Origin of the sequence: Pseudomonas fluorescens (assembly GCF_902498195.1) — a bacterium.
GTDB lineage: Bacteria > Pseudomonadota > Gammaproteobacteria > Pseudomonadales > Pseudomonadaceae > Aquipseudomonas > Aquipseudomonas fluorescens_BU.
Genome location: NZ_CABVIY010000008.1, coordinates 225,404 through 340,746 on the forward strand (window position 1 = coordinate 225,404; position 115,343 = coordinate 340,746).

Sequence of the window (115,343 nt, forward strand, 5' to 3'; positions counted from 1 at the left end):
GCCCGGTGTGGCGCCGCCCCCTAGAATGCCCCGATGCGCGATGATCTCTCCCTTCTGCTGAACTCCCTCAACGATGCCCAACGGCAGGCCGTAGCGGCCCCCGTCGGTCGTCAGTTGGTCCTGGCCGGTGCTGGTTCCGGTAAAACCCGAGTGCTGGTGCACCGTATCGCCTGGTTGATCCAGGTCGAAAACGCCTCGCCCCACTCCGTCCTGTCGGTGACATTCACCAATAAGGCTGCTGCCGAGATGCGCCATCGCATCGAGCAGTTGATGGGCATCAACCCGGCCGGTATGTGGGTCGGCACCTTTCACGGCCTGGCGCACCGCCTGTTGCGGGCGCACTGGCAGGAAGCCGGCCTGAGCCAGACGTTCCAGATCCTCGACAGCGATGACCAGCAGCGGCTGGTCAAGCGAGTCATCCGCGAGCTCGGGCTGGATGAGCAACGCTGGCCGGCCCGTCAGGCCCAATGGTTCATCAACGGGCAGAAAGACGAAGGCCTGCGCCCGCAACACATTCAAGCCAATGGCGACCTGTTCCTGGCCACCATGCGCGGCATCTATGAAGCCTATGAGGCGGCGTGCCTGCGGGCTGGCGTCATCGATTTCTCGGAATTGCTGCTGCGCGCACTTGACCTGTGGCGCGACCACCCGGGGCTGCTGGCGCATTATCAGAAGCGTTTCCGGCACATCCTGGTGGACGAGTTCCAGGACACCAACGCCGTGCAATACGCCTGGCTGCGCCTGCTGGCGAAGGGCGGCGACAGCCTGATGGTGGTGGGCGATGACGATCAGTCGATTTACGGCTGGCGTGGCGCGAAAATCGAGAACATCTACCAGTATTCCGACGATTTTCCGGATGCCGAGATCATTCGCCTGGAGCAGAACTACCGATCGACCGCAGGCATCCTGAAAGCTGCTAACGCCTTGATCGCCAACAACACCGGGCGCATGGGCAAGGAACTGTGGACCGATGGCGGCGACGGCGAAGCGATCAACCTGTATGCCGCGTTCAACGAACACGACGAAGCGCGCTACGTTGTCGAAACCATCGAAAGCGCGCTGAAAACCGGCCTGGCCCGTAGCGATATCGCGATTTTGTATCGCTCCAACGCCCAATCGCGGGTTTTGGAAGAAGCCTTGCTGCGTGAGCGTATCCCGTACCGTATCTACGGCGGCCAGCGCTTTTTCGAACGGGCGGAAATCAAGAACGCCATGGCCTACCTGCGCCTGCTCGAAGGCCGTGGCAACGATGCCGCGCTGGAACGGGTGATCAACGTACCGGCCCGTGGCATCGGCGAAAAAACCGTCGAGGCGATTCGCGACCACGCGCGGCACAGCGATGTGTCGATGTGGGAAGCGATGCGCCTGCTGGTCGCTAACAAGGGGCTCACCGGTCGCGCAGCCGGCGCACTCGGTGCTTTCATCGAACTGATCGAGAACCTCGCCGCCAAGTGCATGGAAATGCCGCTGCACCTGATGACCCAAACCGTCATTGAGCAATCGGGGCTGATTGCCTACCACGAAGCGGAAAAAGGCGAGAAAGGCCAGGCCCGGGTAGAAAACCTTGAGGAACTGGTCAGCGCCGCGCGCAACTTCGAAAACAGCGAGGAAGACGAGGACCTGACGCCGCTGGCGGCGTTCCTCGGTCACGCCTCGCTGGAGGCCGGGGACACCCAGGCCGACGAACACGAAGACAGCATTCAGTTGATGACCCTGCACAGCGCCAAGGGACTGGAATTCCCGTATGTGTTCCTGGTGGGAATGGAAGAAGGCCTGTTCCCGCACAAGATGAGCCTGGAAGAGCCGGGTCGTCTTGAGGAAGAGCGGCGACTGGCCTATGTCGGCATTACCCGGGCCATGCAGAACCTGGTGATGACCTATGCTGAAACCCGACGCCTGTACGGCAGCGAGACCTACAACAAGGTGTCGCGCTTCGTACGCGAAGTTCCGAAAGGCCTGATCCAGGAAGTACGCCTTTCCAACAGCGTCAGCCGTCCGTTCGGTGGCAGCCAGTCGATGAGTGGCAGTAGCCTGTTCAGCGGAAGCGAGATTCCCCAGACCGGCTTCAGCCTTGGCCAAGCCGTACGCCACTCGGTGTTCGGCGACGGCGTGATCCTCAACTTCGAAGGCGCCGGCGCGCAGGCGCGGGTCCAGGTGAACTTCAGCGAAGGCAGCAAGTGGTTGATGCTGGGGTACGCCAAGCTGGAGGCGATCTGACTGCTGAAAAGATCGCAGGCTTCGCCAGCCCCTACAGGGGAACGCGTATATCTGTAGGAGCTGCCGAAGGCTGTGATCTTTTACACGTACGCGCGATCACAAGGAGGAAAATCCCATGGGCTCAAGCTTCTTTTCTTCCTGGACATTCTGGGCCCTGTTATCCGCCACATTCGCGGCGTTGACTGCTATTTTCGCGAAGATCGGCGTCGAGAACGTCAACCCTGACTTCGCCACGCTCCTGCGAACGGTGGTGATCCTGGTCAGCCTGGCCTTGATTTTGTACGCGACGGGCCAATATCAGGCATTAGGATCGATTTCTTCCCGCAGCTACCTGTTCCTGTTGCTGTCTGGCCTGGCCACCGGTGCCTCGTGGATCTGCTACTTCCGCGCACTTAAAGTCGGCCCGGCGTCACTGGTTGCTCCGGTGGATAAACTCAGCGTGGTGCTGGTTGCCGTGCTCGGTGTGGTTCTGCTGGGCGAAAAGCTCGACCTGCGCCAATGGGGTGGAATCGGCCTGATCACGGCCGGTGTCGTGATGTTGGTGCTGCGACGCTAGGTAGCCTTCCTACAGAACTTATCTACTCATCCTACAGACCAAAGTTAACAAGCCTTATTGCACTGATAGAAGCTGAACCCGACCTGTCAGGCAAAAGCCCGAAACACTCTGCCGCTAGCCAGTAACACTTCAGCTGTGCAACATGGCGCGCGTGCCTTCCACAAATGGGAATTCCCTTTATGAAACGTTTTCTTAGCATCGCCATGGCGTTGTGCATCGGCCTGACGATGAGTCTCGACGTCAATGCCGCCAAGCGCTTCGGTGGTGGCAAAAGCGCAGGTGCCGCGCCAACGCACCAAACCAGCCAGATGGCTCCTTCTTCTCCAGGCATGGGCGGCGCTGCGGCGACCGCTGGTGCTGCCGGTGCCGCTGGCGCTGCAGCCAAGGCCGGCGGCGCTTCGCGCTGGCTGGGTCCTCTGGCCGGTATCGCTGCCGGTGGCCTGCTGGCGTCCATGTTCATGGGCGGCGGCTTCGAAGGCATGCAGATCTTCGACATCCTGATCATGGCGGTCATCGCGTTCCTGGTCTTCCGCTTCATTGCCGCCCGTCGTCGCAAGCAGCAGGAGCAATATGCTCCGGCCGGCCACGCGCCGATGCAGCGTGAAGCGTTCGAACAGAAGCCTGCTGGCGGTTCGATCTTCGGTGGCTCGGCTGCACCCGTTGCCGCGCGTCCGGTGATCAATGCGCCCGCCTGGTTCAATGAAAAGAGCTTCGTCGAAGCGGCCCGCAACCACTTCCAGTCCCTGCAACAGCACTGGGACGCCAACGAAATGGACAAGATCGCCGAGTTCGTGACCCCGCAGATGCTGGAGTTCCTCAAGCGCGAACGCGCCGATCTGGGCGATGCCTTCCAGTCCACCTACATTGATAACCTCAATGTGCAACTGGACGGTGTGGATGATCGCGCCGACAAGACCATCGCCACCCTGACCTTCAGCGGCGTGTCGAAAACCTCGCGTTTCGACCAGGGCGAAGTGTTCAGCGAAAGCTGGAACATGGAACGTGCCCAGGGCGAAAACCAGCCTTGGCTGGTGGCAGGTATCCGCCAGAACGGCTGATTACTCTCCGCGCTTATCACGCTGTAATAAAAACCCCGGCTTGCCGGGGTTTTCTATTTCGCGGTTGCATCTATAGCGAGCTACTGTATAAACCGCCCCATATAAACCGCGCCATACAAGCAAGAGGATCCCGGACGTGGAAGAAATCATCGAACAATTGCGTGAAGCCAACGAACCGGTACCGGTCCCCTTGGAGTTGCCTGACGAAGACCTGCTGGTCGAAATCGAAGAACAACTGTTCATCGACATCCCCTTTGTCTTCCGCGAGTTCCTGCTTACCGTCAGTGACGTGGTCTACGGCAGCCTGGAGCCCGTGACTGTCACTGACCCGCAGTCCCACACCTACCTGCCTGACGTTGCCGCCAACGCCTGGGATGCCGGTGTCGACCGCAGCCTGATCCCGATCTGCCAGGACGGTGATGACTACTACTGCGTCGAAGAAGACGGCACCGTGGTGCTGTGGTCTGCCGAAGAAGAACTGGTGACCGAAGAAACCTGGGAGTCGGTCTGGCACTGGGCGCGGGACGTCTGGCTGGAAAGCTGAGTCAGCTGAGGCCCCACCGGGTCAGTGCCCTGGCGAATCCTTGTGGTTGTCCAGGGTATCGAGCAAAGCCACCTGCATGCGCGTGTGTACGCGGATAAACCAGCGCCACAGCACCGCCGCCACGGCGGCCGCTACCACGGCGATCAGCACCAGCAACTTGTTGGTCGGCAGGATACTGGCCGACAAGGCTGCCAATAGCAGGAAAATCACCAGCAGCGAAAGGATCGGGATCACTTCGGAGATCACCCGGCGCACTCGCTGCGTGTGGCGCCCGGCCATTTCCGGCTTGACCCCCATCTCCGCCAGCAGCATCGACAGCGCCTTGAGCTTGCGATAGGCGGCGATCAAAAACGGCAGCGACACCAGCAGCGCGCCTCCCCAGATCAACGCTTTCTGCCAGCTCGGGTCGCTGATCCAGTCTTGCAGGTGAGTGGAAATGCGCTCGGCGAAGTAAGCGCCCGCAAAGAAGATCGCGATCACCAGCGCCAGATTGACTCCCACCTGCAGCAAGATCCGCCGAATCATCGACGCCAGCAACGCACCCTCGCCCTGGGGCTGGATGCTGCGCAGCCATTCGCCATACATCGCCAACACCCGCCCCAGGCGTTGCGGCATCGCTGCGGACAGCTTGATCGACAACGGATCGGCCGCGCGGATCAGGTACGGCGTCATCAGGGTGGTGAGCACCGAAACCGCAACGGCCACCGGGTAGAGGAAGTTGCTGGTGACCTGCAAGGTCATGCCCAGGGAGGCAATGATGAAAGAGAATTCGCCGATCTGCGAAAGCCCCATCCCGACCCGCAGCGAGGTGCGCCCGTCATTACCGGCGATGAACGCACCCAGGCCACAGGACAGCATCTTGCCGAGCACCACCGCCACGGTGATCACCGCGATCGGCCAGGCGTATTGCAGCAGGATCATCGGGTCGAGCATCAGGCCGATGGCGACAAAGAAAATGGCACTGAACAAGTCGCGAACCGGCTCGATCAGGCGCTCGATTTTCAGCAACTGCCGTGATTCGGCCATGATGGCGCCAATCAGGAACGCACCGAGCACCATGCTGTACTCAAGCTTGACCACCAGCAGGCAAAAGCCGAAACACAGGCCCAGCACAGTGATCAGCAGCATTTCGTTGCTTTCGAATTTAGCGACGTAGGCCAGCAGTCGCGGCACCAGCAGAATGCCGATCACCAGCGCGACGATCATGAACAGCGAGAGCTTGCCGACAGTGGAAAACACTTCGCCCGAACTGACCGTGCCGCTGACCGCGATGCTCGACAACAAGGCAATGATGCCGATGCCCAGGATGTCTTCAACGATCAGTACACCGAAAATCAGCTGCGCGAAGCGCTGGTTCTTCATTTTAAGATCATTGAGTGCCTTGACGATGATGGTGGTCGAGGAAATGGCCAGGATCGCGCCGAGGAACAGCGAGTCCATGGTGTTCCAGTCGAACCAGCGGCCGATCTCATAGCCGATCCAGATCATCAGCACGATTTCCAGGAATGCCGCGATGAACGCGGTGGCGCCGACCTTGAACAACTTGCGCAGACTGAACTCCAGGCCCAGGCAGAACATCAGGAAAATCACCCCGAGTTCGGCCAGGGTCTTGATGGTTTCTTCATCGTGAATCAGGCCGAACGGTGGGGTGTGCGGGCCAATGATGAAGCCGGCCACGATGTAGCCCAGAACCACCGGCTGTTTGAAGCGATGGAAAAGCACGGTCACCACCCCTGCGACCAACATGATCACTGCCAGATCCTGAATAAAACTGATGGCATGCATGGTGTGGGGCTCCTTGGGTGACATAGCTCAAGCGACGGACGTGGGAAACGTCCGCTTGGGCAGAGTAAAAAATCCGCTTACCGCGTAGGAATTGCCCACTTGAGCGGGCTTTTGCAGGTTAACACCGCGACTTCCAGCAGAAAGGCGGTGCAATATATGGAAACAGATCGATCCGGCGTGACGGCGGCTTCCCGCCCGGCGTCCCGATAACTGTTGGTTTGAAAAAACCACGCAGGCGCCCGCAGAGGTGCACCCCTCAAACCTTGCCTTGATCCGTGAGAACGCTATGGAACCCGGAAACGCCCAGCTGTCGATGACGGTATTGATGACCCCCGACATGGCCAATTTCTCTGGCAATGTTCACGGCGGTACCCTGCTCAAATACCTCGACGAAGTCGCCTACGCCTGCGCCAGCCGTTATGCCGGCCGCTACGTGGTGACCCTGTCGGTGGACCAGGTAATTTTCCGTGAGCCGATCCATGTCGGCGAGCTCGTGACCTTTCTTGCCTCGGTCAACTACACCGGGAACACCTCGATGGAGGTGGGCATCAAGGTGGTGACCGAGAACATCCGTGAGCGCTCGGTGCGCCACACCAATAGCTGCTTCTTCACCATGGTCGCCGTGGATGACCAGCGCAAACCTGCGCCAGTACCGCCACTGCAACCGGAGAACAGCGAAGACAAGCGTCGCTACATCCAGGCCCAGCAACGTCGCCAGATTCGTCAGGAGCTGGAAAAGCGCTATCAGGAAATCAAGGGCGACGCCTGAGGTAGCCAGGCAATTTGATGGCGCGCCTTAGGTAGCTTTCGCGAGCAAGCCCGCTCCCACACTGGATCTTTTTCGCACACAAAATCTGTATGTGGGAGCGGGCTTGCTCGCGAACGGGGTCAACGCGAAATCAGAGGCTGATCGGCATCGCTTCGAACCGCACCCGAGGATGGGCGATCCGGTCCTGTGCCCGCACCAGTTCCAGCTCATAGCTGGCGCAGGCCTGGGTTTCCAGCAACACCTCATGCACCGCCGACGCGGCGAATTCGAACGCGGCCACCAGGCTGTCCCCCAGCAGCACACGCGCCAGGAACAAGCCGGAAGTCAGGTCGCCTACGCCCACCGGCTGGCGCGGAAAGGCCAGCATCGGCCGTTGCAGATGCCAACTGCCCTCGGTCGTCACCAGCAACATCTCGAAGACGTCCGGGGCTTTGCCGGGATAGTCCAGGTGCTTGACCAGCACTGCTTTGGGCCCACGCGCCAGCAGCGCCCGCGCCATCGACAGGCAATCGAACAGCGACTGCGGCTTGCGCCCCGAGAAACTGTCGAGCTCCAGCTGATTCGGGCACATGAAGTCGGCCACGGCGGCGGCTTCCTCCAGCAGGAAGTCGCTGACTTCCGCGGGCACGCTGCACCCCTTCTCGGGATGACCCATCACCGGATCACACAGATAGAGCGCCTTGGGGTTCATCGACTTGATCCGCGCCACACCCGTGAGGATGGCCCGGCCCTGGGCCGCGCTGCCGAGGTAACCCGACAACACTGCGTCGCAATTACCCAGCTCGCCAATCGCCGCGATACCTTCCACCAGATCGGGGATTTGATGGGGCGCCAGCACATCACCGGCCCACTGGCCATATTGGGTGTGGTTGGAGAACTGCACGGTATTGAGCGGCCAGACATTCACCCCGACCCGCTGCATCGGGAAAACCGCGGCACTGTTGCCGGCGTGACCGAACACCACGTGGGACTGGATAGCGAGCAGATGGGGCGTACGTTTCATGCGGTGAGTTTCCGTAAAACGATTGAAATTCGAGCGGCGCAGTATGCGACTAAACGCAGCCTGTACGACAGACCGGCGACGCAGTTAAGCTGACACTATCTTGTTGGAGCGCCCTGTTGATGCTGACCCTAGGAAATATTTTCGTGCTGATGATGCTCGCCACCGCGGGTGCCTGGCTGTGGCACAACCACGGTTTGCGCGAACGCGCGCTGGAGCGGGTCAAGCAGCATTGCAGCAACCTCGGGATCGAGTTGCTGGATGGTAACGTGGCGCTGAAAAAAATGGCGTTCATCAAGGATGCCCGTGGTCGGCGGCGCCTGGCCCGTGTGTATAACTTTGAATTCACCGTGACCGGCGAAACCCGCCACAACGGCACCATCACTCAGTTCGGCGCCCACAGTGCGCAGATAGAACTGGCGCCCTACCCGATGCCCTTCGACGAGACCCCTCCCGTCGTCGATATCGTCAAGCCCACCGCCCAGGTGATTGAACTGAGCCATTGGCGGCAGGAACACAGCAAGTGGCGGCCTTGAGGCGACCCGACCTGTAGGCGCCGGCGAAGGCTGCGATCGCTTGATGTTTAGCTGACCCGGCAGCCAGCCAAGCCACTCTGCAGCCAATCAACCTCCTGCGGCTCAGCGAAAATCAGTTCAATCCGCGAATCCTTTCGCCACTCACTCGGCTGCCATTGAAGCACCGAGTTATCCAGCGCATTCACCGACACCCACCCTCCGGCACTGTGGATAACCAGCTTCGCCCGTCGCCATTCAAGCTTTCCAAGCCACAGCCCCACAAGCCCGGCATCGAATATCTGCCCCGGATGCCAGCGCCAGCCGATGCTCCAACCACCCTCCTGCTCCTGGCTCAAGCAAATCGGCTGGGACAGATCAGTCCAGATCGCCGGCACCTGCGCCAGTCCCTTGGGCACTACAAGGTTATCCACAGTGGCCACGCCCCTGGCCGCCAGACCAGGCAACTCGCTCAACGGCATCACTGCCTGTTGCGTCCAGTACAACGGACGAAGCGGCAATTGCGCGGCGACTCGCTGGCGATCGGCTTCATCCAGGTTTTCCGATTTGTTCATCAACAACAGGCCGGCACTGTCCAGCGCATCCTGTTGTGAAGGCGGCAGTGCCTTGCCGGTGGCGAGTGCCTGGGCGTCCAGCACCAGTACACTTGGCTGTACACTCAGTACACCTTGCCAGGGTGCTTCACCCAGTTGCCTGAGCAGCTGCGCCGGGTGTCCCAGTCCGGATGGCTCGATGAACAGGCGATCCGGTCGCGCCTTGCGCAGCAATCGGCCGAGCCCGATCTGAAAGGGCGCACCATTGACGCAACATAAACAGCCCCCGGCCACTTCACCCAGTGCGATACCATCAGTATCGCGGGTCAGCAACGCGGCATCGAGGCCGATCTGGCCGAACTCGTTGATCAACACCGCCCAACGCTCACCGTCCGGGCGTTGCGCCAGCAGGTGCTTGATCAGGCTGGTCTTGCCGGCTCCGAGCGGTCCGGCGATGACGTGGGTGGGAATGTTCTGCAACATGGTCAAAGGTTTCTGAGGGGGTAAGGATGCGGTGGAGTGGATGGTGGTTACTGCTGACGCTTGCCGGGGGCGAGGCGATGGCCCAGGCCTGCGTGGTGCACAGCCAGGCGGAACGGCTCGACGTGAAAGTCTGTCAGCAGAACCGCAACATCCCGGAAGAACTCTTCGCCGACGGTTTCTGCCAGCCAACCCTGGCGGGTCAGAAAGTCGAGGTGCAGTACGTCGACCAATGCCCCAGCGGTGCGTTCGGCGTGTGCAGCAACGCGCAAGTCGCCAATATGCCCTACCGGCAGGATATTCACTATTACGGCGTTGCCACGGATGCGGCGTATTTGAGGCCGTTTTGCGAATCCCGGAGCCAGGGTACCTGGCTCAAGCCTTGAGTGGCCACTGATCAGGCCGCCTCATCAAACCACGGACCGAATGGATCCGGCAGCAGGCGCCAGGTTTCAGCCCCCAGCGCCATTTCTTCATCGCTGAGCAAGCACTCGTCGAGTTCGGCGGTGAGTTGCGCAAAATCAATGTTCTGCCCAATGAACACCAGTTCCTGGCGGCAATCCCCAGTGGACGCGCTCCAGTTTTCCATGATCGAGGCGATGCTCTCTTCATCCTGTGGCCACTGGTCTTTCGGCACAAAACGCCACCAGCGCCCGGCAAACCCGTGACGCATCAAGCCGCCGGCCTGGGACCAGCTGCCGGCGTCCATGTGCTTGCTCGCCAACCAGAAAAAGCCCTTGGAGCGCAGCAGCGCGCCATTGAGCCACGGTCGGTCGATGAAGTTGAAGAACCGCTGCGGATGGAAGGGCCGACGTGCGCGATAGGCGCGGGAGGCGATGCCGTATTCGTCGGTTTCCGGCACATGTTCGCCGCGCAGCTCCTTTAACCAGCCCGGAGCTTGCGCTGCCTTTTCGAAGTCGAAGCGCCCCGTATTGAGAATCTTCTCCAGCGGCACTTCGCCCATGACCATCGGGATGATTTCAGCCTGAGCGTTGAGTCGTTTCAGGATTGCCATCAGCTCCTGGCGTTCGCGGCTGCCGATCAGGTCGATCTTGCTGATCAAGAGGACATCAGCGAATTCGATCTGCTCGATCAACAGATCGGTGATCGCCCGTTCATCCTCTTCGCCCAGTGTTTCGCCACGGGACGCCAGGCTTTCGGCCGCCTGGTAGTCGAGCAGGAAATTGATGCCGTCGACCACCGTCACCATGGTGTCGAGCCGGGCAATATCGGTGAGGCTCTGACCCGCTTCATCGCGGAACGTGAATGTCTCCGCCACAGGCAGCGGTTCGGAGATGCCTGTGGATTCGATCAGCAGATAATCGAATCGACCGTCACGGGCGAGCTTGCCCACCTCCTCCAGCAAGTCTTCACGCAAGGTGCAACAGATGCAGCCGTTGCTCATTTCCACGAGCTTTTCTTCGGCTCGATTGAGGCTGACATCGCGCTGGACTTCACTGCCGTCAATGTTGATTTCACTCATGTCGTTGACGATAACCGCGACGCGCAGTCCATCTCTATTACGTAATATGTAATTAAGCAGCGTACTTTTACCGGCACCAAGAAAGCCCGACAGGACCGTGACAGGTAGACGATTGGGCATGATGAAAAATCCCTCATGGAAAAGGCATCGTTGATTTGATTGTTATACTATAACATGTCATTTCAACTCTCACGATGGACCTGCTCATGAATGCGCTGACTCTGCCGGATATCGCCACGCAGGCCTCACGCCAAGCCTTGCCACTGGAGTGGGTGGGCATGTGCGGAATTGCCCTTCCCATCTTGCTGGAGGGCGACCGACTGACTGCAACGGCTGATGCCGGTGTCAGCCTCGACAACGGTGAGGCACGCGGGATTCATATGTCGCGGCTCTACCTGGCATTGCAGATGTTGGAACAAGAAACGCTTTCGCCTGCCCTGCTTCGGCGGCTCTTGCAGTGTTTCCTCGATAGCCATTCAGGTTTGTCCAACAGCGCTTACCTGAAGATCCGCACTGACCTGCTGCTGAAACGGCCGGCGTTAGTCAGCGCTTTGGCCGGCTGGAAAACCTATCCCGTCAGCATCGAAGCGCGTCTGAAAAACGCAATGTTCCACGTGGAACTAAAAATCGACGTGCCTTATTCCTCGACGTGTCCATGTTCAGCCGCCCTTTCTCGGCAGTTGATTCAGCAGCAGTTCATCGATGACTTTGCCAATCGCGCACTGCAACACGCCGACGTATTGGCGTGGCTCGGTTCCCCCAAGGGCATCGTTGCCACACCGCACAGTCAGCGCAGCGTTGCCCAACTGAGCCTGCACCTGGATGACCATCTGGAACACTTGCCGCTGATCGCGCTGATCGATGACGCCGAAGCCGTCCTCGGTACCGCTGTGCAAACCGCAGTGAAGCGCGCTGACGAACAAGCCTTCGCGTTGGCCAACGGTCAAAACCTGATGTTCTGCGAAGACGCTGCCCGGCGGTTGAATCTGGCACTCAGGCAATCAACCGGCATCAGCGGGTTCCACGTGCGGGTGGTACACGCAGAAAGCCTCCACGCCCACGATGCCGTCGCCGAAAGTTACTGGAACCGGGAGGCCGCATGATCCGTTGCCAGGCATTGCGTTGGGGCGCTCCAGGCCAACCGCTGACACCATCCCTCGATCTTGAGTTGACCACTGGCAGTCTGACGGCCGTGATCGGCGCCAACGGCTGCGGAAAAAGCAGCTTGCTCAAAGTCATCGCCGGATTGCAAAAACCCCTCGCGGGAAAGATTGCCCTCAAGGTTCCACGCAAGGGCTCGCTGTCATTCCTGCCTCAGCAGCAACACCTGGATCGGCAATTTCCCATCAGCCTTCAGGAACTGGTGGCCGCCGGATTCTGGGGCAGCAGGCAATCGCCTGAGCGTCGTCGACAACGCCTTGAGTCCGTACTGGACGATTGGTGCCTGACGGGCCTCGAACAGCGTCCGTTGATGGCCCTGTCCGGCGGTGAATTGCAACGTGCGCTGCTCGCTCGAATGGGCCTCTCGGATGCGCCACTCCTGTTGCTCGACGAACCCCATGCCGCGCTGGATGAACTCGGTCAGACGCTGTTGTGGAAGCATATCCACGGCTGGCATGCCGCCGGCCGAACCCTGCTGGTCGTGTGCCATGACCTGGCCGCCGTTCGCCAACACCTGCCTGACAGCCTGTTGATCAAAAGCAGCGGTTGCGTGTTTGGCTCAAGCATCGAGCTGATTCATCAGCAACCCCGAACGCAGGTGGCCTGATGCTCACCGTCGCTCATCTATGGCAACCCTTCCACGAATTCGTCTTCATGCGCCGGGCGCTGCTCGGCGGCTTGGTGCTGGCGTGCAGCACGGCCCCACTGGGTGTGTTTCTGATCCTGCGACGGATGAGCCTGATCGGTGACGCCGTGGCCCACGGCATCCTGCCCGGCGCCGCCCTGGGTTTCTGGTTCGCCGGCTTGAGCCTCCCCGCGCTGACCCTCGGCGGCCTCGGCGCCGGCCTGGGCATGGCCGGGCTGGCTGCCTGGATTACCCGTCGTACCGGATTGCGCGAGGACGCCAGCCTCGCGGCGATCTACCCGATTTCACTGGCCAGCGGTGTACTGATCCTGGGCCTCGCCGGCAAGCGCCTGGACTTGCTGCATCTGCTGTTCGGCTCGGCATTAGCGGTCGACGGCCCGACGCTGACCGGCATGCTCTGGGTCTCGGGCTTTAGCCTGATCGCCATGCTGTTGATCTATCGCCCCCTGCTGCTGGACACCCTCGACCCACTCTTCCTGCAAACCGTCAGCCGCCTCGGTCCCTTGGCGCATGGCGTTTTCCTCACGCTGGTGGTGTTGAACCTGGTGATCGGCTTCCAGGCCATCGGTGCCCTGATGGTGGTCGGCCTGATGATGCTGCCCGCCGCCGCGTCGCGTTTCTGGAGTCGCCGATTACCGGTGTTGATCGCCGTGGCTGCGGTGCTTGGAAGCCTCTCGGTGTGGCTTGGCTTGTTGCTCTCGTTTCATTTTTCGTTACCCAGCGGGCCGGCCATCGTACTGGTCGCGGGTGCTTTGTATCTGCTGTCCGTGGTGTTCGGACCGGTGCACGGTTTGCTGCGCCGCCCGCCTTTGCTCACATCCCAATGAGGAGTTACCCGATGCGCGCTTTACTTGTGCTGTTCAGTTTGATGCTGTCGATGTCGCTGTCCGCAGCGGAAAAACTTCAGGTAGTGACCAGCTTCAGCATCCTCGCTGACATGACGCATCAAGTCGGCGCAGAGCATATCCAGATCACCAACATGGTCGGCCCCGATGCGGATGCCCACACCTATGAGCCCACCCCTGACGACGGCAAGGCATTGTTGAAGGCCAATCTCATCATCAAGAACGGCCTGGGTTTCGAGCCTTGGCTGGATCGCCTGGTGACCAGCACCGAAACAAGGGCGCCGATGATCAGCGCGAGCCAAGGGGTGATTCCGCGCACCCTGGATGAAGACGGCGAAACCATCCCCGACCCGCATGCCTGGCACAACCTGGCGAACACCGAGCTGTACATTGCCAATATCACCAAGGCGCTGATTGCCGCCGACCCGGCGAACAAGGCCGACTATCAACGCAACAGCCAGGCCTACCTGAAGCAAATCCATGCCCTGCTCGCCGACGCCAGGGCCAGGCTCGGCTCGTTGCCGCCCGGCAACCGCAAGATCGTGACGTCCCATGACGCCTTTGGTTATCTCGGCCAGGCCTACGGCATCGACTTCATGGCACCGCAGGGGCTGTCCACCGAACGCGAACCGTCAGCCGCCGAAGTCGCTGCGCTGATCACGCAGATTCGTCAGGCCAGGGTCAAGGCGGTGTTCATGGAAAACATCAAGGATGCGCGCCTGCTCAAGCAGATCGCCGACGAAAGCGGTGCCCGGATTGGCGGCACCCTGTACTCCGATGCGCTGGCGGCCAGCGGTCCGGCCAGTACGTTTATCGGGCTGTTCGAATACAACCTCAACACCCTGTACGACGCGTTGAACACGCCGTGATGGTGTTCGGCGAACGGGGGGCACGACAAACGTCTACATGACAGCGGCCCGTGTTTGCCTCTAATGTTGAGGCGCAAGCGCGTGTGATCGAAGCATCCGAGAACAATAACCATGATCCAGATCACCCTGCCCGATGGTTCATTGCGTGAATACGATCAACCCCTGTCCGTGCATGAAGTTGCCGCGAGTATTGGCCCCGGGCTGGCCAACGCAGCGGTGGCGGGACGGGTGAACGGTGTGTTGGTGGACTGCGAATTCATGATCACGAGCAACGCTCGGGTCAGCATCGTGACTTCACAGGAACCTGACGGGCTGGAGATCCTGCGCCATTCCTGTTCTCTGATGCTGTCGATCGCGGTCAGGCAGCTCCATGCCCACGCGCAATGGCGAACGGGCTCGGCGCTGGGTGACGGCTTCTATTGCGAATTTGCAGTCGAACGCCCTCTGACCGCAACGGACCTGCCGCGGATCGAAGCCCGGATGCGGTCACTGGCCGTCACCAACCACTCAATCCGCCGCCACTCAAACCCCTCTCCCTCGGCGCCTTTTGACCATCGCTCGCTCTACCGACTGGGGGATACCGAGCATTTGACGACGGGTCCCCATGTCCCCACCACCCGCGTGCTGCAAGCCTTTGCCCTCGATCACATCAGCGGGACCCAGCAGCAACGCATCTACGGGACCTGCTGGTCTACTCACCAGGAGCTTGAGCAGTGGCGCTTGCCGCCTCATGTGGTGGTGGTCAGCATGGATGACCGCCAGACCACGTTCGCACACGCGGTCACCGAGCGCCTGCGCCGCAGTGGTGTTCGTGCCCGGGCGGATCTGCGCAACGAAAAAGTCGGGCACAAGATTCGCCAGCACAGTCAAACGGTGCCGTATGTGGTGGTGATCGGAGAGAAGGAAAAGGTCGGCGGATTTGTCAGTGTCCGCGGGCGCAGCGGTGAGGACTTCGGCAGGATGGAGGTTGAGGCGGTGTGTGAGTGGCTGGGTCAGCCTGGAGTGTGATGTTGGCCCTGCCGACGCCATCGCGGGCAAGCCTTGCTCCTGCAGAGCGAGGCTTGCCCAAAGCTTTTAAGCTCGTGGCTTAACAGTTCCGCAATCCTGCCCCAACCACACCGCGCGACTTTCAAGGCTGCCCTTCTGCTGAATGCCGGTGGCGTTGAACGTACCGTTGACCTTGGTGGTGAACTCTCGGTCACTGAGGAACGTGGCGACACCCGCGCCCTGGGCTTTCGGACAACTGAAACGGAATTTCCACTGGTTACCGGTGCGATCGGTGATCTCCTGCTTGCAGCCCGATTGCGGGTCGGTCAGCGGGATATCGTCACTCTTGACCTGCTCCGGCGTCAGGCACGCGCGAATGCCTTTGCCGCCCATGGTGATGCCTTGTTTTTCCAGCTGTGCACGCTGCTCCGGCGTGATCTGGCTTTGAATCTGCCCGAGGATCAGTTGCAGGTCCGGCAGGTTCTGGTCATCGACCTTCATGTTACTGGTGGTCAATTCCCACAAACCCGGTTGAAGCATCTGCGCCTGAGCAGCCACAGGAAGTGCCAAACCCAGCGTAATGGCCAAACCCAGCAGACGAACGTTCATCTTGTAACTCCTGATCGATAGTGGCCGTTAGACGTCAGCCGCGGGCTTCGGTTCATGGGCCAATTAAATAGCGACATTCTGCCCGGAACATGGTCTGTTAAGCATTGAATCTTCAGGAGCAAGGCTGCGCCCATGGATTACTTTGGACCCCATATTTTTGGCTACACCATCGCGTTACTGCACTCGCTGGGCACGATCGCAGCGATCCATGCGGTGTTGACCGTTCGAACCGCCCAAGGCTCGATTGCCTGGGCCTTGTCACTGATCTTCATGCCCTACCTGACACTCATTCCCTACCTGGTTTTCGGCCGCAGTACCTTCGACGGCTACATCAAGGCCCGGCGCCAGGCCAACGAAGAAATGCGCAAGGCCATCTCCGAGCTCAACTGGCGGCCGTGGGTGGAAGAAGCCCTCACCGCTCGCGCCTCCACTGCTTACGATTCGCTCCGGGCGATGCCAAAGCTCGGACGCATGCCCTGCCTGGCCAACAACGAAGTGAAATTGCTGATCAATGGACGGGCTACGTTCGATGCGATTTTCCATGCCATCGGCCAGGCAAAAGAAGCGGTGTTGATCCAGTTCTTCATCATCCATGACGACCGACTCGGCCAGCGCCTGCAAAAGCTGCTGCTGGAGAAAGCCGCCGAAGGCGTGGCGATTCATGTGCTCTACGACCGGATAGGCAGTCATTCCCTGCCCCACCGTTACGTGCAGGCGCTGCGTGATGGCGGCGTCGAGGTCAAAGCCTTCGCGACCCGCAGCGGCTGGCTCAATCGCTTCCAGGTCAACTTCCGCAATCACCGCAAGATCGTGGTGGTCGACGGCATCCTCGGCTTTGTAGGCGGGCATAACGTTGGCGACGAATACATGGGTGAAAAACCGCCCCTGGCGCCCTGGCGCGATACCCATGTGCAAGTGCGTGGACCGGTGGTGGCCTGCATGCAGGAGTCCTTCGCCGAAGACTGGTTCTGGGCGGCCCGTACGCTGCCGCCGCTGATCCTGCCTGAGGTGTACCCGGATGGCGGCGTTCTCTGCCAGATGCTCGCCAGCGGGCCGGCAGATTCCTACGAGACCTGTTCCCTGTTCTTCGTAGAAGCCATCCATGCCGCGACGGAACGCGTCTGGATCACCAGCCCGTATTTCATCCCCGACGAAGCCGTGTTCGCGGCCTTGCGCCTGGCTGTGCTGCGCGGAGTCGATGTGCGGATCCTGCTGCCGTCTCGGCCCGACCACCGGGTCGTCTACGCGGCCTCCAGCCTGTATGCCTTCGAAGCCGTGCGCGCGGGCGTGCGGGTGTTCCGCTACGAACCCGGTTTCCTGCATCAGAAAGTGGTGTTGATCGACAGCGAAATCAGCGCCATTGGCAGTGCGAACATGGACAACCGTTCGTTCCGGCTGAATTTCGAAGTGATGTTGCTGACCGTCGACAGCGTGTTTGCCGCCAAGGTCGAGCAGATGCTTAACGATGACTTCGCCCAGGCCCACGAAATCGCCAAAGAAGAAAGCCGGGAGACCCACCGCCTGCAACAGGTCGGCATGCGGATCGCCCGGCTTATTTCCCCGATTCTTTAAGGCGTGTAAATGTCGTCCCGGGTCCATGGCAGTTCATGACTGCCATCCGGGTGCGCCTTGACCGCAAGGATCTGGTGCAAATTGATCCAGCCCTTGGCAAACGCATAGGCGCAGCCAGCCAGATACAAACGCCAAATCCGCAACGCTTGTTCCGGCACCAGTTTCCCGGCAGCCTCCAGGTTGTCTTCCAGGCGTTCGCTCCAGTGATCCAGGGTTCGTGCATAGTGCAGGCGCAGGCTCTCGACATCGACAATCTCAAGCCCGGCTTCGCTGATCTCGGCGGAGATCATCGACAGGTGCGGCAGCTCACCGTTGGGGAATACGTACTTCTCGATGAAGTCACCGGCACCGCGCCCCACCGGGCGGCCATCGGTGTGTTTGGCCGTGATCCCGTGGTTCATCACCAGGCCGCCCTCTTTCACCGCACCAAACAGGGTTTTGCAATATTCGGCGAGGTTCGCGTGGCCGACGTGTTCGAACATGCCGACGCTGACCACTTTGTCGAAGCGCCCGTCCTGTGGCAGATCGCGGTAGTCGAGCAATTGCAGCTCGACCAGGTCCTCCAGCCCCTCTTCTTTCACCCGTTCCCGGGCGAGCGCCAGTTGCTCTTTACTCAAGGTAATGCCGAACACCTTGGCACCGAACTCACGGGCCGCATAACGCGCCAGCCCCCCCCAACCGCAGCCGACATCCAGCAAATACTCGCCGGGCTGCAGGCGCAGCTTGCGGCACAAATGGCGGAACTTGGCTTGCTGGGCTTGCTCCAGGGTCTCACTGCCGGTTTCGAAATACGCGCAGGAATAGGCCATGTCGCTGTCGAGCCACAACTGATAAAAGGCGTTGGAAAGGTCATAGTGATAGGAAATGGCCTTGGCGTCGGTCTCTTTGTCGTGAACCGTCCGCACAGGCTGATTATCGTCGTCCTCATCCAGCAGCGCCTGGGTCCATTCATCGCAGACGCGAATCACGTCGCTGATGGAACCTTCCAGCTCCAGTTTGCCTTCGACAAACGCCGCTCCAAGCGCGTCGAGGCTGGGGTGCGTGAACTGGGTAACCATTTGTGGGTCCTTGACCACAATCGTGACGCTGGGCGTCGGCCCCAGATTGAACTCATGGCCGTCCCAGAGTCGCAGGCGTAGCGGAAGCTGCAGATTCTGTAAGGCCGGTGGAAGTTGCGCGAGCATGGAAAATCCCCCTTGTTTCAGACGTCTGCTGAGAGGTTAGACCATCCTTGAAAAATAGCTGGCTATCGAATTGATAGCCATTTCCTATGAGCCCACAAATGCAAAAAATCCACGGAAATGACTGCTATATCCCAAATGACTGCGAATTCGGCGCGCAGTTCTGTAAAGCTACAGTTTCAGGAGCGGCTCCTGGAACCGCAGCAAGCGCCCGGCGTTACCCAACACCAACAGCGTGCTGAGGTTATGCAACAGCGCCGCAATCATCGCCCCCGCCGCGCCCAGCCAGCCGAACGCGGCGAAGGCCACGATAGCCAGGGTCCAGCCCAGGCCGATGATCACATTGACCTGCAAGGTTTGCCGGCACTGGCGACTCAAGCGCACGCAGGTACCCAGGCGACGCAAGTCGCTGCCGATCAACACGATGTCGGCTGACGCCAGAGCGATATCCGCACCGCCCGCGCCCATGGCCACCCCGACCACGCCGGCCTTCAAGGCCAACGAGTCGTTGATGCCGTCCCCCACCACCATAGGCCGGAAACCGTTACCGATTTCTTTCAATACTCGATTGAGCTTGTCTTCGGGCAGCGCCTGCGCCTCGACATCATGAATACCGACATCCCGCGCCAGCGTCTGCGCGACACTCTGCCGGTCACCGGTGAGCAACAGTTGCCGACCCAATCCAAGGTCACGCAGCTCATTCAGGGCAAACCGGGCTTCGGGTTTAACACTGTCGGCCAACAGCAGCCAAGCGAGAAACTCACCCTTGAGCGCCAGCCCGGCAATCGGGCCGTCGTGATCGGGAACGGCTGAGGTGGGAATGTTCAGCTGGGCAAACAACTCCGGACGCCCGAGGGCAGCCTCTCCCTGCTCGGTCATGGCCACGACGCCCAACCCCTGGCGTTCATGAATATCGGTGAGCACTGGAAAATGCTCCTGTGCCACCAGACTCGCCAACGCCCGGCTGACCGGGTGGCTGCTGGCGGAGCCGAGGCTGGCGGCCAGCTGCAAGACGGCGGTGCGATCTTCCAGCGGGCTGTCGATGGCATGCAGGCGCAAGGTGCCGAAGGTCAGGGTCCCCGTCTTGTCCACCACCAGCGAAGTCAGGTCCGCCAGCTCTTCGAGAAACGCCGAGCTGCGGATCAGAATCCCATGGCGTGCGGCCACGGCCACCCCGGCGATCGCCGTCGCGGGCGCCGACAACACCAATGCACAAGGACAGGCCGCCACCAGCACTGCGAGCATGGCCTGGGCATCGTTGGTGATGAACCAGGTCACCGCGGCCAGCAGCAACACCAGCACCATGTAGCTGCCAGCGTAACGCTCCAGCAACCGCGTGATCGGCGGCTTGGAGCGCTCGGCGTTTTGCATCAGTGCGATGACTTTGCCCAGGGTCGATTCGTGGCCGGTACGGGTCACTTCGATGCGCAGCAGTCCGTCGAGGTTGATCGCCCCACCGAACACCAGCATGCCGACGCCCGCCTCGATGGGCACCGATTCACCGGTAATGGAGGCCGTGTCCAGGCTCGCCTGGCCGGACAGCACCCGGCCATCCGCCGGCACCCGATCGCCGGCGCGCACTTCCACCCGGTCACCGGTCTTGAGCGTGCCGTTGTCGACTTCGACGATGGAACCGTCGGCCTGCACTTTGCGTGCATGGCTACGCGTCAGTTGGCCGAGGGCGTGAATGGCTTCCTGCGAGCCGATCACACTGCGCTCTTCCAGCACGTGACCGAAGATCATGATGATCGGCAACAATGCCGCCGTCAGCAGATCGCCGGTCGCCCAGGCACCAAGCATGGCCAGGGCGATCAACTGATCGGTGATGCCATGCAGGCTTGGATAACGCAGGCTGTACCACGCCGAGCGCATGACCGGCACGGCTACCAGGAGGGAAGCAAACCCCAGCAGCAATTGGCTGACCCCGGTCTGCTCCGGCGACATCCAGCGCCACACCAGACCCAGTGTGAGCAAGCCGAGAGCGAGCATGGCCAGGGTCAACTGGCGGGCGGCGCTACGTTGTTCGGCCGAGGACAACAGGCTCGGTGCAGCGGCGGTTGATGCGGTCATTGTGCAGCTCCCTGGATGATCAGGCGGGAATCGTCTCTCGGATCAACTGTTGTCACCGAACCGGCCTGGCCAAGGATTTTCGGCATTCGCTCGCGGTAGATTCGCAGCAGCATTTGAGGGTCGGTGCCCTGTTGCTGTGCTTTCGCCAAACTCAACACAGTCGCGGTGTCGGCCGAGGCCTTGGCCAAGCGTTCACTCGCCTGGGCGTGGGCAACTTGCAACGTCCGGTCGGCTTGTTCGTTGGCGGCCTGGGTCAGTTTCTCGGCTTCCGTGCGGGCGTTGGCCACGGCTTTGTCGGCCTGCTGGCTGGCCGTCAGCACCGCATTGAAGGCGTTTACCGCAGGGCCAGGCAAACTCGATTGCACATCGACTCGCGCCACTTCAATGCCCAGTCCCTGCCCGGTCGCAGACAACTCGGCCAGGCGTTGATTAATGCTGCGCACCAAATCGCCCCGCAAGCGTTCACGTCGTTCAGCAGCCTGATTATCGGCGCCGATCAACTCCGGTCGTGCAACCAGGATGGTGTCCAGGTCCCGCGCCGCCGTCAGTGCCACGGTGCTACGGGTGACGAGCCGGTCCAAGGCAGGCAACACGTGTTCACCTTGCAGCACGAAGGCATAGGGCTCGGTGACTTTATAAAAAACCCGCACATCCAGTTGCACCACACCGGCATCACCGGTCAGCAGATAACCGGACCCCGCCAGCGCATCGCTGATCGGTGTGGCGAAACTGGCCATGCGATCGGCTTGAAGCGCCGCATCACTGCGCAGCAAATTGTCCACCCGACGCTCAATCACGCGATCCGCCGCGGGCAGCAAAATGACCTGTTCGAACGGTCGCGGCCAAGCCAGGAGCAAGCCGGCATTCTGGATACGATCCAGCGCGCCAAAATGCAAAACCACCGCACGATTCTGCGGATCGATCTGGCGGACATTGGAAAATACCCAGGCCAAAGCCGCCAATACCGTCACCGCGTACAGCGCAATAAAAGCCAGGCGCCCGGCCTGAATCCATGGGCTGCTCAGTTCATGTGTTCCACGTGGAACCAGACTCATGGCTGCGATCCGGATTTGTTTTCGAGGCTCGGCGGGCCGTCCACCAACACACGAAAGGGGGCGGCGTCGGTGCGCAAAATCAGCTTCGTGCCCGGGGTGACCACCGTGCCCAAGGTATCGAGCGAGCGCAGCAAGTTGTACAGCTGCGGCGAACCGGCGTAGGCGCGTCCGTAAATCTGAGCGGCTTCGACCCGCGATTGAGCTTCGATGTCAGCCGCTTTCACCGTGGCATCGGCCTGCACGATGCGCGCATCACGTTCGGCGGCCGAGCGAATTTGCGCTGCTTCGCGCTTGCCGATCGCGGTGCGTTCAGTGGCGATGGTTTCACGCTCGGCACGCATGCGATCGACCGTTGCGGTGAGCGTGACGGATGGCAAAGTCAAACGCTCGATGCCCACTTGCAACACGCGTACGCCATACGTGGTCAGCAACTGCTGATCGATTTGCTGGCGCAGTTGCGCTTCAAAATCGCCGATGCGCACCTGACTGGCATCGGTGTTCACCAGGTTGGCCAAATCGAAACTGCTGGCCGTGGTTTCCAGCGCCGAACCGATAAAGGTGCGAATCTGCCGGGCCGCTTCGTCCGGCTGATTTTGCACGGCACGCATGAAGCGCTGCACATTCTCCGGATCACCCTGCACCTGCCAGGCCACATAGGCTTGAACGATGATGCGCAGTCCGTCCCGCGTGCCCACGTCCTGCAAGCCGCTGGAGGTTGTGCGCAGCCGCAGGTCGACCGGGATCGCCGCTTCGAACGGCGCAGGCCAGCGCCAGCCGAGCCCCGGTTGCAGCAACACCCGCGACGGATTGCCGAAACGCGTGATGACCGTGGCCTCCCCGGACCTCACCTGCACCAGGCTCGCGGCGGCAACGGCGAACGCCACCAGCAACGCCGCCCACCCCATGCGCCGCCAGGGAAACGGACCGGCTTCTTGTGGGTCGCCATGATGGTGATGGTGGTGACCGTGGTGGTGATGCCCGCCATGCCCATGATCATGGCCGGCATGATCATCGTGATTGTGTGTGTGCGACTGGCTCAATGGGTAGCTCCTGGCTGAGCGGTTTGACGCGACGGCGCGGGATCAGCCGGCAACGTGAACGTACGCAGGTCAATGGTCGGCGCATTGCTGCTGCCGCCCAGACGATGATCGAGCACCAGCAACCTGGCATTGGCCAGGCCCTGGGAAAGTTGACTGAGGTACTGTTCCAGCACGAAAGCCTGGCCGGCACTGGCGTACGCTTTTTGCTCGGCGCTGAATTTGAGGTCGGCCACTTGCGCGCCTGCGTTGATTTCCCGAGCGCTGGCCGTGGCCTGGTCGCGGGCCATGCTGGCCTGCAACTGCGCCTGGTGGGTGGCTTCGGCGGCTGCGCCTCGTTCCCGGGCGATCAGCGCCTGCGCACCGATCTGCGCCGCTTGCACGCCGTGATAGGCATTGGCGGCCCCGGCAGGTGGGTGAATCGCTTCGACCACCGTGGCGAGAATTTCTACGCCACTGTCGAGTTTCTGCAGGTCCGCCTGCACTGCACAGCCGATCTCTTCGGCAAGCCCTACCCGGTCCTCGCCCAGCAAACCGTCGAGGGTGCGCGACGCAAAGTCGTGAACCAGAATGCGGCTGGCCGTGCTGCGGATCAGGGTCGACACATCCGCGCTGTTGTACGTCGCCGCCAGTGCCGCCTGATCGCTCAGGCCGATGCGATAGACGAAGCGAACATCCATGTTCACGATCTGGAATCCTTGCTTGTCGGCTCGGCTGCTGGCGATCACTTGGGACTTGTCGTTCACATGGCTGGCGTCCCACAAGCGGTTGGCCGTGATCGGCGCCGGACCTTCGGCGGGGTCGGCCTGGCTCGGTGCCGACGTTTCGCCGACACTGGTGGCCAGTTCGTGAACCACGCCATTCTCGACACTCAGCACCCGGCCCAGTGGCCACGGCAAACCCGCGTGCAAACCGGGACCAAACACTGCCACCGGTTTGCCGAAACGCTCGTAAATGCCGCGCCCTTGCAGCGGTATTTCGTGGATACCCGTGAGTGACCAGCCAACGATAGCGATCACCGCCAGCACCGGCAGAAACGCACGGCGCATATAGGTGAACGCCCAGATTTGCCGCAAATCGATGCCGAAGCGGTTGTGCAACTCGTGTTGCAGCGCCAGCAACGGCTGGGGTGGCCAGCGCAACAGGTCAGCCACAAAACTGCGCGCCAGCAACGCCGGTTCCAGTTGATCGCGTCGGGGGCTGAACAATGACAACACGGCGCGTAACAGCAACTCCACGGCGACGAGCCCTGGCAGTAAACCGATCAGCACCGCCAGACGCACGGGCCAGACCGACGTTTCATTGCCGAGCAACAGACACAACGCACCCAGCACCAGGCTGATGATCGCGACCCGCGTCAGCTGCGCCAACGACCCGGCTTCAGGCCACTGGGCGGCGTTTTCCTGCGCCAGCTGGCGCTCAAGCACCAGCAAGCTGAACGCCAGCAACAACGCCAGCGCCCCGCCGACAGTGGCCGACAAACCCAGCGCCGTGGGCGGCAAGCCAAGGTTCCACACCTGTTTGACGCACAGCAGCGCCAGCAATGCCCAACCGCCGAGCCACAGCGTCGGCGCACCGATCTGTTTGAGCAGGTCAAGCCAGCGTTGGCCAAGGCGATCCAGCAGTCGTTCGTACCAGCCCACCGGGCCTTCGATGACGGGTGCAACGATTGCTGGCTCTGCGGGATTCATCACCCGCAACCGCCATTGCGTCACCCACCAGGCCGATTGCAAACCCGCCACCAACACCAGCAGTGCGGCGCTTTGATTGAACAACAAGGCAGGCCAAAGGGATTGCGGCGCAAACAACCCGGCAAAGAAACCCAGCACCAGCCCCGCGCCCGCCAGCACGCCAAGGCCAATGGCGAACTGGCGCAATCGCCGCCCCTGAAAAACCGCCTGCTGAAAGCGCGGCAGCTCCGCTACCTGCGCTCCCTCCACCTCGAGATCGACTTGCATACCACCCCAGTGCTCAGCTTTGCTCAGATCGCAATTCGTTACGATATAACGAATACGGTGAAATTTTTGTACTCAATTGCATTATCTAAAGATGCTCAACCTGTCGCTTGCCTGAAGCCTTGACCGAAATGCGCAATAACGCACATATTACGCTCGTAATTTTATTTGAAGACTAGGTTTACCCCTCCCGATCCATATTCAATCCAGGAGTCGATCCATGAGCACCTATGACGTCGTGATACTCGGCGGTGGCCCCGGCGGGTACAACGCAGCGATCCGCGCGGGCCAACTGGGCTTGAAGGCGGCCTGCGTGGAAGGCCGCGCCACCCTCGGCGGTACCTGCCTGAACGTGGGCTGCATGCCGTCCAAGGCATTGCTGCATGCCTCCGAACTCTACGACGCGGCCATGGGGGCGGAATTCGCCAACCTGGGCATCGAGGTCAAGCCCACGCTCAACCTCGCGCAAATGATGAAACAGAAAGATGAAAGCGTGACCGGGCTGACCAAAGGCATCGAGTTTCTCTTTCGCAAAAACAAGGTCGACTGGATCAAGGGCTGGGGCCACATCGACGGGCCAGGCAAAGTCACGGTGACAGACAGCGCGGGCGGCAAGACCGGACTGAGCGCCAGGGACATCATCATCGCCACGGGCTCCGAGCCCACTCCCCTGCCCGGTGTAGAGATCGACAACAAGCGCATCCTCGACTCCACCGGCGCGCTGTCACTGGCGCAAGTGCCGAAACACCTGGTGGTGATCGGTGCCGGTGTGATCGGCCTGGAACTGGGCTCGGTGTGGCGGCGTTTGGGCGCGCAGGTGACGGTGGTCGAATTCCTTGACCGCATCTGCCCCGGCGTGGACAGCGAAGCCGGCAAAACCTTGCAACGCTCGTTGAGCAAACAAGGCATCAGCTTCAAACTGAGTTCCAAAGTGACCCGCGCGACTGCGAGCGACACGGGCGTCCAGCTCAGCGTGGAACCTGCGGCCGGTGGCACCGCCGAAACACTCGAAGCCGATTACGTGCTGGTGGCCATCGGCCGCCGACCTTATACACAGGGCCTGGGGCTGGAGAACGTCGGGCTCGCCACGGACAAACGCGGCATGCTCGCCAACAAGGGCCATCGCACCGAAGCCGCTGGCGTCTGGGTGATCGGCGACGTCACCTCCGGGCCGATGCTCGCGCACAAGGCTGAAGACGAAGCCATGGCCTGCGTCGAGCAGATCGTCGGCAAGGCCGGCGAGGTCAATTACGATTTGATTCCCAACGTGATCTACACCAGGCCGGAACTGGCCAGCGTCGGCAAGACCGAGGAACAACTGAAGGCCGAGGGTCGCGCGTACAAGGTCGGCAAATTTCCCTTCACGGCCAATAGCCGGGCGAAGATCAACCACGAGACCGAAGGCTTCGCCAAAGTCCTGGCCGATGAGCGCACCGACGAAATCCTTGGCGTGCACCTTGTCGGGCCGAGCGTCAGTGAAATGATTGGCGAGTACTGCGTGGCCATGGAATTCAGCGCCTCGGCCGAAGACATTGCCCTGACCTGTCATCCACACCCGACCCGCTCGGAGGCGTTGCGCCAGGCGGCGATGAATGTGGAGGGGATGGCGACGCAGATGTAAGGTCTGAAATGGGCGGTGGCTGCACGACCGCTTTCGCGAGCAGGCTCGCTCCCACATTGGATCTGTGGCATTCACAAAACCAGTGTGGGAGCGGGCTTGCTCGCGAATGGCGCGACTCGGTCTAAAGCGGCAAATGCCCCAACGGCAATCCACCCGGCGCCTTCACCGTGTGAATCGCAAAGTTGCTACGGATATCACTCACCCCCGGCAACTTGAGCAAACACCCGGTCAGGAAGCGGTCATAGGCACGCAGGTCCGGCACCACCACCTGCAACAGAAAATCCGATTCCCCGGAGACCAGGAACGCGGAAATCACCTCGGGCAACGCCGTCACCGCCAAGCGAAAGGCTTCGGCCTGTTCATCGTTATGGCGCTCGACCCGGACGCCGACGAACACCGTCAAACCCAGCCCCACCTCATCACGATCCAGATTGGCCTGATAGCCACGAATCACCCCCGCCTCTTCCAGCATCCGCACTCGTCGCAAGCAAGGTGACGCCGACAGGCCAATCTCTTCTGCCAGTTGCACATTGCTCAGGCGACCGTCCCGTTGCAGCGCGGCGAGAATCTTGCGGTCGTAGGCATCGAGTTTCATGGCTTGGCAGATCCTGGAGGTTTATCGGTATTTAAGTAGCAGGTTATGCCAATAGACCCCGCATTAGAAGCAAACTACGCAAGCACCTGCCCTGCCTTCGCGCCCTAGACTGGCTCTACCGAATCGACAACGAATGGGGTGCAACATGGCGGGACTCTGGCTGTTTTTCATGGCGCTGGCGGTGGTGTATCTGTTGCCGGGGCCGGACATGATCCTGCTGCTGCAAACCGGCGCCCGCCAGGGTAAAGGCGCGGCGCTGGCGACGGCCGCAGGTCTGGCCATTGCCCGGGGTTGTCATGTCGCATTGGCGGCAATGGGGCTGGCAGCGCTGTTCAAGGCAGCGCCCTGGACCTTCGACGTGGTGCGCCTGGCCGGCGCCGCGTACCTGCTGTGGATTGGCATCCAGTGCCTGCGCACCACCCTGCTGCCCAACCTGAACAGCCCAACCACAACCGGCGAACAGCCCCGCTACCGGGAAGCGATCCAGCGCGGTTTGCTGACCAACCTGCTCAACCCCAAGGCCCTGCTGTTCTGCTCCGTGCTGCTGCCGCAGTTCATTGATCCACACACAGGACCGGTGCTCGCGCAATTCGCCACCCTCGGTGTGGTACTGGTGGTTGTTGGTTTTCTGTTCGACAGCGCATACGCCCTGGTCGGCGCCGCGCTCGGCCGATGGTTGCAGCGCAGTCCATCGGCCCAGCGCCTGCAGCAATGGTTATTCGGCAGCCTGTTGATCGGCTTCGCGGTGCGGTTGACTTTTGTGCAACAGGCTTGAGCCTTACCGGGCGTTGCGGCGGCGAATGATCAGAAACAGCGCCGCCGCCGTAAACGCCAGTACGCTACCCATCTGCAGCGGCGTCTTGTAGGGTCGCAGCGCCGCACGAGCCGCGTCGGTGACCTGGGTGAGATAGCGTTTATCGGCGCTATCGAAGTCCGGATCCTGGCACTGATGGCCAAAATCACCGGCCCACACCACATAGGGTCCGTCCTCGACATAACGCCGATAAAACGCGCTTTGCTCCGCCAGACTGGTGCCCCACATCGACGCCTTGCACAACACCGAGGCAAATGCCTGGCTGCTGTGGGGCAAATGGTCCGCCGCCTTGCTCGCCAAAGCGGTGGCGACAAAACGATAATGGAAGCGCTCATCCGGCCGTGCCACTGTCGCTGCCTGACGCTGGACTTCACCTTCGGCAACCAGCGGTCCCACCTTGAGCTCGGTGCTTTCCAGACTGTAGTTGCCGCCGAAGGTCGCATAGTCCGGCGACATCTCGTAGCCCAGCAACTCCATTCCGTCGTAACGGGCCACCTGTGCGGCATGGAAATAAGCGAAGGCCCGCTTGGTCGGCCACCATTTCGACTCAGCGTCATGTCGCAACTGCGCATACCACTTGGCCTTGTGGTGCAGCTCAAAATCGTCGAAATACGCCGGTGCTTCGTCGTAACGCTCTTCACGCAATAAACGTCGCGCCAGCAAGTTGCGCAATTTGGTCGCCACCGGCAACGGCACGTATTCATCACGTTCCTGCTGAGTTTGCGCAGGCGGTGCCGGCACCTGGGTATCGACGTAATGCTTGAGCTCATCGAGCGTCAACACCCGTTCGGCCACGGTCGCCGCATCTAGCCAGTAGATGTCCTTGCTGCGATAAAGCTGATCGAACGCTTGCAGGTAATCCCCACGTTGCAGGGCCAAAATCGCGCTTTCACCCTCGACACGACACTTGGGCTGGAGCGATTCGAATGCCCAGTCCGGCGTACGCCGCTCACCCCAGGATTCCGTCTGCGGGAAGGCTTGGGCCGCTTTCGCATACGCGGCCGCCGCCGCATTTTTATCACCGTCGCGCACCGCCAGTTTGGCCCGCAACCACCAGGCCAGGCCGCCATTGCCGGCGTGTTCGAGAAAGGCCTTCGCGCTGGTGTAGTCACCCTGTTGATAATTCATCGCGGCCAGGCGATCGGCATTGTCCAGACTGCCGCGTGTGCTGCCTTGCAGGAGCTTGATCAGTTTTTGTTCATTGGGCGGCTGATCACCGAATGACCAACCCAGTCGGCTGATCAAAGAAGCCGTGACCAATTGCTGCACCGGTTTGCCCTTGAGCAATTCGGCCAGTTGAGCGTCAGGCATCGCCGCCAGATCCGCCATCAACAGCTTCAATGAGGTGTAGCCCACTGCCGAACCGTGGAGATTTTGCGTGGCATAGAGTTCGATGGCGCGGTTCCAGTCACCCGCCGTGCGCGCCACGCGTGCTTCTTCGCCGAGACTGGCGACGCCCAGTTCCAGCGGATCAATGAAACCGTCGATGCTCAATTGCCGGGTTTGCTCGAAGGCCTTGCCAGCCTGCGCCAGCAGGTCCGGCGTTGCGCCCGCTTGCGCGCTCAAGGCGAACAATGTGCGGCCCAACGAATAGGCGGCCCAGGTGCTGCGCAACGCCCGCTGATCGGCGGGCAGCGCGAGCACTTTGTGAAAATACTCTGTCGCCAAAGCCAGATCATCGGCAGCAAACGCCACGGCGCCAGCCAGATACAGCCTGAGTTCGGCAGGCAGACTCGCGCCTTGCGCTTCGACCTGACGGGCATCGCTCAGAGCACGCAGCTGCTTCACAACCGCTTGTTGCTCGGCGGTCAAACCGGCTAGCTCGGCCTGGCTACGCAGTTCTGGATAGTCGGGCGTGTCCATGGTGTAGACGGTTGAACTGACGTTCTTCAGCCCGGTGATCGCGTGCCCCAGACGACTGACTTCGAAATTGAAGTTGCCCTCCGGCAGTTCCGCCAGCGACTGGCCACGATTGTCCAGCAGCCGCATGGGAAAATCCGGCCCGCACGCCAGCGCCGAACCCAGTGGCAGACTGAGGCTCAGGCACAGCACGTGGCGCGACCAGTTACGGGTGAACATTCGACTCTCCTTGATCAATTTTTGCGCAGCGTGCCCAACCGATGGCGCGCTGTCCGCCGGCCGCTATCCGACCTTCACGCAGGCGGGTGAAGGTAAGCAGATCCGGGCTTTGTTGCAACGCATAGCCGGCCAGCGCATCGGCCCCTTCGCAATTTCGCACCGCCAGCGTCAGGCGCTCGGGCCAGCTGCTGTCGAGGTTGCCCTCGTTTCGGATGCCGATGTCGTAAAGGCCCTGCCGGGCCGACAGGTTCAGCATCAAGTTGCTGTGCAACCGCTCACCACGCGCCACCGCGCGCAAAGTCGTCAGACTCCACGCACGACGATCGTCGGCCAACGGCAGGCGAAACCAGATCAGTCCGGCCAGATGCGCCGGTGGCTCGGCACGCAGTTGCGCGCCGAGCCGGTTCAATGACCGCGGATCGGCCAACAGCTCCTGACGCTTGCCCTCACGCTCCAGGGGGACTTCACTCTCCACGATCGGCGCGCCGCTGGCGCTGGGCAACAGCGCCACGCCATAGGCCGGCAATGCCAGATAGAAGGGTTTTGTGGTGATGCGACTCCAGGCCTTCACCCACTGGCGGGCCTGATCCGGATCAAACAGACCGCGACGGGGATCGCTCACGGCATGAACCTGCAACACACTGCTGTCGACGCTGGCCAACAGCGCAGGCAGTTCGCGACTGTCGAGCCAGGCCGGTAACGCGGTGATGCTCAAGGGCAAGGTGCCTGGCAGAACCGTGCGCAAGTGAGTCAGAAATTCGCGATAAGCCGGCAGGCGTGCAATACCCGCATCGTGGTCGATTTCCACGCCGGCCAGGCTCAGGCCCAGCGCCTGCCAATCACTGATCACTTGCTGAATCCGGGTCGTGACATCGTCCTGACCCAGTGACTTGAGTTGACCATCGAGGCGGATCACCGCTATCAACGGCCGGCCATCACCCTTGAGCAGCGCCGGATCAATCAGCGTCCGACGCCAGCCCATCTTCGGGAATGCCTGCAAGGCCAGCACGCGCAAGGTCGAGAAATCGGCGCGACTGTCCCTCAATGCGGCGTCATGGGCCGGCGTCCATTGCCGTTGCCAGACGTAGAGCTGCTGATCAAGCGCGGGGGCGTCTTGTCGTTCGCAGCCGTTGAGCAGCGTAAACATCGTCAGCAACGCCAAGCGCAAGAAACAATACATAAAACTCCATAAGGTCAATCCGATCGGCTACAGATCCAGCACTAAAGGCTGCGCCCCCTGGGCCGGGATCGCACAGCAGATCAGCACCTGTCCCTCATCCGGCACTTCCGCCGGTGGCTGTGGATAATGGACCTGGCCGCTGATCAACCGTGTTTTGCAGGTCCCGCAGGATCCACCGCGGCAACTGAACTCGGGGTGCAAGCCACGGCTTTCCGCCAGCTCTAGCAGAGTACCGCCATCGGGTTGCCAGCGCGCCTCCTTGGCCGAGCGCTCAAACACCACCGGCACCGAGGTGGTCGCGGCAGGGGGTTGCTCCATCACGACCGCATCGGGGTCCAGGCGTCGGCGCAAGGTAGAGGGGCCAAAAGTCTCGCCGTGAATCCGCGCATCACGAATGTCCAGTTCCCGCAGGCTGTCGTATAGCCCCTGGGTAAAACTGCCCGGGCCGCAGAGGACAAAGTCGACCTGGTCGTAATCCTCGGCCTCGATCAGGTTTTTGAGCAGCGCCACATCGATCCGCCCGCTCACATCATAATCCTCGCCCTCCCGAGCGTGCGCTTCCGGTTGGCTGAGCAGGCGCACCACCCTGACCGCGTCACCAGCCTCCTCGAGCAACCGATTCAATTCAGGAACGAACACCTGATCGGCCAAGGTGCGCGAGCTTTGCACAAACAACGTCGGCCGGATACGACGGGTACGCAACCCTTGGTAAACCACCTCACGCAGCATCGACAACAGTGGCGTAATGCCGACCCCGGCGGCCAACAGCACCAAAGGTCGACGCTCATGGGGCGCCACGGTGAAATGCCCTTGGGGGGCACGCGCTTCCAGCAGATCTCCCACGCGAATCTGCTCATGCAGGTGCGATGACACCCTTCCGTCACGCTTTACGCTGATGCGGAAAAAATCGTCGGACGGCGCGCTCGACAGGCTGTAGGTGCGGATATGCACCTCGCCGTCGATGTTGAACCTCAAGGGTAAATGCTGCCCGGCCTGGAACAATGGCAAACCAGCACCATCGGCAGGTTCCAGGTAAATCGAACGGATGTTGTGGCTCTGCGCTTCGATGCGCGCCACCCGCAGCGGCCGCCACTGATCGCCTAAGGCTTTGGCTTGCAGCCGGGCCTTGGCTTGCGCCCAGGTGCCCGTCAGCAAACTGGTGGGTGACACGCCGTCGAAGCGCCAGCGCAAGGCAAGCGCAGCAGCACGACGGACGACATGTTCCACGTGGAACGTCCACAGGCGTTCAGCCCCTTGAAATGCTTCAACCTGTGGCCCTTCAAGAATGATCTCGGTGCGGCCGCTCAGTTGCAGCAGGTCACCCGAATTGAAATCGATGAACAACAACCCCGCCCGAGGATTGACCATCAGGTTGCCCAGGGTGTTGAAAAATAGATTGCCGGCGAAATCCGGAATGGTCAGCCGATTCCCTTCCACCTGTACGAAACCGGCTTGGCCACCGCGATGGGAAACGTCCACCGAACGTTCGCCATCGACGTCCACATAGCTGGCAACAAAGAAGGTATCAGCCTGCGCGATCACAGCTTTGGCTGAATCATCCAGCTCGTTGAGGTACTGGGGGATTCGCGTCGCCGGGTCCGCCAGGGGCACCGTACGAAACTGGCGCAATTGGATGTATTGAGGGCAGTTGCCATAGGACTGATCCACGGTCACGGCGAAGCCGCCGGGCGACAGGCCACCGACCCGCCCGTTGATCCGGTTGCGGCGTCGGGTGTGCAGTTCAATGCCCAGCAAACCGATGGCCGCGCCATCGTTCAGTTGCGCCGGATCGTCATGCGCCGGCAGGCTACTGAATTGCAACAGACCCGGCTCTGGCGAGTGCGCGAAGCCCGGTTCGCCCTCCAGCACGCTGGCCCACGGACGACCCTCTGCATCGACCGCCCCGTACAGCATGAAAGGCAATTGCTGATAGAAGGTACGGTGCTGATCCGGCATTTCGCTGCGAATCACCCTACGACCCAGCACTTCCATTCGCTCGCCAACACCCACATGATCCTGCAACTGTTTCTCGCCGACATGCCACGGTGAACGATCCATTACGGTTTCTCCCCTGCACCAAAGGTGCAACGTGAAGGGCCCGAATCAATCGGGCCCGCAGCATCAGGCAGTTTTTTGCAGACCGGCGACCGTGCGCGGCATGGCGACAAAACCTGGCAAGGCTTCGACCCGTGCCAGCCAGGCGCGGATGTTGGCGTAGTCGTCCAGCGACACATTGCCTTCCGGCGCATGGGCGATGTAACTGTAGGCGGCCACATCGGCAATGGTCGGCTCACTGCCGGCCAGGTAAGTCGAATTGGCCAGTTCCTGATCGATCACCTTGAGCACGGTGTGTGCGTAGGGGATCACTTCCTCAGGGTTATAGGGCGCACCGAATACCGTGATCAATCGTGCCCGGGCCGGACCGAAGGCGATGGGACCTGCGGCGACGGACAACCAGCGTTGTACTTTCGCCGCTCCGACCGGATCGGCGGGCAGCCAACGACCGTTACCGTATTTTTGCGCCAGGTAAACCAGGATGGCGTTGGAGTCCGCCAACACCACGCCTTGATCATCCAGCACCGGCACCTGGCCGAATGCATTGAGTGCCAGATACTCCGGTTTCTTATGCTCGCCCTTGGCCAGGTCGACCAGGATCAGCTCGGTCGGCAGTTTCAGCAGGGAGAGCATCAGTTCCACACGGTGAGCATGGCCGGAACGAGGGAAGTTGTAGAGTTTGATGGCTTGCATGGGTCGACTCCGCGGGTGAGTGGCGCTGGTCGGGAGCGATCAGCACCGATGGCAGCCATCTTCTACCACTCGCGAAAACAACAGAATAACCAGCAAACGGAATGCATTGTTTCAGCCAGCGCAATAACCATCAGCCCTGCAAGGCCGCCTGTTCCCTGAGCGACTTCACCGTGAAGTCGACAAAACTGCGAACCCGCGCCGGGGCCTTGCGCCCGCCCTGATAGACCACATGGATTGGCAGTGGCGCCACTTCGTAATCCGCCAGGACAATTTCCAGCTCCCCGGCAGCGATCCTGCTCGCCACCTGATAAGACAACACTCGGGTATACCCCAAGCCGAGGGCGGCCGCGGTGATGGCGGCCTGGTTCGCCGTCACTACCAAGCGCGGTTCGGGCCGCACACTCAGCGGCTCGTCACCCTCAACAAACGGCCAGTTTTTCAGCTGGCCAATTGAAGAGGTCGCAATGACCGGCGCCTGGGTCAGATCTTGCGGGTGTGTTGGCCGACCCTGGCGCGACAGAAAATCCGGTGACGCAACAATCACCCGGCGCACTTGCCCCACCCGAATCGCATGCTGGTTGCTATCGGGTAATTCACCGATGCGTACCGCCACATCGACGCCCTCCTCGACCACACTGACCACGCGATCCACCAGCAACGCATTGATCGTGACGTCCGGGAACTGCGTCAGAAAACTCACCATCAGCGGTGTAACAAACAACTCACCAAACAACACCGGCGCGGTAATCGTCAGTTGTCCACGGGGTTGGGCATGACTACCGGCCGCGGAATCCTCGGCTTCCTGCACTTCGGCGAGAATTCTGCGACTGTCTTCGAGAAAACGCTGGCCCGCCTCGCTCAGGTGCACACTGCGCGTGGTGCGCGTGAGCAAATGCGTACCGATGCGCTTCTCCAGCGCAGCCACCGCCCGGGTGACGCTGGCCGCGGACATGCCCAAGCGCCGCGCAGCCGCCGAAAAACCCTGGTCCTGGGCAACAGCAGCGAAGACCTGCATTTCCTGGAAGCGGTCCATGGGCAACAACATCCTCGATTCAAATAAAAAAATCGCAGCCAAGGGCTGCGATTTCTAAGGGGTTCGATCAGCTGTGGATAACTTATTCCACAGTCACCGATTTCGCCAGGTTGCGTGGCTGGTCAACGTCGGTGCCTTTAAGCACGGCCACGTAGTACGACAGCAATTGCAGCGGGATGGTGTAGAGGATCGGCGACAGGATGTCGTGGATGTGCGGCATGTGCACAACGTGCGTGCCTTCACCGTTGGTCATGCCGGCCTTCTCGTCGGCGAAGACGATCAGCTCGCCACCCCGGGCGCGGACTTCCTGGAGGTTGGATTTCAACTTCTCCAGCAGTTCGTTGTTAGGCGCCACGGTAACCACGGGCATGTCGTTATCCACAAGCGCCAGCGGGCCGTGTTTCAGTTCGCCGGCCGGGTAGGCTTCGGCGTGGATGTAGGAAATTTCCTTGAGCTTGAGGGCCCCTTCCATCGCCACCGGGAATTGCGCGCCACGGCCGAGGAACAGGGTGTGGTTTTTCTCGGCGAACAGCTCGGCGATTTTTTCCACTGTGCTGTCCATCGCCAGCGCCTCGCCCAAGCGGGTCGGCAGGCGACGCAGTTCTTCGACCAGGGTGGCTTCAACGCCTTTTGCCAAGGTGCCGCGAACCTGACCCAGGGACAGGGTCAGCAACAGCAGGCCGACCAGTTGCGTGGTGAACGCCTTGGTGGACGCCACGCCGATTTCGCGACCGGCCTGGGTCAACAGCGTCAGGTCGGATTCACGCACCAGGGAGCTGATGCCGACGTTGCAAATCGCCAGGCTGGCGAGGAAACCCAGCTCCTTGGCGTTACGCAGCGCCGCCAGGGTGTCGGCGGTTTCCCCGGACTGGGAAATGGTGACAAACAGGGTGTCAGGCTGCACCACCACCTTGCGGTAGCGGAACTCGCTGGCGACTTCGACCTGGCACGGAATACCGGCCAGTTCTTCAAGCCAGTAACGCGCGACCATGCCGGCGTGATAGCTGGTGCCGCACGCGACGATCTGCACATTACGTACTTTGGCAAACAGTTCGGCAGCCTGTGGACCGAAGGCTTGTACCAGCACCTGGTTCTGGCTCAGGCGACCTTCCAGGGTGCGTTGCACCACGGACGGTTGCTCGTGGATTTCCTTGAGCATGAAGTGACGGAACTCGCCTTTATCGGCGGCTTCCGCGCCATCGCGATATTGCACGGCTTCGCGCTCGACGGCCTGGCCTTTAACGTCCCAGATCTGCACGCTGTCGCGACGAATTTCAGCAATATCGCCTTCTTCCAGGTACATGAAACGGTCGGTGACCTGACGCAGGGCCAACTGGTCGGAAGCCAGGAAGTTTTCACCCAGGCCCAGGCCAATGACCAGAGGGCTGCCACTGCGGGCCGCCACCAGACGGTCGGGCTGCCGAGCACTGATCACCGCCAGGCCATAGGCACCGTGCAATTCTTTAACGGTCGCCTTGAGCGCTGCGGTCAGATCAGGCTGATCCTTGAGTTTGTGATTCAGCAGGTGGGCGATGACTTCGGTGTCGGTGTCCGAAGTGAACACATAACCCAAGGCTTTGAGTTGTTCGCGCAGGGCTTCGTGGTTTTCAATGATGCCGTTGTGCACCACCGCCAGGTCACCGGAAAAATGCGGGTGCGCATTGCGCTCGCACGGTGCACCGTGAGTGGCCCAGCGGGTGTGGGCGATACCCAGGCGACCGACCAGCGCTTCTTCAGCCAGGGCCTGTTCCAGCTCGCTGACTTTGCCTGGGCGACGCACGCGTTCGAGTTTTTCGTCGTTGGTATACACCGCCACACCGGCGCTGTCATACCCACGGTATTCGAGGCGCTTCAGGCCTTCGACCAGGATGGCGGTAATGTTACGTTCTGCGACTGCGCCAACAATTCCACACATGCTATTTCTCCTGACTGACTGCCGCGCAAATCAAATTGATACCGCGGGCCTGAATCTGATCCCGTGCCTCAAGTGACAGGCGATCATCCGTAATAAGGGTATGGACGCTGCTCCAGGGCAGTTCCAGGTTTGGAATCTTGCGACCGATTTTGTCGGCCTCGACCATCACCACCACTTCGCGTGCGACCTCGGCCATGACTCGGCTGAGTCCCAGCAATTCATTGAAGGTGGTGGTACCGCGAACCAGATCGATGCCATCGGCACCGATGAACAACTGATCAAAGTCGTAAGAGCGTAGTACCTGTTCGGCAACCTGCCCCTGAAAGGACTCGGAATGCGGATCCCAGGTTCCGCCGGTCATGAGTAGCACCGGTTCGTGCTCGAGTTCGCTCAAGGCATTGGCGACATGCAGCGAATTGGTCATCACCACCAGGCCCGGTTGTTGGCCGAGTTCGGGAATCATCGCGGCAGTGGTACTGCCACTGTCGATAATGATCCGCGCGTGTTCACGAATCCGCGACACGGCAGCCCGGGCGATGGCTTGCTTGTGCCGGGAGACGGGTTGGCTCAGGTCGGCCACCAGTTCCTGAGGCATGGTGATCGCGCCGCCATAACGACGCAGGAGTAGACCGTTACTTTCGAGTGCCGCCAGATCCTTGCGAATCGTAACTTCAGAGGTTTCGAAGCGCTTGGCCAGTTCATCCACACTGACTTCACCCTGCTCATTGAGCAAGGCAAGGATGTTGTGACGACGTTGAGGAGTGTTGCGCTTCGACATGAGCTGGTAAGTTTCGATTCGAAAGATAACGGAAGCAATCAAAACCTATCGACGAATCTTCGTCAAGCGCAGGGCGATAAAAAGATCTGTGGATAAATGCATCGCGGGCAAGCCTCAACCTTACAGATCAGGAATCAGGCTTGCCCGCGAATACAACGGACCGGCCTGTGAATAACTTCAGCCGATCATGGATATGTGGATAACTCAGCTCTTCTTGATCTTCTCCGGCCGCTTCCAGCCATCGATGTTCTTCTGCCGCGCTCTACCCACAGCCAATTGTGCGTTATCCACATTCTGGGTAATGGTCGAACCGGCCGCAGTGGTCGCCCCATCGGAGATATCCACAGGCGCTACCAACGAGTTGTTGGAACCGATGAACACATCCTTGCCCAGCACGGTTTTCCACTTGTTGGCGCCATCGTAGTTGCAGGTGATGGTGCCGGCGCCGATGTTGGTGCGAGCGCCAATTTCCGCATCGCCCAGGTAAGTCAAGTGCCCGGCCTTGGCGCCTTCGCCCAGGTGCGCGTTTTTCAGCTCGACGAAGTTACCCACATGCGCTTTTGCTTCGAGCACCGTGCCCGGACGCAAGCGGGCAAACGGACCGGCATCGCTGCCTTCACCCAGAATCGCGCCTTCGATATGGCTGTTCGCCTTGATCACCACGCCTTTGCGCAGGGTGCTGTCCTTGATCACGCAGTTCGGGCCGATCACCACGTCGTCTTCGATGACGACCTTGCCTTCAAGGATCACGTTGATATCGATCAGCACATCACGACCGACGGTCACTTCGCCGCGCACGTCGAAACGCGCCGGATCGCGCAGTGTCACGCCCTGGGCCATCAATCGGCGACCGGCGCGCAATTGATAGTGACGCTCAAGCTCGGACAGTTGCTTGCGGTCATTGGCACCCTGCACTTCCATGGCATCGTGAGGTTGCTCGGTCGCCACCACCAGACCGTCGCTGACTGCCATGGCGATCACATCAGTGAGGTAATACTCGCCCTGGGCATTGTTGTTGGAGAGACGGCTCATCCATCCGCCAAGACTTTCGAAAGGCAACGCGAGAATACCGGTATTGCCTTCGGTGATCGCACGCTGGGCTTCGTTGGCGTCTTTCTGCTCGACGATGGCGGTGACCTTGCCATCGGCATCCCGAACGATTCGGCCGTAGCCGGTCGGGTCTTCCAGCTCTACCGTCAGCAGGCCCAGTTGCTTGGGCGCCACTTGCTTGAGCAGGCGTTGCAGGGTTTCCACTTCGATCAAGGGTACGTCACCGTAGAGAATCAGCACGGTATCGGATTTGATGAATGGGACCGCCTGGGCCACGGCATGACCGGTGCCGAGCTGTTTGTCCTGCAGGACGAAATTCAGATCATCAGCGGCCAGGCCTTCACGAACCACATCGGCGCCGTGGCCGATCACCACGTGGATGCGTTGTGGATCGAGTTGTCGGGCGCTGTGGATAACATGGCCGAGCATCGAATTGCCGGCAATCGGGTGCAAGACTTTCGGCAAGGCGGAACGCATGCGCGTACCTTGGCCAGCAGCGAGGATTACGATTTCAAGAGACATGACTGGCTACCAATCCTGGGTGGTCAGCGGCTGCGACCAAGTGGTGAACGTCGGAAAATAAAAAAGGGTAGCCGAGGCTACCCTTTTTAATCAATCGCACAATAAGCGAGCCTTAGTGGCCGAACTTCTTGCGGATCTGCTGGACGGTGCGCAGCTGAGCTGCAGCCTCGGCCAGACGTGCGGCAGCAGAACCGTAATCGAATTCCGCGCCCCGCTCATGCAAGGCCTTCTCGGCAGCCTTAACGGCTTCCTGAGCGGAGGCTTCGTCCAGGTCGGCAGCTCGTTGCACGGTGTCGGCAAGAACCTTGACCATGTTCGGCTGAACCTCGAGGAAACCACCGGAGATGTAATACACCTCCTCTTCCCCGCCCTGCTTGACCAGGCGGATCGGACCTGGCTTCAGATTAGTGATCAGCGGCGCGTGACCCAGGGCGATACCAAGATCACCCAGTGCACCGTGCGCAATCACCATCTCGACCAGACCGGAAAAGATTTCTCCTTCCGCGCTGACGATATCGCAATGGACTGTCATAGCCATCTGATTGCCTCAACCTAAATTAGCGCCCGTTGCCGGGCGCCGGGATTACAGTTTCTTGGCTTTCTCGATCGCTTCTTCGATGCCGCCAACCATGTAGAACGCTTGTTCTGGCAGGTGGTCGTAGTCACCGTTGAGGATGCCTTTGAAGCCAGCAATGGTGTCTTTCAGGGAAACGTATTTACCCGATGCACCGGTGAAGACTTCAGCCACGAAGAACGGCTGCGACAAGAAACGCTGGATCTTACGAGCACGGTTTACCAACTGCTTGTCGGCTTCCGACAGCTCGTCCATACCCAGAATCGCAATGATGTCCTTCAGTTCTTTGTAACGCTGCAGCACGTACTGAACACCGCGAGCGGTTTCGTAGTGGTCGTTGCCGATCACGTTCGGGTCCAGCTGACGCGAAGTCGAGTCCAGTGGGTCTACCGCTGGGTAGATACCCAGGGAAGCGATGTCACGGGACAGAACGACGGTGGCGTCCAAGTGGGCGAAGGTGGTCGCTGGCGACGGGTCAGTCAAGTCGTCCGCTGGTACGTATACGGCCTGGATCGACGTAATCGAACCTTGCTTGGTCGAAGTGATGCGCTCTTGCAGCACGCCCATCTCTTCAGCCAGGGTCGGCTGGTAACCTACTGCGGAAGGCATACGGCCCAGCAATGCGGATACTTCAGTACCGGCCAGGGTGTAACGATAGATGTTGTCGACGAACAGCAGAACGTCGTTACCTTCGTCACGGAACTTCTCGGCCATGGTCAGGCCGGTCAGGGCTACGCGCAGACGGTTTCCCGGCGGCTCGTTCATCTGACCGTAAACCAGTGCCACTTTGTCCAGAACGTTGGAGTCCTTCATCTCGTGGTAGAAGTCGTTACCCTCACGAGTACGCTCACCCACACCGGCGAACACGGAATAACCGCTGTGCTCGATGGCGATGTTACGGATCAGTTCCATCATGTTTACGGTTTTGCCTACACCGGCACCACCGAACAGACCGACTTTACCGCCCTTGGCGAACGGGCAAACCAGGTCGATAACCTTGATGCCGGTTTCCAGCAGGTCGTTGCCGCCAGCTTGCTCGGCAAACGAAGGTGCTGGACGGTGAATGCCCCAGCGCTCTTCGGTGTCGATCGGGCCAGCTTCGTCAATCGGGTTACCCAGTACGTCCATGATCCGGCCCAGGGTCGCTTTACCGACCGGTACGGAGATGGCAGCGCCAGAGTCGATAACGTCCAGACCGCGCTTCAAGCCTTCGGTGGAACCCATCGCAATGGTACGAACTACGCCGTCGCCCAGCTGCTGCTGAACTTCCAGGGTAGTTTCCGCGCCTTGTACTTTCAGCGCGTTGTAGATGCTCGGTACGCTGTCGCGTGGAAATTCCACGTCGATAACGGCGCCGATGATTTGAACGATACGTCCGCTACTCATAGCTGGATCCTCTGAATATTTGAACCGTTAAACCGCGGCAGCGCCGCCAACGATTTCCGAGATCTCTTGGGTGATCGCAGCCTGACGCGCCTTGTTGTAGACCAGCTGCAAATCGCTGATCAAATCACCGGCGTTGTCGGTAGCGTTCTTCATCGCGATCATCCGCGCAGCCTGTTCAGCCGCGTTGTTCTCGACCACCGCCTGGTAAACCTGCGACTCCACGTAACGCACCATCAGGCCGTCAAGCAGCTCTTTGGCGTCCGGTTCGTAGAGATAGTCCCAGTGGTGCTTGAGTTCTTGATCCGGGGTTGCCACCAGCGGAACCAATTGCTCCACGGTAGGCTGTTGCGTCATGGTGTTGACGAACTTGTTGGATACCACGGACAGGCGGTCAATACGGCCGTCCAGGTAGGCATCCAGCATCACCTTGACGCTGCCGATCAGATCATTGATCGACGGCTCTTCACCCAGGTGGCTGATAGCTGCAACGACGTTACCGCCGAAGTTGCGGAAGAAAGCCGCACCCTTGCTACCAATCACACACAGATCAATCTCGACGCCGTTTTCGCGGTTTACCGCCATGTCCTTGACCAGGGCCTTGAACAGGTTGGTATTCAAGCCGCCGCACAGACCACGGTCACTGCTCACCACGACATAGCCGACACGCTTTACTTCGCGGTCGATCATGAACGGATGGCGGTATTCCGGGTTGGCGTTGGCCAGATGCCCAATTACCTGGCGGATACGCTCCGCATAAGGACGGCTAGCAGCCATGCGCATTTGTGCCTTGCGCATTTTGCTGACCGCCACTTTTTCCATGGCGCTGGTAATTTTTTGCGTGCTTTTGATGCTCGCAATCTTACTGCGAATCTCTTTTGCGCCTGCCATGTAACACCTATCAGGTTAGCAAGCGGGAGCCTTGCGGCTCCCGCTGCGGCTTACCAGGTTTGGGTGGCCTTGAACTTCTCGATACCGGCTTTCAGGCCGCCATCGATCTCGTCGTTGAAGTCACCCTTCACGTTGATCTTGGCCATCAAATCGGCGTGATCGCGGTTGAAGTAAGCAATCAGCGCTTGTTCGAAGCTGCCAATCTTGGCGATTTCAACGTCAGTCAGGAACCCACGCTCAGCGGCATACAGCGACAGCGACATGTCGGCGATCGACATTGGCGCGTATTGCTTCTGCTTCATCAGCTCGGTAACGCGCTGACCATGCTCAAGTTGCTTACGGGTCGCTTCGTCCAGGTCAGAAGCGAACTGGGCGAATGCCGCCAGTTCACGGTACTGAGCCAGAGCGGTACGGATACCACCGGACAGCTTCTTGATGATCTTGGTCTGAGCGGCACCACCCACACGGGATACCGAAACACCGGCGTTCACTGCAGGGCGGATGCCCGAGTTGAACATGGCCGATTCCAGGAAGATCTGACCGTCGGTGATGGAAATCACGTTGGTCGGAACGAACGCGGAAACGTCGCCAGCCTGGGTTTCGATGATCGGCAGTGCGGTCAGGGAACCGGTTTTGCCGGTCACTGCGCCGTTGGTGAACTTCTCTACGTACTCTTCCGAAACGCGGGATGCGCGCTCCAGCAGACGGGAGTGGAGATAGAACACGTCGCCTGGGTAAGCTTCACGGCCTGGTGGACGGCGCAGCAGCAGGGAGATCTGGCGGTAAGCCACTGCCTGCTTGGACAGATCGTCATAAACGATCAGCGCGTCTTCACCGCGGTCGCGGAAGAATTCACCCATGGTGCAACCGGAGTACGGTGCCAGGAATTGCAGCGCAGGAGATTCCGAAGCACTGGCAGCCACGATGATCGTGTTGGCCAGGGCGCCGTTTTCTTCCAGCTTGCGAACCACGTTGGCGATGGTCGATTGTTTCTGACCGATGGCAACGTAGACGCAGAAAATGCCGCTGTTCTTCTGGTTGATGATCGCGTCGATGGCCAGTGCGGTTTTACCGATCTGACGGTCACCGATGATCAGCTCACGCTGGCCACGGCCGACAGGGATCATGGCATCGACAGCCTTGTAGCCAGTCTGTACAGGCTGGTCTACCGACTTACGCCAGATCACGCCTGGAGCAACTTTCTCGACCGCGTCGGTCTCGGTGTTGCCCAGTGGACCTTTGCCGTCAACAGGGTTACCCAGTGCGTCGACTACGCGACCCAGCAGTTCCTTACCAACCGGAACTTCGAGGATGCGGCCGGTGCACTTGGCGCTCATGCCTTCAGCCAGAGTCTGGTATGCGCCCAAAACAACGGCACCTACAGAGTCTTGCTCCAGGTTGAGGGCCATACCGTAGACGCCGCCCGGAAACTCGATCATCTCGCCGTACATGACGTCGGCCAGACCGTGAATCCGCACGATGCCGTCAGATACGCTGACGACAGTGCCTTCGTTACGGGCTTGGGAGGTCACATCGAGCTTGTCGATGCGGCCCTTGATAATTTCACTTATTTCGGAAGGATTGAGTTGCTGCATTGCTCTGCTGCCCCTTCAAACTCAAGATTTCAATGCTTCGGCAAGTTTCGCGATTTTGCCGCGAATCGAGCCATCGATAACCAGGTCGCCGGCGCGGATGACGACACCACCAATAAGGGCAGCGTCCTCCGCAACTTGCAGGCGCACTTCCCGGTTGAGTCGTGCACTGAGAACCTTGGCGAGTTTGTCTTGCTGTTCTTGGTTCAATGCAAAAGCACTGGTCACTTCAACGTCTACCGACTTCTCTTGTTCAGCCTTGTACAGGTCGAACAGAGCGGCAATCTCCGGCAACAGCGGGAGACGGTCGTTTTCGGCAACGACGTGAATGAAGTTCTGTGCCTTGGCATCAAACTTGTCGCCGCACACGTCAATGAACGTGGCGGCCTTTTCTGCGCTCGTCAGTCGCGGGGCCTTGAGCACGCGCTGCATGGTGTCGTCTTCCGACACCGCTGCAGCCAGGCCGAGCATGGCTGACCAATTGGCCAGTTGCTGGTGGGCCTGAGCGTGCTCGAAGGCCGCCTTAGCGTAAGGTCGGGCCAACGTGGTCAGTTCTGCCATGATCGCCCTCGCTTAGATTTCAGCAGCCAGTTGGTTAACCAGCTCTGCGTGCGCGTTTTGATCGATTGACTTGCCCAGGATCTTCGAAGCACCGTCAACGGCCAGGCTACCCACTTGGGCGCGCAGCGCGTCTTTGACACTGTTCAGTTCCTGTTCGATCTCGGCCTGAGCCTGAGCCTTCACACGGTCAGCTTCGACGCGAGCCTGTTCACGGGCTTCGTCGACAATCTGGGTACCGCGCTTCTTGGCTTGCTCGATGATTTCAGCTGCCTGAGCTTTCGCTTCGCGCAGTTGGTGACCCGCTTTCTCTTGGGCCAACTCCAGGTCGCGAGCTGCTCGGCTGGCAGCGTCCAATCCATCCGCGATCTTCTTTTGACGTTCGTGCAGTGCCGCGATGACCGGAGGCCATACGAACTTCATGCAGAACAGTACAAAAATGAGGAACGCAACGGACTGGCCAATCAGGGTCGCATTAATGTTCACGCCAACACCTCGCAGTAACGTTGTCCATCACATCAAATTACTCGGAAGATCCGAGTAATTAGCCAGCGATCTGACCAACGAACGGGTTCGCAAAGGTGAAGAACAGAGCGATACCAACACCGATCATGGTTACGGCGTCGAGCAGACCGGCAACGATGAACATTTTAACTTGCAGCATTGGAACCATTTCTGGCTGACGCGCTGCGCCTTCCAGGAACTTGCCGCCCAGCAGGCCGAAACCAATTGCGGTACCCAGTGCGCCCAGGCCGATCAACAGTGCAACAGCGATAGCGGTTAGACCAACTACAGTTTCCATCTTTCCTCCCGACTTTTACGTCGTATGGTTTAGGTTTTTTAGATTAAAGCGGTAAAACAAATCGTTTCATGGTGCCCCGTGAGGAGCCCCCTCCCGTTTGACCGGGAGGGACATCAGACTAGTCGAGACTGGTCTTAATGGTTTTCTTCGTGCGCCATCGACAGGTAGACGATGGTCAGCATCATGAAGATAAATGCCTGCAGGGTGATGATCAGGATGTGGAACACTGCCCACGCCCACTGCAGGACGATGCCCAGGCCGCTGAGCCAGAGCAGACCGCTGCCGAACATCACAGCGATCAGAATGAATACCAGCTCGCCGGCATACATGTTGCCGAACAGACGCAGGGCCAGGGAGATCGGCTTGGCGATCAGGGTCACGAATTCCAGCAGGAAGTTCACCGGGATCAGCAGGGCTTGAACGAAGATGTTCTTGCTGCCGAACGGGTGCAGGGTCAGCTCGCCGATGAAACCGCCGAGGCCCTTGACCTTGATGCTATAGAAAATGATCAGTGCGAAAACCGAGAACGCCATGCCCAGGGTCGCGTTCGGGTCGGTGGTCGACACGGCGCGGAACGGGATGTGATGGTCACCGGAGATCAGGATGGCCAGCTGAGGAATCCAGTCGACCGGTACCAGGTCGACGGCGTTCATCAGGAACACCCAGACGAAGATGGTCAGTGCCAGCGGTGCAATCACCGGGCTACGGCCATGGAAGCTGTCTTTCACGCTGCCATCGACGAATTCGACCAATACTTCAACGAAGTTCTGCAAAGCACCTGGCTGACCGGAAGTCGCCTTCTTTGCCGCCATGCGGAAAAGAAGCACGAAGATCAGACCCAATGCGACCGACCAGCCGAGGGTATCGACGTGGAAAGCCCAGAAGCCCATTTCCTTGGCTTCTGCTGCGGTGTGGGCAAAGCCCCAGCCGCCGGTAGGGTGCTGACCGAAAGTCAGGTTCTGCAAGTGGTGCTGGATATAGCCCGAAGCGGTTGTTTCTGCCATGGTTGCCTCAAACGCCCTAAGGTCTCGAAAGTCTTGTTCTCATCAGCAGGGGAGCGAACCAGCTGACCGACTGAGTCAGCACGAAGGCACCGAATACTGCAATCGGCGCCAGTGGCTTCACACCTGCAAACACCAGTGCAAACAGCACTGCCGTCAAAATCAATTTGCCCGCCTCACCGGCATAAAAAGACCGGACGATGGCTTGAGCTGCTCGGGCGCCGGAAAACCGAAAAGCCCTGTGAGCGAAATAAACATTGGGCAGCAAGGCTATCAGGCCTCCGCAAAGTCCCGAGTACCCGGCAACGACTCCATACCAATGCCAGAGCGCCAAAGCGGCCATGAGCAAAATGACAAATTGAGCCATTAACACCGGAAAAACTGCCAGGCGATGGAAGGGCAAGCGGTTTGGCGTGCGGGTTTCCATCACTATTGCTCTCCAATGGTCGGCTGCCGAAATTCAATAACTTGGCATAATTTGTGCCGACAAAATGCGCGCAGAGTATAGGGGCGGTTCTGCCCCTATTCAACTGTCAGGTAGTGATTTCCGACTGCGCGCTACATGAGGAAATGTTTCAGCGGATATGAGCGAGCACGCCTTGAAGCTCATCCAGGGAATTGTAACCAATTACCAACTGGCCTTTTCCCTTCTTACCGTGGCGAATCTGCACCGCAGAGCCTAGGCGCTCGGCCAGACGCTGCTCCAACCGGGCGATATCCGGGTCCGGTTTTGCAGGTTCCACGGGCTCCGGTTTGCCGCTCAACCACTGGCGTACCAGTGCCTCGGTTTGGCGCACGGTCAGCCCACGTGCGACAACATGTCGCGCCCCTTCAACCTGTTGATTGTCCGGCAAACCGAGCAATGCACGGGCATGACCCATTTCCAGGTCGCCGTGGGACAGCATGGTCTTGATGACTTCGGGCAGCGAGATCAGGCGCAACAGGTTGGCCACGGTCACCCGGGATTTACCCACCGCCTCGGCCACTTGTTGCTGGGTCAGCTGGAATTCGTGCTGTAGACGCTGCAGCGCGACCGCTTCTTCGATCGGGTTGAGGTCTTCGCGCTGGATGTTCTCGATCAACGCCATGGCGATTGCGGTTTCATCCGGCACATCGCGAACCATCGCCGGGATGGTTTCCTGGCCGGCTTGCTGGCTGGCGCGCCAGCGGCGTTCGCCGGCGATGATTTCGAAACGACCACTGCCGATCGGACGCACCACAATGGGTTGCATGACACCCTGGGCCTTGATCGACTGCGCCAGCTCTTCCAGTGCCTGGGGATCCATGTCCCGGCGCGGCTGGTATTTGCCGCGCTGGATAAGATCCAGAGGCAAGTGTTGCAACTCGCGCTGATCGGCTTGTACCGCCTGCTCTTCCAGCGAGCTGACAGTCGGACCACTCAGCAGTGCATCCAGTCCACGTCCGAGACCTCGTTTCTTGACGGCCATGGGGATTCCTTAAGTTGCCTGAGCGGCGGCGATGCGTGAGTTTTTGCGCTGACGACGAACCATTTCGCCCGCCAGAGCCAGGTAGGCAACGGCGCCGCGCGATGCTTTGTCGTACGCCAGCGCCGGCATACCGTAGCTCGGGGCTTCGGCCAGTCTGATGTTGCGCGGAATGACGGTGTCGTAGAGCTGCTCGCCGAAGTGCTCCTTGAGCTGCGCCGACACGTCGTTCATCAGGCTCAGGCGCGGGTCGTACATCGTCCGCAACAAGCCTTCGACCTTGAGATTGGGGTTCAGCAATTCGGCGATGCGCTTGATGTTATCCACAAGGTCACTCAGACCTTCGAGCGCGAAGTACTCGCACTGCATGGGGATAATGACCCCGTCTGCGGCGACCAATGCGTTCAGCGTCAGCATCGAAAGTGACGGTGGACAGTCGATCAAAATGTAATCGTAGTTTTCACGGATGGGCGCCAACGCGCTGCGCAGGCGGCTCTCCTTCATCTGCATTTCCAGCAGCACCACTTCGGCGGCGGTCAGGTCGCGGTTGGCCGGCAACAGTTGGTAACCACCGTGCTCGGAGTAGTGCATGGCCTGGGCCAGATCGCATTCGCCGATCAGCAGGTCATAAACCGAGTTTTCCAGGCCGTGTTTATCCACACCGCTACCCATGGTGGCGTTGCCCTGTGGATCGAGATCGATCAACAACACCCGGCGCTTGGTCGCGACGAGGGATGCTGCGAGGTTGATGCAGGTGGTGGTCTTGCCCACACCACCCTTTTGGTTCGCTATCGCGAATACCTTAGCCATTCTTGCTTGTGTTCCCAATCATGCCGTGCGGCGCAGTATCAGCAGATGGCGTTGGCCTTGGCAACCGGGTACGGCCAAGGCGTGTTCGCTATCGAGGTGGAAGTCTGTCGGCAATGCTACCAGTTCGTCGGCGGGATGAACGCCCTTCATTGCCAGCCAACGCGTATCGGTATCACCGAGATGGCGGGTCCAGTTGGTGAAGTTCTCCATGCTGCTGAACGCACGGGAAATAATCCCGTTGAACGGCTGGGCAGGCTGGAACGCTTCGACGCGACTGTGGATAACTTGCAGGTTATCCAGCTTGAGTTCGAGTTTGACCTGGGTCAGGAAGCGGGTTTTCTTGCCGTTGCTGTCCAGACAGGTGACTTGCGACTCGGGAAACAGGATGGCCAGGGGAATACCTGGCATGCCGCCGCCGCTGCCGACGTCCAGCCACCGACCGTTTTCGATGAACGACATCACACTCAGACTATCGAGCAAATGCCGTGACACCATTTCGTCCGGATCCCGCACGGCGGTCAGGTTGTAAGCCTTGTTCCATTTGATCAACAGGGCCAGGTAACCCAGCAGCTGTGCGTGCTGGGTTTCCGTCAGATCGACACCGAGTTGACGAGCGCCTGTGGATAACTCTTCGGCATGTTGCGAGGTGACCAACGAACTCAAGCGCTTTGCTCCAACTGACGGCCCGCGCCGCGTTTTTTCAAATGAATCATCAACAGCGAAATGGCTGCCGGGGTGACGCCCGGGATACGCGACGCCTGGCCCAGGGTTTCTGGACGGGTCGCTCCGAGCTTGCTCTGGATCTCTTTGGAGAGACCGGAAATGTTCGTGTAATCGATATCCACAGGCAGTTTCGTGTCTTCGCTGGCGCGCAGCCGAGCGATTTCATCCTGTTGACGATCAATGTAACCCGCGTACTTGGTCTTGATCTCGACCTGCTCGGCGACCTGTGGATCTTCTGCGCCTTCACCTGTTACGGCGATCAGACCAGCGTAGTCGATTTCCGGACGGCTCAAGAGGTTGAGCAGATTGTATTCGTGGGTCAGCGGCGTGCCGAACTTCTCGGCAATCGCATCGCCCTGCACCGTGCCTGGACGAACCCAGGTGCTTTTCAGGCGCTGTTCTTCCAGCGCGATACTTTCGCGTTTTTTACTGAACGCAGCCCAACGCTCGTCATCGACCAGACCCAGTTCACGACCTTTTTCGGTCAGACGAAGGTCGGCGTTGTCTTCGCGCAGAATCAGGCGGTACTCGGCGCGGGAAGTGAACATGCGGTACGGCTCTTGGGTACCAAGGGTAATCAGGTCGTCAACCAACACCCCGATATACGCCTCGTCGCGACGCGGGCACCAGGCGTCTTTGCCTTGTGCACGCAGCGCGGCATTGGTTCCGGCCAGCAAACCCTGGGCGCCGGCTTCTTCGTAACCGGTGGTGCCGTTGATCTGGCCGGCGAAGAACAGGCCGCCGATCACTTTGGTTTCCAGGCTGTACTTCAGATCCCGAGGATCGAAATAATCGTATTCGATGGCGTAACCCGGACGAACGATGTGCGCGTTTTCCATGCCGCGGATCGATTGCACGATCTGCAATTGCACATCGAACGGCAGCGATGTGGATATCCCGTTCGGGTACAGCTCGTTGGTCGTCAGGCCTTCCGGTTCGATGAAGACCTGATGACTTTCCTTGTCGGCAAAGCGATGGATCTTGTCTTCGATCGAAGGACAGTAGCGGGGGCCAATGCCTTCGATCACACCGGAATACATCGGCGAACGATCAAGGTTGGCCGCGATGATTTCATGCGTCCGGGCGTTGGTATGCGTAATCCAGCAACTGATCTGCCGTGGATGCTGCTCTTTGGAGCCCATGAACGACATCACCGGAATCGGCGTATCGCCTGCCTGCTCGGTCATCACCGAGAAATCCACAGACCGGGCATCAATACGCGGCGGCGTACCGGTTTTAAGTCGACCGACACGAAGTGGCAACTCACGTAAACGCTGTGCCAGGGCAATCGAAGGTGGATCACCGGCACGACCGCCGGAAAAATTCTGCATGCCGATGTGGATAAGTCCACCAAGGAAGGTGCCTGTGGTCAACACCACCGAATCGGCAAGAAAACGCAGACCCATTTGGGTGACCACACCCCGTACCTGATCCTGTTCAACGATCAGATCATCGGCGGCCTGTTGAAATATCCACAGGTTCGGCTGGTTTTCGAGAATTTCGCGGACAGCCGCCTTGTACAGAACCCGGTCTGCCTGAGCGCGGGTTGCACGTACGGCTGGGCCTTTGCGGCTGTTCAATACGCGAAATTGAATACCACCTTTATCGGTAGCCATGGCCATCGCGCCGCCAAGGGCATCGATTTCTTTCACCAGATGGCTCTTACCGATCCCGCCGATCGCGGGGTTGCAACTCATCGCACCGAGGGTTTCCACGTTATGCGTCAGCAACAGGGTTTTCACCCCCATACGTGCTGAGGCCAGTGCTGCCTCGGTACCGGCATGACCGCCGCCGATGACGATCACTTCAAAACGGGAAGGGAAATCCACCACGCACCTCGTGCCTGCTTAAGTAGGTAATTCAGGAATAGTTTGGGCTCAGGTTTTTGGACCTGGTCGACAAGTATAGGGACTTCGCCCTTCCTAAAGAACCCTTTGCACAAAATTTAACCAGCTGTGGAGAAGTCATGGTTATAGAAATTAAAAAGAGAGAAATTTATTAAATCTTTGTTTTTATGTTTATTTCTACTGACCGACCTTTCTGTGGATAGATTGATACAGCCCTTTATATTCAACATGTACAGCGATTCAAAACCCTGTGATCATGTGCCAATGAGGCCCTTGGATAACCGGTCTAAGCCTGTGGATGAATGAGGTGGTTATCCACAGAGCCGATTATCTTCAGTTTTGACGCCCTGTTATCAACTGACCTCAGTGGTAGTTATTCACAGGGCTTAATCAACAGAAAAGTGCTGACTGAACGATAATCCAGGCACGACAAATCCGCTCAAGCAGAAGAAAACCGCTCGGCACTGAAGGTTTGTTTCGCAAATGGAGAGAACAGACAGGCGCGAATGGCCTGTCTGTGGACAGCGAAGGGACTATTTACCGATACAAAAGCTGGAGAAAATCCGTCCTAGCAGGTCATCGGAGCTGAATGCACCGGTGATTTCCCCCAGGGACTGCTGAGCCTGGCGTAAATCCTCGGCCAGCAACTCGCCGGCGCCGGCCAGTGTCAGTTGAGCGCGACCGTGTTCGAGGGAGGCACTGGCATGTCGTAGCGCCTCGAGGTGGCGCCTGCGAGCACTGAAGCTGCTTTCCGAGGTTTGTTCGTAACCCATGCAGGCCTTGAGATGATCGCGCAGTAACTCCAGGCCGACACCACCGGATTTTGCGCTGAGGCTGATGGTGACATGCCCATCGTCGCTGACTTCCAAGGTGATGGCTTCGCCCGTCAGATCGGCCTTGTTGCGGATCAGCGTGACTTTCGCCGGATCGGGGCGGGTTTCGAGAAATTCCGGCCACAAGGCAAAGGGATCCAGGGCTTCAGGGGCCGTCGCATCAACGACCAACAGCACCCGATCCGCTTCCCCGATGGCCTTCAAGGCGCGCTCGACACCGATTTTTTCCACATGATCATCGGTATCGCGCAAACCGGCGGTGTCGACCACATGCAGTGGCATCCCGTCGATGTGGATATGTTCGCGCAAAACATCGCGGGTTGTGCCCGCAATCTCAGTGACAATGGCGGCTTCCCGACCGGCCAGTGCATTGAGCAAGCTCGATTTACCGGCATTTGGGCGGCCGGCGATAACCACCGTCATGCCATCACGCAGCAAAGCGCCCTGCCCGGCTTCACGCAATACGGTGGATAACTCGTCGCGCACTTTGTCGAGCATGCTCAAAACGTGACCATCGGCAAGAAAATCGATTTCCTCCTCCGGGAAATCGATTGCCGCTTCGACGTAGATGCGCAGGCCGATCAGTTGTTCGGTCAGGTTATGCACCCGCTCTGAAAAGGCGCCTTGCAAGGAACGCAATGCATTGCGGGCAGCCTGTGCAGAACTGGCTTCGATCAGGTCGGCGATGGCTTCGGCCTGGGCGAGGTCAAGTTTATCGTTCAGGAAGGCGCGTTCACTGAACTCCCCCGGCCGGGCGAGGCGGCAACCCAGTTCAAGGCAGCGCTTGAGCAGCATATCCAGAACGATGGGGCCGCCATGACCTTGCAGCTCCAGAACGTCTTCGCCGGTAAACGAGTTCGGTCCGGGGAAATACAGGGCGATGCCCTGGTCCAGTACTTCGTCGTTTTCACCGAAGAACGGACCGTAGTGGGCGAACCGTGGCTTGAGTTCACGACCGCTGAAGGCCTCGGCCGCAACGCTGGCCAATGGCCCGGAAATACGGACGATGCCTACGCCGCCGCGACCCTGTGCGGTGGCGACAGCGGCGATGGTTTCACGAGGAGCGCTCATAAACCGGTATCCAGACAAAAGTGACAGATAGCAAAACGCCCCACTAGGGGGCGTTTTGAGTGGTTATCCACAGTGTAAATCAGGCAGTCGCTTTGGCGGCAGCTTCGATCTTACGAGTGATGTACCACTGTTGGGCGATCGACAGGCAGTTGTTCACTACCCAGTACAGCACCAGGCCAGCCGGGAACCACAGGAAGAAGAAGGTAAAGATGATTGGCATCAGCTTCATCACCTTGGCTTGCATCGGATCCGGTGGCGTCGGGTTCAACTGCTGCTGGATGAACATGGTTGCACCCATGATGATCGGCAGGATGAAGAACGGATCCTTGATCGAAAGGTCAGTAATCCACAGCATGAACGGCGCTTGGCGCATTTCAACGCTTTCCAGCAGAACCCAGTACAACGAGAGGAAAACCGGCATCTGCACGAGGATTGGCAAGCAACCACCCAGCGGATTGATCTTCTCCTTTTTGTACAGCTCCATCATGGCTTGCGACATTTTCTGCCGGTCGTCGCCATGTTGTTCTTTCAGTGCAGCCAGTTTCGGAGCCACTGCACGCATGCGCGCCATGGATTTGTAGCTGGCAGCCGACAGCGGGAAGAAGATCCCTTTGATCAGCATGGTCAGGAAGATAATCGACCAGCCCCAGTTACCCACAATGGCGTGGATATGTTGCAGCAACCAGAAGATCGGTTGGGCAATGAACCACAGGATGCCGTAGTCGACGGTCAGCTCCAGGCCTGGGGACAACTCTTTCAGCACAGCCTGGCTTTTCGGACCGGCGTAGAGAGTTGCGCTGGTTTCAGCCTTGGCACCCGGCGCGACAGTCAGAGACGGGCCGGTGTAACCGATGATGTAGTTGCCTTTGCTGTCTTTACGAGTCTGGACGATGTTGTTTTCGCCCTTCGTCGGAATCCATGCGGTCACGAAGTAGTGTTGCAACCAGGCTACCCAACCACCGGTGACGGTTTCTTTCAGCGCAGCCTTGTCCATGTCCTTCATGGACACTTTCTTGTAAGGCTCGGAACTTGTCCACAGGGCAGCGCCCAGGTAAGTCGCAGTGCCGGTGGCGGTGCTGGAAGAAGGATCGGAGCTGGCGTCACGCTTCAATTGCGCGAACATTGCACCGGACCACGGCTTGGCGCTTTCGTTGTCGATCAAGTAGGAAACGGTTACGTCGTACAGTCCACGTTTCAGGGTGAAACGCTTGATGTAGTTGACGCCGTCCTTGCTGAACTTCAGGTCCACGACCAATTGGTCCTGACCGTCAGCCAGTTGATAGATCTTCTTCTCCGAAGAGTAAACCGGACGACCGGCAGGACTTGCGTCCGGGCCATCGGTGCCGATCAAGCCGCTCTGAGCCAGATAAGTCCGCTCGTTGCCGTTATCGAACAGCTGGAACGGAATTTCCGGATGGTCCTGGCGACGTGGATACAGCGGCAGTTTCAGCTGGGCAACATCACCACCTTGTGGATCGATCGCCAGGTCGAGCACATCCGTTTTGATCTGGATGAGGTCGGTGCTTGCCGCTACCGGAGTTTCGGCGGGGGCGCTGGTATCGTTTGCGGCGCGTGGGATGTCGTCACTGACGGACGCTTTATTGCCAGTTGCCGTATCCGGGAGGCCCGGTGCGGTCGTACTGGAAGCAACATTCTGAGTCGGCAAGGCAGCCTGACCATAGTCCTGGTTCCATTTAAGAACCATTACGTAGGACACGATTGCCAGGGCGACGATCAGGATCGTGCGTTTGATATCCATGATTACTCGGCCATCGAAGAAGAACGGGAGGTAGGGATAGGTGGAACCGGGTCATAACCACCGGGATTCCACGGATGACAGCGACCTAAACGACGAAAGGTCAGCCAGCCACCGCGTAGAAGGCCATAATTTTCGATGGCTTCCAACGCGTAGCAGGAACAACTGGGGTAGAAACGACAGTGACTGGCCATCAGGGGACTAATGGCATAGCGATAAAACTGGATCGGAACGAGTGCCAGTTTACGCATCTGGACTGTCTACCCCTACAGTTTCGGTGTTGACCGCTGGGACCGGCGAGCTACGTGCCAGACGCTTCCAGAGTTTGCCGAAATGCTGAATCAATTCGGGGTTTTCTACGTCACCCAAACCTTTGCGCGCGACGATAACGATGTCCCAGCCCACCAGTAAATCCTGGTTAAGGCGAAACGATTCGCGCATCAGACGTTTGAGGCGATTGCGCTCGACGGAGAGCTTTACGCTCTTTTTCCCGATAACCAGCCCTAGACGGGGGTGATCAAGATCGTTGTTGCGCGCAAGGAGCAGGAGATTTTTCCCCGGAACCTTGCCGGTAGGGGAGTCAAAGACCGCCTTGAAATGCCGGGGAGTAAGCAGACGCTTTTCCCGACTGAAGTCCTGACTCACCTCCAGTGCCGGATTATCAAACTGCCAGACGCGCACGACCTTTGGCGCGACGACGCGACAGGACGGCACGACCGTTCTTGGTAGCCATGCGAGCACGGAAACCGTGGGTACGAGCGCGTTTGATAGTGCTTGGTTGGAAAGTACGTTTCATTGTCGTGTTACCTGGTTCGTCCACAACGGGCCGGAATGGCCCCCGTTTTAAGAGACCGGGGATTCTAGAGAAAGCAAGCCTCTAGGTCAATTTCCAACCAGCGTTTCCTTATAAATAGATCCCGGTCGTTTTTCCGGGTGACGATCATTCGCTAAACATAAGATTAAAGAAGGAAAGTATTTAAAGCTTTTCTGTAAAGCTTATAAAAGCTAGGAGCACCATCATCTGTGGATAACTGCCTTTAGCCCTTATTTCACAAGCTGTACAGAGAATGACAACTACAGTGGAAAACCGTGTTCAGCCTGTGCTGCGCTGTCGGAAAACCTGTGTGTGAAAGCGTGTGTTATCCACAGGCTGGTTATCCACCGAGTTTCACCCCCAGTTGTGCAACGAGCTCAGACCCGGTTATCCACAGAGCTTATGCACAGACCGCTGGTCGTCTTTTTTGCGTATAAACCTTTGATTCTTGTTGGCCGTTGACCCACCTACGTGTGGATAAGTCGGCCTGCGGTCGCTACAATGGCCGCTTGTTTTTGCCTCACCGGCTTTCAACTTAGGGGATATCCGTGTCAGTGGAACTTTGGCAGCAGTGCGTGGAGCTTTTGCGCGATGAGCTGCCTGCCCAACAATTCAACACTTGGATCCGTCCACTACAGGTCGAAGCCGAAGGCGACGAGTTGCGTGTCTACGCACCCAATCGTTTTGTCCTGGACTGGGTCAACGAAAAGTATCTGGGTCGTGTCCTGGAATTGCTGGACGAGCATGGCAACGGGTCGGCGCCTGCGCTTTCCTTATTAATAGGCAGCAAACGCAGTTCGGCTCCGCGTGCCGCGCCGAATGCTCCGCTGGCCGCCGCGGCTGCCGCGTCCCAGGCTCAAGTGACTTCGGCCCCGGTCAGTTCAGCGCCAGCCGCCACACCGAACAAGCGAGCAACGCAGAAAGTGGCTGAAGTCATTGAGGAAGAGCCGTCTCGCGACAGCTTTGACCCGATGGCTGGCGCCAGCTCACAACAGGCTCCGGTTCGGGCAGAGCAACGTACCGTGCAGGTTGAGGGTGCGCTCAAGCACACCAGCTACCTGAACCGTACCTTCACCTTCGAAAACTTCGTCGAGGGCAAGTCCAACCAGCTGGCCCGTGCCGCGGCCTGGCAGGTGGCGGACAATCCCAAGCATGGTTACAACCCGCTCTTCCTTTATGGTGGCGTGGGCCTGGGTAAAACTCACTTGATGCACGCTGTGGGTAACCACCTGTTAAAGAAGAACCCGAATGCCAAGGTCGTTTACCTGCATTCCGAGCGTTTCGTGGCGGACATGGTCAAGGCCTTGCAGCTGAACGCGATCAACGAGTTCAAGCGTTTCTACCGATCGGTGGACGCTTTGCTGATTGACGATATTCAGTTCTTCGCCCGCAAGGAACGTTCCCAGGAAGAGTTTTTCCACACCTTCAACGCCCTGCTTGAGGGTGGCCAGCAGGTCATTCTCACCAGTGACCGCTACCCGAAAGAAATCGAGGGTCTCGAAGAACGGTTGAAGTCGCGCTTCGGTTGGGGCCTGACGGTCGCCGTCGAACCGCCGGAGCTGGAAACGCGGGTTGCGATCCTGATGAAGAAGGCCGACCAGGCCAAGGTCGAATTGCCCCACGACGCAGCGTTCTTCATTGCCCAGCGCATTCGCTCCAACGTTCGCGAACTGGAAGGCGCGCTCAAGCGCGTGATCGCGCACTCCCACTTCATGGGCCGCGATATCACCATCGAGTTGATTCGCGAATCCTTGAAGGATCTGTTGGCGTTACAAGACAAACTGGTCTCTGTGGATAATATTCAGCGCACCGTCGCCGAGTACTACAAGATCAAGATCTCCGACTTGCTGTCCAAACGCCGCTCGCGTTCGGTCGCCCGTCCACGACAGGTCGCCATGGCGCTGTCCAAGGAATTGACCAACCACAGTCTGCCGGAAATCGGCGATGTGTTCGGTGGACGCGACCACACCACGGTGTTGCACGCCTGTCGCAAGATCAACGAACTTAAGGAATCCGACGCGGACATCCGCGAGGACTACAAGAACCTGCTGCGTACACTGACCACTTGATGAACACCAGCGCAGCTTATTAAGGCAAGGGACTAGACCATGCATTTCACCATTCAACGCGAAGCCCTGTTGAAACCCCTGCAACTGGTCGCAGGCGTCGTCGAGCGCCGACAGACCTTGCCGGTGCTCTCCAACGTGCTGCTGGTTGTCGAAGGCCAGCAACTGTCGCTGACCGGTACCGACCTGGAAGTCGAGCTGGTCGGTCGTGTTCAACTTGAAGAGCCAGCAGAACCAGGCTCCATCACTGTGCCTGCACGCAAGTTGATGGACATCTGCAAAAGCTTGCCGAACGATGCCCTGATCGACATCAAGGTCGACGAACAGAAGCTGGTCGTGAAGGCTGGCCGCAGCCGCTTCACCCTGTCGACCCTGCCGGCCAATGACTTCCCAACGGTGGAAGAAGGCCCGGGCTCGCTGACCTGCAGCCTCGAGCAAAGCAAACTGCGTCGGTTGATTGAGCGCACCAGCTTCGCCATGGCCCAGCAGGACGTGCGTTACTACCTCAACGGCATGCTGCTGGAAGTCTCGGCCGGCGTGATTCGCGCCGTTGCTACCGATGGCCACCGTCTGGCGATGTGCTCGATGCAGGCCGATATCGGTCAGCCGGATCGCCACCAGGTCATCGTGCCGCGCAAAGGTATCCTTGAGCTGGCTCGCTTGCTGACCGAACCGGACGGCATCGTTAGCATCGTCCTGGGCCAGCACCACATCCGCGCGACGACCGGCGAGTTCACCTTCACCTCGAAATTGGTCGACGGCAAATTCCCCGATTACGAGCGTGTGCTGCCCAAGGGTGGTGACAAGTTGGTCCTGGGGGATCGCCAGGCCCTGCGCGAAGCCTTCAGCCGTACCGCGATTCTGTCCAACGAAAAGTACCGTGGCATCCGTCTGCAACTGGCCAATGGTCAGCTGAAGATCCAGGCGAACAACCCGGAGCAAGAGGAAGCGGAAGAAGAAGTGGGCGTTGAGTACAACGGTGGCTCCCTGGAAATCGGCTTCAACGTGAGCTATCTGCTCGACGTGCTGGGCGTGATGACCACCGAGCAGATTCGCCTGATCCTGTCCGATTCCAACAGCAGCGCGCTGGTGCAGGAATCCGACAATGACGACTCGGCCTACGTCGTTATGCCGATGCGCCTGTAACAATGCCCAGCAGAAGCTAGATGTCCCTAAGTCGCGTCTCGGTCACCGCGGTGCGCAATCTGCACCCGGTGACCCTCTCCCCCTCTCCCCGAATCAATATTCTTTACGGCGCCAACGGCAGCGGAAAGACCAGTGTTCTGGAAGCCATCCACTTGCTGGGGCTTGCCCGTTCGTTTCGCAGTACCCGACTGTTGCCGGTGATTCAGTACGAACAATTGGCATGCACGGTGTTTGGCCAGGTCGAACTGGCCCAGGGTGGACACAGTGCGCTCGGTGTTTCTCGAGACCGTCAGGGCGAGTTCCAGATCCGTATCGATGGGCAAAACGCCCGCAGTGCCGCGCAGCTGGCCGAAATCCTCCCGCTGCAGCTGATCAATCCGGACAGCTTTCGCTTACTGGAAGGCGCTCCAAAGATCCGACGGCAGTTTCTAGACTGGGGTGTGTTCCACGTGGAACCCCGCTTCATGTCCACCTGGCAGCGTTTGCAGAAGGCCCTGCGCCAGAGAAACTCTTGGCTGCGGCATGGTACACTTGACGCCGTTTCGCAAGCGGTTTGGGACAGGGAACTGTGCCAGGCCAGCGCTGAAATCGATGAATACCGCCGCGCTTATATCAAAGCCTTGAAGCCAGTCTTTGAACAAACCTTGAGCGAACTGGTTGAGCTCGAAGGTTTAACGCTCAGCTATTACCGAGGTTGGGACAAAGACCGGGAGCTGAGTGCCGTGCTCGCCGGGTCCCTTCAGAGGGATCAGCAAATGGGTCATACCCAGGCTGGACCACAACGCGCTGATTTGCGTCTCAGACTGGGCGCACACAATGCCGCGGATATCTTGTCCCGCGGACAGCAGAAGTTGGTGGTATGTGCTTTGCGGATTGCCCAGGGGCATCTGGTCAGCCAGGCACGACGCGGTCAGTGTATTTATCTGGTGGATGACCTGCCGTCCGAACTGGACGAGCACCACCGTCGCGCGCTTTGCCGCTTGCTGGAAGACTTACGCTGCCAGGTGTTTATTACCTGTGTAGATCACGAATTATTGAGGGAAGGCTGGCAGACGGAAACGCCAGTCGCTCTGTTCCACGTGGAACAGGGCCGTATCACCCAGACCCACGACCATCGGGAGTGAAGGCATTGAGCGAAGAAAATACGTACGACTCAACGAGCATTAAAGTGCTGAAAGGCCTGGATGCCGTACGCAAACGTCCCGGTATGTACATTGGTGACACCGACGATGGTAGCGGTCTACACCACATGGTCTTCGAGGTGGTCGACAACTCGATCGACGAAGCGCTGGCTGGCCACTGCGACGACATCAGCATCATCATTCACCCGGATGAATCCATCACCGTTCGCGACAACGGCCGTGGTATCCCGGTAGACGTGCACAAAGAAGAAGGCGTTTCGGCAGCCGAGGTCATCATGACCGTGCTGCACGCCGGCGGTAAGTTCGACGACAACTCCTACAAAGTTTCCGGCGGTCTGCACGGCGTAGGTGTGTCGGTGGTAAACGCCCTGTCTGAAGAGCTTGTTCTCACAGTGCGCCGTAGCGGCAAGATCTGGGAACAAACCTACGTTCACGGTGTTCCTCAAGAACCGATGAAAATCGTCGGTGACAGCGAGTCCACGGGTACGCAGATTCACTTCAAGCCTTCGGCTGAAACCTTCAAGAACATCCACTTCAGCTGGGACATCCTGGCCAAGCGGATTCGTGAACTGTCCTTCCTCAACTCCGGTGTCGGTATCGTCCTCAAGGATGAACGCAGCGGCAAGGAAGAGCTGTTCAAGTACGAAGGCGGCCTGCGCGCATTCGTTGAGTACCTGAACACCAACAAGACCGCGGTCAACCAGGTGTTCCACTTCAACATCCAGCGCGAAGACGGCATCGGCGTGGAAATCGCTCTGCAGTGGAACGACAGCTTCAACGAGAACCTGTTGTGCTTCACCAACAACATTCCCCAGCGCGATGGCGGGACTCACCTGGTGGGTTTCCGTTCAGCACTGACGCGTAACCTGAACACCTACATCGAAGCCGAAGGCCTGGCGAAGAAACACAAGGTTGCCACCACCGGTGACGATGCTCGTGAAGGCCTGACCGCAATCATCTCGGTGAAAGTGCCGGATCCGAAGTTCAGTTCCCAGACCAAAGACAAGCTGGTGTCTTCCGAAGTGAAGACCGCTGTCGAGCAGGAAATGGGCAAGTACTTCTCCGACTTCCTCCTGGAAAACCCGAACGAAGCCAAGCTGGTTGTCGGCAAGATGATCGACGCCGCGCGTGCCCGTGAAGCGGCCCGCAAGGCCCGTGAGATGACACGCCGCAAAGGCGCCCTGGACATCGCCGGCCTGCCGGGCAAACTGGCTGACTGCCAGGAAAAGGACCCTGCCCTGTCCGAACTGTACCTCGTGGAAGGTGACTCTGCTGGCGGCTCCGCCAAGCAGGGGCGTAACCGCAAGACGCAAGCGATCCTGCCGCTCAAGGGTAAGATCCTGAACGTCGAGAAGGCGCGTTTCGACAAGATGATCTCTTCCCAGGAAGTGGGCACCTTGATCACCGCGCTGGGCTGTGGCATTGGCCGCGACGAGTACAACATCGACAAGCTGCGCTATCACAACATCATCATCATGACCGATGCTGACGTTGACGGTTCGCACATCCGTACCCTGCTGCTGACCTTCTTCTTCCGTCAGCTGCCCGAGCTGATCGAGCGCGGCTACATCTACATCGCCCAGCCACCGCTGTACAAGGTCAAGAAAGGCAAGCAAGAGCAATACATCAAAGACGACGACGCCATGGAAGAGTACATGACGCAGTCGGCCCTGGAAGACGCGAGCCTGCACCTGAACGAAGAAGCACCGGGTATCTCCGGTGAAGCCCTTGAGCGCCTGGTGAATGATTTCCGCCTGGTGATGAAGACCCTCAAGCGTCTGTCGCGCCTGTACCCACAGGAACTGACCGAGCACTTCATCTACCTGCCGGCCGTCAGCCTGGAGCAACTGTCCGATCACGCAGCGATGCAGGATTGGCTGGCCCAGTATGAAGTCCGTCTGCGCACCGTCGAGAAGTCTGGCCTGGTGTACAAGGCCAGCTTGCGCGAAGACCGCGAACGTAACGTCTGGCTGCCAGAGGTCGAACTGATCTCCCACGGCCTGTCGAACTACGTCACGTTCAACCGCGATTTCTTTGGCAGCAACGACTACAAGACCGTCGTTTCCCTGGGCGCGCAGCTGAGCACCCTGCTGGACGAAGGCGCCTACATCCAGCGCGGCGAGCGTAAGAAAGCAGTCACCGAGTTCAAGGAAGCCCTGGAATGGCTGATGACTGAAAGCACCAAGCGTCACACCATCCAGCGATACAAAGGTCTGGGCGAGATGAACCCGGATCAGCTGTGGGAAACCACCATGGACCCAAGCGTACGCCGGATGCTCAAAGTGACCATCGAAGACGCCATTGGCGCAGACCAGATCTTCAACACCTTGATGGGTGATGCGGTCGAACCTCGCCGTGATTTCATCGAAAGCAACGCCCTGGCGGTGTCCAACCTGGATTTCTGATTCAGGTTACCCACCAAACGAAAAAGGCCAACGCTCATGCGTTGGCCTTTTTTATTGCCTGCAAACGCCCACGATCTCTACTCGGTCGCCGTCGGCACACTCTCCAACCGATACCCATACCCGTAGATCGTCAGCAGCTGCCAGCCACGATCAGCCGTCAGCCCAAGCTTGTTGCGCAGGCGATAGATGTGCGTATCCAACGGCCGTGAAGACTCTACTTCTTCATGGGGCCATAACCGTTGGTAAAGGTACTCACGTGATAGCGGTCGGCCCAGATTGGTGAATAGGCATTTCGCCAGGCGATACTCCCGTTCGGTCATGACGATGGGGCGGCCCGAGCGGTTGACGGTCAGTTCGGCATCGTCGAACACCAGGTCTGTGAAGCTCAGCACTTCGGCGGAGGCGCTTCGCTGATGGCCGTGTCGGCGCAAAACCGCCGCTACGCGTGCCTTCAATTCATTGGGGCGGAACGGCTTGCTCACGTAGTCGTCGGCTCCGGCATCCAGGGCCTGGACGATGTCGCTTTCGGTATCGCGGCTGGTGAGCATGATGGCTGAAGGCGGCGCGTCCATGTGTTCGCGGGTCCAGCGTAAGAGTGCCAGGCCACTGAGATCAGGCAGTTGCCAGTCGAGGATGAGCAGGTCGTAGGTTTCCCGGCGCAGTTGACGCAACAGGTCCTCTCCCCTCTCAAAGCTGTGCAAGGACCAGGCATCCTCTACCGGTTCTGTCATCTGAAGCAGGGTCTGTTCCACCCGGCGCAGTTCAGCAGGTTCGTCGTCCAGTATCGCGACACGCATGGGCGATCATTCCTTGGGCTCTGGGGGTAATACGCTGTTACTAAGACAATAGCCACTGGTGAGCAGGAGTGAAAGAAAGCGGCCTGCCGTTGGTCCGCTATGATTTCAGTCATCCATTGCGACCGGGGTGATCCATGAACCACATTCGCCGTTCCATCAGTGTTGCCTGCGATGGATGAGCACAACCACGAAAGCCGCGAGCCGACCCAAGTCCAATGGCTGTTCAGGAAGTTGGTGCGTGAATGGCTTTGGATAAGTCTGGTGTTGTTGCCGGTGACGGCGCTGCTGTCTTACCTCATTCAACTCAAGCTGCTCGATCCAACACCCGACTTGGGCGCCTTGCTCTCGGTGGTACTGCTGATGTGCGTTCTAGGCTTGCTGCTGTGGTTGCCGCGCCTGGCGCTGTGGCTAACCCTCGCGGGCATGGGCTGTGCGTTGTTGACCAGCGTCGGGATGGCGGAGCTACAGCGATGGTGGTCACCGATCCCCAGCATGCTCGGCATGCTGCTCGGTTATCTGGTGTGGAACTGGCGGCGACTCAGCGGTGTGTTGACCTATTTCGGGTGGGAGCTGGCGCGTCTTGATAGCGAGCCGAAAATCCTGCCTGAGCGTCGGCGTCCGCGCTTTCCCACGGGAGATCGCCTGCAGGGCCAGATCATGGCGCTTGAGCAGGCCATGAGCCGCACCCGCGATACCCATCGCTTCATTGCCGATGGGCTGGAGTACCTGCCGGTTGCAACCTTGATCAGCGACCCCGCGGGCCGTGTTCTGTTGGGTAACCTCAGGGCGCGCGAGCTGTTCAGTCATGAATTGGTTGGTCATGACGTTCTTGAGCAATTGGCGCGATTGGGGTATCCGCCATTGACGCCAGGCGTGCCGGCGCTGCTGTCCGAGCTGCCGCTGATGGAGTTCCGCGACATTAAGGAGCGCAGCCTGCGTCTGGAACGCGCGCCCTTGCTGCCCGTGGATGGCGACATACCGGTGGGCTGGTTATTGAGCCTGACCGACCTGAGCGTCGAGCGCGAGGCGCAGGAACAACGCAGTGTGATGCTGCGGTTTCTGTCACACGACCTGCGAGCGCCCCACTCCGCGATTCTTGCCTTGCTTGATGTGCATCGCCATCAAGTCGGCGGCGATTCACGACTGTTCGTGCAGATCGAATTGCAGGTACGCCGGGCGCTGCAACTGACTGATGGCTTCGTCCAGTTAGCAAAGGCCGAGTCCGACGCTTATCAGTTTCAACCCAGCCTGTTTGCGATGCTGGTGCTGGATGTATTTGATCAGGCGTTGCCGATCGCCCAGCAGAAGCAGATCGAGTTGCTGCAGCAGATTGACGAGCAGGCGCAGGAAAGTCTGATCATGGCGGATCAGGCGCTGCTGACCCGGGCGCTGTTCAATCTCTTGGAGAACGCCATCAAATACAGCGCCAACGGCACCTCTGTGAATGTGCAGGTCAGTTGCAGCGAGGGATGGTTGACCTGTGAGTTGATGGATCAAGGCAAGGGAATCGCCGCGCAGGAGCTGCCCGAGCTGTTCAGCCAATATCGGCGCTTTTCCTCGGCTCAGGGCATCGACGGCGTCGGTTTGGGACTGTCGATGGTCAAGGCTGTGGTGGACCGACACGGGGGACGGATAGAGTGCCGAAGTGTGATCGGAGAAGGCACCTGTTTCACGCTGTATCTACCTCTGTACGACGAATGAAACAGTCGAATGACAGGTATAAAAAAACCGGCTATATCAGCCGGTTTTTTTACGCCCGAAAAAAACTTATGCACGTTTTTCGGGGTTTTATCTGTTTGAGAAATATGTATATAAATCATCTATTTAGAATCAATTTACAGCGATTTTCTCATAAACGGTACACAGGTTATCCACAGAAACTCAAACGGCCATCTGGTCGTTGGAAGCCGGTGCTTGCGGGGTCGGTGGCAGCGAGCCCATTTCCCGTTGCATCTGTTCGTTCCAGGCCTGGACGCGGTCGTTCAAATCGGCGATGGCGCGTGGGCCGCTGCCTTCGGCGTACATCGGTGCGCCGATGATGACGGTGATGACCCCCTGCTTCTTGGCCCACCCCAACTTTGGCCAGAACTTGCCAGCGTTATGCGCAATGGGCAGCACCGGCAGGTCTGCGTTGACTGCCAGCGCGGATCCGCTGCGGGAGAACTTGCCAACGGTGCCGAAAGGTACGCGGGTGCCTTCAGGGAAAATCAGTACCCAGACGTTGTCCTTGAGCAGCTCATCGCCTTTCGACGCGACCTGCTTGAGTGCGGCTTTCGGGTTGTCACGATCGATGGCGATCGGTCGCAGCATCGCCATGGCCCAGCCGAAGAACGGTACATACAACAGCTCACGCTTGAGCACCTGGCTCAATGGCGAGAAGTAGGCCGAAAGAAAGAACGTCTCCCAGGTGCTCTGGTGATTCGACACAATCACACAGGGCCGATCAGGCACATGCTCTTCGCCCCTCACTTCGTAGCGAATACCCAGGAACACCTTGCTCAACCACAAGGCGCAGCGGCACCAATACACGTTAATGAAGCGATAACGCGCCTTGAACGGCAGGAAGGGCGCGATAAAAAAGCTCAGGCTGCACCACAGCAGGGAACTGGTGCCCAGCAGCAGGTAAAAGAGGAAGGTTCTGATGGCCTGCAGTATCGACATGGCGACGTTTACCGTTACGGGCACTGCCCGACTGTTCAAGCGCACTCCCGAACTGTCGAAAGCGCTCTAATTGTGGATAAGTTCTGCGGCAATCGCCGCCAGATCGTCGAAAATCAAAGTGCCTGCCGGTAGGGTCTTGCCCAAAGTCTTTTCGCCTTTCCCGGTCTTAACTAAAACAGGCTGAGAATCGACGGCTTTGGCGGCTTCCAGGTCACCGAGACTATCGCCGACGAACCAAAGATGGGTCAGCGATACGTTGTAATGGGCGGCGATGTTTTTCAACATCCCGGGTTTTGGCTTGCGGCAATCGCAACCTTCGTCAGGCCCATGGGGGCAGTAGACGATCAGCCCGACTTCACCACCCTGCTCAGCCACCAGCGAACGCAAGCGTTCGTGCATGGCATCGAGGGTGGCGATGTCGTAATAGCCGCGAGCGATGCCCGACTGGTTGGTAGCCACTGCTACCGTCCAGCCGGCTTTGCTCAACTGCGCGATGGCCTCGATCGAACCGGGAAGCGGTATCCACTCCTCCACCGACTTGATGTAAGCGTCGGAGTCGTAATTGATCACTCCGTCCCGATCGAGAATCAGCAGTTTCAAACAGTCTTACCCCAGCAACGAAATGTCGGCAACGCCGAGGAACAAGCCACGCAGGCGCGCCAGCAAGGCATAACGGTTAGCGCGGACCTTGGCGTCTTCGGCATTGACCATGACGGCTTCGAAGAACGCATCGACCGGTTCACGCAGGGCCGCCAGGCGTGCCAGGGACTCGCTGTACTGACGCGCCGCCGCCATCGGCTGAACAGCCTGGTCTGCCTGCTGGATCGCCGAGTACAAGGAGAACTCGTTGGCATTGTCGAAGTACTTGGCTTCCACCACGGTCGGCACGGAACCTTCGACCTTGCTCAGCAAGTTCGACACACGCTTGTTCACGGCCGCCAGGGCTGCGGCTTCCGGCAATTGGCGGAAAGCCTGTACCGCCTGCACGCGCTGGTCGAAGTCCAGGGCAGAGCCCGGCTTCAGGGCGCGGACCGACAAGTAGGTCGCCACATCGACACCTTCGTCTTCGTAACGCGCGCGCAGGCGGTCGAAGATGAATTCCAGCACCGCGTCGTTCAGACCTGCTGCTTTCACCTTGGCACCGAACGCATTCACGGCGAAAGCCACCGCGTCGTTCAGGTCCAGGTCCAGTTGCTTCTCGATCAGGATACGCAGCACGCCGAGCGCGGCACGGCGCAGGGCGTACGGGTCTTTGCTGCCGGTTGGCAGCATGCCGATGCCGAAAATGCCGACCAGGGTGTCGAGCTTGTCGGCGATGGCCACGGCCGCGCCGGTCAGGGTGGACGGCAGTTCAGCGCCAGCACCGCGCGGCATGTACTGCTCGTTCAGCGCCAGTGCAACATCTTGCGGCTCGCCATCGTTGAGGGCGTAGTAGTAACCGGCGACACCTTGCATCTCCGGGAACTCGCCGACCATTTCGGTCGCCAGGTCGCACTTGGACAGCAGGCCAGCGCGAGCAGCCCAGGCCGCGTTGCCGCCGATGCGTTGAGCGATGTAAGCGGCGAGTTTGGACACGCGCTCGGCCTTGTCGTAGACGCTGCCGAGTTTTTCCTGGAACACCACGTTTTGCAGGCGCTGGTTGAAGTCTTCGAGTTTCTGCTTCTTGTCTTGCTTGAAGAAGAACTCGGCGTCGGTCAGGCGTGGGCGAACCACTTTCTCGTTACCGGCGATGATCTGCTGCGGGTCTTTGCTCTCGATGTTGGCCACGGTAATGAAACGTGGCAGCAACTTGCCGTCGACATCCAGCAGGCAGAAGTACTTCTGGTTGTCCTGCATGGTGGTGATCAGGGCTTCTTGCGGTACATCGAGGAAGCGCTCTTCGAACGAGCACACCAGCGGCACCGGCCACTCGACCAGTGCGGTCACTTCGTCGAGCAGGTCCGGTGGCACGATGGCAGTGCCTTCCTGGCGAGTCGCCAGCTCTTCGGTGCGCTTGCTGATGATCTCGCGACGCTCCTTGGCGTCAGCCAGCACGTAGGCGGCGCGCAGGTCGGCCAGGTAGCTGGACGGCGAACTGATACGCACGTTTTCCGGGTGGTGGAAGCGGTGACCACGGGAATCGCGACCGGCCTTCTGGGCGAGGATGGTGCAGTCGATGACCTGGTCACCGAGCAGCATCACCAGCCATTGGGTCGGACGAACGAATTCTTCCTTGCGCGCGCCCCAGCGCATGCGCTTTGGAATCGGCAGGTCGTTCAGGGAATCTTCGACGATGGTCGGCAGCAGGCTCGACGTCGGCTTGCCGGCGATGCTCTGGCTGTAGCGCAGTTTTGGGCCGCTCTGATCGATTTCGCTCAGGTCGACGCCGCACTTCTTGGCAAAGCCCAGTGCCGCTTGGGTCGGGTTGCCTTCGGCGTCGAAGGCGGCCTGGCGTGGCGGACCGTCGAGGTTGATGCTGCGATCCGGCTGCTGGGTGGCCAGCGAGGTGATCAGCACGGCCAGGCGGCGTGGCGCGGCGTAGACGGTTTTGGTCTCGTAATTGAGGCCGGCAGCTTGCAGGCCCTTGTCGATACCAGCGAGGAACGCCTCGGCCAGAGTGTTCAGGGCCTTGGGTGGCAGTTCTTCAGTGCCCAGTTCAACCAGAAAATCCAGAGCACTCATTGTGCAGCCTCCAGCTTGGCCAGTACTTCGTCACGCAGGTCCGGGGTCGCCATCGGGAAGCCCAGCTTGGCGCGAGCCAGCAGGTAGGCTTGCGCAACGGAACGCGCCAGGGTGCGAACGCGCAGGATGTATTGCTGACGCGCGGTCACGGAAATCGCCCGGCGCGCATCCAGCAGGTTGAAGGTATGGGAAGCCTTCAACACCATTTCGTAGCTCGGCAACGGCAGCGGCTGGTCGAGCTCGATCAGGCGCTTGGCTTCGCTTTCATAGAAATCGAACAGTTCGAACAGTTTTTCGACGTTGGCGTGTTCGAAGTTATAGGTCGACTGCTCCACTTCGTTCTGGTGGAACACATCGCCGTAGGTCACCTTGCCGAACGGACCGTCAGCCCAGACCAGGTCGTAGACCGAATCCACGCCTTGCAGGTACATGGCCAGGCGTTCCAGGCCGTAAGTGATCTCGCCGGTCACCGGGTAGCATTCGATGCCGCCCGCCTGCTGGAAGTAAGTGAACTGCGTCACTTCCATGCCGTTGAGCCAGACTTCCCAGCCCAGGCCCCAGGCGCCAAGGGTCGGCGATTCCCAGTTGTCTTCGACGAAGCGGATGTCATGCACCAATGGGTCCAGGCCCACGTGCTTGAGGGAGCCCAGGTACAGTTCCTGGAAATTGTCCGGGTTCGGCTTCAGGACGACCTGGAACTGATAGTAGTGCTGCAGACGGTTCGGGTTTTCGCCGTAACGGCCGTCAGTCGGGCGACGGCTAGGCTGCACGTAGGCGGCGTTCCAGGTTTCCGGGCCAATGGCGCGCAGGAATGTAGCAGTGTGGAAAGTGCCGGCGCCTACTTCCATATCGTAGGGCTGAAGTACCACACAACCTTGCTCGGCCCAGTATTGCTGGAGGGCGAGGATCAAGTCTTGGAAGGTACGCACGGCTGGCGTAGGCTGGCTCACGAAATTCACCTGTTTCTTGGGCTGCGATTTAAAGAGCGGGAGTATACCCGATTCATTGCTGCGCACGCCCCCTGGAGCCTTATGCCACGCTGCTTTTGGTGTTCCGAAGATCCGCTGTACATGGCTTATCACGATCAGGAGTGGGGCACGCCGCTACGCGATGCGCAGGGTTTGTTCGAGTTGCTTTTGCTCGAAGGGTTCCAGGCCGGCCTGTCCTGGATCACCGTGTTGCGCAAGCGCGAGCGTTATCGCCAGGTCATGTTCGGCTTCGATGTACAGCGCGTGGCACAGATGAGCGACGCGGAAATCGATGAACTGATGCTCGATCCGGGCATCATCCGCAATCGTCTCAAGCTCAATGCCGCCCGGCGCAACGCCCAGGCCTGGCTGGCGCTGGAGGACCCGGTGGGGTTTCTCTGGTCCTTCGTCGGCGGTGTCCCGAAGATCAATCATTTCAAGGATCGCACCGAAGTCCCCGCCATCACGCCCGAGGCGCTGAACATGAGCAAAGGCTTGAAAAAAGCCGGCTTCACCTTCGTCGGCCCGACCATTTGCTACGCGTTGATGCAGGCCTCGGGCATGGTCATGGACCACACGCGCGATTGCGATCGCTACGCGATGCTGGCGAACGGCGGTTAGAATAGCCGGTTCGCGCACAGCACAAGATCAGGAGTGACCTGTGGATAAGTTTAAAGGCGCCTTGCTGGTAGGCGCTCTGCGGCTGTTTGCCCTGCTCCCGTGGCGGGCCGTGCAGGCCGTCGGCTCGGCGATTGGCTGGGTGATGTGGAAAACCCCCAACCGTTCCCGCGACGTGGTGCGGATCAATCTCTCCAAATGCTTCCCGGACATGGACCCCGCCGAACGCGAGCGTCTGGTCGGCCAAAGCCTCAAAGACATCGGCAAATCCCTGACCGAAAGCGCCTGCGCCTGGATCTGGCCGGCCCAGCGTTCCATCGACCTGGTGCGCGAGGTCGAGGGTCTCGACGTGTTGAAGGACGCCCTCGCCTCTGGCAAAGGTGTGGTCGGTATCACCAGCCACCTGGGCAACTGGGAAGTGCTCAACCATTTCTATTGCAGCCAGTGCAAACCGATCATTTTCTACCGGCCGCCAAAATTGAAGGCGGTGGATGAATTGCTGCAAAAACAGCGGGTTCAATTGGGCAATAAAGTGGCCGCGTCGACCAAGGAAGGCATCCTCAGCGTCATCAAGGAAGTGCGCAGAGGTGGTGCAGTGGGCATTCCCGCTGACCCGGAACCGGCCGAGTCCGCCGGGATTTTCGTGCCGTTCTTCGCCACTCAGGCCCTGACCAGCAAGTTCGTGCCGAACATGCTCGCCGGCGGCAAGGCGGTCGGGGTGTTCCTGCATGCCCTGCGCCTGCCGGACGGTTCAGGCTACAAAGTCATCCTGGAAGCCGCGCCCGAGGCCATGTACAGCACCGATACCGCAACGTCCTGCGCGGCCATGAGCAAGGTGGTCGAGCGTTATGTAGCGGCGTATCCCAGCCAGTACATGTGGAGCATGAAGCGCTTCAAGAAACGTCCTCCGGGTGAGGAACGCTGGTATTGAGTCAGTTGGCATGATCTGTGGATAACCTTGGTCTCGGGGTTATCCACAACCGTTCATTCAAGGGCGCAGAAGATGTCCGAACACCGCAAGTCATTTCGCATCAAGATCAGTCACGAAAGCTTTGGCGAATGCCTGGGCCAGACGCGCCATCTGTCGACCACGGGGGTCTACGTCAAGCATCCGGCCCTGTCGACGCTGCCCAGGGGCGCGGTGGTGTACGGGCAGGTTCAGGATTTACCCACAGGTGCGCCGCGGGTGCGCATGGAAGTGGTGCAGGTGGACGCCGAAGGCATCGGTTTGCGTTATCTCTTATCCTGACGATCGAGCTTCTTCAAAAACACCGTCATTTCCTTCTCGGCCTGCTTGTCGCCATGGTTTCGCGCGGCTTCCAGTCCCTGCTCCCAGGCCAGGCGCGCAGCCGCGAAGTCCGCCAGCGCCAGATGGGCCTTGCCCAACAGTTTCCAGGCGGCCGAATACTTCGGATCGATCTCGACACAGCGCTGGAAATGCTCGACAGCCTTGGCGTTCTCGCCCAGATCCAGATAGCCCTTTCCCAGGCCGAAGCGCAGCAATGAGTTATCCACACCCTTGGCGAGCATTTTTTCCAGGGATTCGATCATGGGTGGATTCCTTTTTGAAGTTGTTCAGGAACAGCTATGTGTTCTTGAGATTGCTTTCGCGGGCAAGCCCGCTCCCACAAGGAAGCGGAGACTCTGTGGGAGCGGGCTTGCCCGCGAAGGGGTCATCACAGGTAGCAAAAAATAAGGATCAGAAAAAGCTCAATCCCACATGGAACAGCTTTTCCACATCGCGAATATGCTTTTTATCCACAAGAAACAGGATCACATGGTCCCCGGTCTGGATCACCGTGTCGTCGTGGGCGATGATCACTTCTTCATCGCGGATGATCGCGCCGATGGTGGTCCCCGGTGGAAGGCCGATATTCTCGATGGCCTTGCCGATGACCTTGCTCGATTTGGCATCGCCATGGGCAATCGCCTCGATGGCTTCCGCCGCGCCCCGGCGCAGTGAGTGCACGCTGACGATATCGCCGCGCCGCACGTGGGCCAGCAAGGTGCCGATAGTCGCCAGTTGCGGACTGATGGCAATGTCGATGTCACCGCCCTGGATCAGGTCGACATAGGCCGGGTTGTTGATGATGGTCATCACCTTCTTCGCCCCCAGGCGCTTGGCCAAAAGCGACGACATGATGTTGGCCTCGTCGTCGTTGGTCAGGGCCAGGAAGATGTCCGCATCGGCAATGTTCTCTTCCAGCAGCAGGTCGCGGTCCGAGGCACTGCCCTGCAACACCACGGTGCTGTCGAGGGTGTCCGAGAGATGGCGGCAGCGCGCCGGGTTCATCTCGATGATCTTCACCTGGTAGCGGCTTTCGATGGCCTCGGCCAGGCGCTCGCCGATCTGCCCGCCGCCGGCGATGACGATGCGCTTGTAGGTCTCGTCGAGACGGCGCATTTCACTCATGACCGCACGAATATTCGCCTTGGCGGCGATGAAAAACACTTCGTCGTCGGCCTCGATCACGGTATCGCCCTGGGGCAGGATCGGCCGGTCCCGACGGAAAATCGCCGCGACGCGGGTTTCCACGTTCGGCATGTGCTCACGCAACTGCCGCAATTGCTGACCCACCAGCGGCCCGCCGTAGTAGGCCCGCACGGCGACGAGCTGGGCCTTGCCCTCGGCGAAGTCGATCACCTGCAGAGCGCCCGGATGCTGGATCAGGCGCTTGATGTAGTTGGTGACCACTTGCTCCGGACTGATCAGCACGTCCACCGGGATCGCTTCGTTGTCGAACAGTTCGGCGCGTGTCAGGTATCCGGCTTCGCGGACCCGGGCGATTTTCGTCGGGGTGTGGAACAGCGTGTGGGCGACCTGGCAGGCCACCATGTTGGTTTCGTCACTGTTGGTCACGGCGACCAGCATGTCGGCATCGTCCGCGCCGGCCTGGCGCAATACGCTCGGTATCGAACCGCGGCCCTGTACCGTGCGAATGTCCAGCCGATCACCGAGGTCGCGCAGGCGTTCGCCGTCGGTGTCGACCACCGTGATGTCATTGGCCTCGCTGGCCAGGTGTTCCGCCAGCGAACCGCCGACCTGCCCCGCACCAAGGATGATGATTTTCATCCAGTCACTCCGTTGAATCCGTTTAACCGCGCGCGGCGGCGATCTTGATCAGCTTGGCGTAATAGAACCCGTCATGGCCGCCTTCCCGGGCCAGCAACTGGCGCCCATGAGGCTGCTTGATGCCGGCCGCGGTGGCGAGGTCCAGCTCACGAGCACCCGGCGTGCGGGCGAGGAACGCTTCGATGACTTCGGTGTTCTCGGTTGGCAAGGTCGAGCACGTGGCGTAGAGCAGGATGCCGCCGACTTCCAGGGTTTTCCACAGGGCGTCGAGCAACTCGCCTTGCAGCAGCGCCAGCGCGGCAATGTCATCGGGTTGGCGGGTGAGCTTGATGTCCGGGTGACGACGAATCACCCCGGTGGCCGAGCACGGTGCGTCCAGCAGGATGCGCTGGAACGGCTTGCCGTCCCACCAGGCCTGCGTGTCGCGGCCGTCGGCGGCGATCAGCTCGGCGCTCAGGCCCAGGCGTGCTAGGTTTTCCCGCACCCGCACCAGTCGCTTGGCTTCCAGGTCCACCGCCACCACGCCGGCCAGGGCCGGTTGGGCTTCGAGGATATGGCAGGTCTTGCCGCCCGGTGCGCAGCAGGCGTCCAGCACCCGCTGGCCCGGCGCCAGGTCGAGCAGGTCGGCCGCCAGTTGTGCGGCCTCATCCTGCACGCTGATCCAGCCTTCGGCGAAGCCTGGCAGGCTGCGCACGTCGGCGGCGGCGTCGAGGATGATGCCGTCGCGGCTATAAACGCACGGATTGGCACCGATCCCGGCCTGGCTCAGCAACGCCAGATAGGCATCACGCGTTTGGTGACGACGGTTGACCCGTAGAATCATCGGCGGGTGCGCATTGTTCGCGGCACAAATGGCTTCCCACTGCTCGGGCCAGAAGGCTTTCAGGGATTTTTGCAGCCAGCGCGGATGGGCGGTGCGCACCACCGGGTCGTGCTCCAGCTCGGCCAGCAGCGCTTCACTTTCCCGTTGCGCGCGGCGCAGCACGGCATTGATCAAGGCTTTGGCCCAAGGCTTTTTCAGCTTGTCGGCGCAACCGACCGTTTCACCGATGGCGGCGTGGGCCGGGACGCGGGTGTAAAGCAACTGGTAGAGGCCGACCAGCAGCAGCGCTTCAACATCGGCATCAGCCGCCTTGAATGGCTTCTGCAGCAGCTTGGCCGCCAGCGCCGACAAGCGTGGTTGCCAGCGCGCGGTACCGAAGGCCAAGTCCTGGGTGAAGCCGCGATCACGGTCTTCAACCTTGTCCATCTGCGTCGGCAGGGAACTGTTGAGCGAGGCTTTACCGTTGAGTACAGCAGCCAGTGCCTTGGCGGCGGCCAGACGTGGATTCATTGAACGTCCGCCGCTTGGCCCAGCACGGTGCCGGTGGCGAATTTCTCACGACGGCTGTTGAACAGGTCGCTGAAGTTCAGCGCCTTGCCGCCGGGCAATTGCAGACGGGTCAGGCATAGCGCCTGCTCACCGCAGGCGACAATCAGGCCGTCCTTGCTGGCGCCGAGGATTTCCCCCGGTGCGCCCTTGCCTTCAGCCAGATTCGCGGCCAGGACTTTAAGGGCCTCGCCGTTCAGCGTGCTGTGGGTGATCGGCCACGGGTTGAAGGCGCGCACCAGACGCTCCAGCTCGACCGCCGGGCGGTTCCAGTCGATGCGGGCTTCGTCCTTGTTCAGTTTGTGCGCGTAGGTGGCGAGGCTGTCGTCCTGCACTTCACCCTCCAGGGTGCCGGCGGCAAGACCGGCAATGGCATGCACCACCGCGGGTGGGCCCATTTGCGCCAGGCGATCGTGGAGGCTGCCACCGGTGTCTTCGGCGCTGATTGGCGTGGTGACTTTCAGCAACATGGGGCCTGTGTCGAGACCTGCTTCCATGCGCATCACGGTTACGCCGCTTTCGCGGTCACCGGCTTCGACAGCGCGCTGGATCGGCGCCGCCCCGCGCCAGCGAGGCAACAGGGAGGCGTGGCTGTTGATGCAACCCAGGCGCGGAATGTCCAGCACCACTTGCGGCAGGATCAGGCCGTAGGCGACCACCACCATCAAGTCCGGTTTCAGCGCAGCCAGTTCAGCCTGGGCGTCTTCATTGCGCAGCGTTGGCGGTTGCAGCACCGGGATGTTGTTCTCTAGAGCAAGCTGCTTGACCGGGCTCGGCATCAGTTTCTGCCCACGACCTGCCGGGCGATCCGGTTGGGTGTAGACCGCGACGATCTCGTAAGGGCTGCTCAGCAGGGCCTTGAGGTGCTCGGCGGCGAATTCCGGGGTGCCGGCAAAGACAATGCGCAGTGGCTCGGTCATGGAGGGCTCTCTATTGCAAAGCGTCTTGAAAAGAAAAAGGCTTGCCGCAGCAAGCCTTTGAAGAGGGGCATCAGGCGTTCTGGCGATGAAGCTTTTCCAGTTTCTTCTTGATGCGGTCGCGTTTGAGCGTGGACAGGTAATCGACGAACAATTTGCCGTTGAGGTGGTCGCATTCGTGCTGGATGCACACCGCGAGCAAGTCTTCGGCGATCAATTCGTAAGGCTTGCCGTCGCGGTCCAGCGCCTTGACCTTGACCCGTTGCGGGCGATCGACGTTTTCGTAGAAGCCCGGCACCGAAAGGCAGCCTTCCTGGTACTGGCCCATGTCGTCGGTCAGGGGCTCAAGTTCAGGGTTGATGAACACGCGCGGTTCGGTGCGGTCTTCGGAAAGGTCCATCACGACGATGCGTTTGTGCACGTTGACCTGGGTCGCGGCGAGGCCGATGCCCGGCGCTTCATACATTGTTTCAAACATGTCGTCGACCAGCTGACGCACTTCGTCGTCCACTACGTCCACCGGTTTGGCGATGGTACGCAGGCGCGAGTCAGGGAATTCGAGGATGTTCAAAATGGCCATAAGCTTGATGACTGCACGTGTGAAGTAAGGTCGGGTCGATGGCCTGGCGAGTCCGAAGATGCAGGCTACCGTTGTAAAACGTAGCTCCCTTCCTTGCATAAGCAAGCGGGAGCGAGCCACTGACGGCTCTGGCGTTTCACGCGAACGTACATAATAAAGGGATTCACCGCATGAGGAAATCACTACTCGCCCTGCTCCTTCTGGTCTCTGCCGGTTTGGCGCATGGGCAAGTGCAACTTCGGGAAGGTTTTCCACAGCAATACACGGTGGTGTCGGGGGACACTCTTTGGGACATCTCCGGTAAATTCCTTCGTGAACCCTGGCAATGGCCGCAGCTGTGGCACGCCAATCCGCAAATCGAAAACCCCAACCTCATCTACCCCGGCGATACCCTTTCACTGGTCTACGTCAATGGTCAGCCACGCCTGACCCTCAATCGCGGCGCCTCCCGAGGCACCATCAAGCTCTCGCCACGGGTGCGCAGCAGTCCGGTGGCCGATGCGATCCCGAGCATTCCGTTGAAATCGATCAACAGCTTTCTGCTGAGCAACCGTATCGTCGACAAGGTCGAGGATTTCGACCAGGCGCCCTATATCGTCGCCGGCGATGCCGAACGCGTGCTCAGCGGCATCGGCGACCGGATTTTCGCCCGCGGCCACTTCGACCCCGCGCAACCGGTGTACGGCATCTTCCGCCAGGGCAAGGTCTACACCGATCCGCAGACCCAGGAATTTCTCGGGATCAACGCCGACGACATTGGCGGCGGCGAGATCGTGGCCACCGAAGGCGACGTCGCCACGCTGGCGCTGCAACGCACCACCCAGGAAGTGCGCCTCGGCGATCGTTTGTTCAGCGGCGAAGAACGCTCGATCAATTCGACCTTCATGCCCAGCGCCCCCGGCACCGACATCAACGGCCTGATTATCGATGTACCGCGCGGCGTGACGCAGATCGGCGCACTGGACGTGGTCACGCTGAACAAGGGCCAGCGTGATGGCCTGGCCGAAGGCAATGTGCTGGTGGTAATGAAGACCGGCGAAACCGTGCGCGACCGGATCACCGGCCAGCCGTTGAAAATTCCCGATGAGCGCGCCGGTCTGCTGATGGTTTTTCGCACCTACGACAAGCTCAGTTACGGGCTGGTGCTCAACGCATCGCGCTCGCTGGCGGTGATGGATAAGGTGCGAAATCCGTAAGCATGCTTCACAAGTTACCAACAGAGTTATCCACAGCTTATTCCCGCCTGGACGGGTGCTTATAACGATCAAGGATGATCCATGTCGCAGTCTTCTGTTTCACCGGTTTCCCCTGCGGAACTGGAAGCCCGTTTACGCCTGCATCGTTTGCCGGAGCTCGGCCCGGCGCGGTTCAAGAAGTTGCTGGAGGCCTTCGGCTCGGCGTCAAAAGCCATCAGTGCACCGGCCAGTGCGTGGCGTTCTTTAGGCTTGCCACTGGCGTGTTCGGAAGCTCGGCGCTCTGCTGAAATTCGCGACGGTGCGAGCCATGCATTGGCCTGGCTGGAGCATCCGGGCCAGCATTTATTGATGTGGGACCGGCCTGACTACCCCGCACTGCTGGCGGAAATCAGCGATGCCCCGCCGCTGTTATTCGTGGCAGGCGATCCCGGCATTCTGGAAAAACCGCAGTTGGCGATGGTGGGCAGTCGTCGCGCTTCAAGGCCGGGCATGGACACCGCCGCTGCGTTTTCCCGCCGCCTGGCCAGCGCCGGTTTTGTCATAACCAGCGGTCTGGCCCTTGGCATCGACGCTGCCGCGCATCAAGCGGCGCTGGACGTTGGCGGGCAAACGGTCGGAGTGCTCGGCACGGGCCTTGAAAAGTTTTATCCACAGCGCAATCGACGGCTGGCCGACGCGATGATCGCCTCGGGCAGCGCGGTGCTTTCCGAGTTCCCGCTGGACGCCGGCCCGACTGCCAGCAACTTCCCCAGGCGCAATCGCATCATCAGCGGATTGTCCCTGGGCGTGCTGGTGGTCGAAGCCAGCGTGGCCAGCGGTTCCTTGATCACCGCAAGGCTGGCGGCGGAGCAGGGTCGCGAGGTGTATGCGATACCGGGCTCAATCCATCACCCCGGCGCCAAAGGCTGTCACCAGTTAATCCGCGACGGCGCCGTTCTGGTTGAAACCATCGAACACATCCTTGAGGCCTTGCGTGGCTGGCAACAGCCGTCTTTCGCGACGGGACCGGCAATCGCTGCGCCTCATCCTTTAGTGACGTTGCTCCATGCCGCGCCCCACACCAGTGAAACGCTGGCCGGCGCCAGTGGCTGGACCTTGCCCAAAGTGCTCGCAGCGCTGACAGAGCTGGAAATGGAGGGCCGCGCAGTCTGCGAAAACGGGCGCTGGTTTGCGCGGGTGAGCTAGGTTTTATAAGGAAGATCGGTAAACTGCGCAGAGCCTAATTCTGGAGTGTTTTTCATGGTCAACAGTTGGCGTGTGCAACAAGCCGCACGAGCCGTTCGCGCAGGGGCGGTGATTGCCTACCCAACCGAAGCCGTCTGGGGGCTGGGGTGCGATCCGTGGGACGAAGAGGCCGTGGAGCGGTTGCTGCTGATCAAGGGCCGGGCCGTGGATAAAGGCCTGATTCTGGTCGCCGATAACATTCGTCAGTTCGACTTCCTGTTCGAAGACTTCCCGGAGCTGTGGATGGACCGCATGGCCAGTACCTGGCCCGGGCCGAACACCTGGCTGGTGCCGCATCAGAATATGTTGCCGCAGTGGATTACCGGCGTGCATGAAACCGTGGCCCTGCGGGTCAGCGATCATCCGCAGGTACGGGATTTGTGCGCGCTCGTCGGGCCCCTGGTCTCGACCTCCGCCAACCCCCAGGGCCGGCCGGCGGCGCGCACGCGCATTCGCGTCGAGCAGTATTTCCGTGGGCAGGTTGATCTGGTGCTGGGCGGGAATCTGGGCGGGCGCAAGAACCCGAGCGTGATTCGCGATCTGGCGACCGGGAACGTGATTCGTCCGGATTGAGACCGAGGTGATCCCATTCGCGGGCAAGCCCGCTCCCACAGGTTAAGTGTCGCTCACAAAACACTGTGGGAGCGGGCTTGCTCGCGAAGAGGCCCTGACAGTCAGCGAAAATCTCAGGGCAGCAGAACAACCGATCCCGTCGTACGCCGCGCCGACAACTCAGTCTGCGCCTTCGCTGCATCCGCCAATGGATAACGCTGGCTGATGTCCACCGTCAGCTTGCCGCTGATGATCATCTCGAACAGCTCGTCAGCCATACGCTGCAGATTTTCCGCGTTGTTGGCGTAAGTCCCCAGCGTTGGCCGGGTCACATACAGCGAACCCTTGGCCGCCAGAATCCCCAGATTGACCCCATCCACCGCCCCCGACGCATTGCCGAAGCTCACCACCAACCCCCGTGGTGCAACGCTGTCGAGCGAGGTCAGCCAGGTGTCTTTACCGACGCCGTCGTACACCACCGAGACTTTTTTGCCGTCAGTCAATTCCAGTACGCGTTGCGCGACATTCTCATGGCTGTAGTCGATGGTCGCCCAGGCGCCATTGGCCTTGGCCAGCGCGGCTTTTTCCGCCGAGCTCACCGTACCGATCAGTTTCACGCCCAAGGCCTTGGCCCATTGGCAAGCCAGGGAGCCGACACCACCGGCAGCGGCGTGGAAAAGGATGGTTTCGCCACCCTTGAGCTCATAGGTTTGGCGCAGCAGGTACTGCACGGTCAGGCCCTTGAGCATGACCCCCGCCGCCTGTTCGAAGCTGATGGCGTCCGGCAGCATGACCAGATTGGCCTCGGGCAAGACGTGGACATCACTGTAGGCGCCCAGCGGACCGCTGCCGTAAGCCACGCGATCACCGACCTTGAAGCGGGTGACTTCGCTGCCGACCGCCTCGACCACGCCCGCGCCTTCCGAACCCACGCCTGATGGCAGGGACGGCGGAGGGTAGAGTCCGCTGCGGTAATACGTGTCGATGAAGTTCAGGCCGATGGCCTTGTTGCTCACGCGGACCTGCTGCGGGCCGGGCTCGGCGGGTTGGTAGTCCACATACTCAAGCACTTCGGGGCCGCCATGGGCACGGAACTGGATACGCTTTGCCATCTGCTCTCTCCTGAGGTCGTTGCCAACGTTGTCAATGCGAAGCGCCCTATCGGACTCCTAAGCTTGATCTTCGTCAACTGCGACGGAACAAGGTGCAGTGTTATCCTACGCAGCAATTTGCCGCCGGCTCTTTAGAACGCCGTGTAGCTTTGCCCGATCCAAGGTGATGCCATGACTACCCGCACCGAGGCCGTAAAAGCCTACCTGCTCGACCTGCAAGACCGCATTTGTGCCGCCCTGGAAGCCGAGGACGGTGGCACGCATTTCGTCGAAGACGCCTGGACCCGGCCTGCGGGTGGCGGCGGACGGACGCGGGTGATCGAAAACGGTACGGTCATCGAGAAGGGCGGCGTCAACTTTTCCCATGTCTTCGGCAGCGGCCTGCCACCGTCCGCCAGTGCCCATCGGCCGGAACTCGCCGGGCGTGGCTTCGAGGCCCTGGGCGTGTCGCTGGTGATCCATCCGCACAACCCGCACGTGCCGACGTCCCACGCCAACGTGCGGTTTTTCATCGCCGAAAAAGAAGGCGAAGAGCCGGTCTGGTGGTTCGGTGGCGGTTTCGACCTGACGCCTTACTACGGCAATGAAGAAGATTGTGTGCACTGGCACCGCGTAGCCCAGCAGGCCTGTGCGCCGTTCGGCCCGGACGTTTACTCGCGTTACAAAGCCTGGTGCGACAGTTATTTCCACATCAAGCATCGCCACGAACCGCGAGGCATCGGCGGGTTGTTTTTCGACGACCTGAACGAGTGGGACTTCGACACCAGTTTCGCCTTCATGCGCGCCATTGGTGATGCGTACATCGATGCCTACCTGCCGATTGTGCAGCGGCGCAAGAATGATGTGTTCACCGCCCGGCAGCGGGAGTTCCAGGAGTTTCGGCGCGGGCGTTACGTCGAATTCAACCTGGTGTATGACCGCGGTACTTTGTTCGGCCTGCAATCGGGTGGGCGAACCGAGTCGATTCTCATGTCCTTGCCACCCCAGGTGCGCTGGGGTTATGACTGGAAAGCCGAACCTGGCAGCGAAGAAGCGCGCCTGACCGAGTACTTCCTGCAAGACCGCGACTGGTTGGCCGAAGCCTGAACGAGGAATGTTGATGGACCGTTATGTCGTTTTCGGTAACCCGATTGGCCACAGCAAGTCGCCATTGATTCATCGCCTGTTCGCCGAACAGACCGCGCAAAAACTCGACTACAGCACCTCGCTGGCGCCTCTCGACGATTTTTCCGACTGCGCCCGGGCATTTTTCCTCGAAGGTCGCGGAGCGAATGTGACGGTTCCGTTCAAGGAAGAAGCCTACCGACTGGCAAACAGGCTGACCGCGCGGGCGCAGCGAGCCGGTGCGGTGAATACCCTGAGCAAGCTGGACGATGGCAGTCTGCTGGGTGACAACACCGATGGCGCGGGCCTGGTGCGGGATTTGACGGTCAACGCCGGATTCAGCCTCAAGGGCAAACGCATTCTGCTGCTCGGTGCCGGCGGTGCGGTGCGCGGTGCACTCGAGCCATTGCTCGCCGAGCAACCGGCGTCGGTGATCATCGCCAACCGCACGGTGGACAAGGCCGAGTTGCTGGCGGAACTGTTCTGCGACCTGGGACCGGTATCGGCCAGCGGCTACGACTGGTTGCAGGAATCGGTGGACCTGATCATCAACGCCACGTCCGCGAGCCTGACCGGCGATGTGCCACCGATTGCCACCAGCCTGATCGAGCCGGGCAAGACGGTGTGCTACGACATGATGTACGGCAAGGAACCGACTTCCTTCTGCCGCTGGGCCAGCGAGCACGGTGCGGCGGTGTCGATGGATGGCCTGGGGATGCTCGCCGAACAGGCGGCGGAGGCGTTCTTCCTGTGGCGCGGCGTGCGCCCGGACACGGCGCCGGTGCTGGCCGAACTGCGCCGGCAACTGGCCCAATAATCCCCACTGTAGGAGCGAGCCTGCTCGCGAAAAAACCAAAAGCGCCGCTGGGCATCTGGTTTCACGCGTTATCATTAACGACCATCGCGAGCAGGCTCGCTCCTACAGGTCCGGTGTTTCAATCTTCAAACCGGATCGGGCACTTCTGCGCCCCTTCAAGCTTCCTCAATTCTTCCACGACTTGCGGTCGTGCCCGGCGCAGGGTCAGGCTGCGATCCTGCCGCAGCAGGCGCCGCGCTTCCTGATGCAGCATTTCCACCCCTGAATAGTCGATAAAGTTGATCTGCTGTGCCTCGATCACCACGCGCATGCCCTGCATCCGTTGCAGTCGCACTTGCAGATAATGGCTGGCGCCGAAAAAGATCGAACCGCCCACCCGCAGAATATCTTCATCGCCGTCGCGCACATGCTGGACACGCGGTTGCGAGGTGCGCTTGAGGTAGAAGAACAGCGACGCCAGCACCCCGGCATAGATCGCCGTCTGCAGTTCCAGCAGCAACGTGGCGACACAGGTCAGGGCCATGACCACGAACTCGGCGCGGCTGACCCGCAGCAAGGCGCGTATGCCGCGATGGTCCACCAGCCCCCAGGCGATCAGCAAAATGCTGCCGGCCATGGCCGGGATCGGGATGTGCGCGATCAGGCGGGCGCCGAAGATCGCGAACAGCGCCACCCACAACGCCGAAAAAATGCCCGCCAGGGGTGAGCAGGCCCCCGCTTCGTAACTCAGGCCCGAGCGGGTGAAGGAGCCGGCTGACAGCGATCCGGAGAAAAACGCGCCGACCAGGTTGGATAAACCCTGGGCGCGGACTTCCTGATTGGCGTCGAGCAACTGCTGCGAGCGTGCCGACAGCGAACGGGCAATCGACAGGCTGGTCACCAGCCCGAGCATGCCCACGGCCACCGCACTCGGTAGCAGGCGCAGGATCAGGTCGAGGTCCAGGGGCAACGGGCTGAAGGGCGGCAACTGCCCGGTGAAAGCGCTGACCCGCTGCACATGACCGAACATCGATGGCCAGAGCCAGACCGCCAGTGCGCCCAGCATCAGGGTGATCAGCAGCGTCGGCCAACGCGGCAGCCACAGTTTGAGAGTCATGCCCACCAGCACGGTCGCCAGCCCCAGCACCAGCGAGGGTTTATCGATTTCGTCGAGGTGTTTGAACAGGGCGATGAAGCTGTCCAGCGCGGTGGCCTGGCTGGGCAAGTCCAGCCCCAGCAGGTTGGGCAACTGGCCAACGGCGATCACCACCGCTGCGCCGAGGGTAAAGCCGAGCACCACCGAATGAGAGACGAAATTCACCAGTGCGCCAAAACGCAGCAAGCCCAGCAACCACTGGAACACCCCGGCCAGAAAGGTCAGCAGCAGGATCACGGTGACGTAGTCCTGTGTCGCCGGAACGGCCAGAGGGCTGACGCTGGCGTACAGAACAATGGAGATGGCCGCTGTAGGACCGCAGATCAAATGCCATGACGAACCCCACAGACAAGCGATCAGTACCGGGATGATGGCCGCGTACAAACCGTATTCCGGTGGGAGACCGGCGATCAGGGCGTAGGCAATGGATTGCGGCAACGCGAGAATTGCGCCACTGAGGCCGACAATCAGGTCACGGCCAACGCTGGCGCGGGTTTGCCGGGGCAACCAGGTGAGGAACGGGAAAAGTGAATGGCGGCTGGGAAGGGCCATGAAGCCTCTCGGTTGGGGGTTTTCCACAGAGTATCAGGACACTACCAATATCTGTGGGAGCGGGCTTGCTCGCGAAAGCGGTGGGTCAGCCGACATTGTTGCCGACTGACAAACCGCTTTCGCGAGCAAGCCCGCTCCCACATTGGTTTAGAGCTTGGCTTTGACCACCGGCAACGCATCCTTGCCATCCACGGTCTTCACGCCATCGAGCCATTTATCCAGCACCGCCGGGTTGGCCTTGATCCACGCCTTGGCCGCATCGGCGTTGCTGACTTTCTTGTTCACCACCTCGGCCATGATGCTGTTCTCCATCTCCTGAGTGAAATTCAGGTTGGTCAGCAGCTTGCCGACGTTCGGGCAGGCCTGTGCATAACCCTTGCGGGTCAGGGTGTGCACGCTGCCAGTGTCGCCGAAGTATTTTTCCCCGCCCTTGAGGTAATGCATTTTCAGCTGCACGTTCATTGGGTGCGGGGTCCAGCCGAGGAAGGTGACGAATTTCTGTTTCTTCACCGCGCGGGACACTTCGGCCAGCATCGCCTGCTCACTGGACTCGACCAGCTTCCACTGGCCCATGTCGAAATCGTTTTTCTTAATGATGTCTTGCAGGGAGATGTTGGCCGGCGCACCCGAGCCGATGCCGTAGATCTTGTGCTCGAACTTGTCCGCGAATTTGTTCAGGTCGGAAAAGTTATGCACACCCGCATTCCACACGTAGTCCGGCACCGCCAGCGTGAATTCGGTGCCGTCGAGGTTCTTCGCCAGCTGCGTGACATCGCCGGTGGCCACGAACTTGTCATAGAAGCCCTGTTGCGCCGGCATCCAGTTACCCAGGAACACGTCGACCTGGCCGTCCTTGAGCCCGCCAAAGGTGATCGGCACCGCGAGGGTGTCGACCTTGGCCTTGTAGCCCATGCCGTCCAGCAGAAACCCGGTGATGGCGTTGGTCGCGGCGATGTCGCTCCAGCCAGGATCGGCCATCTTCACCGTCTCGCAGCCTTGATCGGCATACGCCGATGCACTGCCCAGGGCCAGGAGCCCGACCGTCAGTACTGTGGATAACCTTTGCATGGACTTCCCCTTAACATTATTGGTTTTGGCAGGGTTGTGGATAACGTGCTTTGCGCTCCAGATCATCGAGGTCGATGTGGTTGCGCATGTACTGCTGACTGGCGTCCACCAGCGGCTGGTGATCCCAGCTCTTCAGCTTGCCGACGGTCAGGGCGTCGGCGACGAAACGCCGGCGGCGCTGGCTCGCGAGCACCTGTTGATGGATTGCCGGAATGTCCCATTTGGCGCGTGCTTCGGCGAGAAAATCATCGAATAGCTGGCGATGTTGCGGCGATTGGCTGAGTTCTTCCAATTCGCGTGGATCATTGCGTACGTCGAAGAGTAGGCAAGGATCGTCTTCGCTGTAGATGAATTTATAAGGGCCACGGCGGATCATCATCAACGGACTGATGGTGCCTTCTGCCATGTACTCCCCGAACACTTCGTCGTGACCGCCCTGCCCTTGCAGGTGAGGAACCAATGAGCGGCCGTCCAGCGGCAAGCCGGGATGCAGCGAGCCACCCGCCAATTCGACGAAGGTCGGCAACAGGTCGGCGGTGGACACCGAGGCGCTAACTCGCCCCGCACCGAACTGCCCCGGTGCACTGATCAACAGGGGCACCCGCGCGGCCATTTCATACCAGTGCATTTTGTACCAGAGCCCGCGCTCGCCCAGCATGTCGCCGTGGTCGCCGGAGAACACGATGACGGTATCGTCGATAAGCCCGGTATCTTCGAGTGTTTGCAGGAGTTTGCCGACGTTGCTGTCGATATAGCTGCAAGCGCCGAAGTAGGCACGGCGTGCGTCGCGAATTTTATCCACAGGCAGGGGCTTGTCCCACAGGTCGTAAACCTTGAGCAAACGCTGGGAATGCGGGTCGAGATCATGTTGATCGGGCGTTGCGGGCAATGGGATGTCGGCATCGTCGTACAGGTCCCAAAATGCTTTGGGAATGGTGTACGGATCGTGTGGGTGAGTCATCGAAACCGTGAGGCAGAACGGCTGGTCGCCGTCCTCGCGAATGTGATCGAACAGGTATTGTTGGGCCTTGAACACCACCTCTTCGTCAAAATCCAGCTGGTTGGTACGCACGCAAGGCCCTGCTTGCAGCACCGATGACATGTTGTGATACCAGGTAGGACGCACATCCGGCTCGTCCCAATTGACCGCCCAACCGTAGTCCGCCGGATAGATGTCGCTGGTCAAGCGTTCTTCATAACCGTGCAACTGGTCCGGGCCGCAGAAGTGCATCTTGCCCGACAGTGCGGTGCGGTAGCCGAGGCGACGCAGGTAGTGAGCGTAAGTCGGCACATCGGCAGGGAAATCCGCGGCGTTGTCATAGGCGCCGATCTTGCTCGGCAATTGGCCGCTGACCAGGGTAAAGCGCGACGGCGCGCACAAGGGGCTGTTGCAATACGCGGCGTCGAACACCACGCCTTGGGCGGCGAGGCGACTCAAATTCGGCAGTTTGATGGGCGATGGGCCGTAGAACGGCAACATTGGCGCGGCCATTTGATCGGCCATGATGAAAAGAATGTTCTTGCGCTTCATGTGATCGCGGCATTCCATAGTGGATGTTTATGCGAGAGTGCTGAGATCGAGAATGTAATCCTTACACTTCGCGGTAAAGCCCATGAACGGCAATGACTAGGATAAGCACAGCTTATGTATGACGCCCTCGGTGACCTGTCTCTGGATTTGCTGCGCGCTTTCGAAGCGGCGGCTCGACACCGCAGTTTCACGGCGGCGGCGGTTGAGATGGGCACGACACAGCCAGCGATCAGCCAACAGATCAAGCGTCTGGAGGAACAGCTGGCGACCCGGTTGTTCGATCGCATCTACCGCGGCATTGAGTTGACCGAGCCTGGGATCATCCTTTTCGAGCAGGTTCAGCTCGGTTTGCAGCATATCGACGCCGGATTGAGCGCAATTAGCGCGCAGGATCAACACGAAGTGCTGCAGGTCGCCACCGATTTCGCCTTTGCCGCCTACTGGCTGATGCCACGACTGCACCGGTTTCACGCGGCCAATCCGCAAGTGGATGTGAGCCTGGTGACCAGTGAGCGCAGCCATAACATGCTGCGTACCGATATTGATGTGGCGATCCTGTTCGGCGATGGCCGCTTCAAGCAGGGTGAAAGCCATTGGCTGTTCAGCGAGGAGGTATTCCCCGTGTGCAGCCCGCAGTTGTTGAACGAACGCCCCCTGCCCTTGCCCGCCCAGGCCTTGCTGGAGTTTCCACTGCTGCACCTTCGCGGGGAGCACAGCAGCAACTGGTTCGACTGGAGCGGCGTGTTTCGTGAGCTGGGGATCAATTCGGCGCCAGCCCCGGGACAGTTGCGCTTCGACAACTATACCTTGCTGATACAGGCCGCGATTGGTGGCCAGGGCGTGGCCATTGGTTGGCGGCACCTCGTGGATAATTTGCTGGCGCAAGGTTTGCTCTGTCGACCCATAGCGCAAACGGTGATGTCCCCATTGGGATATTACGTAGTACTGCCGCAACGGAAACGGCGCGGGCCATTGATACAGCGGTTTGTCGATTGGTTGATGGCCGAACAGGCCAGCAGTGCGCAATCGCTTAACGGGCTGACCCTGCCCTCGATTGCAGTGTGAGAGTAAAAGATCGCAGCCTTCGGCAGCTCCTACACAGGGATTCGCATTCCACTGTAGGAGATGCCGAAGGCTGCGATCTTTTAGAATTCTGAAGTGGCGACAAAATTGACATGCTCGCCGACGTGCAAATTCAGGCGCAGTTCGTCCGCAATCCCCGCCGCCGTGCGCATCAGGCGCTCCAGCGGTTCTGCCAGGCCAGGCTCCAGGGTGCTGCTGATCTGACTGAAATGGTCGATGGTCAGCCCGGGTACGCCTCGCGGTGCATTCACCAGTGTCCAGCGCAAGGCGCTGCTTTGCAGGGCCTCGCGGATTTCCTCGGCGGCGTGGCGCTGCAGCGGCTCGAATGTTTCCGGATCGTCAAGTACGTCGAAATCCCCCACCAGGAACAGCCTCGCAATCCCGGCAGCCTGCATGCCATCAATCAGCGCATCCGCCGCCAATACTTGCTCCACCGGTCCTGGCACGAGGGTTGTTTCCACGGTTTCACTGTTGAACGGCAACCCTGGTGCGTCTAATAGACAGATGACGGCCGAACAGCCCGCCACGCTTTGCTTGACCCGTTCGGCGTCGAACAGATCCCCGGGCTTGGTGCGCAGGCCCGGTCGCGGCGCGAGCGCCGTCAGGTCATCCACAATGGCGATCACTTCGTGCTGGCGCCGCAGCAATTCAGCCATCAGCGCACTGCCCAGGCTGCTCATGGCACCATAAAGCACCACTTTCACCACCGGGGTTTCGGCATTCTTCATGGCCGTGCTCCTAGTTTCCCACCTATATGGCGTGTGACCTGTGGGAAATACCAAGGGTTCGAACCGATTCAGAGGACTTCAGATGCAAACGATCAAGGGGTATCACGCCCATGTGTATTTCGACGCCAGTACCCTGGGACAAGCGCGGACCTTGTGCGAGCAGGCAGCACAGCTGTTCCCGCTGACAATGGGGCGCGTGCATGAGCGGCCGGTTGGGCCGCATCCGGACTGGAGTTGCCAACTGGCGTTCGGGCCGGATCTGATCGGCGACGTGCTGCCGTGGCTGGCGCTCAATCGCAAAGGGCTGGTGGTGTTCCTGCACCCGGATACCGGCGACGATCTGGCGGATCACAGCGAGCACGCGATCTGGATGGGTGCGATTCGCCCGCTCAACCTGTCTATTTTTTGATCACAGGCTTTCTTCGGCCTCGCCGGGCAGGTGCTCGTCCAGGTGCAGCCAGGGCAGGCGATTGTCGGTCCAGATGTGCCGCTGCGCCGCAGCCTCCTCGGGGTGGTCGAGGGTGGCGATGGTCAGGTCGATGCTTTCGGGGCTCAAGTGTGTGGTCAATGCCAGCTGCGCCCCGCAGTTACCGCAGAAATAACGCACGGCGGTCGATGAGGAGTCGTACCGTGCCGGCGTTCCGGCCAGCCATTGAAAGGCCGAGGCGGGCACGGTGATCCAGGTGGTCACGATCCCGCCGCTGACCCGGCGGCAAATCGAGCAATGGCAGTGGGCGATGTCGTGCAGCGGCCCGCTGAACTGGTAACGCAGCTGTCCGCAATGGCAGCCGCCTGTGTGGATGGTGGCCATGCTGGTTCCTCCTGATGTGCTATCACTGACGCCTTCGCGAGCAAGCCCGCTCCCACATTGGAGTGCATTTCAACTGTGGGAGCGGGCTTGCTCGCGAAGGACCCGACCCGGTCTACCGCCCTGCCCCGGTCCGACGACCGGTTGTACTTCCGGTCAACGCTTTCATCGCCGAAAGCTGGCTGAAAGCTTGCGCGATTAGGATCGCCCTCACTGCCGGCAATAGACCGGCTGGCCAATGCGAGTGTTCGACTGCTCGCCAGGTCCATTTAACAACAACAATGGTGATCCTGATGTCCTTTGATACTCGCCGCTTCGCTGCAACTCCACCCGTACGCCTCGTGCTTCCCGTTCTGCGCTGACCTGCCCGGTCCGCCCATTCCCTAGCCGCGCTACGCCTGGAGTATTCCCATGCTGACTTTCCTTGGCTTCGCCATGGTCATCACCTTCATGTTCCTGATCATGACCAAGCGCCTGTCCGCGCTGATCGCTCTGATCATCATCCCGATCGTCTTCGCCCTGTTCGGTGGTTTCGGCCCGAAAATCGGCCCGATGATGCTCGAAGGCATCACCAAGCTCGCGCCGACCGGTGTGATGCTGATGTTCGCCATTCTGTACTTTGCCCTGATGATCGACTCCGGCCTGTTCGACCCGGCCGTGCGCAAGATCCTCAAGATGGTCAAGGGCGACCCGTTGAAAGTGTCGGTCGGCACCGCCGTGCTGGCGCTGGTGGTGTCCCTCGACGGCGACGGCGCAACCACGTACATGATCTGCGTGGCCGCCATGTTGCCGCTCTACAGCCGCATCGGCATGAGCCCGCGGATCATGGCCGGCCTGATCATCCTCGCCGGCGGCGTGATGAACATGACCCCCTGGGGTGGCCCGACCGCCCGTGCGGCCAGCGCGCTGCACGTGGACCCCTCGCACATCTTCGTACCGATGATCCCGGCGATGGCAGCCGGTGTCGTGGCGATCCTCGCCATTGCTTACTTCTACGGCAAACGTGAACGTGCGCGCCTGGGTGAACTGCACCTGGTCGGCGATGAAATCGATCACAGCGAAATCAGTGTTTCGCAGTTCCCGGATGCGCGTCGTCCAAAACTGATCTGGTTCAACGGCGCCCTGACCCTGGGTCTGATGTGCACCCTGATCGCCGGCCTGCTGCCGCTGCCGGTTCTGTTCATGGTGGCCTTCAGTATCGCGATGATCGTCAACTATCCGTGCCTGCAACAACAGAAGGATCGCGTCGCGGCTCACGCCGGCAGCGTGCTGGCAGTGGTCGGCCTGATCTTTGCCGCCGGTATCTTCACCGGTATCCTGTCGGGCACCGGAATGGTCGATGCCATGTCGAAAAGCCTGTTGTCGGTGATCCCTGACGTCCTCGGCCCATACCTGGCCGTGATCACGGCGCTGGTGAGCATGCCGTTCACCTTCTTCATGTCGAACGATGCATTTTATTACGGCGTGTTACCGGTACTTGCCGAAGCCGCCAGTCACTACGGTATAACCGCGGTGGAAATGGCACGTGCCTCGATCGTCGGTCAGCCCGTCCACTTGTTGAGCCCGCTGGTACCATCGACTTACCTGTTGGTTGCGCTGGCCGGGATCGATTTTGGTGATCACCAGCGCTTTACCCTGAAGTGGGCAGTGCTGGTGTGCATGTGCATACTGGTTGCAGCATTGCTGATGGGGATCTTTCCGCTGTTCAGCACTCTATAAGCCCAAGACTCACCATTGGGGTCCAGGCTTCGCTGTTTGAAGTCCGGGCCCTTTTTGGTTCAACACATCCTCAAAGGAATACACATGGAATGGCTGACCAACCCTGAAATCTGGGTTGCCTTCTTCACCCTGACCGCCCTGGAAATCGTCCTGGGCATCGATAACATCATCATGATTTCGATCCTGGTCAGCCGCATGCCCAAGCACATGCAACAGCGCACCCGGATCTTCGGCCTCGCGCTGGCCATGATCACGCGGATCCTGTTGCTGCTGTCGATCACCTGGGTCATGCGCCTCACCGCCGACCTGTTCGAGGTGTTCGGTCAGGGCATTTCCGGACGCGACCTGATCCTGTTCTTCGGTGGCCTGTTCCTGCTGTGGAAAAGCTCGCAAGAGATGTACCACGCGCTGGAAGGCGAAGACGAAACCAGCGACGAGCCCAAGGGCAAGGGCGGTAATTTCCTCTACACCATCATCCAGATCGCGATCATCGACATCGTGTTCTCCCTGGATTCGGTGATCACCGCCGTCGGCATGGTCTCCCACGTACCGGTCATGGTCGCGGCGATCATCGTGGCGGTCCTGGTCATGATGCTGGCTTCGGGCACCATCAGCGAGTTCATCGACAAGCACCCTTCGCTGAAAATGCTGGCGCTGGCGTTCCTGTTGATCGTCGGTACCGTGCTGATTGCCGAATCCTTCGACGTGCATGTGCCTAAAGGCTACGTCTACTTCGCCATGGCGTTCTCGCTGGCGGTGGAAGCGATCAACATCAAGATGCGCACCGCGATCGCCAAAAAGAAGAAGCAGCAGGATCCGGTGAAACTGCGCAAGGACATTCCAGGGCAATAACCCGAATGTTGTAGCAATGCAGAACCTGTGGGAGCGGGCTTGCTCGCGAAGACGGAGTTTCAGTCGACATCAATGTTGCCTGATACGACGCCTTCGCGAGCAAGCCCGCTCCCACATTGCGTTATGGGATGCATGAAGCTGTTTTCATGACAGTTTTGTTTCAAACACTTCTTTAGCTATGCGATGCTGGCGCCCAGACCGTTAGCCAACTACAGCTTAAATACAACACGTAGAACGTCGCGCGGTACCGTCAACTTGCTCCTTTGGGGCGCTACCACCACAGGGGGCCTGCATGCTCACCCTGCTCAATTTGCTCTCAGCCGTGGCCTTGTTGATCTGGGGCACGCACATCGTCCGAACCGGCATCCTGCGGGTCTACGGCTCCAACCTGCGCCATGTCATTGGCCAGAACATGTCCAGGCGTTGGCTGGCTTTCATCTCGGGGATCGTGGTGACCGCCATGGTCCAGAGCAGTAACGCCACGGCGATGCTCGTCACGTCATTCGTCGGCCAGGGCCTGATGGCGCTGACACCGGCGCTGGCGACCATGCTTGGGGCGGATGTCGGTACGGCGCTGATGGCGCGGGTGCTGACCTTCGACCTGTCATGGCTGTCGCCGCTGCTGATCTTTCTGGGGGTGATTTTCTTCCTGTCGCGCAAACAGACCCGGTTGGGCCAGATGGGACGCGTCAGTATCGGCCTGGGATTGATCATTCTGGCGCTGCAACTGATCGTCGAGGCTGCTGCGCCGATCACCCACGCCCAGGGAGTGAAGGTGATTTTCGCCTCGCTGACCGGCGATATCCTGCTCGACGCCCTGGTCGGTGCGCTGTTCGCCATGATTTCCTACTCCAGCCTGGCGGCTGTGCTGCTGACCGCGACCCTGGCCGGCGCCAGCGTGATCAGCCTGCCGGTGGCCATCGGCCTGGTGATCGGCGCCAATATCGGCAGCGGCGTTCTCGCGTTCCTTAGCACCAGCATGCAGAACGCCGCTGGCCGCCAGGTGGCGTTGGGCAGCCTGCTGTACAAACTGATCGGTCTGTTGCTGATCATCCCGGTGCTCGATCCGTTGGTGCACTGGATCGACAGCCTGGACTTCAGCCCACAGGAAATGGTCATCGGCTTCCACCTGCTCTACAACACCGTGCGTTGCCTGATCCTGCTGCCCAGCGTCGGGCCGATGGCCAGGTTCTGCGCGTGGGTACTGCCCGAACGCCCGCAAATCAATGGCATGGCCAAGCCCCGGCACCTTGATCCCACCGCGCTGGTCACCCCGAGCCTGGCGCTGGCCAACGCGGCCCGCGAAACCCTGCGCATGGGCGACCTGATCGACAACATGCTCGAAGCCATGCTCGACGTGCTGCATGGCAAACAGACTGCCGTGACCCAGGAAATGCGCCGGCTGACTGATGATGTGGAAGCACTCTACAGCGCCATCAAGCTGTACCTGGCGCAAATGCCCCGCGAGGACCTCAGCGACCAGGACAGCCGGCGCTGGGCGGAAATCATCGAGTTGGCGATCAACCTGAAACTCGCCAGCGACCTGATCGAACGCATGTTGCGCAAGGTCCAGCAGCAGAAAACCGCCCAGCGCCGCTCGTTTTCCGAGGTGGGGCTGGAAGAGTTGGCGGGGTTGCACAGTCAGTTGATTGCCAACCTGCGCCTGGGCTTGTCGGTGTTTCTCAGCGGCGACAAGGAAAGTGCCCGTCAGCTGCTGCGTGAGAAACGTCGCTTTCGCGCACAGGAACGCCGCCTGGCCCACGCCCACGTCAGCCGTTTGCAACGTAAGATCGTGCAAAGTATCGAGACCAGTTCCCTGCACCTGGAACTGATCGCCGATATGAAGCGCCTGAATTCGCTGTTTTGCAGCAGTGCCTATGTGGTGCTGGAAACGTCCGACACCGGTGCGCTGGTTGTCGACGATTTGGCTGACATCACGCATTCGCCTTGAACGTCTGGCGGTGGGGTCAGTCAGTAACATTGGTTCCGCCTGAAGGCCGTTCGCGAGCAAGCCCGCTCCTACCGTTGATTTGCAGGGTTCACAAAACCTGGGTGGGAGCGGGCTTGCTCGCGAAGACGGCCTGACTGACGACAGGGATCTCCAATCAGCCGTATGGAAGCTCGTTATGCGTTGTCTGTTGTTCGCCTGTCTGTTGCTTGGCTCATTCCCGTCATTTGCCCTGGACCGCTTCCAGGTCGAAGGCTACAGCCTGCGCAACGGTCTGCAATTGCTGCTCAAGCCTGGCGCCGAGCGCGGGCACGTGGCGATTCGGCTGGTGGTCGGTGTCGGCATCGATGACTTCAGCTGCGCCGACAAGGAGCTGCCGCACCTGCTCGAACATTTGCTGTTCAGCGGCATCGATGCCAGCGGTGAAGGCGGCCTGGAGGAACGCATGCAAGCGCTGGGTGGCGAATGGAACGCCTTCACCAGCAACGCCGACACCACGTTCGTGATCGAAGCCCCGGCGAAAAACCAGCGCAAGGTCCTCGACCTGCTGCTGGCCTTGCTGACCCAGACCCGATTCGATGACAACGCGATCAACGCCGCCAAACAAGTGGTCGAGCGCGAAGACGGCGGTCATTACTCGCATTTGCAGCGCTGGCTGGATCGCCAGGACCTGGGTCATACCGCCAGCAATCAACTGGCCGTGGAGCTGGGCCTCAAATGCCCGGAGCGCGCGGAGGTCGACCAGCTGACCCGTGAGCAACTGGAGAAGGTGCGCGAGGATTGGTACGCGCCCAACAACATGACACTGATCGTGGTCGGTGACCTTGACCGCTTGCTGCCGGCCTATCTGGACCGGACCTATGGCGCGCTGAAGCCGATCGAGCCGACCGAGCACCCGGCGCTGCCGCAAATCCAGGCCAGCGCCGCCCACGAGCGCACCCTGACCCGCGGCTTCGTCGGTGGCGGAGCCAAGCTGCACTGGCTGGTCCCGGAGCCCGTGCTGGAAGATCAGCACGACGAAACCTTCGATTTGCTCAAGGACTACCTGGACTGGGCGCTCTATCGCCAGCTGCGTCTGGCGCACGGCTTGTCCTACGGTCCGTGGGCCGAGCGTGAGGTGTTCGGCGGCGTGGGCTTCATGAGCCTCAATGCCGATCTGGAGCGCGACGACGTGGCCGAGGCGCTAAAGGTGCTGGATGAATTGAAGGCCGGGCTGCTCAAGGACGGCCTGAATGCCGAGACCTTCAACCGCCTCAAACAGGCCGCCATCGCCCGCCAGGCCTGGGCGGTGCAAGGCAACAGCGCGCTGGCTGACTATTACTGGAGCGCCATCGGCGACTACGAGGACGGCCGTTTCGCCGACCCGGCCAGGGAGTTGCAGGCGGTGACCCTGGCTGAGGCGAACAAGGCCATGCGCGAACTGCTCCTGCAACCGGGCTATGTGCGGATCGAGAAACCGTTGCTCAGTGATGATCAGTTGCTGTGGGCGATTGCCGGATTACTCGGATTGATCGTGCTGAGTCTGGGGGCCTGGCGTTTTCATCGCAGAAAGTAACCACTTTTTCTGATGAGGCGGTACGCTATCGAGGATTTTTCCTACGACTACTGTGAACCGCCGAATGCCGACCCTGACCCTTTTCGTACAGCGCATCCTGGAACTGATGAAGCGCTATCCCGGGGTCATTGCGCTCGGTGGTTTTGTCTCCGGGGTCGGCAGCTTCATTCTGGTGGATCGGCAACAGGGGCTCGCCAGCTGGATCACCACCATCATGCTGATCAGCTGGGTCTGGCTGATGCTGGAAAACAGCCTGACCAAACTGTTCACCCGGATATTCAAGCGGGAAATCCCCCAGCCCCTGCTGCGCTACGCCACGCAGATGATTCACCAGGAAAGCCTGTTCTTTGTCCTGCCGTTCTTTTTCATCACCACCACCTGGAACAGCGGCCAGTTGTTCTTCACCGGACTGCTGGGCATCGCGGCGCTGATTTCCATCATCGATCCGTTGTACTACAAGTGGCTGGCGCCACGGCGCTGGGCCTTCCTGGCGTTGCACACGCTGACCCTGTTCGCGGCCCTGCTGACGGCGTTGCCGGTGATCATGCACCTCACCACGTCGCAAAGTTTCAAATGGGCGCTGGGCATCGCGGTGTTGCTGTCGTTCCCGAGCCTCGCCTCCATTTTCCCGATCCGCACCGTGCGCAACGCCCTGGCGATCCTGTGCATCACCGTGGGCATCGGCGGCCTGGGTTGGGTGCTGCGTTCGTGGGTGCCGCCGGCGACGCTGTGGATGACCGACGTGGCGATCAGCACGCAGTTGCAGGACCGCACGCCTGGCAAGAGCCTGGACGAAGTCAGCGCCGAGCAGATCCGCGGCGACGGGCTGTACGCCTACACCGCGATCAATGCCCCGCGCGGCCTCGACGAGCGCATTTATCACGTCTGGCAGTTCAACGGTAAAGAGGTCGACCGCATTCCCCTGGACATCCACGGCGGCCGCAAGGAAGGCTATCGGGCCTGGACCCACAAGAAGAATTTCCCTGGCAACCCCGCCGGTAAGTGGCAGGTCAGGGTGCTGACCGAAGATGGCCAGGTTATCGGTGTGCTGCGGTTCAAGATCACCGACAGCACACCGATCAAAGAAAAGTAATCCGGTTCGTGCTATTACGTAGATCTGCGTAAATAGCCGAGAAAGCACGGAGCTTATGACCAGCAACACAGTGGCCGGCAATGCCCAACTGGACACCTCGCACTCCCCGCCTCAGATTCGGGTGACGGGAGACTGGACGCTCGCCCATTACGCCGACCTCAAGCGCCTGAGCGACAAGCTCGAAGGCCAGTACGACGACAGCACCCGCATCGACCTCAACGGTCTGGGCGCCCTCGACACGGCAGGCGCCTCGCTGCTGGTGGAGCTACTGGGTTCCGAACGCCTCGGCCGATCCGCCGAACACCCCGATTGCACGATCTCCTCCGCCGACCGCGCACTGTTGCAAACGGTCTACCGTTCCCTGACGGATTTCTGCGTGCCGATCAAGGAGCCGGAAATCAGCGTCGGCATCCAGCTGCTGACCCGCATCGGCCGCGCGGTGGACACGGTCTGGCAGGACACCCTGCAACTGCTGGGTTTCGTCGGCCTGATTCTGGAAACCATCCTGCGCGGCCTGTTCCGCCCGAAACGCTGGCGCATCACACCGATGGTGGCGCACATTGAACAGACCGGCCTCGACGCCGCGCCCATCGTCGCCCTGCTGACCTTTCTGGTGGGCGCCGTGGTGGCGTTTCTCGGGGCAACCGTACTGACCACCTTCGGCGCCAGTGTGTTTACCGTGGACCTGGTGGCCTTCGCCTTCCTGCGCGAGTTCGGTGTGTTGCTCACCGCGATCCTGATGGCCGGCCGCACCGCCAGTGCGTTCACCGCGCAGATCGGCTCGATGAAGGCCAACGAAGAAATCGACGCCATCCGCACCCTGGGCCTGGACCCGATGGAGTTGCTGGTGGTGCCGCGAGTCCTGGCCCTGCTGGTTGCGTTGCCAATGCAGACCTTTCTGGCGATGGTTTCGGGGATTGTCGGTGGCGGCGTGGTCTGCGCGGTGTCGCTGGATATTTCGCCGGCGATGTTCCTGTCGCTGCTGCAATCGGACATCGGTGTTCAGCACTTTCTGGTGGGGATCGTCAAAGCGCCGGTGTTTGCCTTCCTGATCGCCGCCATCGGCTGCCTGGAAGGCTTCAAGGTCAGCGGCAGTGCTGAATCCGTCGGGGCGCACACCACCTCCAGCGTGGTCCAGTCGATTTTCGTGGTGATCGTGCTCGATGCCGTGGCCGCGTTGTTTTTCATGGAGATGGGCTGGTGAGTCGTTTACCCCGAGCGCCCGCCGAGGCGGTGATTGAAGTCCGTGGGCTGTGCAATCGTTTTGGCAGCCAGAGCGTGCACGAGAACCTCGACCTGGATTTATACAAAGGTGAAATCCTTGCGATAGTCGGCGGCTCCGGTAGCGGCAAATCGGTGTTGTTGCGCAGCATCGTCGGCTTGCGCCAGCCCAGCGAAGGCCTGGTGAAGGTGTTCGGCAAAAACCTGCCGACGCTGCCGGAACATGAGCGATCCCTGATTGAACGGCGCTTCGGCGTGCTGTTCCAGAAAGGCGCCCTGTTCTCTTCGCTGACGGTGACCGAGAACGTCGCCCTGCCGCTGATCGAACACGCCGGCCTGAGCCGCAACGATGCCGAGCACCTGGCGGCGGTGAAACTGGCGCTGGCCGGGCTGCCGCTGTCGGCCGCGGACAAATACCCCGCGTCCTTGTCCGGGGGCATGATCAAGCGTGCGGCGCTGGCGCGGGCATTGGCACTGGACCCGGACATCCTGTTTCTCGACGAACCCACCGCCGGCCTCGATCCGATTGGTGCCGCCGCCTTCGATCAGTTGATCCTGACCCTGCGCGACGCCCTTGGCTTCAGCGTTTTTCTGGTGACCCACGATCTCGATACGCTCTACACCATCACCGATCGGGTGGCGGTGCTGGCGCAGAAAAAGGTACTGGTGGCCGATGCCATCGATGTCGTTTCGGAGACCGATGATGCGTGGATTCACGAATACTTCCACGGCCCTCGCGGCCGCGCGGCGCTGACCGCCGCCCAACAGCTCAACGAGGTCTGACATGGAAACCCGAGCCCATCATGTATTGATCGGCCTGTTCACCGTGATTGTGGTGGCAGGCGCCCTGCTCTTTGGCTTGTTTCTGGCCAAATCCAGCGTCGACACCGAGTTCAAGGATTATGAAGTGGTGTTTAACGAGGCGGTCAGCGGCCTGTCCAAGGGCAGTTCCGTGCAGTACAGCGGGATCAAGGTCGGCGACGTGGTGTCGCTGCGCCTGGACCCGAAAGACCCGCGCCGGGTGCTGGCGCGGATCCGCCTGGGCGGCGATACGCCGATCAAGGAAGACACCCAGGCCAAGCTGGCGCTGACCGGGGTGACCGGGACCTCGATCATCCAGCTCAGCGGTGGTACGCCGCAGAGCCCGACGCTCAAGGGCAAGGACGGCAAACTGCCGACCATTGTCGCGTCGCCCTCGCCCATCGCCCGTTTGCTCAACGACAGCAACGACTTGATGGCCGGCGTGAACATGCTGATGCACAACGCCAACCTGATGTTTTCCACGGAAAACATCGAGCGCATCAGCAAGACCCTTGAGCATCTGGAGCAAACCACCGGCACCATCGCCGACCAGCGTGGCGACCTGCGCCTGGCCATGCAGCAACTGGCCTCGGTCGGCAAGCAGGCCAGCACCATGATGGAACAGACGTCGGCGCTGATGCGCAACGCCAACGGTTTGCTCAACGACCAGGGCAAGCAGATGTTCGGCAGCGCCGAACAGGCCATGAAGTCCCTGGAACAGAGCAGCGCGACGATCAACAAACTGCTCAGCACCAATCAGGATTCGCTCAACAGCGGCATGCAGGGCCTCAATGGCCTGGCCCCGGCGATCCGTGAGTTGCGTGAAACCCTGACCTCGCTGCGTACCATTTCGCGACGCCTGGAGGCCGATCCCAGCGGTTACCTGCTGGGCAGTGACAAGCACAAGGAATTCACTCCATGAAGCTGACCACCCTCGCCCTCCTCGCCAGTTTCACGCTGATCAGCGCGTGCTCGATCCTGCCCAAGCCCGAGCCGTTTGAAATCTATCGCTTGCCGGCGGCGCAAACCAGCGCATCGGCCAGTCACGGCACCCCGCAGCGCTGGTCGCTGCGCCTGAACAAACCACAGTCCAGCGAGGCGTTGAACAGCCCGAACATTGCCGTCATTCCCCAAGGCGATGTGATCATCAGCTACAAGGGTTCGCGCTGGAGCGACCCGGCGCCGGTGCTGGTGCGTAATCGCTTGCTGGACGGTTTCCAGCGCGATGGCCGGGTGACGTTGCTCAGCACCGACGACAGCAATTTCCAGGCAGACCTGGAGCTGGGCGGCAGCCTGCAGGCGTTTCAGACTGAGTATCAAGGCCCCGCCGCCAGTGCCGTGGTGCGGCTGGATGTGTTGCTGGTGCGCGGGTATGACCAGCGAATCCTCGCCAGTCGCCGATTTGAAGTGCGTCAACCGCTGAGTGATGTGAAGGTGCCGGCGGTGGTGGCCGGGTTTGGCCAGGCCAGTGATCAATTGACGGCGCAGGTGGTGGCTTGGGCGGTGGAGCAAGGGCGGAAACTGGCGCCGCCACCCAGACCCTGAAGCCTTTCACATATCCAATGTGGGAGCGGGCTTGCTCGCGAAAGCGTAGTGTCAGTCGACATCAATGCTGAATGACACACCGCCTTCGCGAGCAAGCCCGCTCCCACAGGGATTTGTGGTTAGCCGAAGAACCAGTAGCAGACGCCAATCGCCCCCAGCACGCCCGCCAGCTCCGCCAGTAACGCACACCCCACCGCATGTCGCGCGCGCTGGATGCCCACCGCGCCGAAGTACACCGCCAGTACATAGAACGTGGTTTCGGTGCTGCCCTGGATCGTCGCCGCGACCAATGCCGGGAAGCTGTCCACCCCGGACGTCTTCATTGTTTCGATTAACATCGCCCGGGCGGCGCTGCCGGAGAAGGGCTTGACCATCGCAGTTGGCAGCGCATCGACAAAGCGCGTGTCCCAACCGGCCCATTCCACCAGGTGGCGAATCCCGTCCAGGCCGAAATCCAGCGCCCCGGACGCCCGCAATACGCCGACTGCGCACAGCATCGCCACCAGGTACGGCAGCAAATTCTTCGCCACGTCGAAACCTTCCTTGGCCCCTTCGACGAACGCCTCGTACACCTTTACTTTGCGCATCGCACCAATTAGCAGAAACAGCATGATCAGGCCGAATAGCGTCAGGTTGCCGAGGATCGACGACAAACCGGCCAGAGCGGTAGCCGACATGGTCCCCAGCAACGCCATGAAACCACCCAGGGCGAGGGCGCCGGGAATCAGGTAGGCCAGCACCACCGGGTCCCAGACGCGCAGGCGTTGCATGAACGCGACGGCCAGGAAGCCGACGATGGTCGAGCAGCTGGTGGCCAGCAGGATCGGCAGGAACACCAGCGTCGGGTCGGGTGCGCCTTGCTGGGCGCGGTACATGAAGATCGTCACCGGCAGCAGGGTCAGGGACGACGCATTGAGCACCAGGAACAGGATCTGCGCGTTGCTGGCGATGGTGTCGCTGGGATTGAGTTCCTGCAGGGCCTTCATGGCCTTGAGACCGATCGGCGTGGCGGCGTTGTCCAGGCCCAGGCCGTTGGCGGCGAAGTTCAGGGTAATCAGGCCGATGGCCGGGTGACCGGGCGGCACCTCCGGCATCAATCGCAGAAACAGCGGGCCGAGGGCCCTGGCCAGCCATTCGACGATGCCGGCTTTCTCGGCGATGCGCAGAAAGCCCAGCCAGAGGGTGAGGGTGCCAAACAGCAGCACCATGACTTCGACCGACAGCTTGGCCATGGCGAAAATGCTTTCCACCATCGCCGCGAAGATCCCGGCGTTGCCGCCGATCAGCCATTGCGCCAGCGCCGACACGGCGGCCACGATGAAGAAGCCAAGCCACAGGCCATTAAGCATCAGTCAAATCCCCCAAAAGATGGGCGAATGATAGCGGGGTGGCCAGAAACGACAAACCCCGGATTTCTCCGGGGTTTTTATAACGCGGTGCACGCTATCCAATGTGGGAGCGGGCTTGCTCGCGAAGGCGGTATTTCAGTCAACAGAGATGTTGAATGTTCCGGCCTCTTCGCGAGCAAGCCCGCTCCCACAGGGATTTGCGTTAGTTGCTGGAAACCTCGCCAGCCGGCAGTTTTTCCTTGCTGCGCCAGTGCGGCAGGGAGTTCCAGTAGCGCTGGCCCTTGGCGTCGTCGTACATGCCTTCCCAGCGAGAGATAACCAGCACGGCCAGGGCGTTGCCGATCACGTTCAGCGCGGTACGGGCCATGTCCATGATGCGGTCGACACCGGCGATGAACGCCAGGCCTTCCAGCGGGATGCCCACGCTGCCCAGGGTGGCCAGCAGCACCACGAAGGACACGCCCGGTACGCCGGCGATGCCTTTGGAGGTGACCATCAGGGTCAGGACCAGCAGCAATTGCTGGCTGATCGACAGGTCGATGCCGTACAGCTGGGCGATAAAGATGGCCGCGATGCTTTGGTACAGGGTCGAACCGTCGAGGTTGAACGAATAACCGGTCGGCACCACGAAGCTGCAAATGGCTTTCGGCGCGCCGTAGGCTTCCATCTTCTCGATCACGCGCGGCAGCACGGTTTCGGAGGAAGCGGTGGAGTAGGCCAGCACCAGCTCATCCTTGAAGATGCGCATCAGCTTGATCACCGAGAAGCCGAACAGGCGAGCGATCAGGCCCAGTACCACAAAGGCGAAGAAGGCGATGGCGAAGTAAACCAGGATCACCAGTTTCGCCAGCGGCAGCAGGGACGCGAAGCCGAAGTTGGCCACGGTGACCGCGATCAGGGCGAAAACGCCAATCGGGGCGTAGTTCATGATCATGTGAGTGACCTTGAACATGCTTTCCGACACACCCTGGAACATCGTGACCAGCGGGTCGCGCAATTCGGGCTTGAGGCTCGACAGGCCGAGACCGAACAGCACCGAGAAGAAAATGATCGGCAGCATTTCGCCGCGGGCCATGGCCGCGAAGATGTTGGACGGGATCAGGTTGAGGATGGTTTCGATGAACGCGTGTTCATGCTGAACCTCGGCCGCCGTGGCCTGGTACTTGGAAATATCCACAGTGCCCAGGGTGCTCATGTCGATGCCGGCGCCCGGATGGAACAGGTTGGCCAGCAGCAGGCCGACAACGATGGCAATGGTGGTGACGACTTCGAAATAGATGATGGTCTTGAGGCCGATGCTACCGAGCTTCTTCGCATCACCGACGCCGGCAATGCCGACGATCAGCGAGGAGATCACGATAGGGATCACGATCATCTTGATCAGACGGATAAAGATATCGCCTGCTGGTTGCAGGACGTTGCTGATCCACCAGGCTTTCTCGGCACTGAAATGGTTGAGCAGCGCACCGATTGCAATCCCCAATACCAGACCGATGAGGATCTGCCAGGCGAGGCTAAGCTTTGCCTTCTTCATATCTTTACCCTTACTTCAGTTTGACTCGGACAGACGCGCGATCTGGAACGCTTGTGGCGAAAAAGTCGTGTGCATCTGCCCCCGTATAAGGAGCCCCGGAGCGCTTGTTGATGGCTCTCTGGCAGGCGAAAAAAGGCGCAACTATTCCGATGCAAGGAAGCGACGTCTAATGCCGTAAACGCCTACCCTATGCCGAATCGGCATGAGGTTTTTTTACTGAAAGCGACGTCGCAAACGGTTCGAATAGGACATTTCGGCAGGCATAAGTGCCGTGAACCGGCCATTGCAGCGCAGATTGAGTGTTATTTAATCAGGCGGATAAAGGCAGGATTTCGGGAAAATCCCTCAGCGCACAAGGATTTGTGACACCAAAAGAAGGGCAGTTTTTCTCGATATACGGTCGATGAAGAAACAACGGGAAAAGAATTTTCAGCCGCTAGGTGGGCGAATGGCGGGGATATATTGAAAACGAATGTATCGCGAGAGGCTGATTAAGCTCTTCGCAAGTCCGTCGAATCATGATTGACCGGCGAACTTGCGTCGCAGCTTTTTCCTGACCCGGTCCTCGCGCAGGCACTCCCTGTACCCGTAGGTCACTCCGCCCCTTAAGCAGGCAGAACATCCCGACCCCCTGGTCATGCGCCGGCCTTCCTCGGGTGGGCGCAATGGGAAAGAAGCGACACGCCTCTTTCTTGCAGCGTACTCAATACCAATGTGGATCTTTTTTCAGCTGTTCCATCAGCAAATCCTGCATCCCCTGGTCCGGCTTACCGAGAAAACGGTAATTGGCATGCCGCGTGGGCGATTTGTCGGCCGGCAGGGCTGCTGGCACTTCGACCAGCATCGCGTAGGCATCCTTTTTGTCAAAGCTGACGGCCACGATCAGGCGTTGGTTCAGACAGGTCGCCTGTGTTTCACACAGCGGCCCTACCAGATACTTGTCGCCATCCTCTTCAACCGCATTCATTTGTTCGGCATCGCCGGAGAGGTTCATTACCCATTCCGGCAGGCGTTCTTCTTTCTTCACCACGCCTTGCCAGGTTTCACGGTACTGCGGGTCTGCGTTCAAAAGCTCATTGACCCGCGCCTGCCCGTCATTCGCGGCGTGCGACATGGCGCTCATTGCGATGGCGCCGCCGCCCAGAAGCAGGGCGGCTGCCAGTCTCTTCAAGCAAACGCTCATGTTCAACCTCGACCGCGACGGCCAAAGAAGAACGAAGCAATGAACATCACCAGGAACACGACAAAGAGAATCTTGGCGATACCCGTGGCGGTGCCCGCGATACCACCGAAGCCCAGTACGGCAGCGACAATGGCAATGATCAAGAATGTGATTGCCCAGCTCAACATGGTGATTCTCCTTACGCTTCTATTTAGAGGTGCTGCATGTCCCGGCGCATCGATCACGCCAAGTCTGTGAATTTAGAAAACCCAGCGTTCCTGACGAGGCATTTCCATCGCCTGGTGTTGATCGACGTCCATCATTCGCATGGAGCTGCTGTCGGCCATCCCGCCGTTGGCGGCGCTGAAGTGGGTTTGGGTCGGATGTTGAAACGACACGTTTGGCCCTTCTTGCTGTTGGCTCTGCTCCCAGCGCACAAACTGCTGGCCACCGATCAAAGTGATCAGTAGCGCCAATACAGCAAACAGACCTTGCTGAAGGTGCAGTGGCGAGAGCTGCAATTGGGTGGCACGTTGGCGATTCATCCTGAAGCTCCTCCCACTCTGGGGTAATCGGTTGAGGGCGTTTTGTTATTGCCCTGCGGTATTCAGGTTATTGCAGCCGGCGTGCCAGATTTTTTTGATGATAAAATCGATATAAATCAATATCTTATAAAGATTACGCTGGACGCTTCGGACGCATCCTGCACGATGGGGCTTCGTGCGGTCGTGCGTAATGCACGATCGATCGGGATGGCATTGGAATATTTTTGAATTGAGAGGAGGGCGCGGGTGTCAGAAAAAGACGTGATGCATCGTCTGAAAGGTCGCCATCTATAAAAAGCGCACAAAATCAGGCGAAAACTGGCTCAGCGGGAGATAACTACCCCGCCGTGACAGGAATGGATCAGAATAAACCATGCAACTTGCCCGATTTTTCTGGGACTAACCAAGATCATTCATTAAGGAGCGTAGGAAAATGGAATCAGCCACTGAGCATCAAGGCCGTATTCTTCTGGTGGATGACGAGTCCGCTATCCTGCGTACCTTCCGCTATTGCCTCGAAGACGAGGGCTACAGCGTGGCGACGGCCAACAGCGCCGCCCAAGCCGATGTGTTGTTGCAACGGCAGGTCTTCGACCTGTGCTTCCTCGATTTGCGCCTGGGTGAAGACAACGGCCTCGATGTATTGGCCCAGATGCGCATACAAGCGCCCTGGATGCGGGTGGTGATCGTCACTGCGCATTCGGCCGTGGACACTGCGGTTGACGCCATCCAGGCCGGTGCCGCCGATTATCTGGTCAAGCCCTGCAGTCCCGACCAGTTGCGCCTGGCGACTGCCAAGCAACTGGAAGTGCGGCAATTGTCGGCACGCCTCGAAGCCCTTGAAGGCGAGGTGCGCAAACCCAAGGATGGCCTGGACTCTCACAGCCCGGCCATGAAAGTCGTGCTCGAAACGGCCCGCCAAGTGGCCAGCACCGATGCCAATATCCTCATTCTGGGTGAGTCCGGTACCGGTAAAGGTGAGCTGTCCCGGGCGATTCACGGCTGGAGCAAGCGGGCGAAGAAAGCCTGCATCACGATCAACTGCCCTTCGCTGACCGCCGAACTCATGGAAAGCGAACTGTTCGGGCACAGTCGCGGCGCATTTACCGGGGCCAGCGAAAGCACCTTGGGCCGCGTCAACCAGGCAGACGGCGGAACGCTGTTTCTCGACGAAATCGGCGACTTTCCCTTGGTTTTGCAACCCAAGTTGCTGCGATTTATCCAGGATAAAGAATACGAGCGCGTGGGCGACCCGGTCACCCGCCGTGCCGATGTGCGCATCCTCGCGGCCACCAACCAGATCCTCGAAGACATGGTGCGTGACGGTCGTTTCCGTGAAGACCTGCTCTATCGGCTGAACGTCATCACCTTGCACCTGCCACCGCTGCGCGAGCGCCGGGAAGACATTCTCAACCTTGCCGACCGTTTCCTGGCGCGCTTCGTCAAGGAGTACGCCCGCCCGGCCCGGGGGTTCAGTGATGAGGCGCGTGAGGCGTTGCTGGGTTATCGCTGGCCGGGAAACATTCGCGAACTGCGCAACGTGGTGGAGCGGGCGAGCATTATTTGTCCGCAGGAGCGCGTTGAGATCAGCCACCTGGGCATGGCCGAATCTCCGGTCAACAATGCACCGCGCATCGGCGCCGCCTTGAGCCTGGACGAACTGGAAAAAGCCCATATCGGCGCGGTCCTCGCCACCGCCGGCACACTGGATCAAGCCGCCAAGACACTGGGCATCGACGCATCGACGCTGTACCGCAAACGCAAACAGTACAACTTGTGAGTTGCCAGCGATGAAACTGGCGATGAAGTTGCGGACCCGGCTGTTCCTGAGCATTTCCGCGCTGATCACCGTAGCGCTGCTCGGCCTGCTGCTTGGACTGGTCAGCGTGCTGCAGATGGCCGGGAGCCAGGAAGCGCTGGTTCGCAACAACTTCGTCACCCTGGATATCGGGCTCAAGCTGCGGCAAACCCTGGGTGATCAGTTGATCATCATGCTCAGCGAGCAACCGGATTCCTCGGCCTTCGATGCGTCCAAGCAGCATTATTTCGAGCTGCTCGAACAAGGCATCGCCCAGGAGCCGGCGGGTGAGGGCGGTGACTACGGTTTCAGAAAAGCCAAGGCCGACTACCTGAGTTTTATCAAGGCGTATGAAGTGTCACCTGACACGCCCCATGTGCTGAGCGGCAACGACGAACTCACTGAAAAATTCAACGCGTTGCGCAATGGGCTGATTGCCGAACATAAGCGTGCGCTGGATAACATTAGTCAAACCGAGCGCCAGGCCCGCGAACGGGCATTGCTGATCGCGGGCCTCCTGGGCCTGGTCGGTCTGGCCGTGCTGATCATCGGCTTCGTCACCGCCCATGCCATTGCCCGGCGTTTCGGCGAACCCATCGAGGCGCTGGCGCAGGCGGCGGACAATATCGGCCAGGGCAATTTCGACGTCACGCTGCCGGTCTCTTCGGCGGTCGAGCTGAATCAGCTGACCCGGCGTTTCGGGATCATGGCCGAGGCGTTGCGCGAGCACCAGGCCACCAATGTCGATGAGTTGTTTGCCGGGCAGCAACGCCTGCAAGCGGTGCTCGACAGCATCGACGACGGTTTGCTGATGATCGATCGCCAAGGGCATCTGGAGCACCTCAACCCGGTGGCGCAGCGTCAGTTGGGTTGGGACGATGATCGACTCGGCCAGGGCCTGGGGGCGGCCCTGCAGCGTCCCGAGCTTGATGAGCAGCTGCAATTGGTGTTGCGCGGCGGCACCCTGGAACGCGCGCCGGAGGACTTGAGCATCGAGGTCGATGGCGAGACGCGCTTGCTGACCTTCAGCCTGACACCCGTCAGTCATACTCAGGGGCATATTCTCGGCGCGGTGATGGTGCTGCATGACGTCACCGAGCAGCGTGCGTTCGAACGGGTACGCAGTGAGTTCGTGCTACGTGCCTCCCACGAATTGCGCACACCCGTCACCGGCATGCACATGGCATTCGGTCTGTTCCGCGAGCGCGCGCATTTTGCCCCGGAATCACGCGAGGCCGATCTGCTGGATACGGTGAATGAGGAAATGCAGCGCCTGATGCAGTTGATCAACGACTTGCTGAATTTCTCGCGTTACCAGAACGGCTTGCAGAAACTGACCCTGGCCCCCTGTTCCATCGACGATTTGCTGGAGCAGGCGCAGATACGTTTTGCCGGCAGTGCCGAGGAGCAGGGCATCGAGTTATTGGTGGAAGTGCAGGGGCCGTTGCCGCGCTTGCAGGCCGACCAGCCGCAACTGGACCGGGTCCTCGACAACCTGATCGACAACGCGCTGCGCCACACCGCCGCCGGCGGCCTCATACGCTTGCAGGCCCGGCGTCATGGCGATCGTGTGATCATCAGCGTTGAAGACAACGGTGAAGGCATTGCCTACGGGCAGCAGGGGCGGATCTTCGAACCCTTCGTGCAGGTCGGTCGCAAGAAAGGCGGGGCCGGGCTCGGCCTGGCCTTGTGTAAGGAAATCGTGCAATTGCACGGCGGGCGAATGGGGGTTTATTCGCGGCCGGGGCAGGGCACGCAGTTCTACATGGCGTTGACTGTTTAACGCGTTTTACGCTTCGTCATCCAGGCGTCGATTGGCCAACCGGCGACCACGGGTAATCAATTCGATCAACTGCACGGCGCTCAAGGCATGGGCGAATAACCAGCCCTGACCAAACTTCACGCCCTCACTGCTCAGCAGCGCGGCCTGGGCTTCATGTTCGATGCCTTCGGCGATCACCTTCAGGTGCAGCGACTGCGCCATGTGGATGATGTGCGGGGCGACCCCGCTACTGGCGGCGTCATGACCCAGTGCATCAATGAAGGCCTTGTCGATCTTCAGGCAATCCACTGGCAGGGTTTGCAGGTAGGCGAGGCTGCAATAGCCGGTGCCGAAGTCATCGATCAGCACTTGATGCCCGACATCGCGCAGCGCTTGCAGGTTTTCCCGCGCTACGACCACATCGATCAGCCCGCGCTCGGTGACTTCAAAGGCAATTTGTTTGGCCGCGACCCGGTGCAAGGTCAGCAGGCGCGCCATCACCTGGCCGATTCGCGGCACCATCACGTCACACGCCGCCAGGTTGACCGAGATGTACAGCTGAGGGTTGGCCCGCAGCAATTGTCCGAGTTGTTCCAGCAGGCGTTGCAGGACGAAATCGGTCATCTGGCGGATCTGCCCTGTGTTTTCCGCCATTGGAATGAACAGGTCGGGACTGGTGAGGGTGCCGTCAGGTCGTCGCCAGCGCAGCAAGGCTTCGGCGCCGACGCAGTTGCGACTGTCGAGGTCGAAGATCGGTTGATACAGCACCTGCAATTCGCCCCGGCGAATAGCGCCGGTCAGCTCGGCGTCCAGCGACTGTCGTTGACGCACCAGCAGCAGCACGAGAAAACCCACGCACAGGGACAGCCCCACGCAGACCGGCAACAACCACCACCACACCGGCGGTATGTGGTTGCCGCCGCGCGGGCTGATCAGCACCAGTTGGTACTCCGGGTTGTCGGTTGGCATGCGGTAGATCAGGCGCGTGTGCGTGACTTGCAGCGCATCCCGGCTTTTCGGCGGCCAATGTTCGGTTGGCGGCCAGGCCTGAGAAGTGCCCAGCACCGGGATCGCCCGCATGCCGTGGTCGAGTACCACCAGCAGGCTGCTACCGGGGGACAGGTCGACCATGTCGGTCAAATGCCCGCGGGATGTCGCGACACGAAAATTGCCGCGCCCGAGCATCAGTGCCGCGCGGTTTTCATCGGGTTCGGTCGTGGTGTTCAGCCAGTAGCTGTAGGTGGGGCCCTTGATGTCGGGTGGTCGTATCAGCGACAACCCTTCCTGGCGCGGTCGATTGGAGCAGATCCGCGAGGCGTCCATGTACGCGGCTTCGTAGACAAAGCGGTAGTTGAAACTGACCTGCTGCAACGTGGCGATCATTTCATCATCGCAACTGCGCAGGGGTTGGGCCTCCAGATCGTCGAGGCTTTCGCGCAATTGCCCGAACAGTTGCTCCAGGCGGGCGAGGAAGCGTTCGCCCTGGGCATTCATTTCCTGGCTTTCGTTCTGTTCGACCTGGTGCAGGGCGATGAACAAACTGCCCGACATCAGCAGCGTTGCGCTCAAGACAGCCGACATCATCGCCAAAAACCATGGGCGATAGAACCAACTTCGGAATGTCTCTCGAGCAGCAGGCATTATTGGATATCCGACGAATTACCAATGAGTTATAGCTGCTGATTGGGAAAGGCGCGCTGACCGTCGGGCGGGCGTCATTATTTTGTCTGATTCAACACCTGGAGCAGCGCCGCCGTTTGAGCATCGGGCGTGCCATCGAAACGCGACGGGCGAAAATGCATCTGGAAAGCGGCGATCACGTGACGGGTGGCGACATCCAGTTCACCGGTCTGTGCAATGTCATAGCCGAAGCGCGCCAGCTGTGCCTGGAACCAACTGATGGTCGGCAGCTGTGCTTCGTACTGAACCTGCTGCCGTGCCACGGCCTGCTCATTCGGCCAGATGCCGATGCCTTCGGCGGCCAGACGTTTCCAGGGAAACAGCGGTCCCGGATCGAGCTTGCGCAGTGGGGCAATGTCGCTATGACCAATGATGCTGCGAGGGCTGATGGCGTAGCGCGTGCCGATGTCCTTGAGCAGGACGATCAAGGACTGGACCTGCGCTTCACTGTAGGGGTACCAGAGGCGCCCGGTCGGGGTGTCCTTGAAACCCGGGTTGACGATCTCGATACCGATGGAGCTGGAGTTCAGCCAGGTCCGGCCCTGCCATTGGCTTTCTCCGGCGTGCCAGGACCGCAGGTTCTCGTCCATCAACTTATAGATGGTCGCGTTCTTGTCGTCGCCGATCAGGTAATGGCTGCTGACCTCGCCATGGGTCAGCAATTGCAGAGAGCGCTCCAGCGAGGCAGAGGTGTAGTGCAACACCACGAACTGGATGCGGCTGTCGTGATTGGCCGAGGGGTGGCTGGTGTCGTAGCGAGGGCCGCTGGCGCAACCGGCCAGCAGCAGCGATACGATGAGAGCAAAATATTTCATGGCGGAAGGCAATACTCGCGAGACAGTAAGGCAACAGCGTAACGCACTGTCTCGCGTTCGGAGGGCAATTGAACAAAATGGAACAAATGGGCCTCAGCCCAGTTCGACCCGGTTGCGCCCCGCATTTTTCGCCCGATAGAGCGCCTGATCCGCCCTCTTAAGCACCAGGTCACTGTGTTCGCCAGGCTTGAACGCCGTCAGGCCCATGGAAATAGTGACCGTCACCCGTTCACCCTTGAAGTGGAACGGGCAGGCTTCGATCGACGCACGCAGCTGTTCCAGCAGTTTCACGCCAGCCGCCGGTACCGTTGACGGCATCAACAGCACAAATTCTTCACCGCCAAACCGGGCTATGAAATCCGTTCCGCGCAGACGCTTGCGCAGCACGGTGGCAATGATTTTCAGCACTTTGTCGCCGGCCAGATGCCCGTAGTTATCGTTGATGCGTTTGAAGTGATCGAGGTCGAGCATGGCCAGCATCAACGTGTTGCCGTGTTGTTGCCATTCGACGATTTCGTGGTCCAGCCGTTCGCTCCAGGCCGCGCGGTTGGGCAGCCCGGTCAGCGGATCGATCAAGGCTTTCTGGCGCTGTTCTTCGAGGTGTTCGCGAAAGCCCAGGGCTTCCTGCTCCATGTGCGCCACCCGTTCGGCCAGGCTGTGCAGGCGAGCCGCGACTTCGTGCTCGCGTTCGTCGCGTTGCTTGCGGTGCTGGTCCATGGTGCCGAGCAGGCCTTCGAGGTGGTTTTCCAGAACGTGCTTGAGGGCGTCGAGGTCGGCCGCTTCGTGCATGCTGGTCTGCAGGCCATCGACCTGTTCGCGGATCTGCGTGTCCATGGCCTGTGCGGCGGAACGGTTGTCGGCATGGCCTTCGCTGGCGGCTTGCAGATTGCTCTGGAACGATTCAAGGCGTTCGTTGAGATGCTGCAGGTAGGCTTCGAATTCATGCTGGCCGCTGTCCGAGATCGCCAGCATCAGGGTTGCCAGGTCGTCGAGGATCGGCAGCAACTCGTACCAGTTCAAGCCGTTTTTCAGGCGGTCGCGCATCGATTCGGCTTGCGGCCGATGACGCTCGGGAAGTGTCAGGTCGTCAAGCAGGCCGAGCAAGGTGTCTTCAATGTGCTTGGCGACCGAGCTGTAGGACGGCTCGGGGGAGTCAGGCAGCGCGTAGAGCATGTCGTGCGCGGGGTGTTCCGGCTCGCTGCATGCCGGGGCCGAGGGCGCTGGCTGGGCATCGGAAAGGTAGGCATGCGTCAGCTCGTCAGGGTTGATTGCCGGATCGATCTGCGGTGCTTGTGCCGCGCCGGGGGAATCCACCCGGTCATCGCCATCAGCATGTAACGTGGGCGATTCTTGCGGGGCGAGGTCGGATGCAACCACCCCTTGGGCAGCAGGGGGCTCCGGTGTCGCGGGTGATACCGGAGTGGCCTGTGGCCCGGCGTCCACGGCAGCCAGGCCTTGAACTTCGACATGCGGTTCTTCGAGGGCCGGCGCCGGTTCGCCGATTGCCGGCGATGGCGCGGCGACGGGGCCTTGCTCAGCGACAGGGGCGACCTGGGTGCTCGCATCATCGGCCTCGCGATGACCGAACAGCCGTTGCAACAGGCCCGGGCGACCGGGTTCCGCCGGGTTCTCCAGTTGACTCAAGGCCTTGCCTTGCAAGCCGCTCAGCTCGCTGAGCAGCAGCGGAATCTCGCGCGCCTGGCTGACGCGGTTATCCAGTTGTTTGGCGAAGCTCTTCAAGGGGCGGCTGACTTCCCGGGGCAGCGGCAATGTTTGCAGCTGGGTGACCAGTGCAGTCAGCGCGGCGCTGGTCTGATTCACCCGGGTTTCCCTGCGCTGCTCGGAGTCGAGCACGGCTTTTTCCAGGCGTGGGAGCAGGGCGGCCAGGCCAGCATCCATGTCATCGGTACGCACGACTTCGCGCATTTCCTTCATGCACTGGTCCACGGCTCGGTCGGTGCCTTCGGCGGCCAGCGTGCTGCGAACCAGTCCGCGTCGGAGCAAGTCGAGGCGGGCATCCCAGCGACGTTCGAGCTTTTCCTGTTGTTCGATGCTTTTGAGGTATTTCTCTTTCCAGCGCTGTGCTTCGTCGCTCATTCAGGGGTTCCGCGAGGGGCAGGACTCAACGCGGGCAATGCATCGGCCGTGAGCGAACCCGGCAGACGAATTTCTACCGCGACCGGCAGGTGATCGGAAATGGGTTGGGCCAGCACCTCGACCTTTTCCAGGGTCAGGGTCGGGCTCAGCAGAATGTGGTCCAGGCAGCGCTGCGGGCGCCAGCTGGGGAATGTCGCTTCAAGTTGTGGGGCCAGCAGGCCGAGGTCACGCAACGGCGAATGCTGCAGCAGGTCACTGGCATGGGTGTTCATGTCGCCCATCAGCACCTGGTGTTTGTAACCGCCGATCAACTCGCGGATGTAGGCCAGTTGCATGCTGCGGGCGCGGGCGCCCAGTGCCAGGTGCATCATGACGACAACGAGCGCTTCCGGCCCTTCGCCGAAGCGCACCAGGATCGCCCCGCGACCCTTCGGCCCCGGCAGCGGATGATCTTCGATTGCCCACGGGCGCAGGCGGCTCAGCACGCCGTTGCTGTGCTGGCCGAGGCGTCCGAGATTGCGATTGAGTTGTTGATACCAGTAGGGGAAGGCGCCGAGCTGGGCCAGGTGTTCGACTTGATTGACGTAGCCGGAGCGCAGGCTGCCGCCGTCGGCTTCCTGCAAGGCCACCAGATCGAAGTCGCCCAACAGACTGCCGATTTTCTGCAGGTTGTCGGCGCGCCCGGTGTGCGGCAACAGGTGTTGCCAGCCCCGGGTCAGGTAATGCCGATAGCGCTCGGTACTGATACCGACCTGGATATTGAAACTGAGCAGGCGCAAACGGCTGTCTTCGGGCAAGCCCGTCGATTCCAGGTGATGCTCGTTGACCCGCGGATCATGCAGGCCAACGATGCGTTCAGTTCCCCAGCGGCGCATGGTGGATGCAGCCTTTAGTTGGCGGCCGCCTTGTTAGTCGACCGCTCTTTGTCGATCAGCTTGTCGGCCAGTTGCAGGGCTTGTTCGGCGCCACCGGCAGAGCCCACGTCAAAGCGGTATTTGCCGTTGACGATCAAGGTTGGAACGCCAGAGATCTCATATTTTTTCGCCAGGTCAGTGGCCTTGACGATCTGGCCTTTGATGGCGAAGGAGTCGAAGGTGGCCAGGAACTTGTCCTTGTCGACACCCTGGGTGGCCAGGAAGTCCGCCATGTCATTCTTGTCGGTCAGTTTTTTGTGTTCTTTCTGGATGGCTTCGAACACGGCAGCGTGGACCTTGTGCTCGACACCCATCGCTTCCAGGGTCAGGAACATCTGGCCGTGTGCGTTCCACGGGCCACCGAACATGGCAGGGATACGGACGAAGTTAACGTCGGAAGGCAGCTTTTCGACCCAGGGATTGATCACCGGTTCGAACGCGTAGCAGTGAGGGCAGCCGTACCAGAACAGCTCCACCACTTCGATCTTGCCTGGGACGGCTACCGGAACCGGATTGGTCAGTTCGACATAAGGGGTAGCGGGGGCTTCTGCAGCTTGTGCAGTCATGCCGAACAGGCTGGCAGCGACGAGTGCGGCGCTGATGATCAGATTACGCATGCTTTACTCCTGGACAAATTTTATCGCCTCGCGCGACCTGTATTCAGACAGATCATGGCGGGCCTGAGTTCTGTAGTGTAACGGCAGCGGCCACAAAAAAGGGCGGCCTGAGCCACCCTTTTTATACTTGCTGCGACGGATTAATCGAGCGTTAACATTGCAAGAGATGTATACCTTGCCCAGCGCCCGATTCGCCGGTCTTAGTGCAGGCCCTGAATGTAGCTGGACACCGCGGCGATGTCTTCGTCGCTCAGCTTTTTGGCGATGCTCTGCATCGGTTTGGTGTCGCCGTCGTTGGCCCGGCCGCCTTCTTCCTTGCGGAAGTCGGTCAGTTGCTTGGCGATGTATTGAGCGTGCTGGCCACCCAGGTGCGGGAAGCCGGCGGCGGCGTTGCCTGCGCCATTTGGCGAGTGGCAGCCGGTGCAGGATGGAAGGCCCTTGGCCAGGTCGCCGCCACGGAACAGTGCTTCACCGCGAGCCACGATTTTTGGATCGGCGGCGCCGACGCTGCCTTTCTGGCTGGCGAAGTAGGCGGCGATGTCCGCCAGGTCCTGATCGCTCAGGTTGGTCAGCAGGCCGGTCATTTCCAGAACGGTGCGCTTGCCCGACTTTATGTCGTGCAGCTGCTTGGTCAGGTAGCGTTCACCTTGACCCGCCAGTTTTGGAAAGTTTGGCGCCATGCTGTTGCCATCCGGGCCATGACAGGCGCCACATACGGCGGCTTTTGCCTGGCCTGCGGCGGCGTCACCAGGTTTTACTGGCTCACCTGCAGCATGGGCAATGCCGGAGATTCCCACGGTCAACAGCAGACTCACGATCAATTTGTTCATCAGCTAATCCAACTACGGCTAAGGGTTAAGAGTTATGGGCCGGGTTTACTCGCTCATCCAGTGGATGATGGCTCGGTAATCCTCGGCACTGCAGTCCATGCACAAACCACGCGGCGGCATCGCCTTGAAACCCTGGGTCACGTGTTGCACCAGCGTCTCCATACCTTTCGCCAACCTCGGCGTCCAAGCTTCCTGATCGCCTTTTTTGGGCGCCGTGGGGAGTTGGCCGGAATGACAGGCGCCACAAACACGGTTGTACACAGCTTCCGGATCCTGTGTAGCCTGAGCGCTGTAAAGCGGCATCAAGACACCGGCGGCTAGCAGCCATTTCGTCATAAAACGACCTTTTCAGGGTTGAGAGCGTTCTGCGTTCTAATGCGCAATCAAGGTCTGTCGCTCTCGTGAACTTCATCCTACGCTGGGACAAAGCGCACACAAAATCTGCGGCATTATATACTGGCGTCACTGAAACGGAAGCGACACTGCTTGCCGCGCCCATTCCCGGCGCCGCCCACATCGGAAATCCCATGCAACTCAAGAATCCCATCCTCGGTCTGTGCCAACAGTCCACCTTCATGCTCAGCGCCGCCAAAGTCGACCAATGTCCGGATGACGAAGGTTTTGAAGTCGCCTTCGCCGGTCGTTCCAACGCCGGCAAGTCCAGTGCGCTCAACACCCTGACCCACGCCAGCCTGGCGCGTACCTCGAAAACACCGGGACGCACACAGCTGTTGAACTTCTTCAAGCTAGACGATGAACGTCGTCTGGTCGACCTGCCGGGTTACGGTTACGCGAAAGTGCCTATTCCGCTCA

107 protein-coding genes (1 of these 107 cut by a window edge) are annotated in these 115,343 nt (G+C 60.0%); 42 read left to right on the top strand and 65 right to left on the bottom strand.

The features are described from left to right. Positions 1–33 precede the first annotated feature (33 nt). From uvrD to F8N66_RS27165, 4 genes are all read left to right on the top strand, one after another. Entirely contained in the window at positions 34–2,217 is a 2,184-nt protein-coding gene (gene uvrD / locus F8N66_RS27150) for a DNA helicase II (RefSeq protein ID WP_150773060.1), read from the top strand. 115 nt (positions 2,218–2,332) lie between these two features. Then, the gene (locus F8N66_RS27155; protein ID WP_150773061.1) at positions 2,333–2,773 is read left to right on the top strand and encodes an EamA family transporter; all 441 of its coding nucleotides are present in this window, start codon (positions 2,333–2,335) and stop codon (positions 2,771–2,773) included. Positions 2,774–2,952: 179 nt separating this feature from the next. After that, positions 2,953–3,831 carry a Tim44 domain-containing protein gene (locus tag F8N66_RS27160; RefSeq protein ID WP_150773062.1) on the top strand — a complete coding sequence of 293 codons (879 nt, stop codon included), beginning with the start codon at positions 2,953–2,955 and terminating at the stop codon, positions 3,829–3,831. 136 nt (positions 3,832–3,967) lie between these two features. After that, positions 3,968–4,375: an SMI1/KNR4 family protein gene (locus tag F8N66_RS27165; protein ID WP_014720555.1), complete on the top strand. Its 408-nt coding sequence runs from the start codon at positions 3,968–3,970 to the stop codon at positions 4,373–4,375. A 21-nt stretch (positions 4,376–4,396) separates the two neighbouring features. On the opposite strand, the gene F8N66_RS27170 is transcribed toward F8N66_RS27165, so the two are convergent. Then, positions 4,397–6,160, bottom strand: coding sequence for a cation:proton antiporter (locus tag F8N66_RS27170; protein WP_150773063.1), 1,764 nt, complete (start codon positions 6,158–6,160; stop codon positions 4,397–4,399). Between the two features lie 286 nt (positions 6,161–6,446). Here F8N66_RS27170 and F8N66_RS27175 point away from each other — a divergent pair, with 286 nt between their 5' ends. Further along, positions 6,447–6,929, top strand: a complete 483-nt coding sequence (locus tag F8N66_RS27175; protein WP_095194575.1) for an acyl-CoA thioesterase — start codon at positions 6,447–6,449, stop codon at positions 6,927–6,929. A gap of 130 nt (positions 6,930–7,059) precedes the next feature. On the opposite strand, the gene pdxY is transcribed toward F8N66_RS27175, so the two are convergent. Beyond that, positions 7,060–7,932: a pyridoxal kinase PdxY gene (pdxY, locus tag F8N66_RS27180; protein WP_150773064.1), complete on the bottom strand. Its 873-nt coding sequence runs from the start codon at positions 7,930–7,932 to the stop codon at positions 7,060–7,062. Positions 7,933–8,051: 119 nt separating this feature from the next. Between pdxY and F8N66_RS27185 the strand changes: the two genes are divergently transcribed. Beyond that, a complete protein-coding gene (locus F8N66_RS27185) occupies positions 8,052–8,465 on the top strand; it encodes a DUF3301 domain-containing protein (protein WP_150773065.1) in 414 nt (137 codons plus the stop codon). A gap of 47 nt (positions 8,466–8,512) precedes the next feature. Here F8N66_RS27185 and F8N66_RS27190 read toward each other — a convergent pair whose 3' ends face one another. Further along, positions 8,513–9,478 carry a CobW family GTP-binding protein gene (locus tag F8N66_RS27190; protein ID WP_150773066.1) on the bottom strand — a complete coding sequence of 322 codons (966 nt, stop codon included), beginning with the start codon at positions 9,476–9,478 and terminating at the stop codon, positions 8,513–8,515. Between the two features lie 26 nt (positions 9,479–9,504). Between F8N66_RS27190 and F8N66_RS27195 the strand changes: the two genes are divergently transcribed. Then, on the top strand, positions 9,505–9,861 hold the full coding sequence (locus F8N66_RS27195; RefSeq protein WP_150773067.1) for an NADH:ubiquinone oxidoreductase: 357 nt from the start codon (positions 9,505–9,507) through the stop codon (positions 9,859–9,861). Between the two features lie 11 nt (positions 9,862–9,872). Here F8N66_RS27195 and zigA read toward each other — a convergent pair whose 3' ends face one another. After that, entirely contained in the window at positions 9,873–11,078 is a 1,206-nt protein-coding gene (gene zigA, locus F8N66_RS27200) for a zinc metallochaperone GTPase ZigA (protein WP_150773068.1), read from the bottom strand. Between the two features lie 86 nt (positions 11,079–11,164). Here zigA and folE2 point away from each other — a divergent pair, with 86 nt between their 5' ends. From folE2 to F8N66_RS27225, 5 genes are all read left to right on the top strand, one after another. Beyond that, complete coding sequence (folE2, locus tag F8N66_RS27205; protein WP_150773069.1) at positions 11,165–12,061, top strand: GTP cyclohydrolase FolE2; 897 nt, start codon at positions 11,165–11,167, stop codon at positions 12,059–12,061. Beyond that, positions 12,058–12,726: a metal ABC transporter ATP-binding protein gene (locus F8N66_RS27210; protein WP_150773070.1), complete on the top strand. Its 669-nt coding sequence runs from the start codon at positions 12,058–12,060 to the stop codon at positions 12,724–12,726. The genes folE2 and F8N66_RS27210 overlap by 4 nt, the downstream gene beginning before the upstream one ends. Next, positions 12,726–13,592, top strand: a complete 867-nt coding sequence (locus tag F8N66_RS27215) for a metal ABC transporter permease (protein WP_150773071.1) — start codon at positions 12,726–12,728, stop codon at positions 13,590–13,592. Before F8N66_RS27210 ends, F8N66_RS27215 begins: the two co-directional genes overlap by 1 nt. An 11-nt stretch (positions 13,593–13,603) precedes the next feature. Continuing rightward, positions 13,604–14,479, top strand: coding sequence for a metal ABC transporter substrate-binding protein (locus F8N66_RS27220; RefSeq protein ID WP_150773072.1), 876 nt, complete (start codon positions 13,604–13,606; stop codon positions 14,477–14,479). A gap of 111 nt (positions 14,480–14,590) precedes the next feature. Next, on the top strand, positions 14,591–15,487 hold the full coding sequence (locus tag F8N66_RS27225; RefSeq protein WP_150773073.1) for a His/Gly/Thr/Pro-type tRNA ligase C-terminal domain-containing protein: 897 nt from the start codon (positions 14,591–14,593) through the stop codon (positions 15,485–15,487). A gap of 66 nt (positions 15,488–15,553) precedes the next feature. On the opposite strand, the gene F8N66_RS27230 is transcribed toward F8N66_RS27225, so the two are convergent. After that, positions 15,554–16,075 carry a DUF3617 domain-containing protein gene (locus F8N66_RS27230; protein ID WP_150773074.1) on the bottom strand — a complete coding sequence of 174 codons (522 nt, stop codon included), beginning with the start codon at positions 16,073–16,075 and terminating at the stop codon, positions 15,554–15,556. 132 nt (positions 16,076–16,207) lie between these two features. On the opposite strand from F8N66_RS27230, the gene cls reads away from it, so the two are divergent. Next, a complete protein-coding gene (cls, locus tag F8N66_RS27235) occupies positions 16,208–17,647 on the top strand; it encodes a cardiolipin synthase (protein WP_150773075.1) in 1,440 nt (479 codons plus the stop codon). Here the strand turns inward: cls and cfaB are convergent. From cfaB to hflK (F8N66_RS27260), 5 genes are all read right to left on the bottom strand, one after another. Further along, on the bottom strand, positions 17,644–18,831 hold the full coding sequence (gene cfaB, locus F8N66_RS27240; RefSeq protein WP_150773076.1) for a C17 cyclopropane fatty acid synthase CfaB: 1,188 nt from the start codon (positions 18,829–18,831) through the stop codon (positions 17,644–17,646). The two genes, cls and cfaB, sit on opposite strands and share 4 nt — an antisense overlap. 168 nt (positions 18,832–18,999) lie before the next feature. Next, positions 19,000–20,898, bottom strand: a complete 1,899-nt coding sequence (locus F8N66_RS27245; RefSeq protein ID WP_150773077.1) for a heavy metal translocating P-type ATPase — start codon at positions 20,896–20,898, stop codon at positions 19,000–19,002. Beyond that, complete coding sequence (hflK, locus tag F8N66_RS27250; RefSeq protein ID WP_150773078.1) at positions 20,895–21,953, bottom strand: protease modulator HflK; 1,059 nt, start codon at positions 21,951–21,953, stop codon at positions 20,895–20,897. Before hflK (F8N66_RS27250) ends, F8N66_RS27245 begins: the two co-directional genes overlap by 4 nt. Continuing rightward, positions 21,950–22,993, bottom strand: coding sequence for a protease modulator HflC (hflC, locus tag F8N66_RS27255; protein WP_150773079.1), 1,044 nt, complete (start codon positions 22,991–22,993; stop codon positions 21,950–21,952). The genes hflK (F8N66_RS27250) and hflC overlap by 4 nt, the downstream gene beginning before the upstream one ends. Continuing rightward, positions 22,990–24,948, bottom strand: coding sequence for a protease modulator HflK (gene hflK / locus F8N66_RS27260; protein WP_150773080.1), 1,959 nt, complete (start codon positions 24,946–24,948; stop codon positions 22,990–22,992). The genes hflC and hflK (F8N66_RS27260) overlap by 4 nt, the downstream gene beginning before the upstream one ends. 217 nt (positions 24,949–25,165) lie before the next feature. Between hflK (F8N66_RS27260) and lpdA the strand changes: the two genes are divergently transcribed. Then, positions 25,166–26,566, top strand: coding sequence for a dihydrolipoyl dehydrogenase (gene lpdA / locus F8N66_RS27265; RefSeq protein WP_150773081.1), 1,401 nt, complete (start codon positions 25,166–25,168; stop codon positions 26,564–26,566). Between the two features lie 121 nt (positions 26,567–26,687). Here the strand turns inward: lpdA and F8N66_RS27270 are convergent, their stop codons facing one another. Beyond that, positions 26,688–27,161, bottom strand: a complete 474-nt coding sequence (locus tag F8N66_RS27270; RefSeq protein WP_150773082.1) for an Lrp/AsnC family transcriptional regulator — start codon at positions 27,159–27,161, stop codon at positions 26,688–26,690. 145 nt (positions 27,162–27,306) lie between these two features. On the opposite strand from F8N66_RS27270, the gene F8N66_RS27275 reads away from it, so the two are divergent. After that, positions 27,307–27,936, top strand: coding sequence for a LysE family translocator (locus F8N66_RS27275; RefSeq protein ID WP_150773083.1), 630 nt, complete (start codon positions 27,307–27,309; stop codon positions 27,934–27,936). 3 nt (positions 27,937–27,939) lie between these two features. On the opposite strand, the gene F8N66_RS27280 is transcribed toward F8N66_RS27275, so the two are convergent. The 26 genes from F8N66_RS27280 to rpmH form a co-directional block, all read right to left on the bottom strand. Further along, positions 27,940–30,054, bottom strand: coding sequence for a hypothetical protein (locus F8N66_RS27280; RefSeq protein WP_150773084.1), 2,115 nt, complete (start codon positions 30,052–30,054; stop codon positions 27,940–27,942). Further along, positions 30,041–31,234 (bottom strand): DUF3142 domain-containing protein, encoded by a 1,194-nt coding sequence (locus F8N66_RS27285; RefSeq protein ID WP_150773085.1) that lies wholly within the window; start codon positions 31,232–31,234, stop codon positions 30,041–30,043. Before F8N66_RS27285 ends, F8N66_RS27280 begins: the two co-directional genes overlap by 14 nt. Before the next feature lie 27 nt (positions 31,235–31,261). After that, positions 31,262–33,292: a pyridoxamine 5'-phosphate oxidase family protein gene (locus F8N66_RS27290; protein ID WP_150773086.1), complete on the bottom strand. Its 2,031-nt coding sequence runs from the start codon at positions 33,290–33,292 to the stop codon at positions 31,262–31,264. A gap of 63 nt (positions 33,293–33,355) precedes the next feature. Next, positions 33,356–33,982, bottom strand: a complete 627-nt coding sequence (locus F8N66_RS27295; protein ID WP_150773087.1) for a glutathione S-transferase family protein — start codon at positions 33,980–33,982, stop codon at positions 33,356–33,358. 130 nt (positions 33,983–34,112) lie between these two features. Continuing rightward, entirely contained in the window at positions 34,113–35,015 is a 903-nt protein-coding gene (locus F8N66_RS27300; protein ID WP_150773088.1) for a LysR family transcriptional regulator, read from the bottom strand. An 82-nt stretch (positions 35,016–35,097) separates the two neighbouring features. Then, a complete protein-coding gene (gene glmS, locus F8N66_RS27305; RefSeq protein WP_150773089.1) occupies positions 35,098–36,930 on the bottom strand; it encodes a glutamine--fructose-6-phosphate transaminase (isomerizing) in 1,833 nt (610 codons plus the stop codon). Between the two features lies 1 nt (position 36,931). Further along, entirely contained in the window at positions 36,932–37,708 is a 777-nt protein-coding gene (locus F8N66_RS27310; RefSeq protein WP_150773090.1) for a DeoR/GlpR family DNA-binding transcription regulator, read from the bottom strand. Positions 37,709–37,912: 204 nt separating this feature from the next. Then, on the bottom strand, positions 37,913–39,280 hold the full coding sequence (glmU, locus tag F8N66_RS27315; protein ID WP_150773091.1) for a bifunctional UDP-N-acetylglucosamine diphosphorylase/glucosamine-1-phosphate N-acetyltransferase GlmU: 1,368 nt from the start codon (positions 39,278–39,280) through the stop codon (positions 37,913–37,915). A gap of 112 nt (positions 39,281–39,392) precedes the next feature. Then, a complete protein-coding gene (locus F8N66_RS27320) occupies positions 39,393–39,818 on the bottom strand; it encodes a F0F1 ATP synthase subunit epsilon (protein ID WP_007969909.1) in 426 nt (141 codons plus the stop codon). Positions 39,819–39,863: 45 nt separating this feature from the next. Continuing rightward, the gene (gene atpD / locus F8N66_RS27325; RefSeq protein WP_095194539.1) at positions 39,864–41,240 is read right to left on the bottom strand and encodes a F0F1 ATP synthase subunit beta; all 1,377 of its coding nucleotides are present in this window, start codon (positions 41,238–41,240) and stop codon (positions 39,864–39,866) included. A gap of 27 nt (positions 41,241–41,267) precedes the next feature. Then, entirely contained in the window at positions 41,268–42,128 is an 861-nt protein-coding gene (atpG, locus tag F8N66_RS27330; RefSeq protein WP_137805869.1) for a F0F1 ATP synthase subunit gamma, read from the bottom strand. A 50-nt stretch (positions 42,129–42,178) separates the two neighbouring features. Beyond that, complete coding sequence (atpA, locus tag F8N66_RS27335; RefSeq protein WP_150773092.1) at positions 42,179–43,723, bottom strand: F0F1 ATP synthase subunit alpha; 1,545 nt, start codon at positions 43,721–43,723, stop codon at positions 42,179–42,181. A gap of 21 nt (positions 43,724–43,744) precedes the next feature. After that, positions 43,745–44,281: a F0F1 ATP synthase subunit delta gene (locus F8N66_RS27340; protein WP_008045680.1), complete on the bottom strand. Its 537-nt coding sequence runs from the start codon at positions 44,279–44,281 to the stop codon at positions 43,745–43,747. A 12-nt stretch (positions 44,282–44,293) separates the two neighbouring features. Next, positions 44,294–44,764, bottom strand: a complete 471-nt coding sequence (locus F8N66_RS27345; RefSeq protein WP_095194535.1) for a F0F1 ATP synthase subunit B — start codon at positions 44,762–44,764, stop codon at positions 44,294–44,296. A 58-nt stretch (positions 44,765–44,822) separates the two neighbouring features. Continuing rightward, entirely contained in the window at positions 44,823–45,080 is a 258-nt protein-coding gene (atpE, locus tag F8N66_RS27350) for a F0F1 ATP synthase subunit C (protein ID WP_003097235.1), read from the bottom strand. A gap of 134 nt (positions 45,081–45,214) precedes the next feature. Further along, complete coding sequence (gene atpB, locus F8N66_RS27355; RefSeq protein ID WP_150773093.1) at positions 45,215–46,084, bottom strand: F0F1 ATP synthase subunit A; 870 nt, start codon at positions 46,082–46,084, stop codon at positions 45,215–45,217. A gap of 16 nt (positions 46,085–46,100) precedes the next feature. Further along, the gene (locus tag F8N66_RS27360; protein WP_150773094.1) at positions 46,101–46,508 is read right to left on the bottom strand and encodes a F0F1 ATP synthase subunit I; all 408 of its coding nucleotides are present in this window, start codon (positions 46,506–46,508) and stop codon (positions 46,101–46,103) included. 148 nt (positions 46,509–46,656) lie between these two features. Further along, a complete protein-coding gene (locus tag F8N66_RS27365) occupies positions 46,657–47,529 on the bottom strand; it encodes a ParB/RepB/Spo0J family partition protein (protein WP_150773095.1) in 873 nt (290 codons plus the stop codon). Positions 47,530–47,538: 9 nt separating this feature from the next. After that, a complete protein-coding gene (locus F8N66_RS27370; protein ID WP_150773096.1) occupies positions 47,539–48,336 on the bottom strand; it encodes a ParA family protein in 798 nt (265 codons plus the stop codon). Positions 48,337–48,354: 18 nt separating this feature from the next. Beyond that, the gene (gene rsmG, locus F8N66_RS27375) at positions 48,355–48,999 is read right to left on the bottom strand and encodes a 16S rRNA (guanine(527)-N(7))-methyltransferase RsmG (RefSeq protein WP_150773097.1); all 645 of its coding nucleotides are present in this window, start codon (positions 48,997–48,999) and stop codon (positions 48,355–48,357) included. Then, positions 48,996–50,888, bottom strand: coding sequence for a tRNA uridine-5-carboxymethylaminomethyl(34) synthesis enzyme MnmG (mnmG, locus tag F8N66_RS27380; RefSeq protein ID WP_150773098.1), 1,893 nt, complete (start codon positions 50,886–50,888; stop codon positions 48,996–48,998). Before mnmG ends, rsmG begins: the two co-directional genes overlap by 4 nt. Positions 50,889–51,439: 551 nt before the next feature. Beyond that, positions 51,440–52,810, bottom strand: a complete 1,371-nt coding sequence (mnmE, locus tag F8N66_RS27390) for a tRNA uridine-5-carboxymethylaminomethyl(34) synthesis GTPase MnmE (protein WP_150773099.1) — start codon at positions 52,808–52,810, stop codon at positions 51,440–51,442. Positions 52,811–52,889: 79 nt separating this feature from the next. Further along, positions 52,890–54,569: a membrane protein insertase YidC gene (gene yidC / locus F8N66_RS27395; RefSeq protein WP_150773100.1), complete on the bottom strand. Its 1,680-nt coding sequence runs from the start codon at positions 54,567–54,569 to the stop codon at positions 52,890–52,892. Between the two features lie 2 nt (positions 54,570–54,571). Next, a complete protein-coding gene (gene yidD / locus F8N66_RS27400; RefSeq protein ID WP_081832423.1) occupies positions 54,572–54,817 on the bottom strand; it encodes a membrane protein insertion efficiency factor YidD in 246 nt (81 codons plus the stop codon). Continuing rightward, positions 54,810–55,211 (bottom strand): ribonuclease P protein component, encoded by a 402-nt coding sequence (gene rnpA / locus F8N66_RS27405; RefSeq protein WP_224790525.1) that lies wholly within the window; start codon positions 55,209–55,211, stop codon positions 54,810–54,812. The genes yidD and rnpA overlap by 8 nt, the downstream gene beginning before the upstream one ends. 16 nt (positions 55,212–55,227) lie before the next feature. After that, a complete protein-coding gene (gene rpmH / locus F8N66_RS27410; protein ID WP_003213577.1) occupies positions 55,228–55,362 on the bottom strand; it encodes a 50S ribosomal protein L34 in 135 nt (44 codons plus the stop codon). Between the two features lie 566 nt (positions 55,363–55,928). Between rpmH and dnaA the strand changes: the two genes are divergently transcribed. The 4 genes from dnaA to gyrB are packed head-to-tail and all read left to right on the top strand — an operon-like array spanning position 55,929 to position 62,139. After that, complete coding sequence (gene dnaA, locus F8N66_RS27415; RefSeq protein ID WP_150773102.1) at positions 55,929–57,449, top strand: chromosomal replication initiator protein DnaA; 1,521 nt, start codon at positions 55,929–55,931, stop codon at positions 57,447–57,449. Positions 57,450–57,488: 39 nt separating this feature from the next. Continuing rightward, complete coding sequence (gene dnaN, locus F8N66_RS27420; protein ID WP_150773103.1) at positions 57,489–58,592, top strand: DNA polymerase III subunit beta; 1,104 nt, start codon at positions 57,489–57,491, stop codon at positions 58,590–58,592. A gap of 20 nt (positions 58,593–58,612) precedes the next feature. Then, positions 58,613–59,716, top strand: a complete 1,104-nt coding sequence (gene recF / locus F8N66_RS27425; protein WP_150773104.1) for a DNA replication/repair protein RecF — start codon at positions 58,613–58,615, stop codon at positions 59,714–59,716. Positions 59,717–59,721: 5 nt separating this feature from the next. Continuing rightward, positions 59,722–62,139 carry a DNA topoisomerase (ATP-hydrolyzing) subunit B gene (gene gyrB / locus F8N66_RS27430; protein ID WP_150773105.1) on the top strand — a complete coding sequence of 806 codons (2,418 nt, stop codon included), beginning with the start codon at positions 59,722–59,724 and terminating at the stop codon, positions 62,137–62,139. A 77-nt stretch (positions 62,140–62,216) separates the two neighbouring features. Here gyrB and F8N66_RS27435 read toward each other — a convergent pair whose 3' ends face one another. Then, the gene (locus F8N66_RS27435) at positions 62,217–62,936 is read right to left on the bottom strand and encodes a response regulator transcription factor (protein ID WP_150773106.1); all 720 of its coding nucleotides are present in this window, start codon (positions 62,934–62,936) and stop codon (positions 62,217–62,219) included. 171 nt (positions 62,937–63,107) lie between these two features. On the opposite strand from F8N66_RS27435, the gene F8N66_RS27440 reads away from it, so the two are divergent. Further along, complete coding sequence (locus F8N66_RS27440) at positions 63,108–64,637, top strand: sensor histidine kinase (protein WP_150773107.1); 1,530 nt, start codon at positions 63,108–63,110, stop codon at positions 64,635–64,637. A 180-nt stretch (positions 64,638–64,817) separates the two neighbouring features. Here the strand turns inward: F8N66_RS27440 and F8N66_RS27445 are convergent, their stop codons facing one another. The 4 genes from F8N66_RS27445 to glyQ form a co-directional block, all read right to left on the bottom strand. Then, entirely contained in the window at positions 64,818–65,597 is a 780-nt protein-coding gene (locus tag F8N66_RS27445) for a lysophospholipid acyltransferase family protein (RefSeq protein ID WP_150773108.1), read from the bottom strand. Positions 65,598–65,663: 66 nt separating this feature from the next. Further along, positions 65,664–66,197, bottom strand: a complete 534-nt coding sequence (gene gmhB, locus F8N66_RS27450) for a D-glycero-beta-D-manno-heptose 1,7-bisphosphate 7-phosphatase (RefSeq protein ID WP_150773109.1) — start codon at positions 66,195–66,197, stop codon at positions 65,664–65,666. Between the two features lie 6 nt (positions 66,198–66,203). Continuing rightward, positions 66,204–68,258, bottom strand: coding sequence for a glycine--tRNA ligase subunit beta (gene glyS, locus F8N66_RS27455; RefSeq protein ID WP_150773110.1), 2,055 nt, complete (start codon positions 68,256–68,258; stop codon positions 66,204–66,206). Next, complete coding sequence (gene glyQ, locus F8N66_RS27460) at positions 68,255–69,208, bottom strand: glycine--tRNA ligase subunit alpha (RefSeq protein WP_003213601.1); 954 nt, start codon at positions 69,206–69,208, stop codon at positions 68,255–68,257. Before glyQ ends, glyS begins: the two co-directional genes overlap by 4 nt. 81 nt (positions 69,209–69,289) lie before the next feature. On the opposite strand from glyQ, the gene tag reads away from it, so the two are divergent. From tag to F8N66_RS27475, 3 genes are all read left to right on the top strand, one after another. Continuing rightward, positions 69,290–69,847 carry a DNA-3-methyladenine glycosylase I gene (gene tag, locus F8N66_RS27465; protein ID WP_150773111.1) on the top strand — a complete coding sequence of 186 codons (558 nt, stop codon included), beginning with the start codon at positions 69,290–69,292 and terminating at the stop codon, positions 69,845–69,847. 40 nt (positions 69,848–69,887) lie between these two features. Beyond that, positions 69,888–70,775: a lysophospholipid acyltransferase gene (locus F8N66_RS27470; RefSeq protein WP_150773112.1), complete on the top strand. Its 888-nt coding sequence runs from the start codon at positions 69,888–69,890 to the stop codon at positions 70,773–70,775. A gap of 72 nt (positions 70,776–70,847) precedes the next feature. Further along, on the top strand, positions 70,848–71,093 hold the full coding sequence (locus F8N66_RS27475; RefSeq protein WP_150773113.1) for a PilZ domain-containing protein: 246 nt from the start codon (positions 70,848–70,850) through the stop codon (positions 71,091–71,093). Here F8N66_RS27475 and F8N66_RS27480 read toward each other — a convergent pair. The 5 genes from F8N66_RS27480 to def all read right to left on the bottom strand — a co-directional run bounded on the left by F8N66_RS27480 (position 71,078) and on the right by def (position 75,783). Further along, complete coding sequence (locus F8N66_RS27480; protein WP_150773114.1) at positions 71,078–71,395, bottom strand: tetratricopeptide repeat protein; 318 nt, start codon at positions 71,393–71,395, stop codon at positions 71,078–71,080. The genes F8N66_RS27475 and F8N66_RS27480 overlap by 16 nt on opposite strands. Positions 71,396–71,543: 148 nt before the next feature. After that, complete coding sequence (gene trkA / locus F8N66_RS27485; RefSeq protein WP_150773115.1) at positions 71,544–72,917, bottom strand: Trk system potassium transporter TrkA; 1,374 nt, start codon at positions 72,915–72,917, stop codon at positions 71,544–71,546. A 22-nt stretch (positions 72,918–72,939) separates the two neighbouring features. Continuing rightward, complete coding sequence (rsmB, locus tag F8N66_RS27490) at positions 72,940–74,250, bottom strand: 16S rRNA (cytosine(967)-C(5))-methyltransferase RsmB (protein ID WP_150773116.1); 1,311 nt, start codon at positions 74,248–74,250, stop codon at positions 72,940–72,942. Then, on the bottom strand, positions 74,247–75,206 hold the full coding sequence (gene fmt / locus F8N66_RS27495) for a methionyl-tRNA formyltransferase (protein WP_150773117.1): 960 nt from the start codon (positions 75,204–75,206) through the stop codon (positions 74,247–74,249). The genes rsmB and fmt overlap by 4 nt, the downstream gene beginning before the upstream one ends. A gap of 70 nt (positions 75,207–75,276) precedes the next feature. Next, on the bottom strand, positions 75,277–75,783 hold the full coding sequence (gene def / locus F8N66_RS27500) for a peptide deformylase (protein WP_150773118.1): 507 nt from the start codon (positions 75,781–75,783) through the stop codon (positions 75,277–75,279). 170 nt (positions 75,784–75,953) lie between these two features. Here def and F8N66_RS27505 point away from each other — a divergent pair, with 170 nt between their 5' ends. The 3 genes from F8N66_RS27505 (at position 75,954) to F8N66_RS27515 (ending at position 78,776) form a co-directional block, all read left to right on the top strand. After that, on the top strand, positions 75,954–76,979 hold the full coding sequence (locus tag F8N66_RS27505) for a LysM peptidoglycan-binding domain-containing protein (RefSeq protein ID WP_150773119.1): 1,026 nt from the start codon (positions 75,954–75,956) through the stop codon (positions 76,977–76,979). Positions 76,980–77,060: 81 nt separating this feature from the next. Next, entirely contained in the window at positions 77,061–78,164 is a 1,104-nt protein-coding gene (dprA, locus tag F8N66_RS27510) for a DNA-processing protein DprA (protein WP_150773120.1), read from the top strand. 54 nt (positions 78,165–78,218) lie between these two features. Continuing rightward, a complete protein-coding gene (locus tag F8N66_RS27515) occupies positions 78,219–78,776 on the top strand; it encodes an L-threonylcarbamoyladenylate synthase (RefSeq protein WP_150773121.1) in 558 nt (185 codons plus the stop codon). 113 nt (positions 78,777–78,889) lie between these two features. Here the strand turns inward: F8N66_RS27515 and F8N66_RS27520 are convergent, their stop codons facing one another. After that, positions 78,890–79,867: an NADPH:quinone reductase gene (locus F8N66_RS27520; RefSeq protein WP_150773122.1), complete on the bottom strand. Its 978-nt coding sequence runs from the start codon at positions 79,865–79,867 to the stop codon at positions 78,890–78,892. Positions 79,868–80,038: 171 nt separating this feature from the next. Here F8N66_RS27520 and hemF point away from each other — a divergent pair, with 171 nt between their 5' ends. Then, positions 80,039–80,953 carry an oxygen-dependent coproporphyrinogen oxidase gene (hemF, locus tag F8N66_RS27525; protein WP_150773123.1) on the top strand — a complete coding sequence of 305 codons (915 nt, stop codon included), beginning with the start codon at positions 80,039–80,041 and terminating at the stop codon, positions 80,951–80,953. 13 nt (positions 80,954–80,966) lie between these two features. Then, positions 80,967–81,788: a shikimate dehydrogenase gene (aroE, locus tag F8N66_RS27530; RefSeq protein WP_150773124.1), complete on the top strand. Its 822-nt coding sequence runs from the start codon at positions 80,967–80,969 to the stop codon at positions 81,786–81,788. A gap of 118 nt (positions 81,789–81,906) precedes the next feature. Here aroE and F8N66_RS27535 read toward each other — a convergent pair whose 3' ends face one another. From F8N66_RS27535 to betC, 3 genes are all read right to left on the bottom strand, one after another. Continuing rightward, positions 81,907–83,475: a SulP family inorganic anion transporter gene (locus F8N66_RS27535; RefSeq protein ID WP_150773125.1), complete on the bottom strand. Its 1,569-nt coding sequence runs from the start codon at positions 83,473–83,475 to the stop codon at positions 81,907–81,909. A 147-nt stretch (positions 83,476–83,622) separates the two neighbouring features. Then, on the bottom strand, positions 83,623–84,543 hold the full coding sequence (choX, locus tag F8N66_RS27540; RefSeq protein ID WP_150773126.1) for a choline ABC transporter substrate-binding protein: 921 nt from the start codon (positions 84,541–84,543) through the stop codon (positions 83,623–83,625). A 16-nt stretch (positions 84,544–84,559) separates the two neighbouring features. Further along, positions 84,560–86,074 carry a choline-sulfatase gene (gene betC / locus F8N66_RS27545; protein WP_150773127.1) on the bottom strand — a complete coding sequence of 505 codons (1,515 nt, stop codon included), beginning with the start codon at positions 86,072–86,074 and terminating at the stop codon, positions 84,560–84,562. Positions 86,075–86,188: 114 nt separating this feature from the next. On the opposite strand from betC, the gene F8N66_RS27550 reads away from it, so the two are divergent. After that, on the top strand, positions 86,189–87,139 hold the full coding sequence (locus F8N66_RS27550) for a choline sulfate utilization transcriptional regulator (protein ID WP_150773128.1): 951 nt from the start codon (positions 86,189–86,191) through the stop codon (positions 87,137–87,139). Between the two features lie 80 nt (positions 87,140–87,219). On the opposite strand, the gene F8N66_RS27555 is transcribed toward F8N66_RS27550, so the two are convergent. After that, entirely contained in the window at positions 87,220–87,885 is a 666-nt protein-coding gene (locus tag F8N66_RS27555) for an NAD(P)-dependent oxidoreductase (RefSeq protein WP_150773129.1), read from the bottom strand. 82 nt (positions 87,886–87,967) lie between these two features. On the opposite strand from F8N66_RS27555, the gene F8N66_RS27560 reads away from it, so the two are divergent. Next, positions 87,968–88,294 carry a DOPA 4,5-dioxygenase family protein gene (locus F8N66_RS27560; protein WP_150773130.1) on the top strand — a complete coding sequence of 109 codons (327 nt, stop codon included), beginning with the start codon at positions 87,968–87,970 and terminating at the stop codon, positions 88,292–88,294. Here F8N66_RS27560 and F8N66_RS27565 read toward each other — a convergent pair whose 3' ends face one another. Continuing rightward, positions 88,295–88,696 (bottom strand): GFA family protein, encoded by a 402-nt coding sequence (locus tag F8N66_RS27565; RefSeq protein ID WP_150773131.1) that lies wholly within the window; start codon positions 88,694–88,696, stop codon positions 88,295–88,297. A gap of 408 nt (positions 88,697–89,104) precedes the next feature. Between F8N66_RS27565 and F8N66_RS27570 the strand changes: the two genes are divergently transcribed. The 9 genes from F8N66_RS27570 to F8N66_RS27615 all read left to right on the top strand — a co-directional run bounded on the left by F8N66_RS27570 (position 89,105) and on the right by F8N66_RS27615 (position 99,427). After that, the gene (locus tag F8N66_RS27570) at positions 89,105–90,412 is read left to right on the top strand and encodes a CitMHS family transporter (RefSeq protein ID WP_150773132.1); all 1,308 of its coding nucleotides are present in this window, start codon (positions 89,105–89,107) and stop codon (positions 90,410–90,412) included. A gap of 84 nt (positions 90,413–90,496) precedes the next feature. Further along, positions 90,497–91,264 (top strand): TerC family protein, encoded by a 768-nt coding sequence (locus tag F8N66_RS27575; protein ID WP_150773133.1) that lies wholly within the window; start codon positions 90,497–90,499, stop codon positions 91,262–91,264. Between the two features lie 292 nt (positions 91,265–91,556). Continuing rightward, positions 91,557–93,215, top strand: a complete 1,659-nt coding sequence (locus tag F8N66_RS27585; protein WP_150773134.1) for a Na/Pi cotransporter family protein — start codon at positions 91,557–91,559, stop codon at positions 93,213–93,215. A 175-nt stretch (positions 93,216–93,390) separates the two neighbouring features. Continuing rightward, a complete protein-coding gene (locus F8N66_RS27590) occupies positions 93,391–94,767 on the top strand; it encodes a M16 family metallopeptidase (RefSeq protein WP_150773135.1) in 1,377 nt (458 codons plus the stop codon). A 64-nt stretch (positions 94,768–94,831) separates the two neighbouring features. Continuing rightward, the gene (locus F8N66_RS27595) at positions 94,832–95,860 is read left to right on the top strand and encodes a DUF5924 family protein (protein ID WP_150773136.1); all 1,029 of its coding nucleotides are present in this window, start codon (positions 94,832–94,834) and stop codon (positions 95,858–95,860) included. Between the two features lie 55 nt (positions 95,861–95,915). Continuing rightward, positions 95,916–97,064 carry an ABC transporter permease gene (locus F8N66_RS27600; RefSeq protein ID WP_150773137.1) on the top strand — a complete coding sequence of 383 codons (1,149 nt, stop codon included), beginning with the start codon at positions 95,916–95,918 and terminating at the stop codon, positions 97,062–97,064. Then, the gene (locus F8N66_RS27605) at positions 97,061–97,864 is read left to right on the top strand and encodes an ABC transporter ATP-binding protein (protein WP_150773138.1); all 804 of its coding nucleotides are present in this window, start codon (positions 97,061–97,063) and stop codon (positions 97,862–97,864) included. The genes F8N66_RS27600 and F8N66_RS27605 overlap by 4 nt, the downstream gene beginning before the upstream one ends. A 1-nt stretch (position 97,865) precedes the next feature. Next, complete coding sequence (locus tag F8N66_RS27610; protein ID WP_150773139.1) at positions 97,866–98,804, top strand: MlaD family protein; 939 nt, start codon at positions 97,866–97,868, stop codon at positions 98,802–98,804. Next, positions 98,801–99,427 (top strand): ABC-type transport auxiliary lipoprotein family protein, encoded by a 627-nt coding sequence (locus F8N66_RS27615; protein WP_150773140.1) that lies wholly within the window; start codon positions 98,801–98,803, stop codon positions 99,425–99,427. Before F8N66_RS27610 ends, F8N66_RS27615 begins: the two co-directional genes overlap by 4 nt. A 119-nt stretch (positions 99,428–99,546) precedes the next feature. Here the strand turns inward: F8N66_RS27615 and F8N66_RS27625 are convergent, their stop codons facing one another. From F8N66_RS27625 to F8N66_RS27650, 5 genes are all read right to left on the bottom strand, one after another. After that, positions 99,547–100,776, bottom strand: coding sequence for a nucleoside recognition domain-containing protein (locus F8N66_RS27625; protein ID WP_150773141.1), 1,230 nt, complete (start codon positions 100,774–100,776; stop codon positions 99,547–99,549). Positions 100,777–100,978: 202 nt separating this feature from the next. Beyond that, positions 100,979–102,310 carry a glutamate/aspartate:proton symporter GltP gene (gene gltP / locus F8N66_RS27635; RefSeq protein WP_150773142.1) on the bottom strand — a complete coding sequence of 444 codons (1,332 nt, stop codon included), beginning with the start codon at positions 102,308–102,310 and terminating at the stop codon, positions 100,979–100,981. A gap of 703 nt (positions 102,311–103,013) precedes the next feature. Further along, entirely contained in the window at positions 103,014–103,493 is a 480-nt protein-coding gene (locus tag F8N66_RS27640; RefSeq protein ID WP_150773143.1) for an inhibitor of vertebrate lysozyme family protein, read from the bottom strand. A 2-nt stretch (positions 103,494–103,495) separates the two neighbouring features. After that, the gene (locus F8N66_RS27645) at positions 103,496–103,660 is read right to left on the bottom strand and encodes a DUF1328 domain-containing protein (protein ID WP_003170804.1); all 165 of its coding nucleotides are present in this window, start codon (positions 103,658–103,660) and stop codon (positions 103,496–103,498) included. A 72-nt stretch (positions 103,661–103,732) separates the two neighbouring features. Beyond that, positions 103,733–104,017 (bottom strand): hypothetical protein, encoded by a 285-nt coding sequence (locus tag F8N66_RS27650; protein WP_150773144.1) that lies wholly within the window; start codon positions 104,015–104,017, stop codon positions 103,733–103,735. A 433-nt stretch (positions 104,018–104,450) separates the two neighbouring features. On the opposite strand from F8N66_RS27650, the gene algB reads away from it, so the two are divergent. After that, entirely contained in the window at positions 104,451–105,797 is a 1,347-nt protein-coding gene (gene algB / locus F8N66_RS27655) for a sigma-54-dependent response regulator transcription factor AlgB (RefSeq protein ID WP_150773145.1), read from the top strand. 10 nt (positions 105,798–105,807) lie between these two features. Further along, complete coding sequence (locus tag F8N66_RS27660; protein ID WP_150773146.1) at positions 105,808–107,598, top strand: KinB sensor domain-containing domain; 1,791 nt, start codon at positions 105,808–105,810, stop codon at positions 107,596–107,598. A gap of 6 nt (positions 107,599–107,604) precedes the next feature. Here F8N66_RS27660 and F8N66_RS27665 read toward each other — a convergent pair whose 3' ends face one another. The 7 genes from F8N66_RS27665 to F8N66_RS27700 all read right to left on the bottom strand — a co-directional run bounded on the left by F8N66_RS27665 (position 107,605) and on the right by F8N66_RS27700 (position 114,866). Then, positions 107,605–109,218 (bottom strand): EAL domain-containing protein, encoded by a 1,614-nt coding sequence (locus tag F8N66_RS27665; protein WP_150773147.1) that lies wholly within the window; start codon positions 109,216–109,218, stop codon positions 107,605–107,607. Positions 109,219–109,295: 77 nt separating this feature from the next. After that, on the bottom strand, positions 109,296–110,072 hold the full coding sequence (locus tag F8N66_RS27670) for an N-acetylmuramoyl-L-alanine amidase (protein WP_150773148.1): 777 nt from the start codon (positions 110,070–110,072) through the stop codon (positions 109,296–109,298). Positions 110,073–110,165: 93 nt separating this feature from the next. Continuing rightward, positions 110,166–112,169, bottom strand: a complete 2,004-nt coding sequence (locus F8N66_RS27675; protein ID WP_150773149.1) for a GGDEF domain-containing protein — start codon at positions 112,167–112,169, stop codon at positions 110,166–110,168. Further along, positions 112,166–113,044, bottom strand: coding sequence for an endonuclease/exonuclease/phosphatase family protein (locus F8N66_RS27680; RefSeq protein WP_150773150.1), 879 nt, complete (start codon positions 113,042–113,044; stop codon positions 112,166–112,168). The genes F8N66_RS27675 and F8N66_RS27680 overlap by 4 nt, the downstream gene beginning before the upstream one ends. 14 nt (positions 113,045–113,058) lie before the next feature. Further along, positions 113,059–113,700: a thiol:disulfide interchange protein DsbA gene (dsbA, locus tag F8N66_RS27685; RefSeq protein ID WP_150773151.1), complete on the bottom strand. Its 642-nt coding sequence runs from the start codon at positions 113,698–113,700 to the stop codon at positions 113,059–113,061. A gap of 200 nt (positions 113,701–113,900) precedes the next feature. Beyond that, complete coding sequence (locus tag F8N66_RS27695; protein ID WP_150773152.1) at positions 113,901–114,530, bottom strand: c-type cytochrome; 630 nt, start codon at positions 114,528–114,530, stop codon at positions 113,901–113,903. A gap of 45 nt (positions 114,531–114,575) precedes the next feature. After that, positions 114,576–114,866: a c-type cytochrome gene (locus F8N66_RS27700; protein WP_150773153.1), complete on the bottom strand. Its 291-nt coding sequence runs from the start codon at positions 114,864–114,866 to the stop codon at positions 114,576–114,578. A 191-nt stretch (positions 114,867–115,057) separates the two neighbouring features. On the opposite strand from F8N66_RS27700, the gene yihA reads away from it, so the two are divergent. After that, positions 115,058–115,343, top strand: partial view of a ribosome biogenesis GTP-binding protein YihA/YsxC gene (yihA, locus tag F8N66_RS27705; protein ID WP_150773154.1) — the 5' end (the start) only. The gene runs 356 nt beyond the window's last position; 286 of the gene's 642 nt are visible here — the first part of the coding sequence; its start codon is at positions 115,058–115,060; its stop codon lies beyond the right edge, outside the window.

Bases quoted from the DNA above. Each gene is read 5' to 3' on its own strand.
- F8N66_RS27435 (WP_150773106.1), bottom strand. From the start codon at position 62,936: ATGCGTGTCGCGATACTGGACGACGAACCTGCTGAACTGCGCCGGGTG.
- trkA (WP_150773115.1), bottom strand. From the start codon at position 72,917: ATGAAAATCATCATCCTTGGTGCGGGGCAGGTCGGCGGTTCGCTGGCG.
- F8N66_RS27215 (WP_150773071.1), top strand. From the start codon at position 12,726: ATGCTCACCGTCGCTCATCTATGGCAACCCTTCCACGAATTCGTCTTC.
- F8N66_RS27155 (WP_150773061.1), top strand. From the start codon at position 2,333: ATGGGCTCAAGCTTCTTTTCTTCCTGGACATTCTGGGCCCTGTTATCC.
- gltP (WP_150773142.1), bottom strand. From the start codon at position 102,310: ATGAAGAAGGCAAAGCTTAGCCTCGCCTGGCAGATCCTCATCGGTCTG.
- glmS (WP_150773089.1), bottom strand. From the start codon at position 36,930: ATGTGTGGAATTGTTGGCGCAGTCGCAGAACGTAACATTACCGCCATC.
- F8N66_RS27170 (WP_150773063.1), bottom strand. From the start codon at position 6,160: ATGCATGCCATCAGTTTTATTCAGGATCTGGCAGTGATCATGTTGGTC.
- F8N66_RS27595 (WP_150773136.1), top strand. From the start codon at position 94,832: ATGCCGACCCTGACCCTTTTCGTACAGCGCATCCTGGAACTGATGAAG.
- F8N66_RS27565 (WP_150773131.1), bottom strand. From the start codon at position 88,696: ATGGCCACCATCCACACAGGCGGCTGCCATTGCGGACAGCTGCGTTAC.
- recF (WP_150773104.1), top strand. From the start codon at position 58,613: ATGTCCCTAAGTCGCGTCTCGGTCACCGCGGTGCGCAATCTGCACCCG.
- folE2 (WP_150773069.1), top strand. From the start codon at position 11,165: ATGAATGCGCTGACTCTGCCGGATATCGCCACGCAGGCCTCACGCCAA.
- F8N66_RS27665 (WP_150773147.1), bottom strand. From the start codon at position 109,218: ATGCCTGCTGCTCGAGAGACATTCCGAAGTTGGTTCTATCGCCCATGG.
- F8N66_RS27480 (WP_150773114.1), bottom strand. From the start codon at position 71,395: ATGATCGAATCCCTGGAAAAAATGCTCGCCAAGGGTGTGGATAACTCA.
- tag (WP_150773111.1), top strand. From the start codon at position 69,290: ATGCCACGCTGCTTTTGGTGTTCCGAAGATCCGCTGTACATGGCTTAT.
- F8N66_RS27695 (WP_150773152.1), bottom strand. From the start codon at position 114,530: ATGAACAAATTGATCGTGAGTCTGCTGTTGACCGTGGGAATCTCCGGC.
- F8N66_RS27280 (WP_150773084.1), bottom strand. From the start codon at position 30,054: ATGTTCACCCGTAACTGGTCGCGCCACGTGCTGTGCCTGAGCCTCAGT.
- F8N66_RS27270 (WP_150773082.1), bottom strand. From the start codon at position 27,161: ATGAAACTCGATGCCTACGACCGCAAGATTCTCGCCGCGCTGCAACGG.
- F8N66_RS27610 (WP_150773139.1), top strand. From the start codon at position 97,866: ATGGAAACCCGAGCCCATCATGTATTGATCGGCCTGTTCACCGTGATT.
- lpdA (WP_150773081.1), top strand. From the start codon at position 25,166: ATGAGCACCTATGACGTCGTGATACTCGGCGGTGGCCCCGGCGGGTAC.
- F8N66_RS27220 (WP_150773072.1), top strand. From the start codon at position 13,604: ATGCGCGCTTTACTTGTGCTGTTCAGTTTGATGCTGTCGATGTCGCTG.
- F8N66_RS27570 (WP_150773132.1), top strand. From the start codon at position 89,105: ATGCTGACTTTCCTTGGCTTCGCCATGGTCATCACCTTCATGTTCCTG.
- F8N66_RS27210 (WP_150773070.1), top strand. From the start codon at position 12,058: ATGATCCGTTGCCAGGCATTGCGTTGGGGCGCTCCAGGCCAACCGCTG.
- F8N66_RS27585 (WP_150773134.1), top strand. From the start codon at position 91,557: ATGCTCACCCTGCTCAATTTGCTCTCAGCCGTGGCCTTGTTGATCTGG.
- F8N66_RS27550 (WP_150773128.1), top strand. From the start codon at position 86,189: ATGTATGACGCCCTCGGTGACCTGTCTCTGGATTTGCTGCGCGCTTTC.
- F8N66_RS27555 (WP_150773129.1), bottom strand. From the start codon at position 87,885: ATGAAGAATGCCGAAACCCCGGTGGTGAAAGTGGTGCTTTATGGTGCC.
- F8N66_RS27575 (WP_150773133.1), top strand. From the start codon at position 90,497: ATGGAATGGCTGACCAACCCTGAAATCTGGGTTGCCTTCTTCACCCTG.
- F8N66_RS27195 (WP_150773067.1), top strand. From the start codon at position 9,505: ATGCGGTGGAGTGGATGGTGGTTACTGCTGACGCTTGCCGGGGGCGAG.
- F8N66_RS27290 (WP_150773086.1), bottom strand. From the start codon at position 33,292: ATGGATCGTTCACCGTGGCATGTCGGCGAGAAACAGTTGCAGGATCAT.
- choX (WP_150773126.1), bottom strand. From the start codon at position 84,543: ATGCAAAGGTTATCCACAGTACTGACGGTCGGGCTCCTGGCCCTGGGC.
- F8N66_RS27190 (WP_150773066.1), bottom strand. From the start codon at position 9,478: ATGTTGCAGAACATTCCCACCCACGTCATCGCCGGACCGCTCGGAGCC.
- def (WP_150773118.1), bottom strand. From the start codon at position 75,783: ATGGCCATTTTGAACATCCTCGAATTCCCTGACTCGCGCCTGCGTACC.
- F8N66_RS27175 (WP_095194575.1), top strand. From the start codon at position 6,447: ATGGAACCCGGAAACGCCCAGCTGTCGATGACGGTATTGATGACCCCC.
- F8N66_RS27185 (WP_150773065.1), top strand. From the start codon at position 8,052: ATGCTGACCCTAGGAAATATTTTCGTGCTGATGATGCTCGCCACCGCG.
- F8N66_RS27645 (WP_003170804.1), bottom strand. From the start codon at position 103,660: ATGTTGAGCTGGGCAATCACATTCTTGATCATTGCCATTGTCGCTGCC.
- F8N66_RS27520 (WP_150773122.1), bottom strand. From the start codon at position 79,867: ATGGCAAAGCGTATCCAGTTCCGTGCCCATGGCGGCCCCGAAGTGCTT.
- F8N66_RS27675 (WP_150773149.1), bottom strand. From the start codon at position 112,169: ATGAGCGACGAAGCACAGCGCTGGAAAGAGAAATACCTCAAAAGCATC.
- F8N66_RS27320 (WP_007969909.1), bottom strand. From the start codon at position 39,818: ATGGCTATGACAGTCCATTGCGATATCGTCAGCGCGGAAGGAGAAATC.
- F8N66_RS27230 (WP_150773074.1), bottom strand. From the start codon at position 16,075: ATGAACGTTCGTCTGCTGGGTTTGGCCATTACGCTGGGTTTGGCACTT.
- yidC (WP_150773100.1), bottom strand. From the start codon at position 54,569: ATGGATATCAAACGCACGATCCTGATCGTCGCCCTGGCAATCGTGTCC.
- F8N66_RS27160 (WP_150773062.1), top strand. From the start codon at position 2,953: ATGAAACGTTTTCTTAGCATCGCCATGGCGTTGTGCATCGGCCTGACG.
- fmt (WP_150773117.1), bottom strand. From the start codon at position 75,206: ATGACCGAGCCACTGCGCATTGTCTTTGCCGGCACCCCGGAATTCGCC.
- F8N66_RS27310 (WP_150773090.1), bottom strand. From the start codon at position 37,708: ATGTCGAAGCGCAACACTCCTCAACGTCGTCACAACATCCTTGCCTTG.
- F8N66_RS27475 (WP_150773113.1), top strand. From the start codon at position 70,848: ATGTCCGAACACCGCAAGTCATTTCGCATCAAGATCAGTCACGAAAGC.
- F8N66_RS27590 (WP_150773135.1), top strand. From the start codon at position 93,391: ATGCGTTGTCTGTTGTTCGCCTGTCTGTTGCTTGGCTCATTCCCGTCA.
- F8N66_RS27300 (WP_150773088.1), bottom strand. From the start codon at position 35,015: ATGGACCGCTTCCAGGAAATGCAGGTCTTCGCTGCTGTTGCCCAGGAC.
- F8N66_RS27245 (WP_150773077.1), bottom strand. From the start codon at position 20,898: ATGACCGCATCAACCGCCGCTGCACCGAGCCTGTTGTCCTCGGCCGAA.
- F8N66_RS27295 (WP_150773087.1), bottom strand. From the start codon at position 33,982: ATGCAAGCCATCAAACTCTACAACTTCCCTCGTTCCGGCCATGCTCAC.
- F8N66_RS27445 (WP_150773108.1), bottom strand. From the start codon at position 65,597: ATGTCGATACTGCAGGCCATCAGAACCTTCCTCTTTTACCTGCTGCTG.
- pdxY (WP_150773064.1), bottom strand. From the start codon at position 7,932: ATGAAACGTACGCCCCATCTGCTCGCTATCCAGTCCCACGTGGTGTTC.
- glyS (WP_150773110.1), bottom strand. From the start codon at position 68,258: ATGAGTGCTCTGGATTTTCTGGTTGAACTGGGCACTGAAGAACTGCCA.
- atpA (WP_150773092.1), bottom strand. From the start codon at position 43,723: ATGCAGCAACTCAATCCTTCCGAAATAAGTGAAATTATCAAGGGCCGC.
- yidD (WP_081832423.1), bottom strand. From the start codon at position 54,817: ATGCGTAAACTGGCACTCGTTCCGATCCAGTTTTATCGCTATGCCATT.
- uvrD (WP_150773060.1), top strand. From the start codon at position 34: ATGCGCGATGATCTCTCCCTTCTGCTGAACTCCCTCAACGATGCCCAA.
- glmU (WP_150773091.1), bottom strand. From the start codon at position 39,280: ATGTCTCTTGAAATCGTAATCCTCGCTGCTGGCCAAGGTACGCGCATG.
- F8N66_RS27370 (WP_150773096.1), bottom strand. From the start codon at position 48,336: ATGGCTAAGGTATTCGCGATAGCGAACCAAAAGGGTGGTGTGGGCAAG.
- F8N66_RS27660 (WP_150773146.1), top strand. From the start codon at position 105,808: ATGAAACTGGCGATGAAGTTGCGGACCCGGCTGTTCCTGAGCATTTCC.
- F8N66_RS27360 (WP_150773094.1), bottom strand. From the start codon at position 46,508: ATGGAAACCCGCACGCCAAACCGCTTGCCCTTCCATCGCCTGGCAGTT.
- cfaB (WP_150773076.1), bottom strand. From the start codon at position 18,831: ATGCTCGCGCAACTTCCACCGGCCTTACAGAATCTGCAGCTTCCGCTA.
- F8N66_RS27615 (WP_150773140.1), top strand. From the start codon at position 98,801: ATGAAGCTGACCACCCTCGCCCTCCTCGCCAGTTTCACGCTGATCAGC.
- algB (WP_150773145.1), top strand. From the start codon at position 104,451: ATGGAATCAGCCACTGAGCATCAAGGCCGTATTCTTCTGGTGGATGAC.
- F8N66_RS27640 (WP_150773143.1), bottom strand. From the start codon at position 103,493: ATGAGCGTTTGCTTGAAGAGACTGGCAGCCGCCCTGCTTCTGGGCGGC.
- atpG (WP_137805869.1), bottom strand. From the start codon at position 42,128: ATGGCAGGCGCAAAAGAGATTCGCAGTAAGATTGCGAGCATCAAAAGC.
- atpB (WP_150773093.1), bottom strand. From the start codon at position 46,084: ATGGCAGAAACAACCGCTTCGGGCTATATCCAGCACCACTTGCAGAAC.
- rpmH (WP_003213577.1), bottom strand. From the start codon at position 55,362: ATGAAACGTACTTTCCAACCAAGCACTATCAAACGCGCTCGTACCCAC.
- F8N66_RS27340 (WP_008045680.1), bottom strand. From the start codon at position 44,281: ATGGCAGAACTGACCACGTTGGCCCGACCTTACGCTAAGGCGGCCTTC.
- betC (WP_150773127.1), bottom strand. From the start codon at position 86,074: ATGAAGCGCAAGAACATTCTTTTCATCATGGCCGATCAAATGGCCGCG.
- F8N66_RS27680 (WP_150773150.1), bottom strand. From the start codon at position 113,044: ATGCGCCGCTGGGGAACTGAACGCATCGTTGGCCTGCATGATCCGCGG.
- F8N66_RS27275 (WP_150773083.1), top strand. From the start codon at position 27,307: ATGGCGGGACTCTGGCTGTTTTTCATGGCGCTGGCGGTGGTGTATCTG.
- cls (WP_150773075.1), top strand. From the start codon at position 16,208: ATGGATTACTTTGGACCCCATATTTTTGGCTACACCATCGCGTTACTG.
- zigA (WP_150773068.1), bottom strand. From the start codon at position 11,078: ATGCCCAATCGTCTACCTGTCACGGTCCTGTCGGGCTTTCTTGGTGCC.
- dnaN (WP_150773103.1), top strand. From the start codon at position 57,489: ATGCATTTCACCATTCAACGCGAAGCCCTGTTGAAACCCCTGCAACTG.
- F8N66_RS27225 (WP_150773073.1), top strand. From the start codon at position 14,591: ATGATCCAGATCACCCTGCCCGATGGTTCATTGCGTGAATACGATCAA.
- hemF (WP_150773123.1), top strand. From the start codon at position 80,039: ATGACTACCCGCACCGAGGCCGTAAAAGCCTACCTGCTCGACCTGCAA.
- F8N66_RS27625 (WP_150773141.1), bottom strand. From the start codon at position 100,776: ATGCTTAATGGCCTGTGGCTTGGCTTCTTCATCGTGGCCGCCGTGTCG.
- hflK (WP_150773078.1), bottom strand. From the start codon at position 21,953: ATGAGTCTGGTTCCACGTGGAACACATGAACTGAGCAGCCCATGGATT.
- F8N66_RS27600 (WP_150773137.1), top strand. From the start codon at position 95,916: ATGACCAGCAACACAGTGGCCGGCAATGCCCAACTGGACACCTCGCAC.
- atpD (WP_095194539.1), bottom strand. From the start codon at position 41,240: ATGAGTAGCGGACGTATCGTTCAAATCATCGGCGCCGTTATCGACGTG.
- F8N66_RS27505 (WP_150773119.1), top strand. From the start codon at position 75,954: ATGAGGAAATCACTACTCGCCCTGCTCCTTCTGGTCTCTGCCGGTTTG.
- mnmE (WP_150773099.1), bottom strand. From the start codon at position 52,810: ATGAGCGCTCCTCGTGAAACCATCGCCGCTGTCGCCACCGCACAGGGT.
- F8N66_RS27670 (WP_150773148.1), bottom strand. From the start codon at position 110,072: ATGAAATATTTTGCTCTCATCGTATCGCTGCTGCTGGCCGGTTGCGCC.
- atpE (WP_003097235.1), bottom strand. From the start codon at position 45,080: ATGGAAACTGTAGTTGGTCTAACCGCTATCGCTGTTGCACTGTTGATC.
- F8N66_RS27560 (WP_150773130.1), top strand. From the start codon at position 87,968: ATGCAAACGATCAAGGGGTATCACGCCCATGTGTATTTCGACGCCAGT.
- rsmB (WP_150773116.1), bottom strand. From the start codon at position 74,250: ATGAATCCACGTCTGGCCGCCGCCAAGGCACTGGCTGCTGTACTCAAC.
- F8N66_RS27650 (WP_150773144.1), bottom strand. From the start codon at position 104,017: ATGAATCGCCAACGTGCCACCCAATTGCAGCTCTCGCCACTGCACCTT.
- aroE (WP_150773124.1), top strand. From the start codon at position 80,967: ATGGACCGTTATGTCGTTTTCGGTAACCCGATTGGCCACAGCAAGTCG.
- F8N66_RS27515 (WP_150773121.1), top strand. From the start codon at position 78,219: ATGGTCAACAGTTGGCGTGTGCAACAAGCCGCACGAGCCGTTCGCGCA.
- F8N66_RS27365 (WP_150773095.1), bottom strand. From the start codon at position 47,529: ATGGCCGTCAAGAAACGAGGTCTCGGACGTGGACTGGATGCACTGCTG.
- F8N66_RS27535 (WP_150773125.1), bottom strand. From the start codon at position 83,475: ATGGCCCTTCCCAGCCGCCATTCACTTTTCCCGTTCCTCACCTGGTTG.
- dprA (WP_150773120.1), top strand. From the start codon at position 77,061: ATGTCGCAGTCTTCTGTTTCACCGGTTTCCCCTGCGGAACTGGAAGCC.
- dsbA (WP_150773151.1), bottom strand. From the start codon at position 113,700: ATGCGTAATCTGATCATCAGCGCCGCACTCGTCGCTGCCAGCCTGTTC.
- hflK (WP_150773080.1), bottom strand. From the start codon at position 24,948: ATGCAAGTCGATCTCGAGGTGGAGGGAGCGCAGGTAGCGGAGCTGCCG.
- F8N66_RS27700 (WP_150773153.1), bottom strand. From the start codon at position 114,866: ATGACGAAATGGCTGCTAGCCGCCGGTGTCTTGATGCCGCTTTACAGC.
- F8N66_RS27285 (WP_150773085.1), bottom strand. From the start codon at position 31,234: ATGTATTGTTTCTTGCGCTTGGCGTTGCTGACGATGTTTACGCTGCTC.
- F8N66_RS27440 (WP_150773107.1), top strand. From the start codon at position 63,108: ATGGATGAGCACAACCACGAAAGCCGCGAGCCGACCCAAGTCCAATGG.